The sequence below is a fragment of the Actinomadura sp. DC4 genome, from assembly GCF_030406325.1.
In the GTDB taxonomy this organism is placed as follows: Bacteria; Actinomycetota; Actinomycetes; order Streptosporangiales; family Streptosporangiaceae; genus Actinoallomurus.
Genome location: NZ_JAUEQY010000014.1, coordinates 170,541 through 263,241, shown reverse-complemented (window position 1 = coordinate 263,241; position 92,701 = coordinate 170,541). Strand labels below are relative to the sequence as shown.

Here is a 92,701-nt window from a genome sequence, read left to right as displayed (position 1 = left end):
CCCCCCCCCCCCCCCCCCCCCCCCCCCCCCCCCCCCCCCCCCCCCCCCCCCCCCCCCCCCCCCCCCCCCCCCCCCCCCCCCCCCCCCCCCCCCCCCCCCCCCCCCCCCCCCCCCCCCCCCCCCCCCGGCCCCCCCCCGCCCCCCCCCCCCCCCCCCCCCCCCCCCCCCGACCGGGTCAGCCGTCGATTCGGTGCTGGGTCCAGAACGTCGTCAGATTGGTCGAGGTCAGCGCCTGGGCCGCCGCCTTGAACTCGGCCGTCGTCGAGACGCCGTACCAGTGGGACTGCGCGTAGCTGCGCGTCAGGTTGGTCATCGCCGTGGTGCCGAGGACCGTGCTGAGGTCGTGCAGCGCGCACTTTCCGTAGGTGTACACGACCGTGCCATAGCGACTGGAGTGAGCGTCCCAGTACGCCATCGAGTTGGTGATCTTCTCGGCCGACGAGGCCCAGGACACGTTGTTCCAGCAGCCGGCGCCGGTGATGCCCTGGTACAGGTCCGTGGCGTAGTCGGCGAACGACTCGTCCAGCCAGGGGCTGGTGTACTCATCGTCGCCCACGATGCCGTACCACCACTGGTGCGCCAGCTCGTGTGCCAGTGCCGTGGAGCTGACCAGGTCCAGGACGAACCCGGGGTACTCCATGCCGCCGAACCAGAAGTTGTTGTCCAGGACGACGTCGACCTCACCGTACGGGAAGGCGCCGAACCGCCCGCTGTGCGCGGTGAGCGCCGCCGTGGAGGTGTTCAGCATCGACGTCGCCGAGCTCGCGGAGATGCCGCTCACGCGATAGACGTTCACCTTCACGCCGCCCGACGAGGTGCCGGAGGTCAGCGTGAACGGCCCGGCCGCCCAGGCGAAGTCGCGCACCTTCGAGGCCGTCGCCGTTGTGATCGTGCGGCCCGAGCTGCCCGCCTGGTCCACCGACGTGCCCGTCGCGGGCACCTTCAGCGAGGTCGGATGGTCGAGCGTGACCTTGAAGTCGCTGGCGAGGGAGTAGAACGACTCGCCGTTGTTGGAGTACGGGTCCAGGTGCCAGCCGGCGCCGTCGTGGACGGCGAGAACGGGCAGCGCGTTGCCGATGAAATTGTAGGACCCGTCGTGGCCGAAGCGGTCGGCGCCGCTCGGCACCACGATGCTCAGGTCGAAACCGACCGTGCCCTGCGCGCCCTGGGCCAGCGGCGCGGGGAGAGTGATCTTCATTGCGGTGCAGCCGACCGTGAGCGCGCCGGCCGTACCACCGGTCACGTTCGTGACCGTGATCGGCGTGGACGGGCAGCTGCCGTGGTAGTTGTCCCACAGCCGCAGGTAGACCTCGTTCAGCGGGTCGGCCGCGGCGTTGGTGAACGTCACCGACTCGTGGCCGGTCCAGGTGGTGCCGCTCGTGTTGCCGGTCAGGCTGACCGTGTACGACGGCGAGGCCGGCGTACGGGTGGCGTCCAGACCGGCCGAGGCCGGAGCGGCCGATGGCAAAGGCGCAGCCGGGGCCGCCGCACGCGCGGCGGTCGTCAAGGGTGCCATCGCGGCCACCAGGGCGGCGACTATCGCGATCTTCCTTCTCATCATGAACTCCCGAGGATGCGAGGGGCCCCGGGCGCGTCGTCGCGTCCCCGGGGCCCCTGCTGGATCACGGTCAGGACGCGTTTACCGCCACGTCGTCGAGGACGAAGCTGGTCTGCAGAGACGAGTCCTCGGTGCCGCTGAACGATAGCGTCACCGTCTGGCCGGCGAACGAGGACACGTCGAACGTCCTGTTCACGTAGCCGGACGCCGCATTGGCGTTGCTGTAGGTGGCGAGGGTCGTGGTGCCGATCTTCACGGTGAACTTGTCGTACGCCGTGGTTCCGGTCTCACTGGTGTCGATGTGCAGCCACAGGTTGAGCGAGGCGTGGCAGCCCGACGGGATGGTGACCGACTGGGTCGCCGTGTCGGTGTGGGTGGTGCCGTAACCGTTGAACCAGGCGAAGTAGCTGCCCGAGTGCGCGGCCTCGCCACCGCCGGTGGAAACGACGCCCGAGGTGGTCGTCCACGGTGTCGTACCGGACTCGAAGCCACCGTTGGTGACCTTGTTGCCCGGCGAGGAGCAGCCGCCGCCGATCGGGTTGACCGTCCAGGTGAACGTCGTCGTACCGGTCAGGTTGGAGGTGTTCTTCGCGGTCACGGTCACCGAGGAGGAGCCCGCGGTGGTGGGCGTGCCCGAGATCAGGCCGGTGGAGGCGTTGATCGACAGCCCGGCGGGCAGGCCCGTCGCGCTGTAGGTGAGCGTCTGGCCGTTCGGGTCGGTCGCCTGAATTTGCAGGCTCGCGGCCGTACCGACCGTGCTGGTCTGGCTACCGGGGTTGGTCACCGACGGTGCGCCGGGCTGACCGGGGCAGGTGCCGGGAACCGGGTCGGTGCCGGTGACGCTGACGGCCGCCCAGGCGGCGTCGACGGTGTTGTACTCGGTGCAGTGGGTGCCGTACAGGTCCGCGGCGGCCTTCAGCGAGTCGGTACGCGCACGGCTGTAGTTCTCACTGCTGCTCGCGTACGAGGCGAGCGCGCGGTACCAGATCTTGGCGGCCTTGTCGTTGCCGAGACCGGTGACCGTGGAGCTGTTGCAGGTCGGGCTGTTGCCGTACCCGTGGTTTCCGCTGCCGACGGCCAGCAGGAAGAACCAGTGGGCCAGCGGGCCGAGCGAGTAGTGCGGGTCGAGCGAGCCGTTGCTGCTCGTGTAGCAGTTCGGTGAGGCGCCGTCGAGCGAGGGCTGGTACATGTAGCGCAACGGCGTGTTGTTGCCGTTGATGTTGATCAGCTCGCCCATGGTGTAGTCGGGCGTGTCCTTGGCGTTGTTCGCGTAGAACTCCACCATCGTGCCGAAGATGTCGCTGGTGCCCTCGTTCATGCCGCCGGTCTCGCCGGTCTCGTCCCAGCCGGTGAGCGCGCCGCTGACGCCGTGGCTCATCTCGTGCCCGGCGACGTCGATCTCGACGAGCGGACGGGCGTTGCCCGAGCCGTCACCGTACGTCATCTGGGTGCCGTCCCAGAAGGCGTTGACGTACGCGTTGCCGTAGTGCGTCCGCGAGGGCACGCCGGCACCGGTGCCGAAGATGCCGTTGCGGCCATGGGTGTTCTTGTAGTAGTCGAACGTCTTCGCGGCGCCGTAGTGGGCGTCGACGCCGGCCGAGGCCGGGTCGCTGTTGGTGCCGTTGCCGAACGATCCGGTGGTGTTGCTGAAGATCGTCCCGGTGCCGCTCGTGGCGTGGTTCAGGTTCGTCGTGGTCCCGTTGCCGTGCGACGGGTCCTTCATGGTGTACGTGCTGCCGGACTGGGTCAGATCGATCGACACGTTGCCGCTGTAGATCGCGTTGCCCGTACCCGCGACGAGAGGCGTGACGGAGTTACGCGCCTCGGCGGCCTTCTGCTGGGCCGGCGAGAGCAGTGTCTCGATCTCGTCGCGCTTGGTGACGACCTTGCCCTTGGTGGCGTCCACGAGGACGTGCAGGACGCTCGGCGTCTGGTCGGCGCGTACACCCTTCACGACGGTCTCCCACACGAGCTGGGAGGACCGGCCGGTGGCCCACACCGCGAGCTGCGGCTTGCCCACCGAGGAGACCGTACCCCGCAGTTGCGTACGGGACGTGCCCGCGGCGGCCGAGGCGGCGACCTTGGGCGTGACCGAGACCGCGGCGGCGGGGGTGGCGAGGTTCAGCGCGCGGTAGGAACCGCCCGGCTTGAGGTGGACGATCAGGTCGCCGCCGTAGACGGGCAGGCCCTTGTACGTCCGGTCGAAGCGTACGTCGGTGGCGCCGTTCTTGGCGACGACGACCGTACGCGGGGTGAACGCGTCACCCGACTTCACGCGCCCGGCGCTCTTGTGCGCGGACAGGGCCTTGCGCGCGTCCGCGATGGCCTGCTTGCGCGTGGCGGCCGGCGGGTCGGTGGTGAAGTCGTCCTTAGAGAACGCCGAGGACGCCGACGAGCCCGCTGCCTGGGCCTTGGCGGGGGCGGCGGCGGGGGCTTTGCCGGGTGAGGCACTGGCGGTCGGAGCCGCCAGCAGCGCGGCCGCGACGGCCAGTGTGGCGGTAGCCGACACCGTCGCGATGCGAGGTCTGGACATGGGCGGAGGGTTCCTTTCACCATGGAACGAATACGGCCCGAGATGACGGGCAGGCGGGGAAGGGACAGGGGAAGCCGGGCCGTCCGGGAGGACGGTCTGGATGACGGGGCCTGGCGGTGGTGCTTTCTTTTTCCAGCGGGCCCTGGCGGGGGAGGCCCACTGGAGCGGGTACCGCGGCGGCGAGCCGGAGCGCCGGTGCTGCGCCCGGGATGTGTCCGGGACACATATGCGCTCTGGCGGCGAGACCTCCTTCCGGTTCGCGGTGAAGTGACGCGTTCGCCGCCTCCTGGTTCAGGAGTCTCCGCAACGAAGGCGGGCAGGTGAAGGCCCCTTACCGAGCCCTAGGGATATCCCTAGGAAGTGCCGGAGACCGCCCGGCACCTGCGGCTGCTGTCCGGAAACGCCGTACGGACCTGGCGTCCGTACGGGTCCCGCTCCCCCGTTCCGCAGCGTGCGTACGGCCTCGCGGCCACCCACAGCCCGGAAGGTCACCGCGGTTCGGATCGGCGCGATGGGACGTCCGAAAAGGGGTGACGCCGGTCGGTGCCGTACGTGACCGCGAACCGTCCGCCGCGCTACGCTGCCGTCTCGTGCAGGAGACGCGTCTCGACACCGCCCGGATCCGGGCGGGTCGCCGGGTGATCGACCCGATCTTCCTCGACACTCCGCTCTACCGCTGCGAGGCGCTGGAGCCCGGCCTCGGGTGCGAGGTGAGCATCAAGCTCGAAACGGCGAACCCGATCCGCAGCTTCAAGGCCCGCGGCACCGAGCTCGTCGCGAGCCTGCTCGCCGACCAAGGCTCGCGGGCGGTGGTGTGCGCCAGCGCGGGCAACCTCGGACAGGCCCTCGCCTGGTCCGGTCGCGGCCGGGGGCTCGACGTCACCGTCGTGGCGTCCCGCTTCGCGCCCGCGGCCAAGCTCGACCGCATCCGCGCGCTGGACGCCCGGCTGGAGCTGGTGGACGGCGACTTCGACACCGCGCGTGAGCGGGCGGCGGCCATCGCGCGCCGCGACGGCATCCGGCTGGTCGAGGACAGCCTGGACATCGAGACCTGCGAGGGCGCGGCGACCATCGGCCTGGAGCTGGTGGCCACCCCACCCTCGTTCGACGCCGTCTTGATCGCTCTCGGCGGCGGGGCAATGGCCACCGGTGTGGGTCACGTGGTGAAGGCCCTGGCACCCGAGGTCGAGGTGATCTGCGTCCAGCCGCTGGGCGCACCGGCGATGACACGCTCGTGGCGCCGGCGGCGCGTCGTCACCACCGACTCGACCGACACCATCGCCGACGGCGTCGCCGGCCGGCGTCCCATCCCGGCCGTCCTGGACGACCTCCTCCTGGTCGCCGACGACGCCGTCCTGGTCCAGGAGACGTCGATCGTCGCCGGCATGCGGATGCTCCTCGACCACGCCGGCCTCGTCGTCGAACCGTCGGCCGCGCTCGGCGTCGCGGCGATCCTCGAAGATCCTGACCGCTTCGCCGGCCGGCATGTGGTCACCATCGTGTGCGGCGGCAACGTCGACGTGGACGCCTATCGGCGCTGGGTCGGCGCGACGCCGCCGGACCTGACGACCGCCTGAAAAAAGCGACCCTCCCCCGATCGGGGGAGGGTCGCCTTCAGCCGGGTCCTAGGCGGACTCGTGGTCGGACGGCTCCTTCTCGGACCGCTCGGTCTCAAGCGTCCGGGTGTCATCCGCGTCGCCCGCGTCGCCCGTGTCGCTGTTCGACGGGCCGCCGTTCGACGAGCTGCCGCCCGCGTGGGCCGGGCGGCGACGACCGGCGAAGGCGAGCAGCAGGCCGACGATCAGCAGGACCACGCCGAGAGCGCCGCCGCCGTACGGCACGATGCTCTGGACCAGAGCGATCTTCGTGGCGTAACCGTCGGAGGTGTCGATGAGGTGCTTCTGGCTGTCGGGCGTCATCTTCAGGTCGAGGTCGGCCACGACGAGACGGTCGACGCCGTCGCTCGTCCGCAGCGTCTGGTTGACCTTCTGCTCCTGGTTGATGGGCGCCCCGGTGCGCGGGTCGACCCACACCGTGGTCGTGGACTGGTAGACGCGGTCCACCGCCACGGCGTTGTTCGCCTTGTCATAGCCCGGCACCTTGGCCAGCTGCGCCGGGGTCATGCCGAACAGCGACGCCGGCACGCCCGGCTTGATCGAGTCCGTCACGGTCGGCGGGATCTGCTGAACGAAGCGATAGGCCTTGACGCCTTGGACCTTTTCCTCGCCCTCGTAGTTCATGGGCCAGGCGCGCTTGGTCGTCGTGTCGAAATACGGATAACTCTTACGCTTCACGTCGACCGGCCAGAAGAGGCCGACCCCCGTCTGGCGTACCTTCGTGTCGGTGCCCACCGCGGCGCCGTGACCGCTCTGAAGCATGGCGGTACGGCGGTCGAAGACCGCGCGCTGCGCCTGCGTCTCGATCTTCGCGTTGGCGGTCGTGTCCTCGATCGAGGTGAACGAATCCCAGACCGCGATCTTACCGTCACCAGCGTGGACGTCCCCTCGCGTCGTGTTGGTGGCGGTGACCGTGGCGCCCTTCTGGATCGTCCACTTGGCCGTGTCAAGATATGTCGCGTTGTCCGCGCGCAGCGTCGACTTCTCGTAGACGTTGAGTGGCGCAGCGACCAGTTGCTGCGCCACATAGAAACGGATCAGCGGAGCGAGTGCGATGAAAAACGCCCCGACGCCGATCAATACCAGCCCCACCTTGCGCCGCACCACTAACCTCCCAGGGGAAATTGCCTGAATCATAGGTGAATGAGGCATTTGTGAACCGGTGGGAGAGTCTTTGTTGCGATCATGTTACCTGCGCGTAGGCTTCAGGTCCCGGACCGGAGGTAGCCCGTGACGACACCCTCACCGCCTGCGACGATCGCGCGCCCGGACACCGCGCGAGCGCGGCCCGACGAGCACTATGACGCGCTCGACGGCGTACGCGCGATCGCCGCGTTCGGGGTGCTCGTCTTCCACGTGGCGGCCGACACCGGGAACACCCTGAAGCAGGACGCGACGGCGTGGCTGTTCTCCGGCGGCGCGATCGCGGTCCCGATCTTCTTCACGCTTTCCGGCCTCCTGCTGTACCGGCCCTGGGTCGTGCACCTGCTCCACGTCGACGGCCGCCGTGTCCGCGTCGGCGCCTACCTCTGGCGCCGGGCGGTGCGCATCCTCCCCGCGTACTGGCTCGTCGTCGCGTACGTCATGGTCGTCATCCTGACCTCCCACCTCGGCGACGGCTGGACCTGGCTGAAGCTGCTGACCCTCACCTACACCTACGAGGCGCATCCGTGGTGGGGCAGCATCCTCGGGCCACAGGGGCTCGGGCAGATCTGGAGCCTCACCGTCGAGGTCTTCTGGTACGCCGTGCTGCCGCTGACCGCGGCCCTTTTCGGCGGATACGCGCGGTTCCGCGAGCCGGGCCTGCCCGACCCCGACCGGCGTGCCCGGCGCCTGCTGACCGCCATCGGGGCCTACGCCGTGGCGACGTTCGTCTTCACGGTCTTCCTCTTCCACCCGCGCTACGCGCCGCAGCTCGGCGTGTGGCTGCCGCGCTACTTCGCGTGGTTCGCGATCGGGATGGCGCTGGCGGTCGTGTCCGTGCGGGCACGCGCGGGGTCGCCCGGCGCGGCGCGCTTCGCCCGTACGGTCGCCCACTCGTGGGGCACCTGCTGGGCGATCGCGGCCGTGCTGTTCTGCATCGCCGCCTCACCGCTCACCGGGCCGTCCGACCTCGTCACGGTCGACACCATCTGGACCTCCGAGCTCCGGATCCTGCTGTACGGCTCCGTCGCCGCCTTCGCCGTCGCCCCGGTCGCCCTCGCCCCCGCCGGCGCCCCGGTCATGCGCGCCATTCTCGGTAACCGCGTCATGCGGTTCCTCGGCCGCATCTCCTACGGCGTCTTCCTCTGGCAGGTGGCCGTCTCGGTCGGCTGGTACGACCTCACCGGCCACGAGCCCTTCACCGGGCACTTCCTCGTGGAGTTCCCGGTCATCGCCGCGCTGACCGTCGTGATCGCCACCGCCTCGTTCTACCTCGTGGAGCGGCCGGTCCTCCGGCTCGCCTCGCGGCGGTGGCGTTCCGGATAGCAGCCGCCGCTCCGGCGACCCGCTCAGCGCCACCGCCAGCCGGGCGACGACGATCAGGCACAGCACCCGGGGCAGCGTGTCGGTGAGCAGCGTGAATCGCTCGCCGCTCGCGTTGCGGCCCGTCACGGCCACGATCGACGCCGCGAGCATCACCACGGCGATCACCCAGGGGGACAGCACCCCGGCGCGGAACCTTCGCGGCACCCAGGCGAACAGCACGGCCGCGACCGCCGCGACGGCCGTGCCCACGACCCCGCTCACCCAGTAGCCCACACCCGCCGCGAGCAGGACGACCACCACGTCGCCGACGGCCGCGCCCAGGCGGCCGGCGCTCCGCCCGCGGACCGGCCCCGGCCACGCGCGAGATCGCAGCGGCGTGAGCCGGGCCGGCCACAGCGCCACGAGCAGCAGCAGCGGCAGCGTGCCGAGCCCGGCGAGCAGCGCGCCCCGGTAGATGTGGTCGGGCCCGTACGTCAGGTGGGCGGTGCCGACCGTGCCGGCCGGCACGAGCCACGCCTGCCGCCAGCCGTCGACCCGTATCGGCTGCAGCTTCCGGCCGCCGACCGTCGCCGTCCAGCCGGCGTTGAAGTTCTCGTCCACGGTGAGGTAGGAGTCCTGGTCGGCGTTGACCTCGACCTTGCGGTCCTGCGAGGTCCACTTGGTGACCTGCACGTACGACGGCGCGGCCGGGGGGGCCTTGTACAGGCCGCCGGCCGGGTCCACCACGGCCGTCTCGATCCGGAACCCGTCGAAGGGCACCGAGGCCAGCCGGTTGCCACCGCTGCGGACGCCGACCGTGTGGCAGGCCTTGAAACGGAGCGGGCGCCCGGCGAGCAGGTCACCGAAGGTGCCGCTGGCGCGGGTCGCGATGTCCCGGCCGTTCAGCCGCAGCTTCGGGCCGTACCCGCACGGCAGCGGCACCCGTGCCCCGGGGAGGGAGCGGAACGTCGGCACGCCCGGGATCGACACGTCGATGATCTGCGGGGACTCCGCCGGGAACCGCAGCGTGAGCCGCGACGTCCGCATCGCCCGGAACGACAGCACGCCGTCCGCGCCGATCACGCCCTCGCGCCACTGGCCGTTGTCGCCCTCGACCCGGACGTTCAGCGGGCCGCTCGCGCCGCCCGGACGCTTGATCGCCAGATACCGCAGGGCGACCGGGCGTCCCCACGAGAACGCGAGCGACGGGTCGGGATCGCCCACCGCCGGCACCCACGTGGTGGTCGGGTCGGAGTCGAAGGCCGAGCGGGCCATGCCCGCGGGTTCGTTGGTCGCCACCGAGCTCGCGGTCACGTGGAGGTTCGGGTCGGTGCTCATGTAACGCTGGATCAGCGCGGTGTCGGTGAGCGTCGCGGTGCCGGTCAGCAGCGCGCGCTTGACCGTGGGTGCGGTGAAGACACGGTCGAAGGCGTACCCCTCCTCGTCCTGGCGCTGCAGGAGAGGCGAGCACACCCACCGCACCGAGCCCTGCATGCACCCGGGCAGCCGGCCCGGCGGCCGGGACATCACGATCGTTCCGCCGCCCGGCGTGGACGGCAGCCGGTAGTGCCGGACCGCCTTGACGCCGTCGATGTGGAGCTCGGGGATGGCGACGCGCGCCGCGGTCGGGACGGCGGGCTTGCCGGTGAGGGCGAGGACGGTGATGCGCAGCCAGGTCGACGGCCCGGCGGGCACGCGGAGCGGCTGGGCGGCGGACAGGCTGCCGACCGTCTGCACGATCCGGCCCGCCTGCGTGGACACGGCGATCCGGGCGGGCGGCGGCCCGAGCCAGGGGTCCTGGGAGAACGTCGCGGTGACGTCGCGCGGCGTCAGGCGCCGGCCGAAGTCGACCTGGAGCCACTGGCCGATGGGGCCGTTCCAGCCGCCGGTCATCCACTCGGTGAACGGGTTGCCGTCGATCGCGGCGAACGGCAGCGTGCCGGGGTTGTCGAGCTGGACGATCGAGGTGATGTCCGAGGCCGACGAGGACGCCGTCACGGTCTTGATGCCGCTGTAGGAGGCGACGGTCGAGTAGTGGTCCCAGGCGTTGTCCATGATGTCGCGCTGGTCGCCGGGTCTTCGGTCGTCCTCGTCCGCGGTCATCGTGGGCGAGGTCTGCCCGCGCAGCTCCCCGAAGTTGCGCTGCACGCGGCGCAGCGAGTCGGAGACGGCGGCCCGGCCGGGCGCCTGTGGATCGTCGTCGTCCAGGAGGACGGGACGACCGGCCAGCAGCCCGGCGTCGCCCAGGGTCATCATGGCCTCGGGCGCGCCGTACAGGCGTATCGCCTGGTCGGCCCCTGTCATGGTGACGGCGCTGTCGGCGTTCGTGACCTCGTAGATCTCCACCGGAGGGTACGGCTGGTCAACACTGTTCACCGCGTCGTCGGGCAGGGTGCTCCCGGCCGGCACGTTGCCGAACCACACCGCCCGGCGGATGCCGGGCGAGGAGTCCATCGCCTCGTGGACGCGCGCGGGCCACGCGCCGCGCAGGTCGTCACGGCGCAGGTCGTTGCGGACCAGGATGTAGCGCACGCCGATCCGGGCGAGCACCTGGCTCAGGCCGGGCGATCCGAGGCCGCTGGTGATGCGCTGGTCGATCGCGTCCAGCAATCGCGTCAGGCCCGGCGACCCCGCGGGGACGAGCTGCCGTTCGGCCCAGCGGGCCCGCATGGACGACTCGGTGATCTCGTCCATCGGCCGGCCCCAGAGGTACTCGGCGAACCGCGAGCCGGGCACGATGATCACGCCCTGCTGCCCGGCATGGGCGTTCAGCCAGGCCGTGGTCTCGTTCCAGTACGGCGGCACGGCCCGGAAGTCGCCGCTGGCCGACAGGCCGGTGCTGAGCGTGGATCCGGCCACCCCGGCGATGGCCAGGAGCGCGGCCAGGACCGGCAGGACGCGCGTCCGGCGGAGCGGAACCCGCCGGGTGAGCAGGTGCGCGATGCCGAGGGCGATCGGCAGCCGGATCAGGCCGTCGAACTTGTACAGGTTGCGGAACGGCGCGAGCGGCCCGTCGATCAGCTGCCGGACGTCGCCGCCGAGCGGGCCGGCGTGCCCGGAGACGATGATGACGACGCCGATGATCAGTGTGACCAGCAGGAACGTACGCTCCGGCAGGCCGCGGCGCGCCAGGCCCGCCAGGCCCAGCGCGGCCACCGCGCCGGTGGCCAGGATGGCGAACGCGTCGGAGACGAACATGTGGCCCACCGGCCACCAGACCTGCCCGTTCACCACCAGGCTGTTCACCCAGCGCTCGCTGCCGCGGAAGACGCTGAGCAGGCCGGTGGTCGCGGTCGTCGTGGAGGCCTTCTCGGTGTAGGTCAGCCAGGAGAAGGCGTACTTGCCGAGCAGGAGGAGCGGCACCGTCCACCACGCGGTGGCGATCGTGACGGCGGCACTCCACCAGGCGATGAGCCGGATCCGCGCGCAGCCGCGCGGGCGGGTGAGCAGGAACAGCCCGGGCACCACGAGCACGGCCAGCACGGCGGTGGCGTTGATGCCGCCGCAGCAGGCGACCGCGAACCCGGACAGGGCCGCCGCCTTGATCCGCCCGCTGCCGCGCCCCTCCGGCCGCCCGCCCCGGCGGGTGACGGTGGCGAGCGGCACGATGATCCAGGGCAGCATCGCCAGCGGGACGTACTCAGAGGAGTTGGTGCCGAGCGAGGTCAGCCCGTGCGGGCCCAGGGCGTACGCCATCGCGCCGAGCAGCCGCCCGGCCGGGGTGCCGATGTCGAGCCGCCCGGCCAGCGTCCGTACGCCGAGGAACGCCGTGCACAGCAGGAGGGCGAGCCACATCCGCTGGGTGATCCAGCCCGGGATTCCCGCGACATGCCCGAGCGCGAAGAACGGGCCCATCGGCCACAGGTAGCCGGACGCCTGGTTCTGCAACTGGCCGAACTGCTCGATGTCCCACAGGTGCAGCGCCCGGCTGAGGAGCCCGGTCGGGTCGATCGGCATGTCGATCTTGGTGTCGGCGAGCATCTTGCCGGGCCGGGTGGCGGTCGCCAGCAGGGTCAGGCAGAGGCAGCACAGCAGCACCCGCAGGCGTTCGCGGAACCGGAGGTCCAGCTGCTCTTCGGCCGCGTCGTCACCGCGCGACGGCCGCTCGGCGACCGCCGGATGGGTCACCGTGGCCATCCACCGGCCCACCCGAGCAACCGCTCGACCGCCGTCGCCTCCCGCACCGGCTCCGCACCGCCCTCATCCAGGTACTCGTCGCGGACCGGGCCCTCCAGGACGTGCTCGTGGCCGTCGCGGCGGACGACGACCGCCTCGGGCGGCTCACTGTACGCCGTGCCTCGCCGGACCGCCGCGTCGACCAGTGCGGACATGCGTGCGGCGCTGCGGGCCCAGTCGAACCGGGCCGCCCAGTCGCGGCAGGCCGCGGCCGTCTCCGGGCGCCGGTCCGGTTCGGCCAGCTCCTTCAGCGCCCGCTCGACGGTGTCGGCGAAGTCCTCGTCGCCGGGCACGAGCCAGCCGGTCACGCCGTCGCGGACCGCGTCGCGCAGGCCGTCCACGTCGTAGGCGACGGTCGGCACGCCGAGCGCCGCCGCCTCGGTGACGCTCAGCCCCCACCCCTCGCCCCGCGACGTGCTGAGGTGCAGCCGGGCGCCGGCCACCAGGGCCGTCTTCTCGGCCTCGGGCAGGTAGCCGCGCAGGAGAACGAGGTCGCCGAGACCGCGCCGTTCGACCTCGGCGCGCAACGCGGCCTCCTCCGTGCCCCGGCCGATGACGTGCACCGGCACGCGGAGTCGTACGGCCAGGTCGAGCAGGCGCTCGATCCGCTTGTGCGGGACGAGCCGGCTGACGCAGACCAGGTGGTCCCCCGCGGGTACTGACACCTCCGGCTGCGGGGTCACGCCGTTCGGGACGACGTAGACCGGGCCGGTCCACCGCAGCCGCTCACGCATGGCCCTCACGGTGGAGGGCGAGACCGCGACACAGGCGTGCCGCCGGTAGGCCCGGCGGGCGACCGGCCCCTCCAGGAGACGACCCACCCAGGCGAGCCAGCCGGGGAAGTGCATGCCGAACTGCTCGTCGTGCACGTGGTGGACGACGCACAGCACGGGCACGCCGCGCGGCAGCGCCCACGGGGTGAAGAACGGGATGCCGTTCTGGCAGTCGAGCACCGCGTCGAAGGACCGGCGGCGCAGCAGCATCCAGGCGAGGACCAGCGGGTACACGGTGAACCGGCCGCCGAGCCGTACGACGTCGACGTCCTCGGCCGTCTCCCGGCGCCTCTGGCCGGGGGCCCGGCTCGTCACGTAGGTCACGCGCCTGCCGTCGGCGGCGAAGCGGCGGGCCAGCTCCCAGGCGTAGCGCTCCGCGCCGCCCGCGGCCGGGTGCCACGGGTCGCGCCAGTTGACGACCGCGATCCTGGTGGGACCGCGCCGTGCCGCCCTACCCTTCCGGTCCGGTGTAGGCGTCATCCCGTCCGCAGTTCGTCCGCGACCGGGACCAGCGGCGGCGCGGCCACCGCCCGTCGCGCCGCGGCACGGATACGGAGCAGGTCGGCCAGGCAACTGCCGGCGTGCCGGCTGATGGAGAACGTCGAGCCCGGCATGTCGCGCCAGGTCACCGGCATCTCCGCGATACCGGCCCCGAGCCTGCGGCAGTGCAGCAGGAGCTCGACGTCGAAGGCGAAGCCGTCCGTGCGCAGGTCGGCGGCCGCGGCACGGGCCAGCGGCCCGGAGAAGAACTTGAAGCCGCACTGGGTGTCGGTGATGCCGCCGGTGATGTCCCGGCACAGCCGGTTGAAGGCGAGCGCGCCGAGCCGCCGGAGCGGCCGGCTGTAGATCTCCACGTCCGACTCAGGGTGCCGGCGGGAGCCCACGATCGCCTGCGCGCCGGAGGCGAGCATGGCGAGCACGTCTTCCAGGATGTCCAGGTCGGTGGCCATGTCCGCGTCACAGAAGCCGACGTACGGCGCGGTCGTGGCGAGCAGCCCGGTCCGTACCGCGGCGCCCTTGCCCGGGCGCGAGCACTGGAGGAGGCGTACGGGCACGGGTCCGCGCCACTGCCGGACGATGTCGGCGGTCGAGTCGGTGCTGCCGTTGTCAACGACGATGATGTTGCCGTCCACGGGGAGGCGTGCCAGCCGTCCGGACAGCGTCGCGAGACCGATCGCCAGGCGTCCGGCCTCATTCCGCGCTGGTACGACGACGTCCAGCGACGCCTCAGTGGGCGAGCCCCGCGGGCCCACCGGTCACCGTGAGCCGTAGTTGTAGAGCGGCTTGGTGACGGTGTCGTTCTGTGAGGTCGTGACGACGCGGACGACGCCGAACGAGGTCAACAGGGCCAACACGACTCCAGCGAGTGCCGCGGCGGCGATCCGCATTATGTCTCCTTCGGCAGTGATCGTTGCTTGAGGTTACTTGTCGGTACTCGCATACACCAGATAAATGTCGCAAATGTAATAAACCACGCAAAGTACATAGGCAACTGCGGTGGGTGCGACTCGTGCGCCGGGCTCGGCGCGGGCAGCCGATACAGCGTGAGATCCGGCCCGGCGACGACACGATCGGCGCCGGAGAGCCGATCGGCCGGGAATGCGGCGTCGATCGCGACATACCGTACGCCGCGGGCGGCCAGCGCGTTCGTCAGCGGCGCGCCGGAGCGTACGAGACCGTCGATCGCGCGGGCGCGCGGGTCCTCGGGGGCCAGCGCGATGGCCGGCCGGTGCGGCACCGCGACGCGCACTCCGTCATCGAGGATCACCCGGCCGGGCAGGAAGCGGGGCAGCGGATCGAGGACCCGCCGCCCGTCGTTCCACGGATAGCCGCGGTACGCCTCCCAGGGCAGCACGAGCACGTCTCCCGGATCGGCGGCGACGACGGCGCGCGCTCGCGTCCAGTCCGCCGGATAGTGCGCGGCCCGCAGCCGGCCGCCCGCCCCCCAGGCCAGCCCCGGCAGCAGGACCAGCGGCAGCAGCAGGCCGGGGGCGACCCAGTCCGGAAGACGCGCGACGGCCAGGCCGGCGCCGGCCGCGACCACGACGGCCAGCGGCGCGACGAGCTGCTGTCCGTCGCGCAGCAGCGCGAAGCCCGGCCACAGCCCGATCGCGGCGCGCAGGAGGCCGGGCGCGACCGCCCCGAGCGCGGCGAGCACGAACCCCGTCGCCGCGGTCGCCCCGAGACCCCGGATCCGCCCGCCCAGCACGTACGCGACGAGCGCGCCGGCCACCAGGACCAGCCAGCATCCCGCGGTGATCAGACCGCCGTAGCCGCTCGGCACCGTCTCGCGGTTCCAGCCGCCGCCGAGCAGGAGCAGGCTGCCCAGCGTGCCGAACGGGGTGTCCGCGCGGGCGGCGAAGGCGGCCACGCCCGACGCGTCGGCGGGCGCGCTCGACGCGCGCAGCACGCTCGGCACCAGCCACGGCAGCGCCACGAGCAGCAGGACCCCCGCCGTGGCGAGCAACGCCCGCGGGCGCCGCCCGGCGATGATCAGCGCGACGAGCCCGGAGACCGCCAATGCCGCGAAACCGCCGACGGCGGCGGGCAGCAGCGCGAGGACCAGCCGCCGGTGGTCGCCCCGCGCGGCGGCCCCGGCCACGAGCGGCAGCGCGGCGTACCCGAGGAGCAGCGCCCACTGGCCGAGGAGCAGCCGCTCGGCCACGAAGGGGTTCCAGGCGTAGACGACCCCGGCCGCGAGCCGGGGCAGCAGCCGGTCCGAGGGCACCAGCGTGGAGGCCGCGGCGCAGGCCAGCACGAAGATCGCCAGCAGGATCGCCTTCTGCACCACGTCGGCCGGCGCGAGGTGGGACAGCGCGGTGACGACGGCGTCGCTGGGCACGTGCCGGGGCAGCATCCCGGTCAGCCCGAACGTCGCCTTGGTGAAGACCGGGTGCGGCACGAACACCATGTCGTAGGACAGGACGAACCCCGGGGCCAGGCCGGGTCCGATCGCCAGCGCGCCGAGCACGAACCCGGTGCCGGCGGCGACCGCCGTGTGCCGTCCTCGCATAGGAGGACGAACGCTATCTCATGGGTCGCGCGGAAGCCCGAGCAGGCGTTCGCCGATGACGTTGAGGTTGACCTCGGTGGTTCCGCCGCCGATGGTCATCGCGCGCGAGGCCAGCAGCAGGCGCGTCCAGTTGCGGCGCGGGCCGTCCGCGCCCCGCCCGGTCAGCGCGCCCTCGGCGCCGAGCAGCCCGAAGCCGTACTCCGTCACCCGCTGGCCGTGCTCCATGCCGACGAGCTTGCCGACGTTCGCGGTCGCGCCGTCGTCCACGCCGGACAGCTGCTTGAGCGTGGCCCGTACGCCGAGCAGCGCGAACACGTGCGCGTCCGCGGCCATCCGGCCGAGGCCGTCGAGCACCTGCGGATCGTCGGCCACGCCCAGCTCATCGGCCAGCGCGAGCAGTCCGGGCACGTCCGAGCCGAGCTGCCAGCCGGTGGAGAGGTTGACGCGTTCGGCGGTGAGCGTGCCGCGTGCCACCCGCCAGCCGCCGTTGACCTCGCCGACCACCATGTCGTCGGGCACGAACACCTCGTCGAGGAAGACCTCGTTGAAGTTCGCGTCCCCGGTGATCTCGCGCAGCGGGCGGACGTCGATGCCGGGTGCGGCCATGTCGACGAGGAAGTAGGTGATCCCCTCGTGCTTGGGCGCGGCCGGGTCGGTCCGCGCGACGCAGATGCCCCACGTGGCCTCCCGCGCGAGGGAGGTCCAGATCTTCTGACCGGAGATCTTCCAGCCGCCCTCGGTGCGCTCGGCCCGGGTGCGCAGCCCGGCCAGGTCCGAGCCGGCCTCCGGCTCGCTGAACAGCTGGCACCACACCATCTCGCCCCGCAGCGTCGGCGGGAGGAAGCGTTCCTGCTGCTCGGGGGTGCCGTGCGCGGCGAGCGAGGGCACCACCCAGGCACCGATCAGCATCGGGGGCGGCCGTACGCCCGCGGCGCGCAGCTCCTCGTGGATGACCACCTGCTCCAGCGGGGACGCGCCCCGGCCCCAGGGCCGGGCGAGGTGGGGCTGGACCCAGCCGTCGGCGGCGAGCCGGGCGACGCGCTCGGTCTCGCCGAGCGTGGCCAGCCCCGCGACCTGTGCCCTGATCTCCCGTCGCAGGGGTTCCGCCTCGGCGGGCAGGTCGAGCTCGTGGGTGCGCGTCACCCCGGACCGGGCGAGCGCGCCGACCGAGGAGTACCAGCCGGCGGCGCGGCCGAGCAGCGCGCGCAGGGTGAGCGCCCGGCGGTAGTACAGGTGGGCGTCGTGCTCGAAGGTGTAGCCGATGCCGCCGTGCACCTGGATGCAGTCCTGGGTGGCCGCGACCGCGGTGTCGGGCACGACGGCCGCCGCGACTCCGGCGGCGTACGCGACCTGGTCCCCCTCCTTCGAGGCCACCGCGTGGGCCGCGTCCCAGACGGCGGCGCGGGCGCGCTCCAGCTCGACCAGCATCCGGGCGCACTTGTGCTTCATCCCCTGGAACTGCCCGATCGGCCGGCCGAACTGCTCGCGCGTCCTCGCGTACGCCGCGGCCGTGTCCACCGCCCAGCCGGCCACCCCGCAGGCCTCGGCGCCGAGGACGACCGCCGCGATCGCGAGCACGTCCGGCCTGGTCAGACCGGTCAGCACCTGGCGCGCGGGCACGTCGTTCACCGAGATCCGCGCGACGCCGCGTACGGCGTCCAGGCTCTCCAGCGGCTCGGCCGTCACGTCGTCCCGGCGGAGGACGACCCACTCCTCGCCGACCGGCAGGACGAGGACGTCCGCCGGCACGCCGCCCAGCACCGGCTCCGTGGCCCCGCTCACCACCAGCGTGTCACCCTCGCGCCGCCCGCTCAGGCCGCCCGCCAGGGACACCGCTCCGCGGAGCGTGCCGTCGGCGAGGTCGCGCAGCAGGTCGTCGCCGGCGTGCGCGGCGAGCAGGACCGCGCTCGCCAGCACACTGGGCACGTACGGCCCGGGCGCCGCCGCGCGGCCCATCTCCTCCACCGCGATCGCCAGCTCGACCAGGGAGAACCCCTGCCCGCCGTGGCTCTCGGGGAGGTGCAGGCCGAGCAGTCCCTGCTCGGCGAGCGCGGGCCAATGATCGGGCCGTGCCCCCCGGTCCGTGTCGTCCACGGCCGCGCGCACCGCCTCACGCGGAACGTACCTCCTGGTGAAGGCGCGTACCGACGCGGCGAGTTCCTGGTGTTCCCCGGTCAGGCCGATCCCCATGTGATCCTCCCCCGATCGTTCCCCGTGCGGCCAACCCTAGATCAACTCGAATTTGATTCGGTACGGCTCGCGGGTGCCCCCGCGCAGGTCAGTTCCAGGTACGCGACCGCAGCGCCTCGCGTACGGCCGGGTCGTGGCGCGCCGTCGTCTCCAGCGCGGCGTCGAACATGCCGACCAGGATGCGTTCGAGCTGGTCGCGCTCCGGCTGGCCGGTCTCCATCCACTGGCGGCCGATCACCTCGACCAGGCCGATCCAGCCCTTGATGACCGACCGCAGGAGGGGCGGCTCGGCCGCGGGCCGCAGCCCTTCGAGGACCAGGCCGAGGATCGCGTCGCGCGTCTGCCCGATGACGGTCTCGCTCTCACCGCCGGACGGGCTGGAACCGTGGCCGATCAGCGCGGAGAAGCCGGTCGGGTCGGTGTGCACGTGGTCGAGATAGGCAGCGACGCCGGCCGAGAGCCAGGTGTCCGGCGAGCGCTCGGCGGCGGCCCGCATCGACCTCAGCAGGTCGTCCGCGGTCTGGCGGAGGGCGGCGACGAAGACCCCGAGCTTGCCGCCGTAGTAGTGGTAGAGCAGGGGCCGGGACATGTCGGCGGCGGCCGCGATGTCGTCGACGGAGACCTGGTCGTAGGACCGTTCGCGGAACAACCGCAGAGCGGCCAGCATCAGGGCGCGCTTACGGTCGTCCGGATGCAGCCGCCGCCGGGGTCCGCGGACCGGCGCCGGGACGTCGTAGAAGGGGACCGGCTCTCGGGTGCCCGCCGAATCGGCCATCAGGTCACCCGTGGCGACCGGCCATAACGAGCCGGCGCATTACCGAAATGCCCCTTCAGAAAAGGGCACGACGCACTCTTCCCATTCCCCACATTGGCACTTTAAGTCGCTATTTAACGATTTGTCAATTTCGGACAGACACTGAACCAGCCCGGGCCACGAGTCGCACCACGTACGGGAGGAGCCGTATAACCAGGCCGAAAGGCGTCGACCGGAACATCGACGAATCGCGGCCGATAGACCGACACCTGACGGAGGTTCTGCGGCACACAATTGCCGTCGACAAGCGTGGAGTTGACGTTGTAGGACAGCACGATCCGGCTGTGGCCGCCGAGCTGCGGATGCGCGCGCACCTGGTAGACGTACTGGCCCGCGCTGGTCTCCGGCGCACGGTAGACGATGGCGCTGTCCTCGGCGCGGAACGGCCCGGCGGGTGAGGCGGACAGGTAGGCCATGACGGCGCCGTCGCCGAGGTCGGCCGAGGGCCGCCGGGTGACCAGCGCGTAACCGGACCCGGTGCGTACGAGGGCGAAGCCGCTGTCCACGCGGGTGGGCAGCTCCGCGGCCTGCGCCGGATCCGCCGACCAGCCCGCGCCGGTGTCGTAGGACCAGGAGGCCAGGTCGCCGACGTGCCCGCGGGGCGTACGCGCGAGGTAGAGCCACTTGGGGCGGTCCGGCTGGTCCAGGTGCCCGCGGTAGCCGTAGACATAGGTCCACGGCCCGTCGTCGTACAGGGCCGAACCCCACATGACCGGGGTACGGGCGGCCGGGGGCCAGGGGGCCGGCAGCTCACGTACGCTCTCCAGCCGCAGGCCGGGCAGGGAGAACGTCGCCAGCGCCACGCCCTGCTCGGTGAAGTCCCACTCGGCTCCGGAGCCGTTCAGGCGGTGGTAGAACTCCACGAGCTTGCCGCCCTCGACGTGCCCGGCGCCGACCCAGTACCAGCCCGGCAGGCCGGGCGACGGGTGCACCGGGGTGTCGCCGGCCACCGTCGTCAGCCGGGAGCCGTCCTGCACGACGAGCGAGTTGTGGACGAAGCCGACGCCGCTCTCGCGGGAACCGTCGGGGTTGACCGGGCCGAGATAGGTGTCGGAGAAGAACCACGCGGTGCGCCCGCCGGGCAGCGGGACCGAACTCGTGCCGTCGGCGCCGCTCCACTGCCCCGGCCCGGCCGCGTCTCCGGCCCGGGTCCAGCGCTGGTTCAGCGCCGTGTCGGGGACCGCCGTGGTCGGCCGCGCAGGCGTGGAACACGCGGCCCCCGCGGCGAACACGGACGCGCACGCGAGTATCCGCACGGCGTTACGAAGATTGCCCATCGACCCTCGGGCCCATGCTATTCGGCCTCGGTGACGTCGCCCTTCACGAGCTCGACCGGGTCACGCCCGAGCGAGGCCAGCGCCTCGCCGCGCCCGGCCCGCGCGACCAGCGTCTCATGCAGTTCGTCGGACGTGCTCTCGGCCTGGTCGGCGAGGAGCACCGGAATGCCGGTCTCGACCCGGTAGCGACGGCGCAGGCGCGGGTTGTAGAGCATTCCGTCATCGGGAAAGTGCAGCAGCGCCTCCTTGTCGATGGGGCACGCCAGGAGACGGAGCAACCGGTCGTCGAGGGGCACGGAAAGATCTTCTCTCTCAGTTATGCGTCGCGTCGGAAGACGAGCATGAGGTTCCAGGTCAGCAGCTCGCGCAGGCCGGGCAGCCGGACGAGGAAGCCACACCAGCGCGGGTAGTAGCGTGGCCGCGCCTCCAGCACCGTGACGTCGCCGCGGGCGCGGACCAGGCGCAGGACCCGGCCCGCACGGAGCGCGAACAGGCTCTCGCCGTAGTGGTTCTTCGGCGGGTGCCCGTGCTTACGAGCGTAGCGGCGGGCCGCGTACGAGCCGCCGAGAAAGTGCCACGGAGAGGTCTCGTGTCCGCCCCACGGCGACAGCCAGAGCGTGTACGCGACGTAGACGACGCCGCCGGGCCGCGTTACCCGCACCATCTCGTCGAGGAACCCGGCCGGGTCCGACACGTGTTCGAGGACGTTGGAGGAGAAGCTGACGTCCACGCTCGCGTCTTTCAGCGGAAGCCCGAAACCGTCGCCGACCACGGAGTTCGGCCGGATCTCACCGCGTTTACGCAGCTCGGCCGGGTCCGGCTCGATCAGGAGGCAGTGCGCACCGCGGTCCTCGAAGGCCGCCGAGAAGTAGCCGCTGCCGCCGCCGACGTCGACGACCGTACGTCCCGCGAGGTCGACGTGGCGCTCGACCTGCCGCACGGTGTCGGCGGCGAGGAGCGTGTAGAACCTCTCGGGGTCGGTCTGTTCGGTCCGGAAGGCGCGAAACAGGCTCAGCGTGCGGAACCGCCCGGGCGGCGTGACGACGGCCGGAGGCGCCACTGTCGAGGAGGCACGGGGGACCATTTCGGTGTCTCCTGATGATCGTGAGGTGCTCTTGACTGATCGACAATAGCCGCAAAGCGCCGTTGACAGTCCATCAATAACAGTCACAGAATGTCGCGACAGATCTTCCACCGCGAGCATGTATCCCCTGGTGACGGTGGCACTACGGAAGGAAACCGTCCGTTGACCACGACCGGAGTGCCTCCTGCGGGCGACAGCGCCCTGCGCGACTTCTACGAGGACCCGAGCGTCCCGGTCAGCTCCGGCTCCGGCCGCGCGCAGCGGCAGTTGAAGATGCTGAAGGCCCTGCTCGCCGACGCGGACGGACCGCAGGTGATCGTGGACGTCGGCTGCGGCGACGGCGCCGCGACCGGGCTGGTGCACCGGCTCGGCCACACGGTCATCGGCATCGATTGGTCGGTGATGGCGCTGCGTCACGCCCAGGAGCAGGGCCTGCTGCTGATCCGTGGCGCGATCGACGCGCCCGGCCTCCCGCTCGCGGACGGCAGCGTGGACGTGGTCATCCTGAGCGAGGTGATCGAGCACATCGTGGACACCGACTCCGCGATCGACGAGATCCACCGGATACTGCGGCCGGGCGGCCGGCTGCTGCTGTCCACGCCGAACCTCGCCGCCTGGTACAACCGCGGCCTGCTGGCGCTGGGCATCCAGCCGTTCTTCTCCGAGGTCAGCCTGCGGGGCGTCTACGGGCGTCCGGGCAGCCAGGTGGCGGGGCACCTGCACATGTTCACGAAGCGCGCGCTGACCGGCTTTCTGACGGCGCGCGGTTTCGTCTGCGAACGGGTCAACGGCGCTCCATGGCACGACATCCCGGCCGCCGTGCAGCCGCTGGACCGCCTGTTCTGCCAGTGGCCCTCGGCCGCCAGCATCCTGCTGGTCCAGGCGCGGCGCGCGTGAGCCCGGCGGTCGTTCGCCCGTGATCATCGGTGTCGTGTTAGCGCTGGTGACCACGCTCGCCTTCAACACGGGCTTCGTCCTGGAGAAGGGCGCGCTGGCGGCGCTGCCGCCGCTGAACGCCCGGCTCCCGCTGAACCTGGCCCGCATGCTGGTCACCAACCCGCGCTGGATGGCCGGGTTCGCCTTGATCCTGACGGGCCTGGCGTGTCAGCTGGTGGCGCTGACGCGCATCCCGCTGACGGTCGCCCAGCCGGTGTTCTCCTCCGGCATCGTGTTCCTGCTGCTGCTGACCATGACGATCCTCGGCGAACGCCTCACCTCACACGAGTGGACCGGCCTGGCCGGCATCACGGCCGGGGTGATCTGCGTGGTGACGTCGCTGGACTCCCGTACGGACACCGTGGGAACCGGCGGCGACGCGCTGCGGGTCCTGCTGGTCGCCGTCCCCTCGACCGCGGCGGGCCTGGCGGTCTTCGCGGCGGCGAGCCGCAGCACGGGACGCCACCGCCAGCACCGTCCTGCGGGCGACGCGACGTACGGGGCCGCGGCGGGCATCGTGTACGGCGTGGCGGGCATGATCACCAAGGGTCTGTCGGTGTCGATCGACTTCCACGGCCCGGTAAGGATCGTGTCGTCGGCGCTGGCCTCGCCGTACCTGTACCTGCTGGTCCCGGTGACACTGTGCGGCTTCCTGGTGTTCCAGACGGCCTTGCAACGCGGCCGCGCGTCGATCGTGGCCCCGGTGTCGAGCGTGATCTCAACCCTCTACACGGTGGTCGCGGGCACCCTGATGTTCGGCGAACGCCTCCCGTCCGACCCCACCCGCCTGACCCTGCGCCTGACCGGCCTCGGCGTGATCACCCTCGCCCTGCTGTGGCTCCCCCGCCAGTCCCGCCACCCCGAACCCCTCCCGTACGCCGAAGCCGTGGAGTAGCCGGGGCGTCCGTCCACCACTGAGGTCAGCGTACTCAGCGGCAGGAACACGGACGAGGCCGGCGCCCGGCGGGGCGGGCACCGCCGGGCGCTACTTGCCGGGCTCCGGGTCGCGCGGGAGGCCGAGCATGCGTTCGGCGATGACGTTGAGCTGGACCTCCGTCGTGCCACCGTAGATGGTCATCGAACGGCTGAACAGCATGTAGCGGGCCCACATGCCCGTCGGGTTCGCCAGGTCCTCCACGGCGCCCGAGGCGCCCTGGGACTCCCAGATGAAGTCGGCGACCTGCTGGTTGAACTGCACGCCCAGCAGCTTGCGTACGCTCGCCTCCGCGCCCGGCTCGTGGCCCGAGATCTGCTTCAGCGTCAGGCGCAGGCCCAGCAGGTCGATGGCCTGGCCCTCGCACAGATACTCTCCCAGCTCGGCGCGCTTGACCGGGTCCAGGTCGCCGCCCTTGAAGAAGCTCAGCAGTTCCTTCGTGCCCGCACCGAGCGAGCCCGAGCCGCTGGAGAGCTGGACGCGCTCGTTGCTCAGCGTGTTGCGGGCGACCTTCCAGCCCTGGCCGACCTCGCCGACGACGCGGTCGTCCGGCACGAAGACGCCGTCCAGGAAGACCTCGTTGAACAGCGCCTCGCCGGTGAGCTCGCGCAGCGGGCGTACGTCGACACCCTCGGACTTCATGTCGACGATGAAGTAGGTGATGCCGTCGTGCTTCTTCGGCTCGGCCGAGCTGCGCGCGATGCAGATCGCCCACTGGGCCTGCTTGGCGATCGAGGTCCAGATCTTCTGGCCCGTCAGCTTCCAGCCGCCCTCGACCCGCTCGGCCTTCATCTGCAGGGACGCCAGGTCCGAGCCCGCGCCGGGCTCGCTGAACAGCTGGCACCAGATCACCTCGCCGCGCAGCGTCGGGGCGAGGAAACGCTCCTGCTGCTCCGGCGTGCCGTACGTGACCAGGGACGGGACCACCCACGCGCCGATCGCCAGCTGCGGGCCCTTGACCTCGGCCGCGCGCAGCTCCTGCAGGATCAGCACCTGCTCCATCGGCGAGGCGGCCTTGCCCCACGGCTTTGGCAGGTGCGGGAACACCCAGCCCTCGTCGCCCATCTTGGCGTGGCGCGCCTTGTTGTCGGAGATCGCGGCGACCTCGGCGACCTCGGCGCGGATGCGGTTCCGCAGCGGCTCGGTGTCCTCGTCCAGCTCGACCTCGACCGCGCGGCGTACGCCGTCGAGGGCGAGGGTCGCGACGGAGGCCGCCCAGTCCTTGGCCGGGCCGAGCAGCACCCGCAGCGTCGAGGCGCGGCGCAGGTAGAGGCCGGCCTCGTGCTCCCAGGTGAAGCCGATGCCGCCGAGCACCTGGATGCAGTCGCGCGCGCACTGGACGGCCGCGTCCGGAGCGATCACCGCGGCCACGCCGGCAGCGAAGCCCGACTCCTCGGCGGGGTCGTCGGAGGCGCGGGCGGCGTCCCAGACGACGGCGCGCGCCTTCTCCAGCGCGATGAGCATCCGGGCGCACTTGTGCTTGACGCCCTGGAACTGCCCGATCGGGCGGCCGAACTGCTCGCGCACCTTCGCGTACGAGGACGCCGTGTCGACGCACCACGCGGCGATGCCGGCCGCCTCGGCGCCGAGCAGCAGCGCGGCGAGGTCGAGGACCTCCTCGCCCTCCAGCCCGGTCAGGATCCGGTCCGTCGGCACGGCCACGTCCGCCGCCTCAACCCGGGCCACCCGTCGCGTACGGTCCAGGCTCTTCAGCGGGGTCACGGTGAGCGCGCTCGCGTCGAGGGCCACCCACTCCTCGCCGTCGTCGGTGCTGACCGGCAGGACGATCACGTCGGCGACCGCGGCGCCGAGCACCGGCTCGACCGTGCCGGTGACGGTCAGGCCGTCGTCGGTACGGCGGCCGGTGAGGCCGGGGGCCAGGGAGAGCGCGCCGACCAGGCCGCCGTCGGCGAGGCCGGGCAGGAGTTCGGTACGGGCCTTGACCGACTCGTCGGCCTTGAGCAGCGCGGCGCTGGCCAGCACGGTCGGCAGGAACGGCCCGGGCACCACGGCCTGCCCGAGGGTCTCCACGGCGACCGCGAGCTCCAGCAGGCCCGCGCCCTGCCCGCCGAACTCCTCCGGCACGTGCAGGCCGAGCAGCCCCTGGTCGGCGAGGCCCGTCCAGAACGCCGGGCGGCTCTCGTCGTCCGCGTCGAGCGTCGCACGTACGACACTGACGGGTGCGTTGCGCTCCGCCCAGCCGCGTACCGCGTCGGCGAGCGCGTCGTGCTCCTCGGTCAGCCCGATGCCCATCTCAAACACCCCATTCGCGACGTCCTCTTGCGGCCTACCCTAGAGGCCACCGGAGGCTTATTGGAATGGGATTCGGTGTGATGATCACCCCTCGGTAGGGACACACCGGCACTACGCGCCCCGGCGGTCACAGGGACCACCGGGGCGGTGGGATCTCAGCCCACGCGCAGCGAGCGCACCACGAAGTTGATGTCCGGCCACAGCTTCCTGCTGGTGTTCGGCACCGACATGAACAGCACGCCGGGGGTGTTCTTCCCGGTGTCCACCAGCGCCACCGCCACCACGTCGCCGGTCGCCTTGAGGCCCGGACGGCGGTAGGTGACGTAGTCGCTGACCAGCCATCCCTTGTGACCGGCGATGGCCAGGGGCTGGGAGGCGAGGGCCCGCTTCTTGGTGCGGAAGTTGAACATCCGCTCCTCGTACATCCTCGCGACCTCGGACGCGGCGGCACGCTCGGTGCCCGGCCCCTCGTACGCCTCCTGCGCCGCACCGGACAGCTGGGTGCTCATCAGGCGCGCCCAGTGCTTGGGCTCCGCGCCGGTCTTCTCCGTCACCGCGAACTGGCTCGCGCTGAAGCCGAGCTCGAGCATCGGGCTCTTCTTCGGCGGCAGCGCCCACGGCTGGTTCAGCCGGGCGTACGACAGCCCGGACCGCACGTCGTTGATCCGCCCGGCCGCCTTGGTGTGCACGCCCTTGAACTTCGGGAGCGCCTTGACCGGCGTCTGCGGCTGGGCCGGGTGCGTCGTGGACGACGACGGCGAATGCTTGGAGCTCGCCGGAGAGGAGGTCTTGGCGGCCGGGTCGTCGCCGTTGCCCTTGAGGAAGTAGACGCCGGCCACGGCGACCAGGCCGACGAGCAGGATGCCGACGCCGAGGAACAGCGGGCGCTTGGACCGGCCCTCCTCCTCGTACAGGGTGCCGCCCGAGCCGCCGGGCGGCCCTCCGGGGCCCGCGGCGGCGGCCGCGTTCTCGTCCCGCATCCACTCGGGGAGCCGCAGGTTGCCGCTGCTCGGCTTGCCCGGTTTGGGCGGCGGGCCCGCGGGCGCGACGACCTTGTCCCACATCGGCGGGTGGTCGTCGGAGGCGAAGAACTCGTTCTCCTCGGCCTGCGCCTCGGCGGTCACGCCCTTCTCCGGGGCGGGGAAGCCGCCGGTGGCGGACGAGACGGGCTCGGCCGGGGACTCCGGGGAGTAGCCGCCGGAACCGTAGGAGGCGCCGGGCGCCTCATAGGGCTTGGCCTCGTAGGGCTTGTCCTCCCACGAGTGGTCCTCGTACGGCTTGTCGTCGAAGTCGCTCGCGGGGAACGAGGAGTCGCGGAACGACCCGAAGGAGGACTCGGCCGACTCTTCCGGCCGGTACGAGGACTCCCCGAACGAACTCGACGACTCTCCGAACGAACTCGGCGAGGACCCGAAGGAACCCGACCACGAGGACTCGGCCGGCTGCGGGTCCTCGTCCGGCACGTCCGTGCCGAAACGCGGCGTCGTCCCGTTCGGCCCGGGGTCCCCGTCGTCCTCCGACGACGGCGACTCCGGTGATCCGAACGGAGCGGCGGCCGAACGGTCCACCGGATCGAAGACGGAGCGCTCGCCCGGGGAGTCGTCGTACGAGCCGGATTCCGAGCCCGGCGAGACGGCCGGGAAACCACCGGTCGGCGCGTCGTCGTCATCGTCTGTGGCCCAGGACTTCCGCGGCTCGCTCACGGACGGGAAGCCCGGCGCGTCGGCCTCGTCTCCAGAGATCGCCGGCAGCGGACCGGTCGTCTCATCTGGTGTGGAGTACTGGTCGTTCTGGCTGGTGGCCGGGCGCCACTGCCCGGCGTCCCCCTGATCCGACATGCCGCACAGGGTACGTGAAGATCAACATTTCCCGCTTACGTCACTAATTACACTCAGGCCACAGCTTCCTGGCCACGGTGTGGCGATGAGGTTACGCCCGGCTCATCGCGCATCCACGGACGACACGCCCTGACCTGCGGAAACACCCTGGTCGGCGAAGCGCTCGCGGGCCAGCAGGGTGCCGCCCGCCACCGCCCCGGGCATGGCCAGCACCGCACCCAGGGGAATGAGGAAGACCACAAAAACCGAGGCGCCGAACCCCACAGCAAGCCCCCGATTGCGCCTGAGCAGGGCGAACCGGTCGCGACGCCGCAAACCGCGCCTTTCGAGTGCGATCGACGTCAACTCCAGTGTCAGGAAGTAGCCCGAGACACACGCCGCGATGACCGGCACCACGGTCTGGCCGACGACGGGCAGGAACCCCAGGGCGAAGAAGACCACCGCGAAGATCGCGGTGATCAGCCCGACGAAGACGGCGTCGCCCAGGCCGCGCACGAGCTGCTTCCAGAGAGGGACGTCGGCCTCGGGCGGCAGCCCGCCGGCGGACTTCTCCACCCGGCTCGAGATGCCCTCGTAGAAGGGTTCGCCGACGACCAGGGTGACACCGGTGAACGTGACGATCGAGATCATCAGCGCGGCGGCGAAGAAGAGGACGCCCATCAACACGCGCATCGCGTCGCGCAGCCCGCTCGACCAGTGGTCGGCGAACGGGCTCGCCGCACGGGTCAGGTCGCCGAGGTAGGCGCCGAGCACCATGAGCCCGGCGACGTAGGCGGCGAGCACGATCAGCGCCGGGAGCAGGCCGAACAGCCACTGCTTCGGCCTGCGGGCCGTCCACCCGAGCCCGCGGATGAAGTAGCGCACGCCGGCGATGAAATTCTTCACCCGCCAAGAGTAGGAGTCCGCGGCCCGCGCGCACAGTCCGTACGGGCCTCCGCGGCTCGACGGATGTTGTGCTGCATGCGCCCGAAGACGATCCCGTGGAACGGGCGCACCCCCCACCAGTAGAGCTGACCGGGCAGTCCGCGCGGGTGGAACAGCGCCCGCTGCCGGAACCACGTCCGGCCGTCCCGCTGGTCCACGGACAGGTCGAGCCAGGCGAGGCCGGGCAGCCGCATCTCCGCGCGCAGCCGCAGCAGCCGGCCCGGCTCGAGCTCCTCGACCCGCCAGAAGTCCAGTGAGTCTCCGGTGCGCAGGTGGCACGGGTCGCGCCGGCCGCGCCGCAGCCCGACCCCGCCGACCAGCCGGTCGAACAATCCCCGCGCGGCCCAGGCGAGCGGCCAGGAGTACCAGCCGTTCTGGCCGCCGATGCTCTCGATCACCCGCCACACCGCCTCGGGCGTCGCGTCGACCGGCGACTCGCGCAGATCCGTGTAGAGGGTGCCGCCGGCCCAGTCCGGGTCGGTCGGCAGCGGGTCGCTCGGCGCGCCCGGCACCGAGGCGGACGACCAGCGGGTGGCCACGTCGCCGGAGCCGACGCGTTTGAGCGCCAGGCGTACCGCGTCGTCGAAGCCGACCAGACCCTCCGGCGGATCCGGCACGTACGCGGCGATGTCGTGCTCGTGGCAGACGACCTCGTGGCGCAGGGAGTCCACGAGCGGGCGCGCGATGCCGTTCGGGACGGGCGTGACGAGACCGACCCACAGGCTCGACAGGCGCGGCGTGAGCACGCCGATGGGCCTGATCCGGCGGTTGCGCAGGCCCGCGACGGCGGCGTACCTCCGCATCATCTCCTCGTACGTCAGCACGTCCGGGCCGCCGATGTCGAAGGAGCGGTTCACCTCGGGGGGCAGGGTGGCGCAGCCGACGAGGTAGCGCAACGCGTCGCGTACGGCGATGGGCTGGATGCGGGAGCGCACCCACCGCGGCGTCACCATCACCGGCAGCCGCTCGGTGAGATAGCGCATCATCTCGAACGACACCGAGCCCGAGCCGATCACCACCGCGGCCCGCAGCGCCACGGCCGGCACGCCCGAGGACAGCATGATCTGGCCGACCTCGCCGCGCGAGCGCAGGTGCTCAGAGACGGTCCCGGTCCCGGACGGCGCGAGCCCGCCGAGGTAGACGACGCGCCCGGCCCCGGACTCCTCCGCCGCGGCCGCGAACGTCTCGGCCGTACGGCGGTCGGTCTCGCCGAAGTCGCGCCCGCTGCCGAGCGCGTGGATCAGGTAGTACGCGACGTCGACGCCGTCGAGCGCGCGCCGCGCGTCCTCGGCGTCGGACAGGTCCGCGCGTACGACCTCGATCTGCCCGCTCCACGGGTGGTCGCGCAGCCGCTCGGGCGACCGGACGGCGCAGCGCACGCGGTGGCCCTGGGCCAGCAGTTCGGGGACGAGCCGGCCGCCGATGTAGCCGGTCGCGCCGGTGACCAGGCAGAGCCTGCTCTCATTCGCCACGTGCCCTCCGGAATCGCGCGAGCCCCTCGGTGAGGTCCACGATGGGTTCGGGGTAGTCGAGCCGCCGCCGTACGTCGTCGGGCAGGAGCCATGGACGGTGCACCTCGGCGCCGTCGACCTCCGCCAGCTCCGGCACCCAGCGGCGTACGTACTCGCCGTGCGCGTCGAACCGTTTCGCCTGGATCAGCGGGTTGAGCACCTGGCCGGGGCGGGTGCTGGCCCCGGTGCCGGCCACCCACTGCCAGTTGAGCTGGTTGTTGGCCACGTCGCCGTCGACGAGCAGGTCCAGGAAGTGCCGCGCCCCCACGCGCCAGTCGACGTACAGGGTCTTGCTGAGGAAACTGGCGGTGATCAGGCGGCCCCGGTTGTGCATCCAGCCCTGTGTATGGAGCTGACGCATCGCGGCGTCGACCAGCGGATAGCCGGTACGGCCCTCCTTCCAGGCGGCCGTGTCGTCCTCGTCGGCCCGCCAGCGGTCGCCCCGGGGCCGGTAGTCCTCGCGGGAGGCGTCCGGGCGGTCGGCGAGCATCTGGCGGTGGAAGTCGCGCCAGGCGACCTGCCGGACGAAGGCGTCCGCGCCCGCCCCGCCCCGCTCCCTGGCGCGGTGCACGAGCTCGGCCGGGGACACGCAGCCGAAGTGGAGGTACGGCGACAGGCGTGAGGTGGCGTCTCCGGCCAGGTCGTCGTGCAGGTCGGCGTAGCGGTCGATCGGGCCGCCGAGCCAGGCATTCATGCGACGCCGCGCCATGCTCTCGCCGCCCTCGGGCAGGTCGGGCGAGGTCTTCCCGTCGCCGTTCCGCAGTGGCGCCGACTCGACCTCGGGCACCGAGATCTTCCGCGGGGCGGCCAGCGGCCCGCGCGCCCCCGCGTCGCTCCATCGGTTGAAGTACGGGGTGAAGACCCCGAAGTGTTCCTTTCCCAAGGGCGCCACGGTGCCCGGCGGGACCACGACCAGCGCGTCCGCGTGCACGTGGAGCTCGCGGCGCGCCCCCTCCAGCTCGGCGCGCAGGCGCTCCTCCCGGCGCTGGGCGAAGCCGCTGACGTCGCCGGCGATGTGCACCTCTCCCGCGCCGGTCTCCTCGGCGACCCGGCAGACCTCGGCCACGACGTCGCCGGAGCGCAGGACCAGGCGGCCGCCGAGCCCTCGCAGGGCCTCGTCGAGGTCGGCGAGGCAGCCGGAGAGGAACGCGGAGCGGTTCGGCGTGGCGAAACCGGTCGCGTGCACTCCGTCGTCGAGCACGAACAGGGGTATGACCTGGTCCGCGGCGTCGAGGGCGCCGCGGAGTACGGGGTTGTCATGCGTCCGCAGGTCGGCGGTGAACAGGGCGATGGCAACGGTCACCCTGGGTGCCTTCCCCGTACGGGAGGATCAACGCGGCCCGGGGTAGGCCGCGTCGCCTCCGCACAGGTAGGCGCGTACCCGGTCGGCCAGTCCGGCGCCCGAGTGGAGGAGCACCTGCAACAGCGGCCGGCCCTCGTGCCCGGCCCGGCTCGGGGCGCACGACTTGGAGCACCGGGCGTTCTTCCCCAGCTCGACGAGTTCCTCTTCGGTGACGTGCCTGGCCAGCATCGGGAAGATCTCCCGCTCCTCCTCGTCGATGTGCCGGCGCGTGCCGGTGATCAGCGAGGACAGCAGCTGCGCGAACCGGTCGTCGGGAAGATCGTCGGCCTCCAGCCGCCGCAGGATCTCCTCCAGCCGATGATGCTCGTCGAGCGCGGCCTCGGCGAGGTGGCCGCCGTCCGGCAGGCGCGCGAGGGAGACCGGATAGAGGTAACACTCCTCGGCCACCGAGTGCCGGACCATCTCGACGATCAGCTGGTCGGTCAGCGTCCGCCGCAGGCTCTCACCCCCCGAGAGGTGCTCCAGCTCGGTGAAGAGCTGCCGAATCTCTCGGTGATCTTCCGTCAGGACACTGATCAAATCCTCGGATCGGTACATGACGTCCCCCATTGACCGAATGTATCCCCCCTTCTACCTGGGCGTACGCGGGGTTCCACCTGATCTCTCTACGCTGACCGCATGGGACGGATCGTCAGTGCCGTGGTGACCGTGGACGGCGCGCTTCTCGGCACCGTCGGGCCGTTCGCCGTGGAGGCTCCGTGGTGGTCGGAGGCCGCGTCGGTCGTCGGGCGGCTGGAGGACGCACTCGGTGTCGCGGTGTTCGTCCTGCGCCTCCTCCGGGTCGAGGGCGGTGACGGCGGCCGGGACGGCCACGTGACCTATCACGCCGAGGCGCTGGAACGGCCCGCGGGCACCTGGGCTCCCGGCGCCGTCGACCACGCGGCGCTGGTCGCGCCGCACGCGCTCCGTTCGCCGTGGGCGCGGATCGACGGGCTGCGGGAGCTGCTGGGCTGGGCGTCCGGCGCCCTCGCCGCGGCCGGGCGCCCCGTGACCGGGGCGCCCGAGCAGCGTCGAACGTGGAACCTCGCCGGCCTGTTCCGGCTGCCGACCGCGTACGGGCCGGTCTGGCTGAAGGCCACGCCGGGCTTCGCGACCGACGAGGCCGCCGTGATCACGGCGTTCGCCCAGGCGGATCCCGGCCTGGTCCCGGCGGTCGTCGCGGCCGGGGAGCGGCGGGTCCTCCTCGATCACCTGCCCGGCGAGGACTGCTGGGACGCCGCGCCCGGGGCCATCACGAGCGTGATCGGCCGTTTCGTCGCCGCGCAGGCCGAGCTCGCCTCGCGCCGGCCTCCCTGGCTGCCGGATCGGCGCACACCCGTCATCACCGGAAAGGTCCTGCGGCTGCTCGACCATGTGGAAGGACTGACCGCCGGAGAGCGCGCCGCAGCCCGTGACCTGGTGGGGCGCTGGCCGGAACTCGACCGCTGCGGGCTGCCCGACACGGTCGTGCACGGCGACTTCCACCCCGGGAACTGGCGCTGCGACGGCGGCCCGCCGGCCGTCGTCGACTTCGCCGACGCGCACTATGGCAACCCGGTCCTCGACGGCCTGCGGGCGTACGACTACCTCCCCGAGGCCAAGCGGCCCGTCGCGGCACGCGCGTGGGTGGACGCCTGGGAGGCCCGGTGGCCCGGCGCCGACCCCGCGCGCGCCCTGGACGTCGCCGCGCCCCTCGCGCACCTGGCCTACGCCGTCCGCTACCAGGAGTTCCTCGACGGCATCGAGCCGGCCGAGCGCGTCTACCACCACGACGACCCGATCGGCGTCATCCGCGCGGCGCTGACGCTCTAAAGCCGTCGCGAAATGGTTTGAAAATGGAGAAGAAATGGCGCTGAGTTAGCTTCCCTCTCAGCCACCGGAATCTGTGCCGGCGACTCCGATCGTTGACGACCAGGGGACCCGAAATGGACAACTTCAGCTACGTGCTCGAGGCGACCGCGAACGACTACCAGCGCTACATCCTCGACCACCCGCTCTTCGCCGCCCTCACCAATGGCAAGATCACACGCGACCACTACGTGGCCTACCTGCGAGAGACGTACCACCTGGTCGGGCACACCTCCAAGGCCACCGCGCTCGTCCCCCCGCGGCTCGGCGACGAGCGGCCCGAGCTTCGGGAGTGGTTCGAGGACGTCGCGCGGACCGAGCAGAACCACGACCTGTTCTGCGTCAAGGACCTGAAGGAACTCGGCCTGGACCCGCAGCCCATTCTGGACGCGGGAATGGGGCCCGGCTCCTGGGCGATGGTGTCCCAGCTCTACTACATCTGCACCATCGAGAACCCCATCGGCGTGCTCGGGGTCGCCATGGCGACCGAAGGGCTCGGCGCCGACCTCGCCACCCCGTACGCCGACATCCTCGAGAAGGAGTACGACATCCCGCACGGCGCGACGACCTTCCTGCGCAGCCACGGCGTGCTCGACGTGCGCCACGTCGAGGAGGTCCGCCAGGGCGTCAACGAGCTGCCGTTGAGCGACGAAGAGGTGGAAAAGATCGTCCACGCCCGCCGGATGACCGTCTTCTACTACGGCCAGCTCTTCAGCGACGTGCTCGGCGCCGTCTGACCACCGCGGCGGGCCGGCCCCCGGCCCGCCGGCCTCGCCCGCTGAACGACCGGAGTCGATGAGATGTCAACGATTATGGATTTTCGGGCGGCGCTCGACGGCATCGTCGCCCAGCCCGACGGCACCCTGACGCCCTTCGACGCGTGCTCGGGCGACTCCGCCGCCGACGTGCGCAACTACCGGTTCCGCCCGCTGGCCGCCGACGAGCACGACGCGTACGACGCGCTGGTGAGGGCGTCGTTCAGCGAGGCGCGGATCTTCTCCGAGAGCTTCCTGCCGGACGCGCGGACGCGGCGCTACGGAGTGATGCACATCGAGGACGGGCTGGTGGGCACCTGTTCGTTCCGCGACGCGTCGAAGAACGAGCAGCTGGCCGACCACCTCGCCGAGCACCTGTCGGTCCCTCCGCGGCGCATCTGGGAGGTCAACAACTTCGCGGTCGCGCCGGACCACCGGAACGGCACCGCCTCGGCCCTGCTGCTCTTCGGGTGCGCGCTCTCCGGCCACCGCAGCGGCGTGGACGCGCTGGCGGGCGTCATCCGCAGCACGGCCATCCCCGCGCTGACCAACTTCGGGCTGGTCCCGACCTACCACGAGCCGCTGCACGTGCTGGGCCGTCCCGACGTCTGCGACTTCATCTCCTTCTACGACACGAAGGAGGAGGAGTCGGTCATGTACCTGCGCGAACGTGCGGCGCGTTTCTTCTACTCCGCCCATGTCATGTACCAGATACGCGCGCACGCGCGAACGGTGAAGAGCGCGGGATGACGGCCGGCGCCCGGCTGGCGGGTGTCGCCGGCTACCGGCCGCGCAGGGTCGTCAGCAACCAGGAGATCGCCAAGCGGTTCGGCGTCACCGGAGCCTGGATCGAGCGGCGGCTCGGCGTACGACGGCGGCGGTTCGCCGGACCCGGTGAGTCCGTCGTGGAGATGGCCGCCGCGGCGGCGGCCAAGGCACTCGCGGCGGCGGGCGAACCGGCCGCCCGCGTCGACCTGGTCATCCTCGCGACCTGCTCGGCGCCCTCGCCGATGCCCAGCATCGCCTCCCAGGTCGCCGCGCGCCTCGGCGTGCCCGGCGCGGGGGCCTTCGACGTGAACGCCGCCTGCGCCGGCTTCAGCTACGCGCTCGGGGCGGCCGACGGGCTGATCAGGTCCGGGCTCAGCCGCTGCGCGCTCGTCATCGGGGCCGAGCGGATGACCGACTGGGTGGACCCCGATGACGTCGACACCGCGACGGTCTTCGCCGACGGCGCCGGCGCGGCCGTGGTCACCCCTGCCACGCAGGCCGCCATCCACCCCGTCGTGTGGGGCGGCGACGGAAGCCGGAGCGGGCTGCTCGGCATCGCCGACCGGTACGCCACCATCCGGATGGACGGACCGGCGGTCTACCGCTGGGCGACCACCGAGATGCCGCCGGTCGCCGAGGCCGCGTGCCGGGCGGCCGGCCTCACGACGTCCGACCTCAAGGGGTTCGTGTCGCACCAGGCCAACCTCAGGATGATCAACCGGCTGGCCGCCGCTCTCGGTGTGACCGGCATCGCCGTCGCCGACGACATCATCGCGTCGGGCAACACCTCCGCCGCCTCGATCCCGCTCGGCCTGGCCCGGCTGATCGACCTGGGCCGCGTACGGTCCGGCGACCCGGTGCTGCTCCTGGGCTTCGGCGCCGGGCTGAGCTACGCCGCTCAGGTGATCGACTGCCCGTAACGCCACGAGAGTGGTCAGAAAATGGCGGGCTTTGCACGGCGCTTTCCGGAATTTGGAAGCGACCGAAACCGGCCAGCCGATGAATCTTCAACGATTCCCCCGGCCCGGAGAGCGTTTTCCCACTTCATCGCGGCTCGGCGCGCGGCGGCGCCGATACGGGCGGGGCGGCCACGGTCGGATGCGACGATTGGTCGACTTCCTCGTCCTTGCGGCCAATTAGGAAAATAGGCGATCCTCCCGGTGTCGCGACACCGCACCCCCGAGAACGGCGGTGTCGCGCGTTTACTCTGAGCGAGGAGTCAGATGACAATCTGGACGGATCGTCTCGACAAAATCAAAGCCGGCCAGGCCAACAAGCCAACGGTCGTTGAAATACTCCGTCTTCCCGACATCGTTTCCTGGCAGACCGGCCAGGTGGTCACCAAGTGGGAGATCGATCCGGACTTCTTCACCATCGGCGGCCAGCTCTTCGGGGGGTACCTCGGCGCGCTCGCCGACCAGGTGATGGGCCACACGACGATGACGGTGCTCGAGGACGAGAACGTCTTCCGCACCATCCAGATGAACGTCACGTTCTATCGCCCCATGAGAAAAGGCGTACTCTGGATCACCGGAAAGGTGACGCAGAAGACACGGCAGGCGATTCACGTCAACGTCGAATTCTGTGACGTCGATGGAACCCTCATGTGCTCGGTCGCGGGCATTCAGATCGTCTTCCCCATGAAGCCCGAATCCAACCCGATGAAATGACGCAGACGGCGACGGAAAGGCGGCCGTCCGCCGGATACCGCGTATTCCTGAGCGGGCAGGTGCTGTCCGGAGTCGGCAACTGGGTCTACCGCACGGCGCTGCCGTACATCCTGCTGCGGGACGGGCGCAGCGGTCTCGCCCTCGGCGTCGTGACCGGTGCCGGGATGCTCGCGCTCGTCCTGCTCACCCCGTACGCCTCGACGGTCGCCGACCGGATCGACGCGTTACGCCTCTGCATCCGCGTCAACCTGGCCTTAGGCATCATCTTCGCCGGTTTCTTCGGCGGCTATCTGCTCTGGGGCGGCAACCTCGGGCTGATCCTCCTCGCGGTGCTCCTGGCCGGTACGGTGACCGCGTTCGAGGCGCCGGCACGGCAGCGGTTCCTGCCCGAGCTCGTCGGGCTGCAGCGGTGGCCGAGCGCCATCGTCGCCACCGGCATGATCTACAACGTGTCGCGGTTCGCCGGGCCGCTCCTCGCCGTCGCCATGATCTCCACGGTCGGGCCCGCCACGTGCATCGCGATCAACAGCGTCTCTTTCTTCGTCGCCGCCGGCACGCTGGTCGCCCTCCGCCACTCGCTCGTCCCCGTACCGGCCAAGAAGCCCGACCGGAGCGGCTGGCTCGCGGCGATGCGGGTCTGCATGCGCGACCGCGACTTCGCCGTAGCGGTGATCGCCTTCCTCGTCGTCTCCCTCGTGGCCATCAACGAGCAGGTGACGATCCCGCTCCTGTCGGCCTCGCTGTACGGGGACGACGCGACGCGTCTGTCCGCCCTGCTCAGCGCCGTCGCGGCGGGCGCGCTCGGCTCCGGACTGCTCCTGCTGAAGTACCGCAGGCTGTCGAGCCGCGCGTTCACCGCGGCGATCCTGGCCCTGGCCGTGTGCAACGCCGGGCTGCTCGTGCCGAGGTCGTTCGCCGCGCTGCTCGTACTGGCCGCGCTGGCCGGAGCGGTGATCGGGGCGCTCACCTCGATCGCCAACGTGCTCATCCAGACCGGCGCTCCGCTGGAGTACCGCGCCCGCGCCTTCGCGACCTTCTATCTGCTGATGTTCGGCACGACCGCCGCCGGCGCGCCACTGTCCGGCGAGCTGGCCGACCTGGCCGGCGCGCGCAGCCCGTTCGCCGTCTCCGCCGTCGTCTGCGCGGTCGTGGGCGGCTGGCTGCTCGCCCGCTCGTCGCGGGCCACGAGAACCCAGGGAGAAGTGAGGAAATGAACATGAGCGAGGCGACCGGACCGACCTCGGTGAACCGGCGGCAGGCCGCGCACTTCGACGCCCTGGCCGAGGAGTGGTGGACGCCCACCAAGGGCTTCCGCCAGCTCAACCGCGAGAGCACCCTGCGCCAGGACTACATCCGCGAGGTCGTGCTCGCCCACCTCGACGTGCCCGATGGTACGGAGGAGCGCCCCCTGACCGGGCTGAGCGTCGCCGACGTCGGCTGCGGCGGCGGCTACGTCGCCGAGCCGCTGGCCCGCTGGGGCGCGCGCGTGGTCGGCGTGGACGTGGCGCCCTCCAACATCGCCGCCGCGAGCCGGCACGCCACCGAGACCGGCCTGGACATCGACTACCGCGTCGCCGCCGCCGAGGAGCTCGCCGCGGCCGGCGAGCGCTTCGACGTCGTCGTCTCCCTGGAGGTGGCCGAGCACGTGGCGGACGTCCCGGTCTTCCTGCGCTCGTGCGGCGAGCTCGTACGCCCCGGCGGCCTGCTCGTGGTCAGCACGATCAACCGGACCGTACGCAGCGCGCTGACGGTGATCTTCGCCGCGGAGTACGTCCTGCGCTGGATCCCGCGCGGCACCCACCACTACCGGATGTTCGTGACGCCGGCCGAGGTCGACGCGGTGGCCGGCGAGTCGGGCCTGACGCCCGTGGACCGTACGGGCGTCAAGTTCGACGTCCGCACCAAGTCCTGGAGACGCGTGACATCCGAGGCCGGCAGCTACATAGGGGCCTACCGGCGTGCCTGACGGGCCGCCGCCGATCGTCACGGCCCGGATCCTCGGACCGCTGGACGTACGGGTCGGAGAGCGGCCGGTCCGCATCCCCGCCGGGCGGCAGCAGACCACGCTCGCGCTGCTCCTCCTCAACCGCGGGAACGTCGTGGGCATCGACCGGCTCGTCGACACCGTGTGGGCGGACCCGCCGCCCACCGCGGTGAACCAGATCGCGATCTGCGTCTCACGGCTGCGGGCCGTGCTCGCCGGGGCACCGGTGATCATGACCGTGCCGCCGGGATACCGGCTGGTCCCCGAACTGGTGAACCTCGACCTCGACACCGTCGACGCGTACGCCGCGGCGGCCGAGGAGATGGCCCTGGCCGGTGACGGGCGCGGCGCCGCGGCCCGGCTGCGCAAGGCGGTCGGCCTGTGGCGCGGCTCGGTCCTGGAGGGCATGGCGAGCGCCGTCCTCCGCCCGGTCGTCGCGCGCTGGGACGAACGGCGGCTGACCCTCATCGAGCGGTACCTGGAACTGGAGCTGGAGTACGAGGGCGCCGAGGCCGCGATCGGCGAGCTGACCGCGCTCGTGGCCGCCCATCCCCTGCGCGAGCGCCTGCGCTGCCTGCTGATGTCCGCCTTGTACCGCGGCGGCCGGCAGAGCGACGCGCTGGCGGTCTTCCGCGCCGCCCGCGACCTGCTGGTCGAGCAGGTCGGCGTCGAGCCCGGCCCCGAACTCCGGGCCACCCACGAGGCGATCCTGCGTGGCACGCTCCCCGACCCCGAGGCCGAGCCACGCCCCGTCGCCGTACCGGCCCGTCCCCGCATGCTGCCGCACGACCTTCCCGACTTCACCGGCCGTACGGAACAGGTGCGCGAACTCGCCGCGAGCCTGCGCCCGGCCGGCCGTACGGACCTGGCCATCGTCGCGGTGAGCGGGCCGGGCGGGGTCGGCAAGACCGCTCTCGCCGTACGGGTCGCGCACACGTCGGCCGGGGAGTTCCACGACGGCCAGCTCTACGCGGACCTGGGCGGGCTGGGCCGGGCGCCCCGCGAACCTCGCGAGGTCCTGGGGCATTTCCTCCGCCACCTGGGCGCGGACCTCACGATCATCCCCGCGGGCGGGGAGGAACGCGCCGAGATGTACCGCCACCTGCTGGCGGGCCGGCGTGTCCTGGTCGTCCTCGACAACGCCCACGACGAGACGCAGGTCCAGCCGTTGCTCCCGGGCGACGGGCCGGCGGCCGCGCTGATCACGAGCCGGTTCCGCCTCACCGGGCTGTCGGGGGCCGCCCACGTCGAGCTGGGCGTCTTCTCCGACGAGCAGGCGGTCGCCCTGCTGTACCGCACGCTCGCGCCGAAGCGGGTCGCCGCCGAGGCGGCGGAGGCCGTACGGCTGGCGGCGCTGTGCGGCCGGCTGCCGCTGGCGCTGCGGATCGCCGCCTCACGGCTGGCCGCCAAACCGCACTGGACCCTCGCCGACCTGTCCGAACGCCTCTCCGACGAACGCCGGCGGCTGGACGAGCTGACCCACGGGTCGCTGGCGGTCCGCTCCAGCATCGCGCTGTCGTACCGGGCGCTCGGCCCGCGGGCCGCCCGGCTGTTCCGCTGCCTGGGCCTGCTGAACGCCCCCGACTTCGCGGCGTCGCGGGCCGCGCCGATGCTCGGCGTGCCTCCGGAGGAGGCGGCCGACCTGATGGAACAGCTCGTGGACGCCCGCTTACTCGAGGCGACCGGCCGAGACGCCGCGTACCGGCTCCGCTACCGCTTCCACGATCTCGTACGCGTCTACGCGCGCGAACGCGCCTGGGAGATCGACGGCCCGGAACGCTGCCGCGAGACCATCGGCGCGCTGCTCGTGCCGGAGACGCTTTCGCGCCGCCCCCTGCTCGGCCCGTCCTGCGAGCCGGAGCAGGCTCTGAGCGCGGGACCGTGACCTGTACGGCTGTTCGTGGTTCCGTACACTCGCCCTGCACGCCGCGTCAGCGGCAGATCAGAGGAGAGTTCCATGGCCGGTCAGTTCGAAGCGACGACCGAGATCGACCGTCCCATCGAGGAGGTCTTCGCGTTCCTCGCCGACGGTGAGAACGATCCCAAGTTCAGCCCGCGCGTCCAGGAGATCGCCAAGCTCACGGACGGCCCCACCGCCGTGGGCACCGTGTACGCCAGCACGGTCAAGGACGCCGGGATGACGTCCAAGCGGGAGTTCCGCATCACCGAGTTCGAGCCGTCCACCAAGATCCGCTGGACCGAGCTCTCCAAGAACCTGGTGACGGCGACCGAGGGCGGCTACGACCTGACCCCGGCCGCCGAGGGCACGACCCGCCTGCGCATCTTCAACGTCCTCGAAGGCCACGGCGCCGGAAAGCTCATCGCCGGCCTGGCCCTCAGGGCGGCCCGCAAGGACGCCGACGCCTTCGCGGCGCGTATCAAGAAGGCCGTCGAAGCAGGCTGATGACCGAGTTGCTCGTCCACGCCGTCTCGGCCCAGGACCCGTGGACGGCGCTGGAACGGCTGGCGCGCGAGCCCCCCGACGACCTTCCGGAGCTCGTACGCGCCCGCTACGCGGTGGCGGCGCGTGAGGAGCGGCGGCGGCTGTCCTGGCTGCTCGGCCGGATCGGCGCCTGGACCGTACTCCTCGGCCTGCTCCCGGGCACGACCGGCCCGGACGCCATGGACCTGGTGCGGACGCTGACCGGGCCTGACGTCCGGATTCCCGAAGACCACCTCGCTCGTCTCCTGACGGAGGCCGAAGAGGTCCGCGTCGCCGTCGACGCCGCGGGCTTCTCGGCGGAGGAGTCGCTCGCGCCGCTCGTCGCGCGACACCTGGACACACCGGGCGTGCGGGGCCCGGCCGCGATCGCGCTCGGCCGCCTGCGCGCCACCGCGTACACCGGCGAGATCGTGGCGCGCCTGCCCGGCCTGGCCGGTCTCGAACACGGTGCGTTCACCGTCGCCCTGGAGCTGATGGGCGACCCGTCCGCGATCCCGTCCCTGCGCGCGCTGCTGGCCCGTACTCCTGAGCCGGGTCCCGTCTGGAACCTCCACCACGCGCTGGTCCGGTTGACCGGCCGCGAGCCGGTACTCCCGTTGACGGGGGACCCCGTGGAGGCCATCCGCCGGGCCTGGGCGCGGCCGGAGCCGCCCTCCCCGCCCCGCGTCACCGACGTCGAACGGCTCGACGCCGTACGCGCGCGGCTGATCCTGCGGGACGGCGCGGGCCGGATCGGCATCGAGCACGACCCGCCGTCGCCGGGCTCGTCGTGGCCAGTCTGGGACAAGTCCCTGGTCATGGCCGGTACGCCGGTCTACCACGTCGGCTCCGACTGCGGGACGTGCGAGACGAATCTGCGCCTGATCGGCTGGCCCGATGAGCAGGCGGCGGCGCTGTCAGGGCGGCTGCGGGAGACGCTGCGCGACGTGCCCGCGCTGACCGCGGAGCTGATCGACGCCGCCGCCCCGCTCCTGGGCGGGCTGCGCTCCGGCCACTATCTGCTCGCCCTGGCCGACCTCGACCTGGAACACGTGGACGACCCGGAGGCCGCGTGGTGGTACCGGCGGATCGCGCTGCGCGACTCCGAGGAGGGCTTCGCCGACGACGACCCCGTCACGCAGTGGCCCGGCACCGACCACTTCCAGCTCCGCGCCCCGATCCCCGGCCCCGCGTACGGCGCGGTCCTCCCCACCCGCCCCCTGGACGCCCTGGCCGAGGAGACGGTCGCCGGTTTCGAAGGCGACATCGAGGCCGGCCGGCGCCCGGCGGCCGTGCTGCTGACCTGGGGTGAGGTCATCGACGTCGAGGCCGAGTGCGAGGAGCGGTTCCTGGTGAACGTCATCCTCGACGGCCACCACAAGCTGACCGCGTACGCGCGCCGGAACATCCCCGCACGCGCCCTCCTCGTCTGCCGCGTCGAGGACTCCTGGGGCCCACCGGAGGACCGCGGCCGCTGGCTGCGGGAGATGACCGGCCCCCTGCTCGCCACCTAGAAGCTTGTCAGGTGTTTCCTGACGGCGTAAGGTCATGCCTGACGCCGTCAGGAAACACCTGACACAAGGGAGTGGCGATGTCAGCGGTGACGGAGGAGTCAGTGATCGCGGAGTGCTCGTTCTGCCTGCGGCCGGACAACGAGGTGGGCACTCTTGTGGCCGGGCCGGGCGTGTTCATCTGCGATGAGTGCGTGGGGCTCTGCACCTTCGTGATCGAGGGAAAGCCGCCCGAGGGCGGCTCGCGGCTGGCCCCCTGGGACCAGGTGACCAGCCCCGAGGAGGTGCTGGCCAACCTGCCCCGGGTCGCGGCGGCGGGCGCGCAGGTCGAACGCAACCTCGCCGGATGGGTGCTCAAGGCACGCGCGATGGGCGTGACCTGGGCGCGCATCGGCGAGACGCTCGGCATGAGCCGGCAGTCCGCGTGGGAGCGCTTCTCCGGCGAGGAATGACCGCGTCAGAAGACCGGGACGCCGTCGCGGACCAGTTTCCAGTTCTCCACGTGAAAGGTCGCGGGGTCGATGGTCTTGGCCTCGGAGGCGTACGCGACGATCGCCTCGCGGATCGCGACCTGGGCGTTGTAGACGACCGGCGCGGTGGTGATGCCCGGGAAGCCGCCGCCGCCGGACTGGCGGTAGTTGTTCACCGCGACCACGAATCGCTGGTCGTCGGCGACCGGCGCCCCCTCGTAGGCCAGGTCGAGGATGCGGGACCCCTCCGCCTTGGCGATGTCGATGTCGTACGTCACGCCGGAGAACTGGTCGTAGTTGTAGTCGGGCAGGTTGTTCGCGTTGGTCCACGACGCCGGGTCGACCGGGGCGTCCGCCGCGACCTGCTTGAAGTAACGCGCGGAGTACTCCAGGTACGCCTTGATCTGGGCGCCGGTCAGGATGCTGCCCAGGAGCGTGTTGTCGTAGATGTAGAGCCCGGCGATGTCCTTGATCGTGACCTGCCCGGCCGGGAAGGTCGCGGCGCGGTTGAACGGCGCGGCGATCGACACGACCGGCAGTGAGGCGTTGTCGGTGCCCGCGATGGCCTTCTTCACCGTCTCGGTCTGCACCAGGTTGACGTAGTCGAGGATCGCGGTGTCCTTCCAGCACGACTCCGCCGCCGACATCGTCTCGGTGGAGGTGGCCACGTCCGTGTTGACGTAGGCGACCACCTTGTCGTGCTGCTTCTTGACCAGCGCGACGAGCTTCGGGTCCTCCTGGACCGTGTTGGTGTTGACCGTCGTGGCGGACTTGCCGGTGACCTTCCAGCGGCCGCGGTCCCGGGTCAGCGTGAGGTCGAAGACGGACAGTCGCTCGCCCCAGCACATCGGCTCGCTCATCACCACGGTCTGGCCGGTGACCTTGTTGGTCACGAACCGCTGGGGGACGTCGATGTGCGCGTGCCCGAAGAGGATCGCGTCGATTCCGGGGACCTGCTCGGCCACCATCGCCGAGGCGTTCTCCACCGGGATGTCGCCGGTGTAGGACGACAGGCCGCTGTCCCCGGCGTGCGCGCTGACGACCATGACGTCGACGCCCCGTGCGCGGATCTTCGGGACCCACCGCTTGGCCGTCTCGATCAGGTCAAGGAAGTCCAGCTTGCCGGAGACGTTGGCCTTGTCCCAGATGGCGACGCCGGGGTTGGTCAACCCGAGCAGGCCGACCCGGATCGGCGGATGCCCGGGGACGTGCATCTTCTTGATGATGTACGGCACGAACGCCGGTGTCCGTGTGCCCGCGTGCACGGCGTTGGCGCCCAGGACGGGCGCGTCCATCTGGCTGATCCACTTTTTCAGGAACGGGATGCCGTAGTTGAACTCGTGGTTGCCGAGCGCCACCGCGTCGTAGTCGAGCGCGTTCATCTGCCTCGCCATCGGGTGGATCTGCCCGGTGGTCGTGATCGGCTCGACGGTGGCGTAGTAGAACCCGAGCGGGGTGCCCTGGATGGTGTCGCCGGCGTCGAACAGCAGCGTACGATCCTGCCCCCGGTCCTTGCGGATCTGCTTGACCAGGCTCGACACCCGCGCCAGGCCGACGACGTTCCCGGCCTTGTCGCTGTACGCGGCGTCCAGGTAGTAGTCCCAGTTCACCGCGTGGCTGTGGATGTCGGACGTGCCCATGATCGTGATGGTCACCGAGTCGCGTCCGGCGGTCGTCGCCGCCTCCGCCGCGCCGGGCCAGCCCGCGAGGGCGAGCGCGCCCGCCGCGGTGAGCCCGCCGAGCACCTGCCGGCGGCCGACGCCGTGCCGCTCCCCGTCCTCATCGGGAACACGGCAGGAACACCATCGAGGCGCCGGACCGGGCCGGCTCCCTGGATTCTCCATGACGGACGCGTTCCTTCCGAGGGGGGGCGAGGCTGCCAAGATAGAGGTCCGCAGGTGGGATGCGTACCGGTGAGATCTTCTGATCCCGGCCCCCCATCGTTGGCACTCCCCGGTCTTGCGTCCGTGCGCCCGGGTCCCCGCGGCAAGATTTGGTCGCCGGGAGCAGATACCAACTAGTCCGTACATAAAGCCATTTATTAAGGCCAAGCGCTGTTAAAGTCCTTCATTTTATGAACGCCCTGCGCAATGTCACCGCTCTCAGTCTCGCCGCGGCCGCGGGCGCCGTTCTCGGCCTCGCCCAGGTCGCCGCGGCGGAACTCACGGACATCACCACTCTCGGCGCCGATTTCGGCGGGGGCGATGACCGTGTTCAGGGTGTCCAGATCACGCTGGTCGCCTGGTACTGCGCGATGGCGGTACCGCTGGCCGTCATCCTCGCCGGCGCTCGGCGCGGGCTCGGCCGGACGGCCCGCTGGGCGACCGTGCTCGCGGCGGCCGCCGGAACGCTCGCGACGTGGCCCCTGGTGGCCTCCGTCAGCGGCGACGGCCTGCACGACGAGGCCGTGCGCGCCGTGATCACCGGAACCCTGTTCGGGGCGGTCGGGGCGGCGATCGTCGTGCTGGTACCGGTCGTCGGCCGGGGGCTGGCCGCGTACGCCGGGCTCCTCTGGGCCGCCGCGCTGGCCTTCACCGGGTTCGTGTCCAACACCGTGGTGTACGCGGGCATGGTCGAGCCGCTCGACCTGGACTTCCTCGACTCCTGGCGCGGCTCGGTCCCGGACCTGCCGGACGAGCTCGGCTACCACGTGACGACGATGCTGCCGGTCGCGGTGGTGATCCTCCTGTTCGCCGGTGTCGTCGGCGGTTTCGCCGCCCGGCGCACCGGGTCCTGGCCCCGGTCCGTGGCCGCCGCCGTGGCGGGCCCGGTCCTCACCGCGATCCTCTACCGGCTGCCGCCGCGCGAGCTGTTCCTGTGGAACGAGTCGGCGGCCCTGGCCACACTCCTGCTCGCCGGGGGCTGCCTGCTGATCGCCGCGGTCACGGCCCTCGTATTCCGCCGCCGTACCCCTGACAGTGCCCCCGGGGAAGAACAGTCCGAGTAATGGCTCGCCTAGGGGTTTTCCCCGAGGTGCAGACCGAAATCCCCTAGCCACCATCGCGGTCAATACCGATCTTTTCGGAATTTCACCTCGAATTCGCAGCGGAGACCCGTACATCGCGCGGCTGAACCTCGGATTCGGCGACCCGGGGCCGGGACCGGGACTTCGCGGGCCGGGTGGAGGCGGTCGACGGAGTCAGTGTCAAGATCGTCATCACCGCGGTGCGAGGACGTCCGGGCGCGGGTCGCCACTCAGCCGGGCGTGCAGGTGCATGTCATGCCAGCCGTCGGCGTGCAGCATCTCGCTCCGTTTCGTCCCCTCGTAGGCGAAACCGGCCTTGTCCGCCACCCCGCACGAGGCCGCGTTCAGCGTCGAGTGGGCGAGCTCGAACCGGTGCAGGCCGAGCTCGTCGAACACCCACTCGCTCAGCGTGCACAGGGCCCGCGTCGCGATGCGGCGGCCGCGCGCGGCGGGCAGCACCCAGTAGGACACCTCTCCGAGACCGTCCATGAGGTTCAGCCGGCGCACGCTGATCTGTCCGAGCACCCCGGACTCGTCGGCCATCGCCCAGCCGGCGCCGCTCTCCTCCGCCCATCGGCCCGGCCATGAGCCGATCCACGTCCGGGCCTCGTCCTCATCCATCGACCGCGCGTGCCAGTGCTGGATGGCGGGTTCGGAGTAGGCGGCGGCGACGGCGGGCGCGTCCTGGGCCCGCCAGGGGCGCAGGACGAAGTCGTCCACCTTCAGAACCGGCTGGTCGCGTCCCGCGAGGCCGCCGGACGGCATGGCGGGGTGAGTGAGTATCGGCACCCGGCCATTATCCGATCACTCGCCGACGTGGCCGAGGCGAAGGTCGACCAGGGCCTGGTCCGGACCGTCGATGGTCATCGTGGCCGTGGCGGGCTCGTACGCGCTGGCGGTCAGCGTGTAGTCCCCGGCGTCCAGGTCCGTGAAGGTGTATCCGCCGTCGGAGCTCGTCGTGGTGACCGCGACCGTGTCGCCCGCGGCGTTGACCAGCGCGACCCGGGCGTCACTCAGCGGCCGGTCCTCCACGCCGCCGCGTACGGTTCCCCGCACCCGGCCGCCGGCGCGCAGCTCCACGTCGCACCGCGTCGTGGCCTGCCCGTTCACCTCGACCGGAAGCGCGCTGGGCCGGTGGCCGTCCGCGCTGGCGACCACGGTGACCGTACCGGCCACCAGGTCCTCGATGGCGAACCGGCCGTTCTGGTCCGTCTCGGCGGAGGCGACGACCTCGCCGCGCAGGTCGGTCACGACGACCCTCGCGCCGGCGAGCGCGGCGCCGGTCACGGCACTGTGCACCACACCGGTCAGGCCGGACGTACCGGACAGCGTGAGCTCGTAGAAGAGCGGCTCGCCGCCGACCGTGACCGTGGCCGCCTGCGGCTGGTGGCCGTCGGCCGCCGCGATGAGCACGTACGACCCGGGAGCGGGAACGCCCAGGTCGTAGGATCCGTCGTCCTTCGTCGTGACCCGGCCGAGCTGGCGTCCGCCGAGCTCGACCAGCGTGATGACGGCATCGGAGAGCGGGGTGCCGCCGGCGCCGCGGATGCGGCCGCCGATCGCGCTGCCACTCGCGAGCGGCAGCGGCTCCGGCGCCGGCTCCGCCGCGATCCCGCGCGGCGACTCCTTCGGCTCGGCCGCCGGGCGCTGCTTCTCCTTGCCGTTGATGAGCACGGCGACGAGGACCGCGGCCAGCAGGATGATTCCCACACCCCAGGCGATCGCGACCGTGAAGCCGTGCACCTGGCCGACCGCGAGAAGCTCCCGCGTGGGCCGCCCGTGGGCGTGCGCGACCACGTACGTCGTGGTGGCCGTCGCGGCGATGGTGTTGAGCAGCGCGGTGCCGATCGAGCCGCCGACCTGCTGCGCGGTGTTGACCATCGCGGACGCCACGCCCGCGTCCTGCGGGGAGACGCCGGTCGTGGCCAGGTTCATGGCGGGCATCATCGTGGAGCCGAGCCCCAGGCTGATGAGCAGTTCGGCGGGCAGGATGAGGGCGAAGAAGGAGCTGTGCACCGAGAGCTGGGTGAGCAGCGCCATCCCGATGGCGGCCAGGACCAGCCCGGGCACCATCAGGACCCGCGCGGGCACGCGGTGCATCAGGCGCGCCGAGATCTGCGTGGACCCGGTGATCATGCCCGCCGTGAACGGCAGGAAGGCCAGGCCGCTGCGGACCGGCGAGTAACCCTTGACGATCTGCATGTAGTACGTGAGGAAGAGGAAGAGCCCGAACATCGCGATCACGGCCAGGCCGACCGCGAGGTAGGCGCCGCCGCGGTTCCGGTTCAGGACGACGCGCAGGGGCAGCAGCGGCGCCCGCGTCAGGGCCTCCACGACGACGAACGCGATGAGCAGCAGAGCGGCGGCGACGAACAGGCCGATCACCCCGCGCTCGCCCCATCCCTCCGACTCGGCGCGCGTGAAGCCGTACACGAGCGAGACCAGCCCGGCGGTGACGAGGACGACGCCGGGAATGTCCAGGCGGGCACGCTGGTGGCCGCGCGTCGGCAAGGTGACGTGCACGAACGCGGCGGCACCGATGAAGGCGCCGATGGCGATCGGGACGTTCACGTACAGCGCCCAGCGCCAGTTGAGGTACTCCGTCAGCACGCCGCCGAGGATCAGGCCGACGGCACTGCCGCCGCCCGCGATCGCGCCGTAGATGCCGAACGCCTTGGCCCGCTCACGCGGCTGGGTGAACATCACGGCCAGGAGCGAGAGCGCCGAGGGCGCGAGCAGCGCGCCGAACGCGCCCTGCAGCGCACGGGCGGCGAGCAGCATGCCCTCGTTCACGGCCGCGCCGCCGAGGGCGGAGGCGCCGGCGAAGCCGACCAGGCCGATCAGGAACGTGCGCTTGCGGCCCACTAGGTCGGCGATCCGTCCGCCGAACAGGAGCAGCCCGCCGAAGACCAGCGTGTAGGCGGTGATCACCCACTGCCGGTTACCGTCGGAGATGTCCAGCGCCCGCTGCGCGGACGGCAGGGCGATGTTCACGATGGTCGCGTCGAGCACGACCATGAGCTGGGCGAGGGCGATGAAGAACAGTGCCGTCCATCGGCGGGAGACGGCCGGCGGTGCGGCCTTGGCTCCGTGCCGGTGAGCGGTCGGTGCGGTTATCGACATTACGGAAAATCTCTCCAGCGTTGGTGGTACTTCGTCGCTTCGTTCAGCGCCGGCGTTCAGGATTCAGGGGCGAATTCAGGGGGCCGGTACGGGGGCGCGCAGGCCGTCCAGGAGGATTTCGAGATAGTGGGCGGCGCGGGTGTCGGAGCCGGTGCCGCCCGGCAGGGGCCGGGTGAGCCGGGCGAGCATTCCCCAGACGTCGTCGAAGGTCACGTCGGCACGCAGCCGCCCGCTCTCACGCGCGCGGCGCATGATCTCTTCGAACGCGGCGACGGCCCGCTCCCGTACGGCGAAGAACGTCTCGTCCTTGACGAACCGGCCGCGTACGACCGGATGCACCGCGCCGATGCCGTGGGAGGCGGCGGACCGCAGGCAGCGCCGGAGCGCCTCGAACGGGTCGTGCTCCTCGGCGAGCGCGCTCTCGGCCTCATCGGCGGCCTGCTCGATCACGTGCGTGGCGACCTGGCGGATGAGGTCCTCGCGGTCGCCGAAATGGCGATAGAGCGTGGCGTTGCCGACCCCGGCGCGACGGGCGACCTCGTCGAGCGGCGCCTCGGCCCCGTGCTCGACGAAGACGGCGCGGGCCGCGGACAGGATGCGCTCGTGGTTACGCGAGGCGTCGGCCCTGCGGCACGGAGCGGCGCAGTCGCGCGCCAGGTCCACTGTGCTCACATCGATACCCCCGTCCCCGTGATCGCCGTGGAACCGGGGAGTCGGTCCCCGTTTCTCCCGACACAGGGCTTGAACAGCGCTTTGACCGGCATGAATCCCCGTACGAGTGTGATGCCCGTCTCACTTAAAACCCGCTCCGACCAGCGACGACGCGGATCGCCCGGCCACGTCGGGCACAATGAGGGGCATGCCGAGCTGCGTCTGCGGGCTGCCCGCGCCGTACGAGGAGTGTTGCGGGCGGTTCCACAGCGGGGACGCGAAGGCGCCGACCGCCGAGCGGCTCATGCGCTCGCGGTTCAGTGCCTTCGGCGTGGGCGACGAGGCCTACCTCCTGCGCACCTGGCACCCGTCGACGCGGCCGCCGCGGATCGGCCTCGACGAGACCCTGCGGTGGGAGCGCCTGGAGATCCTCCAGACCTCCGGCGGAGGCTTCCTCGACACCGAGGGGACCGTACGCTTCCGCGCCCACTACGTGGAGCGGAACCGCCCCGGGCACATGGACGAGAACAGCCGCTTCGTCGTCCACGACGGCGACTGGGTGTACGTCGGGCCTATCGCCTAGCCAGCCGTACGGGGAGGGCGCGGACGCTGTTGCCCACGAAGCTGGAGCGGCTGAGGAGTTCGGTCTCGGGCACCGCGAGGTCGAGGTCGGGGAAGCGGGCGAACAGCCGTTCCAGCGCGATCGTCGCCTCCAGGCGGGCCAGCGGCGCGCCGAGGCAGTAGTGCGCGCCGTGGCCGAGGGACACGTGCCGGGCGGCGCCGGCGCGGCGGGGCCGCGTCACCTCGAACCGGCCGGCGTCCGAGCCGTGCGCCAGCGGGTCGCGTCCGGCGGCCGAGTAGCCCGCCAGCACGGGCGTGCCCTCGGGGATCACAGTGTCGCCGATCGTCAGGTCGCGGGTCGGATAGCGGAAGGGGAAGTAGCTGACGGGCGCGTCCCAGCGCAACGTCTCCTCCACCACGTCGGACCAGGTCGCCGCGCCCGTCCTGACCAGGTCGAGCTGCTCCCGGTGGCCGCACAGCGCGCGGACCGCGTTGATGATCAGCGCCAGCGTGGTCTCGTGCCCGGCGATGATCATCAGCATCAGGGTGCCGATGAGCTCCTCGGGGCCGAGCCGGTCGCCGTCCTCGTCGCGGGCGGCGATCAGCACGCTCGTCAGGTCGTCCCCGGGCCGCTCGGCGCGGGCGGCGGCGATCGTGGCCAGGAGGGCGACCAGCTCCTCGTTGGCCGCCACGACCTCCTCCGCGGCGAGGTCCGTGGCCACGACCTGGTTGGACAGGTGGTGCAGCGCCTCGCGGTACTCCGGGTCGACGCCGAGCAACTCGCTGATGACCCCGATCGGCAGCGGCATCGCGAAGTGCCGGCACAGGTCGACGACGTCGCCCTCCCCCTCTAGGCGGTCGAGCAGGCCGGCCGTCAACGCCTCGATCCGCGCGCGCAACCCCTCGACCCGCCGGGCCGTGAACGCCTTGCTGACCAGCGACCGCAGCCGCCGGTGGTCGTCGCCGTCGGCCGTGGTCATCCCCCGTACGGTGGCGAACATCAGCAGGGGCCAGCCGGTCGCGATCCGCCCCTCACGCAGAGCGGTGAAGTGCCGGGCGTTCTTGGCGACGTCGGGGTGGGAGAGGAACTCCTTGAGCGCGTCGTGCCCGAGAACGGCCATGCCCGCGACCTCGCCGGGCAGCACCACGGGGGCGACGGCCCCTTGCGCGAGCAGACGCACGTTGTCGGCATGCGGGCTGCCGCCGGTCGGGTCCATCCTGTGCACCATGGGTTCTCCCCGGAAAGACGCCCTGCTCTTCGCCGAGATTAATCGCACGTCCCACGCCGGCGACGTTTCGGTTATGGGGTTGTACCCATCCTGTGCGGCGATTCCCTGCGGGGAATCACCGTACGGAGACCCGGCCCGGCACAGTCGTTCCCCTGGCCACGACCGAGGGGAGGTCCGGCGGGCCGCCGAGCGGCCGCATCGTCGGCTACTACCAGTTCATCGAGGGATGGCCCCGGGGCGCGACCTCCCGTCCCGCGGCCGGTGTCGCTCCGGACGGCTCAGGCGTCGTGGTCGTGTGCGATGAGTCCCCGGTAGCCGGAGTAGTCGGCGCCGGAGGACAGCCGCTTGGCGGCGACGGCGAAGTAAGAGTCGTCGGCCGCCTTGACTCCCAAGCCCTCGACCAGGCGGTTCATGAAGTTGAACAGGGCGCACACCGAGACCGCGTCGTAGAGGGTCTGTTCCTCCCATCCCGCCGCGAAGACCGCGGCGGCGTCCTCGGGGGCCATCGCACTGGGGGTCAGGGTGAGCTTGCGGACGTAGGCGAACAGCGGCTTGAACTCGGCCCGTACGGGCGAGGTCTCGACGTCGTCCAGCAGCGCGGCCAGCACGCCCTCCTCGACGCCGAACTCCTTGGCGACCGCCTCGTGAACGCCGCGGCAGTAGCGGCAGGCGTTCAGCCCGGAAACGAACGCCGCGATCAGCTCCCGCTCGCCGACGGACAGCGCGGACGGGCCGCGAAGGACCACCTCGTGATAGTCGATCAGAGGCTTGGAGGACTCGGGAAAGGCCTTCATCACGTCCAGGACGACGGCGTTCTCGGGAAGCGAGGGAAGAAAGGGCACCGTGGTTCCACCTCCAGTGGGATTTCGAGCGCTCAGACCAAGATCTCAAAGAAACCTCGGTCGTACGAGAGCGGCTGCCGGCGGCGTTCCGGGGCACGTCCGCTTTCGGCCAGGCCTCGACATTTGTAATACGTTGATCACCATTCGTGACTCAGCGCTGATGAACAATGATGGGCCCATGACGGGGCATGCGTTATCCGAAACCGTCCGGCCGCGTTCGCGCCGCCGCTGGGTGATCGTGGCAGTGGTCCTGGCCGTGCTGGTCGCCGCCGGGGCGACCGTCTTCCTCGTCGCCCGTTCCGAACCTGACTACCGCACCACGTTCCTGGTGGACGCCTCGGTCACCGACCCGGCCGACTTCAGCGCCCTAAGGACCTCGCTCGCCGGCGTGGCGGCCAACGTGGGAGACGGCGAGGCGCTCGCGCTGCGCCGTTTCGGCGGCACGTGCGGCGACAAGGCCGACACGCGACAGGTCGTGGGCAGCGGTACGGGGAACCGGCGGCGGATCGGCCGTGCCGTCCGCGAACTCGCCCCCCACGGCCAGGCCACCCTGAACGACGGAATCCTCGCGGCGATCCACGACTTCTCCGGCCACTACCCGTTCCGCGGCCGCAAGGAGAACCGCATCGTCGTCGTGACCAGCCACGGCGCCGACGCCTGCGCCACCGACCCGGCCCGCCTGCGCGCGGCCATCAAGGCACGCGCCCGCGCCGCCGGGGTGAGTCTGCGGTTCCGCTTCGTCGGTTACAAGATCCCCGACCGTGACCAGGCCGCTCTCCGCCAGACCGCCGCGGCCGGCGGCGACAGCGCTCCGGCGTTCGCCCAGAGTCCGCAGGACCTCACGGTGACGCTCAAGAAGTTCACCGCCCCCACCCCCGGCTCGGCCGGAAAGGTCGACCTCCCACCCCAGATCGTCACCGCGAAGGCGTGCACGACGAAGGCACCGATCGCCGAAAGGCCGAGCCCCGCGCCCTCCGCCGTGCGCCTGCCGCGTCAGGTGACGCTTCCCACGGGCGCCCAGGTCTACGGGGTGGGGATCTACGGAACCCCGCAATATCTCATCGGGCCGGCCGGTCTCTCCTGCGACAACGTCATTCTCGGACTCTCCGCGAGGATGAACGCCGTGGTGGGCCGCGAGGGCGGCCCGGGAGTCATGGCGTCCTACTACGTCAGCAGCTTCGGGGTCAGGATGGGGATCGCGTGCAGCGCCTTCGCCAAGGACGCGCCTGAGCTCAAGAAGATCGGCGGCTTTCCGGAATGCGCGCGCGTCTACGACGACGCCCATAAGACCATCCCGACCACTACGCCGAACTTCCATGTGGCGACGGGCGGCGCTCCGCCGTCGGCGAACCGCATCAGCGCGACGCTCACGACGCTGCGTGTCGCCGACGGGGACGCCGATCCCCGAGGAATCACCTGCACACTCCCGCGCGCGCAGGCCGACATCTGCACCGCGGCCCTCACCTATTTCTTCATCCTCCAGTCGACCGGCACGTCCATCCCCTCCGCCGATATCGACCGTGTGAGCGCCGCCATCGGCACCTACGTCCACAGCCTGCGCTGACCTGGCAAGGTCTACGCCGGGGGCGGATCCTGATCCGTCGGGCGCTCCGGCGATGATTTTTCGCTCCGGCATCGGTCTGACCCGATGAGCACCTCACCACGAAGGAGAATCCGATGCGGAGAATCACCGCCGGCCTGTTCGTCTCGCTCGACGGCGTCATCGAGAACCCCCAGGACTGGCATTTCCCCTACTTCAACGACGAGATGGGCGCGGCCGTCAACGCCCAGCTGGGCGACGCGGACACGATCCTGCTGGGCCGCAACACGTACGACAGTTTCGCGGGCGCGTGGCCGGACCGTGAGGCCGGGGGCGGCGACGACGCCGCCATGGGCAAGGCGCTCGGCGACGCGCGCAAGATCGTGGTCTCGAACCAGGACCTCCGGTTCACCTGGCGCAACTCCGAACTGCTCCGCGGCGATCTGATCGAGGCCGTGACCGCGCTGAAGGACGAACCGGGCGGGAGGGACATCGCGATGAGCGGTTCGGTCTCGATCGTCCGCCAGTTGCTGGCCGCCGGCCTGCTCGACGAACTCCACCTGCTCGTCCACCCGATCGTCCTGCGGGAGGGCATGCGCCTGTTCGAGGAGGGCGGAACTGCGATCCCGCTGCGGCTGCTCTCCTCCAGGCCCTTCAAAACGGGTGTCATGCACCTCGTCTACGGCCCGGACGGTTCGGCTCCCACCGGCACGTACGACGACGCCAAGACGCACCTCTCTCAGCACGGTTCGTAGTACGAGGCGACCGCGGGCTGGCCGGTGTAGTTCGGGCCGGCCCGGTCGTCGGCGCCCAGGTAGCGGTAGGGGAAGCGGACCTCCCCGCCCCCGTACCGCGATCCGGCGGCGGGCGGGATCGTCGGCGCAGCCGACGATCTCGACGCGTCCCGGCCGGCCGGGCGCCGGGCGGCGTCCATCAGGGCGCGGCCGCTACCGCGGCACAGGTCCAGCCACCGCACCGGGTCGCGGTGCGCCAGTTCGGCCATGATGTCCGGGCCCAGCTCGCGTCCGTAGCCGTTCGATCCCTCCGGCGACCGCTCGCGGTTCATCGCGCGGTTGGCCACCACCGACGAGGTCTCCAGGGCCTCATCGCCCAGCAGTCTGCCCACGACGATCATTCTGTACCTGGAAGACCGGCCAGCCGATCTCGATCCGCCACTGGGACATGTCCGCGAGAAGTCGCCGTGACGTTCACCGTCCAGCTGACCCCTTCGGCCGGTGGTGAGGCCGCTTGGGCCGCTCGCGTCTTCCTCTTCCTCGACGCTGACGGCCTGATCCGGCAGGACTACCAGCTGACCGTGAAACCGCTCTGACCCGGGGAAAGCTCGTCACCACGGCCGAAGGGTTCGAGTTCGACGACTGATCCCGGGTCATGGCTGCCGGGCGTAGCGAGGATTGTCGGCGTGCCATTGGAAGCCGCCACCCATCCAGGCTCGCAGCCCGCGCATGAAGCGCTGGAGTTCGGGGGACGGAACGGCCGCGAGTTCGCGGTGGCCGGCCTCGAAGTCGCGTACGAGGTCGTTGTGGAGGCGCACGGTGATCTCGACCGCCTCGTCCACGGAGCACTCCCGGTCGGCGGCGATCAGCAGGACCAGGTTGCAGACGGGATTCTCGTCGGCGGCGTCCTTGGCCACCGAATGCAGGTCGTTGACCACGACGCTCGCGGTGCCGGCCTGCATGGCGGCGCGGCGTACGCGCGGCTCGTAATAGAGGTCGGCCGGGAGCTCGTAACCGCCGACGACGTCGATGAGCGTCATCGAGGTGTAGAAGCTGTCGTGCTGGCGCGCGGCCAGGTATTCCCAGGCGGGCGGGTGCTCGCCGGTCTCCCGCCAGGCCGCGTAGGCGGTCCAGCTCACGAACATGGCGAACGTCGAGTAGCAGATGCGCTGGACCTGCGCCGGAGTCCCGTGATGGCTCAGGTGCTCGACGGCCGACTCGAGCATCCGCAGGACCAGGTCGTCGCCGTGCGCCTTCCGCAGCGGAGGGGTGAACTCCCCCACCGGCGGGACCTGGTCCATCGCCGACATCGCCAGGGTGAGGCGCTGCGGAAGCCACGCGGGTACGGCGCCCAGGGCGGTGTCGTCCGCGTAGTAGTCATCGGCCGCCCACCAGGAGGCGTTGAGCTGCGCGGCGACGAGGAGCGCGTCGGGATCGTCGGTGTCGGGGTGGGCGAGGGTGACCAGCTGCCCGAACGCGGCCTTGCCCAGCGCGTCGGTCTCCTCGTCGCTGAACCCGCGGTCGCGCGCCCAGGCCCGGAGCCGGGCGTCCACCTCGTCGGCGAGGTTCTGGTCGACGCGTTCGGGGAGTGGGCAGTAGAGGGGTGAGTGCGAACCGTCGCCCCACGATCGTTCGGCGTAGGCGGGGCCGCCGCGGGCCGGGAGCGGCGGGCTTCCGGCGTCGTACGGCGCGCGGCTGGGGCCCGCGGCGGCGAGGAGCGAGGGCAGGAGTGCCGCGGTCGTACCCAGGCCGGTCGGCTTGCCCGGCCACGCATCGGTCGGCCTGCCCGGCCGGCCGTCGTCCGGCGTGGGTCGGCCACCGGTGCCGCACGTCGGGTTCACGTCCGCCCACCCGTCCTTGGCCTCCACGGCTCAGATCCGGTCGGCGGCGATGAGGAGGTATTGGAAACCGCCGGTGCGGTAGGCCTCCAGGAACGTGCTCTCGATGCCGGTCGTGACCGATGACTTCTGGCGCAGCTCCCAGTAAGGGATCGTGTCCGCGGTCAGGTCGATGACGTTGACGGGGACGAGCCGGTTGGCGGCCATCGCCCGGAAGTAGGCGCTGCGGGAGTGGATGTCGCAGACGTAGTGGGCGTTGATGGTCGACACCGCTCGCGAGGGCAGCCCGTACACGTCGTTGTAGCAACCCGTGATGGTGACGTATCGGCCGCCGCGCGCCAGCAGCCGGGAGTGCGCCGCGAAGAGGTCGTCGAGGACGACGTACATGGTCGACTCGTTGTTCCAGATCGCCTGGAAGCCGCCCGCCTCGAAGCCGGTGTCGAGCATGTTCTTCAGATGGAACCGGACCCGGTCGGCGACATTGTGCCTGGCCGCCTGGTCGTTGGCGAAGTCCACCTGGGTCTGGGAGATGGAGACGCCCTCCACGCGGCAGCCGAACGCGCTGTTGGCCATGATGCTGGAGCCGCCGCGACCGGAGCCGGCGTCCAGCAGCCGGTGCTCGGGGCGGATGTCACCGAGGTGGCTGAGCAGCAGCCGGGCCTGGGCGTTCTCCAGGCGATGGAGCTCGGTGATGATCGCCTCGTCGCGGGCGGCGTCGTCGGCCGCGTCGAGAACGGACCAGTCGACCGCGCCGATGCCGTAGTGGTGGTGGTAGATCCCCGAGACGTCGCCCAGCCGGAGGTTGACGGGGTTGCGCTCAGCGTTCCAATAGTTGGCGACATCGTTCTGGTAGACGCTGGCGATGGCCATGGTCTGTCCTTTCTGAGTGGGGGTGCTCAGGGGCGGGGGCGCGACGATGTCGACGTTCTCCGGGAGAAGCGGCCCGCCGACCGGCGATTCGACGGGCTGACCACGGATGTATCGCGGCGTGTCACTTGCGGAACACTATGGGTGACGTTGCTGGACGTGAATGCGTCGGACCTTCATAGAAGTCTGAACTCGGAGTAATCACTGTGTAACAGTACGGATATGGAGCGCTCGGGGGCGGGCTGCTATCGCCACCCGCGACTTTGAGGGGCGGCGTTCCGGTGGCACGATGTCTTCGTGACCGTGACCCGAAAGGACGATGCCGCGTAGGCGGCCGAAGGCCCTCCGCGCCGAGCGCTGGCGGCCTCCTCCTCATGTTCCCGTACGGCGCCTGCACGGCTTGTCCGCCCAGACGCGCGTCGCCATCCGGCGGTTAGAGCACGAGCATCTCTTCCCGAACGCCGTCGCGATCTTCCTGCACTTCTTCGACGAGGCGTTCCGGCTTCCGTACCGCTATCTGAACGCCCCCGGCGTCAGCGGCCCGACCCTGCACTGCGCGGAGGTCCGCGAGAAACTCGACCTGGTCCTGTTACATCTGCCCGAAGGCGCCCGGACCGACCTCGGCCGCCTGGTGGCACAGATCGACGCGGAGACCGACCGGCGTACGTTCTGGCATCCGGCCTGGGTACGCGACTGGCGGCAGGACCGCGGCTGACGGTTCGCCCGGCCCGCTTTGGTGGCTTCCCGCCGCAGGCTCAGGGAAATCGCTGCGACGGGAAGCCGTTGGGGGATGGCTTCCCACGCGACCGCTGTGGGTCGGCAACGGGAAGCCTCCGGGGGGCGCACCGGCCTGCTGCCACCTCTCCCACGTCCCTCACAATGCATGATTGACCTGCGGCGATGCCAGGACCTGATTCCTCCCTGCTGATAGGTACGGCCTCCCAGCGACGTAGCATGGGTCAGGTGGAGCTTCGCCAGCTGCGCTACTTCGTCGCGGTGGCCGAAGAGCTCAACTTCGGTCGCGCCGCCGAGCGGCTACTGATCGCCGGGCCCTCCCTGTCGCAGCAGATCAAGGCGCTTGAACGGGACCTCGGCGTACGACTGTTCGACCGCGACCGTCGTTCGGTCAGCCTCACGCCGGCCGGGGCGGCGCTGCTTCCGCACACGCGAGCCCTGATCGAACGGGCCGATGACCTGCGTAATCACGTGGCGCGGGTGTCCGGCTCCGAACCGGTCTGGCTCGGTTACGTGACCTGGCTGCCGGCGGACGTGGGCTCACGCGTCTTCGCGGTCGCTCAGCTGCACGTCGACCCGTGGGCCGGCCCTTCCCACACGCAGGCCGAGCGGGTCTCGACCGGCAGTCTGGACCTCGCGATCTGCCGGCTGGGCGTGGACGACCTGGAGCGGTACCGGCTGAACGCCCGACTCCTCGGCGCCGACCGGCTCTTCGCGGTCGCGATCGGAGACGACACCACCGACGTCCGCGTGGAAGACGCCATCGTGCTCGTCGCCGACGGGAAGACTCCGTGGTCGTCGTGGAACGCCTACGCCGAACAGCTCTCCCGCGACACCGGCGCCCGTCTCGTGCACGTCTCCGACTGCGGCATCCTCGGCGCCGCCTTCTTCGACCACGTACGCGCGCACGCGCGACCGATCGTCAACTCCCCGAGGGGCCAGACCGCCACCTTGCCGTCCGACCTGGTCAAACGGCCGCTGGTCGCACCGCGTGTCCACTGGCCGTGGTCCGTCGTCTGGCGGCGCGACGAGGCCCGCCCGGCCGTCCTGGCCACCGTCGAGGCTCTCACCGACGGCGTCGGCGACCTCGGAGTCAACGCCCCGGACGCCTGGCTTCCCAAAGACGACCCCAACCGGCGCTAAGTCTTCGAGACAGGCGCCGGGAGTCAGAGGCAGCACCAGCAGTAGAGCCGGTCACCGGCCTGCCGGGCACGGCGGGCGAGCGCCACGAAATCATCGATGAGTTCCCGCGCGTGGACGACGTCCATATGGCCGCTGAACTCCTCGATCCGCGTCCATCGCTCGGCGATCGCCGGCAGCGCGCTCTCGTCGACGTCCGCGAGCGCGTCGCGTACCGAAGCCTTGAGCTCCGACAGCCAAGGGCCGGTCTGCCAGGGAGAATCCTCCGGCAGACGCTCGAACTCCTCCACCGAGGCCGGTGCGGTCTCCTGAGGCGGCCACACATTCACGCCGTCGACCAGGTCGACGCTCCAGGGCACGTCCAGAATGAACCCCAGCAGTTGCCCGAGAATGACATCAGGGTCGATTCCCTTGGCGTCTATCGCGTCCACGTCTTCGCGAACGGTGGTCGGTCCCTGTGGTACGCCTTCGCCGTCGTCGAGCATTCGAAGCGCCGACTCTCCGTCCGGTGCCCGGAAGTAGTCGAAGAGAACACCCATACGCCGCACCTCTGCCGATGTCTCAAGATCCAGAGCAGAGCCGATCATAGATCGCCGGCGCCGCCGGCCGTCACCCCGGCGCCATGAGTTCAGGGCTGTTTCACCAGGATGGCGCGGGTGTAGAGCAGGTCGAAGCCCTGACGCTGCGCGTTCTGCTGAGACTTGGACCCCGGCTGCGTGGTGATGACGGCGACGTCACAGCCGTTGGCCGCCGCGTCGGCCAGCCGGGCCGACAGCAGCGCGGTCTGGACACCGTGTCGCCGGTGCGCAGGCGCGGTCGCCGCACCCGTGAGCTGCGCGACGCCGTCGGCCATGCGAACACTGGCGCCTCCGGCGACGACCCCGTCGCGTACCGCCACATAACGCGTGACACCGGCCGTCGCGAGGTCGCGTACGGCCCTCGCGAGGACGTCACGCGGAAACTCCTCGTGCGACGGAACCCCTTGCGCGTCGGGGTGAGCGAAGCCCTCGACCACGACGTCGAGCCAGCGCCCGAACTCCTCCTCGCCGCTCGGCCGTACCTCGATCCCGGGCGGCGTGACCCGCTCGGACGCGCCGGTGAGGGCACGGCCGAGCACGTTCTCGAACGAGATGAGCCGGTAACCGCGCTCGGTCACCAGGGCACCGATCGCGGGGTCGGCGAGGTGGCACAGCTCGACCTGCACGGGCGACCCGCAGGCGGCGAAGGCCTGCTCGATCTCGTCGAAGTCGCTCGCACTCGGAACGCCGCCGAAACCGAGCCCCGCCACCTTGTTGAGCGGCGAGTCCTCTTCGGCGAAGCTCGCCACCCCGCCGGCGATGGGGAGCACGAATCCGGGCGCGTCCACCCTGCGGCGGCGAGCGGCCTCGCCGCCGTTGGCGATGAGCTGCACCTCGGCCCGCTCGATGCGCCCGGCCAGGTCGATGCCGCAGAACAACGTCATGCCCAGACCCTAACCAGGCGCCGGGTCATCGGCGGACGCGATAGCGAAGGTGGGTGGCCTCTCGTCCCCGTACGACCTGGGTGGTATCGAGTTCGATGTGCTCGGCGCCGAGGTGTTCGAAGAGCCGGCGCCCCTCACCGAGCAGGACCGGGATCAGGTGGATCTGGATCTCGTCGAGGAGATCCGCCCGGAGACAGTGCTGGGCGGTGCCCACGCCGTGGACCAGCACGTTCTTGTCTCCCGCGGCCTCCTTGGCCCGGCGTACGGCGTCCCCGATGTCACTCACGAACGTGACGGCGGGCCACTGCGCGTACTCGGGCGTGGGCTGATGGCGGCTGAAGATGAAGATGGGAACGCCGTCGTGATGGTCGCCGCCCCAGCCTCCGGCCGGTTCGAAGGTCCCCCGGCCGGCGAGCACCGCGCCGGTGGAGAGAAAGTCCTCGAGGACCTTTCGATCGCCCTCGTCGGCCTGTGCTAAATCTTCCAGGCCTTCGGTCCATTCGTGGAGGCGCTCTCCGCCGTCCCCCAGACCATTGTCCGGCCGCTCATTGGGGCCGGCGATGAAACCGTCGAGGGACATGGACATGTACAGCACGGTCGAGGACATGACAGGTGTTCTCCCAGATGGCGCTTACTCGAGCGGGTCGATCACGGAGTCGGCCTCGGTGGCATAGAGCAGGCCAGGGTCGAAGTTCATGCCGGTGAAGTGACCCGCGACCTCAAGACTGACGACGCCGTGCAGCCGTGTCCAGAAGGTCAGCGCGCGACGGATGGCGGACGCCGGGGCGGGGTGGTCGGCCGCCCACTGCCGGTGGTCGGCCAGGTGGTCGTCGAGAGCCGTCTCACGTGCGGAGACCGACGCGGCGCCGGCTTCGGCGAAGGCGTCGAGCAGGACCGTCATGAGGCGGCCGGCGAGTGCGGTCGCCTCGGGTGGGGCGGCATAGCCGGGCACCGGTGTGCCGTAAATGAGCAGGTAGCGGTGGGGGGCGGCCAAGGCCCACTCGCGCAGGGCGGTCGCCACCGCGGCCAGCCGTGCCGCGGGCTCGGCGTCGGGTGCCGCGGCGGCCTCGCATGTGTCGGCCATGTCGCGGTACGCGTCGAGGACGAGTTCGGTGATCAGGTCGTCGCGGTTGCGGAAGTAGCGGTAGAGAGCAGGACCGCTGATGCCCATCTGTTTGGCGATGGCGTTGAGGGACAGCGCCGACGCGCCGGTGGTGGCGACCTGCGCCCAGGCGTGCGCCTTGATCTCGTCGCGCACCTGCTCGCGGTAACGCACCCGCGGGCTCTTGACCGCATCGCCCATGCCCCGTACTCCTCGCTTGACACCGTCACGGTGAGCCCATAATACTCTTGTTAGAGCTTCTAACTTACGCAACAGGGCGTAACGATCTGAGGAGTGACATGGAACAGCGCACCGAGATCCTGCTTCCGGGTGTGGTGGACCCCGACGGCCTGCAACTGCGTACGTCATCGATCCCGGTGCCCGGCGCCGGGCAGGTGGTGATCCGCATGGAGGCGACCGGCGTGTCCTTCGCCGAGCAGCAGATGCGCCGCGGCCGGTACTACGATCAGCCGCCATTCCCGTTCGTGCCCGGGTACGACCTGGTCGGGACCGTCGAGGCCGCCGGAGCCGGTACGGACTCCGCCCTGCTCGGACAGCGCGTCGCGGCGCTGACCAAGATCGGCGGCTGGGCCAGCCACGTGACCGTCGAGGCCGCCGACGTAGTGCCGGTACCCGCGGGTGTGGACCCGGCCGAGGCGGAGACCGTCGTGGTCAACGGCATCACGGCCTGGCAGATGCTGCACCGCAAGGCCCGGGTCAAGGCCGGCCAGACGATCCTGGTCCACGGCGCCAACGGCGGCGTCGGCTCCACCCTCGCGCAGCTGGCCCGCCTCGCCGGAGTACGGGTGATCGGCACCGCCTCCTCCCGCAACCACGACAGGCTGCGTGACCTGGGCGTCATCCCGATCGACTACCGGACGGACGTGCCCGCCGCCGTACGCGAGCTGGCTCCCGAGGGTGTCGACGCGGTCTTCGACCATCTGGGCGTCAGCAGCGTGCGTCAGTCGTGGCGGCTGCTCGCGCCGGGCGGCACGCTGGTCTCGTACGGGAGCGCCGCCACTCTCGACGACAGCGGGTCGAAGCAGCTGCCGGTGTTGAAGATCCTGCTGCGAGTGTGGGCGTGGAACGCCCTGCCCAACGGGCGGCACGCGTACTTCTACAACATCTGGGCCGGTCGGAGTCTCGCCAAGCGGCGGTTCCGCACCCGGCTGCGGCAGGACCTCACCCAGGTCCTGCAGGCGATGGCCGAGGGACACATCGACGCGCAGATCGCGGCCCGTTTCCCCCTCGCCGAGGCCACCGACGCCCTGCGCCTGGCCGAGTCCAAGACCGTCACCGGCAAGGTCATCCTCACCCCCTGAGTCGCCGGAGGCACCATGAACCGTTCTGTGGGAGAGATGGCCCAGACGACGATGGCCGCGATACCGGCGCGATGCGCGACTCGTGGGTGCATGTCGGCCGGCTGTGGACCAACGGCGAACCGTTCCTCGCCGTCGACGCCGCGCTTCGCGGTTCGTGGCACGGCAGCGACGACGACTTCGACCGGATCGTCGACGTCTGGCCGCGGGAGACCGGCATTCCGGTCGGCGACGGACGAGCGGTTCTCGTCGGCGGCGACGGCGTCGTCCGCGACGACAGCTGGATCGAGGTCTTCGCGGCGGCGAACGGCCGTGTGGCGGTCGTCCAGGCCTGCGGTCATCGCCCGGTGGCTGCTCGTTCCAGAGCAGGTCGCGTGGGCTATCGGGGCTTGACGAGCATGGCGACGACCCACCGGTGCTTGCCGATCTTCCGGCTGCGGGTGAATCCCAGCCGTTCGTACGTCGACAGCGCCCCGTGGTACAGGAATCCGGCGGACACCGAATCGGCGCTTTCCGGATATCCCTCCACGGACCCTCCGCCGAGAGCGGCGATCATGTCCAACGCCCCGGCCAGCGCGACGGCGGCCACACCCTGACGCCGGTGCCCCTTGCCGACATAGCAGCAGGCGATCCGCCAGTCCGGGATGGCCGTACGGCCCTTCTCGTACGCCGCGCGGTTCTTGATGCGGGGCAGTTCTCCCGGCGGACCGAACTGGCACCAGCCCAGGCAGTCGTCGCCGAGGAAGACGAGTGCCGCGTGTGCGTCGTCCGTACGGACGCGAGCCAGCTTGCGTTCGCGGTTCTGCTCCGCCGTGGTGCCCTTGCCGACGCCCTCGGGGTGGAATCCCATACACCAGCAGCCGCCGAAGACACCGTTGTTGCGCTCCACCAGCGCGGCGAACGCCGGCCACGTCGACTCGTCGAGAGGCCGGACGCTGTAGCTCGCTGCTGCCATGCGGCAAACATAGCGGCGCCTTCTCGCGAAATACCACCTCAGAGCCATGGCCCCTCGCCGAGGAAGAAAAACTGCGTCGTACTCTGTCGTGCACTGAACCGTTTCGGTATCTGCCCCGTATGCGGAAGTGTCCAGTTCAAAACGGGCGACCGTTTTCCGACCTCAAAGGAGACGCCTCTTACATGGGTGCTCGCATCAAGACCCTGCTGGGTCTGACCGCGGCGGGGATTTTCGCATCCGCTCTCGTTCCCGCAGCGGCACATGCGGACGTGTCTTTCAGATTCTGCAATGTCAGCGGGAACATCAACCCCTCCGACGAGTATGTGGCGTTCCCGTACCGCGGGTGGTTCTCCTCCTACGTCACGCCTCCGGGCGCCTGCTGGAGCGCCACGCTCGGCGGTGTGGCCAGCGACGAGGCGGTGGGATACCGGCAGGTCAACGGGCAGTGGCTGGCCGTCGCCACCAAGTATTTCAGTGACTCCTCGGGCGGGGTCGAGTTCGACTTCTGACCACCCGCGGCCAGGCGACCAGGTCGCCGGGCGGAAGACATGAACGGTGTCGCCACGCGGATGGCGTAACGTCCCGGCCGTTGCCGTAACGCCTTCTCTTGCCGGTAATTTCCCTGGCCACCTTGCGGTGGCTGATATTGCCGTGCTCGCAATTCGTACCGAGAAAGTCTTCCGGTCACCGCGCCCAGCCGAATACATCATGCGGCGGCGTCACCCGCAAGGGCGACGCCGCCGCATGACGAATATGAGCGACGGCGCTACTCGCAATGCGGATGGTTGCATTTCGTCGACTTCTCGCGCCATGCCTTGCGGGAGCGGAAGCTCGCCGCCGGCAGGGGCCTTCCTTCTTCGACGTGACGGTCAGGTGGACGACCATCACCGTGCGGCGTCACCCGCATGAGCGACCCCACCGCCGGGACGCCAACGGCACTGCCCATCACCGATCTCACGGGCCGATCTTCGGACGTCGCGCCTGCCTGCGGGCTAAACTTCTCCCGCTGAGGATTATAGCATTTTACGATGGGATGACACATATCATGCAATGGATGTCCGATAATTTGCACAAGGCTTCCCGGACGCTCGACGATGTGATCTCCACAGTGGAAGGCGTCGGCCGACATGATTGGACAAGCTCGAAAGGGTTCGGCGACGATCCTCTCGGGCTGGTGGTCCACGCACTCTTCGCCCGCAACGGCGATCAACTGCGAAACGACCTGTCCACCCGGACCACCGCGCTGAGCGACCACAGCAATAACCTGATCACCATGGCCCGCAACCAGATCGACGCCGAACAGGCCAACGTCAATCAAGTCGATCACTGAATGCGTTGACGAGAACAAAGGTGTCAGGGGATTTAAGGTGCCACTTACAGCAGGCTCGCTCGCGTCGTTTTTGATTCCTTACTGGCCGGACGCGGATGTCTCTTATTTGAAAGAGCAGACGGCCCAGGTCCGTGCGCACGCAGAATCCTTGCGGAGCGCCTCAGGTGATATCCACATTGCGGCACGAACGGCAGGCTCCGGCAATGACGGACCTGCCACCGAAGCGGTCTCGGACGTGCTCACCGGCCCCCAGGGGCATGCCCAGGAACTCCACAACGCCGCTGCTCAGGCCGACAGGCTCGCCGACGGTCTTCAGCACTACGCGGTCTCGGTCGAGGTGATCCGAGCGCTGGTGCTGATCGGCATCGCAGCCGTGACGGCGGCCACCATCTTCGGACCGGAGGCCGGCCTGGCGCGGCTGCTCGCTTACCAAACTCAGGCGAAGACGATGCGGAACGCCGTCGCGAAGAAACTCGCCGAGGTGTTCGAGAAGGCCGAGGAGCGGGGCGGCGGCACCATCATGAAGATGGGGCGCAAGGACGGCTGGAGCGGAGATGCGAGCAAGAGCGCGAAGAGTGTCGCAAATGAAATGGCTCTTGGCGACAAAGACGCCGCCGAAAGAGCAGCGCGAAAGCTCGACAAGGATGCCGCCCGCGCCCCAGAGAACTCGGACTACGCAAAACAGCAAAGAGCGGCGGCGCACCTGAAAAGGACCGGACAGGACAACTGAGGAGGATGCCCGCCTCGCAAAAGTAGGCAAGATCTCGCGACGCTTGAAGTTCACACCCCTTCTTTTGATCGCCTCGGCGAGCGCGGAGGTCGGACACGGCGACCTCCGCGGTTCCCGCCGGGGTTGACCCGCGTTTGCGGCGAGCCTGCGACGGCCTGCCCACGCCATCGTTCGCACCGGCCATCGCCGTACGCCGAGTCCCCCACAGGGCACCAGGGGACCGGGCCGGCCCATGCGAACCTGGATGACCCGCTCATGACGCCGCGATCGCCTCTCGCCGCGGTGAGCCGGTGGCAGCCGGGCCGTTCCCCATGCCGGACGCCATGGCGGGGACGAAGAGCTCAGGGTTCGGGCAACAACACGTGACAACAGTCCACGCCGATGGATAGGCCTTTTATGAAGGAGCCACGTGTGACCGTTACCGCCGACGGCTCGGCCCCCGCTGGGGAGACCGGCGACGCATCGGTCATCAAACGGTCCTGGCATGAGCCCGAACGATTTGGCGCGATCTTCGACGCGTATTTCACGGAGATCCACCGGTACGTGGCCCGCCGTCTCGACGTGCATGTCGCCGACGACATCGCCGCCGAGACGTTCCACGCTGCCTTCCGGCAGCGCCGGTCCTACGACCTGTCCCGCGACAACGCCCGCCCGTGGCTGTACGGCATCGCGACCAACATGATCGGGCGGCACCGACGCGACGAGGTGCGCAAGCTACGCGCCCTCGAACGCCTGCCCGCTGATCGTGGCGCCGACGAGGAGGAGGAGGAACGGATCGCCAATCGAGTGAGCGCATACGGCGCCCGGGAAAGGCTGGCCAAGGCGATAGCCGCTCTACCGGCGGGCCAGCGTGACGTGCTGATGCTGATCGTCTTGGCGGAGCTGACCCAGGAGCAGGTCGCGAAGGCCCTGGACGTCCCGCCTGGCACCGTGTCCTCGCGGCTCAATCGGGCCCGAAGGAGACTACGGAAGGCGCTCGGCGGGACCAATCCGCTTCAGGATGAGGAGAAGACCCGATGAACGAGACGAACGAGCTGGCGGAGGCACGGGCGCTGTTCGACGATCCGCCCGCACCGACGCCGGAGGTCATCGCGGCGGCCCGGGCCAGGCTGACCGAGGGCGACCCGGTCAGGTCGCACCGTACGAGGCGCCTCAGGGTCGAGCGCCGGACGGCATGGCTCACCACCTTCGCCCTCGGCTTGGCCGGGACGGTCACCGCGGCGGCGGTCACGATCGCCATGGTCGATCATCGCGGCGTGCGCGAGCCGCATGGACACCCGTCGGCGCGCGCTCTGCTGCTGGCGGCCGCCCAGAGGGCCGAGGCCGCGTCGCCGGCCACCGGCAGATACTGGCATCTGACGATCCGTGGCGATGAGCTCATCCAGGTGGGAAAGCCCGGCCACGCCACTTACCAGGTGTACGCTCCGACGCGGTCTGAGATTTGGATGTCCGCAGACGGGCACGGCCCCACTTGGGAAAAGTCACAGGATCTCGGCGCCAAGCCCGCGACCAAGGCGGACTGGGACACATGGCGCGACGAGGGCGCGCCCACGACCTTCAGGGGAACGGACACCGGCGACGAGATCTCCTCCAAGCCGGGCAGGTCCCACATCGACCGGATCAAGCCGGGCTATGAAGACCTGTTCGGCCAGCGGCTCACCCCCCAGGACGTACAGGCGCTGCCCGCCGATCCCGGACGGCTCAAGATGACACTGACCCGCCTCATCAGGCGCCAATCCTCCCGCGTGACCGATGAGCAGCTCTTCACCTGGAGCTCGACCGTGCTCTCGTACTCCCCGGCGTCGCCAAAGGTCCGTGCCGCCACATACCGGATGCTGGCCGGCCTGCCCGGCGTCAAGAAGCTCGGCACGGTCACCGACCAGGCCGGTCGTACGGGCACGGCGGTGACGATCAACGCCGGCATCGACGACCAAGCGTCCACGTACGGGACCCGCCTCATCATCGATCCGAGTACCGGCCGCGCCCTGGCGACCGAGACGGTCATGACGGGCGAGGGCGGGAGCGCACCGGGTACCGCCGGTCTGGAGCAGGTGGCGATGTCGAACGTCATCCTGCGCACTGGCTGGACGAACAAGGCACCGTCCGGCCGGTGAGAGCCTGCCCAGGCGGACACAGTGGACTTGGCCATCGCTTACTCGAACACGAACGACCGGCTAGAGGTCCGACGTCGCGATCCAGCCGGCGATCTGGGCTCGTGAGTTGAAGCCGAGCTTGTTCATGATGCTGCGGACGTGGCTCTCGACAGTGCGCTCGGATATGAACAGGCGTACGCCGATCTCTTTGTTGCTCAGACCGTCGGCCACCAGGCGCGCGACGTCGGCCTCCCGCTGCCGGAGAATTCCGGCACTGCCACGGGCCGAAGCCGCGAGGTCCGGACGGGCGGCGTCACCGAGCGCCAGCCTTGCGGCGGTGTCCCGGCTGAGCCGCTTCCCCGCTTCGAACTCGGCTTCGAATTTCGATCGGCCGAGCGCCGCCTCCGCCGACTTCGTGGCCTGCGCCAGAACCGGGGCCATTCCCGCGTTGATGCCGGCCGCCACTTCGGCGCGGAGGTTCTCCATCGCCCCGAAGAGCCGCGCGGCGAGCCCCGGGTCCCGTGACCCGATCGCGCAGCAACCCAGCGCGCCGAGCAAATGGCACTGGGCGACCCGGTCGTCGAGCTGGTGGGCGATCCGCAGACCTTCGGTGAACCGCTCTTCGGCCGCACGAAAATCTCCGGAGATCAGCGCGGCGAAACCCTGGTTCAGCAGCATCATGTCGAGGCTGTAAAGATCTCCGGCCGCGCGGCTGAGCCGTACGCCCTGCGACGTCGCGGACCGTACGGCGTCCAGATCCCCGTCCAGAAGGCCGTTGAGCGCCTGGGCCTGGTACATCATGAGCGTCGTGCCCAGGTCGTCAAGACCGTCGGCGACGGCCTGGGCCTCGTCGAACAGCCGCTTCGAAGACGCGCGATCGCCGGCCATGTCCGCCGCGATCGATGCCATGGCGAGCGACTGCGACAGCACCTCCCGCTGCTGCGCCGTCCGGGCCGCGGTCACGCCCCGTTCCAGGGCCGGCATCGCGCCCGCCGGATCGTTCTGCAGTACGGAGAGGAAGCCTCGGACGAAGTACGCCCAGGGGTGCGCGGAAGGCCCGGCCTCCCGGACGAGCAACTCTCCGAGCCACCGTACGCCCTCGGCCGTCGCGCGAGTGATCCAGAACCAGATCAGGAAGGTGGCGAGATCGATGCCGCGCCCGACGTCATCGTGATCCAGACAGCGCCGCAGGACGGCTCGGATGTTGTCGATCTCCAGCTCCGCCCACGCGAGCCACTCCGGCAGCCGGTACCGTCCTTCCGTCGCGAAACGCGCACACCGCGACAGGTAGTGCTCGGCGCAGCGCAGTTCGAGAGCGTCCTCGTCGCCCTGCTCGCGCAGCTTGAGGCGCGCGTACTCCCGCATCGTCTCGTGTAGCCGGTAACAGGCGGCCCCGGCGGCGTCCTCCTTGATCACGAGCGACTTGTCGATCAGCGACGACAGCAGGTCCAGCGCGTGTGCCGCCGGGACCTCGCCGGCGCAGCACACCGACTCGACGTCCTCCAGCGTGAATCTGCCCGCGAACACGCACAACCGCGCGAGCAGCGTCCGCTCGGCCGGCGTCAGCAGGTCATGGCTCCACTCAATGGTGGTGCGCAGGGTCTGGTGCCGTACGAGGGCGGTCCGGCTGCCGCCCGTGAGCAGCCCGAACCGGTCGCTGAGGCGGTCGTGGATCTGCTCGGGTCCCAGCGCCCGCGTCCTGACGGCGGCCAGCTCGATCGCCAGGGGCAGCCCGTCGAGGCGGCGGCACACGCCGACGACGGCCGCCTGGTTGGATGCGGTCAGCTCGAAGCGGCCCGACGCCGCCGCCGCTCGTTCGACGAAAAGCGTGACCGCCTCGTTCTGGCGCAGCTGGGCGAGGTGCCCGGCGGCGGGCAGGTCGAGGGGAGGTACGGGAAGGACGTGCTCGCCGGCCACTGAGAGCGGCTCCCGGCTGGTCGCGATCACCCGGACCCCCGGCGCCGCCCTGATCACCTCGCCGATGAGCTGAGCGGCCGCTTCGAGCAGGTGCTCGCAGTTGTCGACGATCAGCAGCAGCTCTTTGTCCTTGAGGTAGGTACGGAGCAGAGCCGGCGGCTCGGTGGCTGCCTGGTCGCGCAGGTCGAGGGCGGTCATGACGGCGTTGCCGACGAGCGCCGGATCCCGGAGCTCGGCGAGCTCGGCCATCCAGACGCCGCCGGGGAAGCCGCGTCCGAGACTGATCGCGGTACGGATCGCAAGACGGGTCTTACCCACGCCACCGGGCCCGACCAGGCTGACCAGACGCGCGGCTGCCAGCTTCTTCCTGATCTCGGCCAACTCGTGGCGGCGACCGACGAAGCTCGTCGTCTCGGCGGGCACGTTGCCCGGCCGGTGGGTGGTCCTGGGCACGAGCCGAACGTACTACTCCCCCGAAGCCGCTCGCTCAGTACCGGTTCAGGGATTCCACTGATGGCGGCGCCCAGCGTGATCCCTAGGCTCCGATCCAGCGAGCCGAAACGAACTGCGGGAGTCGTTGATGGACGTCATATCAGGCACTTCGCCGCAGCGGCTGGCGAGAATCGCCGGCGCCCTCTACCTGGTCAACATCGTCGCGGGAGCCTTTGCCATCGGCCTGGTCCCCGCCATGCTGATCAAGCCGGGTATAGCGACGACGGTGCAGAACATCCAGACCCACGAGCTGCTGTACCGGCTCGGCCTTGTGGCGCACATCCTGGTCACCATCACCAATATCCCGATGGCGGTCATCTTCTATGACCTGTTCAAGGTGGTGAACCGGAGACTCGCGCTACTGGATGTGTTCTTCACGCTGGTCGCGACCTCCGCCGAGGTCGCCGGACTCCTCAACCAGTTCACCCCGGTCGTCCTTCTGGGCAACGGGCACTATGCGAATACGCTGTCCACGGCCCAATTGCAGGCTTTGGCGTACCTGCCCAGCGATCTGTCGACGATCGACTACAGCATCTACGGGGTGTTCTTCGGCCTCGACATCATGTGCGTCGCGTACCTGCTCCTCAGGTCGACGTTCATGCCGAGCACCATCGGGGTGCTGCTGGCCGTCGACGCCCTCGCCTATCTGGTGTACGGCGTCGCGGACCTTCTCTCACCAGGGTTCACGGCCCACCTGGTCCCCTGGGCCCAGCTGCCCACGATCCTCGGTGAGGGATCGCTCTGCCTGTGGCTTCTCATCGCCGGCGTGGACGTGGACCGGTGGAAGAGCACGCCATGCCGGACTTCGGGCTGGATCGGCCGCCTGACGAATGGCCATTGAGCGCGGAGGGCCGGGCGGCCGCGTCTCGCTTGACCGCCCGCCTGTCTCGGGATGCCCGCCTTGTCGCAAGCGGGGAACGCAAGGCGTGGCAGACGTTGGGCGATGGCTCGTGACCGCCGGTTCAACGAGGTCAGCCGCGTCGAGCCCGGGGAGGCCGGCTTTCGCCGACTGCGCCGGCACGGCTCAGGCTCACCGACCCCGGCAGCTTCTGAGAACACCTTCGGTTTCCGCACGCACATCTCGTGGACACGCATGATGGGACGCTCCGGCGAATCGCCGATCTGCCCTGAAGAAGGCCGTACGCCGGACCGGACAACGCGAAAGCGGCGGCATCGCCCACCTGGGCGACACCGCCGCTGACGACGGAAACACCAACGGCGCTACTCACCACCGCCTACCCGAACATGAGCGATCAGCTCAGCGGAATACGGTGAACATCTGTGCGCTGTGGCCTGCAAGTACCGCTGACCGACATCTCGTTGGCTCTGCATGACCCCACACGCTGCATCGGTCGTTGAAGCACTGGAAGGCCGCGATCGAACGTCCAGCGGGTCGTGGAGGCAGCCCCCGGCGATGCGCATCGGGACCGGTTCCTCTATTGATGTGTTCTGCTCCACGCGCGATCGGTAGAGGGGATACGCCCCGATTCGATCCACAGATTCTGTACTGCCTTCTCTACTAGTATCCGTCTGCTACTTTGATCACCATTTCGATGGTCTTTCAAGTGGATATCGAGGCATGTCATGTCATCTCCTATGCACCGTTCAGGGCTCTCGCGCAGGCGCCTTATCCAAGCTGTCGGCATCGCGGCGGCGAGCACGGTTCCGCTTGTTGCCGGGCGGACGGACGCGGCAGAGGCGACAGACAGATCGTCTCGGCACGCGGCAATGCTCGTCGGAGCGGCTTCTCAGGAGTTGTCGGGGTCGGACCTTCCCGCATTGGACGCCGTGGCCGGACCTTGGACGGTGCGTCGCTCCTACGGCAGTCAAGCGGACGGTATCCCTGGTTCGTTCGCCACCTCGGTGGCCGGAATAGACGTCGGCAAACGCGCCTCGGTGCTGTCGTTGAAACCCGATTTGACCGCGATGGCGGACGGTTCGCTGGACGCAGCCGTGATCGCGTTCGTGAAGTCCATCCCCTCCGGACACCGCACGTTCTTGACGATCTGGCACGAACCTGACGGCAAGATTCGTAGCGGCAAGTTCACCCTCGAAGCATGGATGGCCGCCTTCAAACGGTTCTGCGACCTCGTGCACCGTACTGGAGGCCCGGCCGTCTACACGGCGCTCATTCTGGAGGCCTGGTCCGGGCAGCATCCGGAGCCTGGGAGCACATACCAGGAACTTTGGCCAGGACGAGACGCCACTGCATGTCCCTATGCGGACGTGTTGGCCGTGGACGGCTCAAGCGACAGCGGTAGCGAAGAATCCTTGTGGGGGCCCGCCCGTGAGTTCGCGGCACACGTGGGCGTTCCATGGGCCATCTCCGAGATCGGTTGCAAAACCGAACTGTCCGTCGACTGGATGGCCCGCAACGCCGTTTACGCCGCTGACCATGCCGCAGCCTTCCTGTGTTGGTTCTCGAATGACAACAACGCCGTCCCGACTCCGGGTACCGACCCGGCCGCCGATTCCTGCAGCCATCAGATCAGTCTCGCCTACCACACCGATCCCGACACCTATGTGCTGCCGGGAAGGCATCGGTGACGATGCCAGTCCGCTGACCTCCGCCAATGCCGGATCCATCTGGCCGCCGCATCCGCCGGCGCCGGGCGCAGCAGTCGGACGGCCGTCGCCCGTACCTGAACACGACACCGCCTCGCGGCGGCATGGAGATGCTCCCACCGCCCATACGAGCCGTGGACGAACAACACCGTCCGATGAATGGCCCTCCTCCGACAGCCACCCGTGGCGGGCGGTTTCAGGAGTCGTCGCACTACCGAAGCGAGGCGTTCGGCTGGGGTTCCTCAGCCGAGCGTTTTGCGTGGTCGGCCGTTGGGGCAGGCGGCGACTTCGGCCGGGTGCTCGGCGGTGTGGGTGGATGTGCCTGCCCACCCCAGCCCGCAAGGGCGCTGTGGGAGGCGGAGCCCCTCACATCGGGGAGTTCCGGGGGTCGCCCCCCGGACGCTCCGGCGAATCGCCGATCTGCCCTGAAGAAGGCCGTACGCCGGACCGGACAACGCGAAAGCGGCGGCATCGCCCACCTGGGCGACACCGCCGCTGACGGCGGAAACACCAACGGCGCTACTCGCCACCGCTCCGTCGAGCCGATGTCCGAGCAACGCCATTGAACGAACCAAGTGCTCCCCCTCCGACCCCAGCCCCGCAGGGGGCGTGGGGGCGGAGCCCCCACATCGGGGGGATCGGGGGGTCGTCCCCCAAGGAACACCAGTGGAGGTGGCGGGAATCGAACCCGCGTCCTTCGGTACCAAGACAGGGCTTCTCCGGGCGCAGCCTGCTTAGCGTTTTCTCAGCCCCGGCGCTCACGCAGGCGTGTCGCCGACAGGCTCAGCCGCTGTTTGGTTTCCCTGTGATTCCCGCGGCCGGGACTACAGGTTTAGTCTCCTAACGATGCCAGACCCCGAGTCGGAGACGCTCCCGGGCTGACAAGTTCGCTACCTAACCTCAGGCGGCAAGGGCGAACTGAGTGCGCTTAGAGTTGGCACTTGTTGTTTTGCGGTTACAGGATTTACGAGGTCACAACCGCAACCCTCGGCCCGCTTCCCCATGCCTCGACATACCAAAGTCGAAACCGATCACCCCCATGTTCAGTTGTCAACCGGACACCGAAGCGTCCGTCACGACGACCGTACACGCACAACACCGGCCACGCCAACGAGATTCCCGCCTCTGGTGGGTGACACACGGGCATCGAGGCGGATCCGCTGCTGTGCGGGTGACGGGGCGGCGTAGTGACGGAGGTGGTGTGGCGCCAGAAGTGGCGCATGCGGGGCGGATGGTGGCGCGGATGACACGGGTGAACGCGGTGCTGGGCGGCGAAGGTGGTGCTGGTGGGCCGAGCCCGGCGGTGACCGTAGAAGGTGTCGGTGAGCCGGCGCTGAGGAACGAGTGAGCCGGCGCCGACGTGCACGCGGCGGGGGTGGGGTCCGGGCTGCCGTGAGGATCGCGGCTGTGGTTCCGTGGTCGTGGCCCCTGTCCTCGTGGCCGAGACCGTCGGGCTTGGGTGATGAGAACCCCCGTGGGCGTGGACTAGGCACACCCACGGGGGTGACCGGCAGGGTCGGGCCGGTCCGGACGGCAGAGCCTCCCCCGAGACGAGGCTCTGGTCTCATCACGGCGACTGAGTCCGCAACCCCCCAAGCGGAATCTCAGTCACCTGTAAAGACGCCGGCCACCCCGGAGACGGTTGATCGCCCTCGGTCAAGAATTGACAAAGTGTCAAGCAGACTGGTCAGCCCGATGCTCCCCGAAGGAACTTCGCCGCCACCGCCGACGCGTTGACCTTGCCCTCGACCGCCAGCGCGAACGCGATGTTCCCCCGGAAGCCCACGAACCACGACACCGTCTTCCCCGACCCGTACGGCACCACGGCCGTCACGCCGCTCACCGGGGAGTTCGGCAGGTTGGCCGACCGGGCCGGACCACTCTTGACCGACGACCGCAGCAGCGGCAACAGCGCCGAGATCGCGTCCGAGTCGGGCGACCGTGGCTGGATCGGCTGCGGGGCGGACGGGTCCTTCAGCAGCTTCGGCGGCTTCCAGGTGCCGTTCTCCATCGCGGCCGCGGCCAGGGCCATCGCCAGCGGGCTGACCTCGATGCCGCCCTGGCCCACCATCGCGGCGGCGCGGTCGGCGTCGTTGGCCGGCGGCGGCACCGAGCCGGAGAACGACGGCAGCGGCAGAGTCCACGGGACTCCGATGCCGAAGCGCGACGCGCTCGTCTGCAGGTCCTGGTACGCCAGCGACCGGTAGAGCGACGCGAACGCCGTCGGGCAGCTCCGTACGAAGTTGGCCTGGAACGTCGAACCCCGCGAGCCCGTGGCGTGGAAGACCTCGTCGCCGACCTTGTACGTCGGCGGGCAGGGCACCTCGGCGCTGAGCTTCTGGTGGTACCCCAGCAGCGCCTGGGTGGTCACCATGCTGAACGTCATGCCCGGCGGATAGTGGCCCTCGAACGCCTGGTTCTTTCCATCGGTCTGATGGTCGGCGCCGGCGAGGACCTCGCCGGTCGCCTGGTGCACGGCGGCCAGGGACGCGGGCACGTGCAGCCCGCTGAGGGCGCTCTCCGCCGCCGCCTGCACCTTCCGGTCGATCGTCGTCTGGACCGGCTGGCTCAGCGCGCCCGGCAGCTCGTACAGCACCTGACTGCCCTTGCCCGACGGGTCCTGGGCGACGACCTTCACGGTGGGGGTGCCGGCCAGCCGGCGCTGGTCGAGCACCTGGAGGCCGGAGACGCCGATCGTGTCGCCCGGCTGGTACGGCGCGCCGACCTGCTGGAGCAGGACCGCGGTGGCCGGGCCGAGCTGGCCGACGACGTCGCCGGCGGCGGACGGCGCGATCTGCAGATAGCGGGTACGGGCCTGCAGGCCCGGCACCTGCAGCAGCTGCGCGGCGACGCCGGCCTGCTCGGGGAGCTGGAGCGTCACCAGCGGCAGGAACTCCTGCGGCGGCGCCGATCGTACGCGGCCCAGAACACGGTCCTTGTCCAGATGCGTGATCTTGGAGAGGCGGTCGAGCGTGGTGTCGGGCTTGGGGAGCTGGCCCGGGAGCACGCCGACGATCTCGACCTTGGTCTTCTTGGTCAGCGACCGGCCCTTGGAGTCCTTGATGTAGGCCCGCTGTGGCGTCTCCGTCACGACCGCCAGCCGCTGCCCCTTACCGAGCTTCGGATGGATGATCGACGGGCTCCACACGACCTTCCAGTTGCCCCCTGAGCGGTGCAGGCGCATCTGGCTGCCGTAGTCCCACGGCGGCCCGTTGTCGCCCAGGTCGATGCGCACCTCGAACTGCGCCGTCGCGTCGTCGCCGTCCTTGCGGACGTGGCCGAGCGCCAGGTGCAGTGCGGCGAGGTCGAGCTGGCCCGGGAGGGACTCGAGCGCCTCCGCGACCATCTTGCGGTCGCCGTTGGTCTGTTTGGCCGCGCCGGAGTAATTGCCGTTCTGCCAGGCCACGAGGAAGTCGCGGACCGTCGGCAACGGCGAAGGCTCCGCGAAACACCCCGAGACAGCCGTCGTGACCATCAGCACCCCGGACAGGGCGGCCACCCCACGGACCCGTCGCATGACCACCCTCAGCGCCTCTTGAACCGTGCCACCCGGGCGCGCTCCATCTCGCGCGCCGCATCCCGTTTGGCGATGGCCTGCCGCTTGTCGTAGGTGCGCTTGCCGCGCGCCACCGCGATCTCGACCTTGGCCCTTCCGTCCTTGAAGTACAAGGACAGCGGGATCAGTGTCCACCCGGACTCGTTCATCGTGCCGGTCAGCTTGCCGATCTCCCGCCGGTGAAGCAAGAGCTTGCGGGGGCGCCTGGTGGCGTGGTTGGTCCACGTCCCCTGTGTGTACTCGGGAATATGGACCCCCTCGAGCCAGACCTCGCCGTCGCGGATGTGAGCGTACCCGTCCGTGAGGTTGGCCCGGCCGGCCCGCAGCGACTTCACCTCGGTGCCGGTGAGCACGAGGCCGGCCTCGTAGGTGTCCTCTATCTGGTAGTCGTGGCGCGCGCGCTTGTTCTGCGCGATCACCTTGCGCCCCTGTTCGCGTGGCACTGAACTCAGCCTCGGTCCTTCGTGGGCAGGGTGGCCGGTAGCCGCCCGGCCTTCCCCGTAGCGATCACGTCCCGGTTCCGTACGCCCGGGCATGCGTGGATTCTACGAGCCGGGAAGACGGTGCTCAGATCTTGAGGTAGCGGCGGAGGGTGAGGAAGGACGCCAGCGAGCAGAGCACCACACCGAAGCACACCGAGAAGACGATGACCTGGGTGACGTCGAGCCAGCCGAGTTCGGTGGCGAACTGCAGGTTCTTCGTCAGCCGTCCGAGCAGGAAGACCTTGGAGAAACCGAGCAGGACCGCGGCGAACAGGCCGCCGATCAACCCCGCGATGGCACCTTCCAGCACGAATGGAAGCTGGATGTAGAGGTTCGACGCCCCGACCAGCCGCATGATCCCGGTTTCCCGGCGCCGGTTGAACGCCGACAGCCGGATGGTGTTGGCCACCAGGAGTACGGCGGCGATGACCTGGATCGCGGCGATGATCAGAGCGGCCCACTGGAGGCCACCGAGGATCTTGAAGAACTTCTCCAGGATCGCCCGTTCGTTGATCACTTGGTCGACGCCCGCCCGGCCGTTCATCTGCGCGACGACGGCGGCGTACTGCTTCGGATCCTTGAGCTTGACCCGGAAGGAGTCGGGGATGTCGCCGAGCTGGATGGTGTCGGAGAAGCCCGGAGTGTCCTTGAACCGCTCCTTGGCCCGCTCGTACGCCTGCTTCTGCGTCTCCGGAGTGACCGAGGCCACCTGCGGCATCGACTGCAGCTGGCTCCTGATCTGGTTCTTCTCGTCCTGCGACGGCTCGGTCTTGCGACAGGCCGGGTTGGCGCTCAGCTTGTTGCAGAGATAGACGGAGACCTCGACCTTGTCGGACCAGTAGTTGTTCGACTTGTCGACCTGCATCTTGAGCAGGACGCCGGTGCCGAACAGCGCCATCGCGATCGCGACGGTGACGACGAGCGCGATGGTCATGGTGAGGTTCCTGCGGAGACCGATCCAGATCTCCTGAAGAACGAACTGTGCGCGCATGCCTCGCTGTCCTTGGTCGTCCGTTATGGGCCGAAGAGGGGGAGTCTCTCGTATCGGAGGGAGGTTACACGCCTCCGTACGCCTGGCCGTAGACACCGCGAGACTGGTCGCGAACGACGCGGCCGTCCTCGAGCTCGACGACGCGCTTACGGAACGCGTCGACGATCGCGGCGTCGTGCGTGGCCATGACCACGGTGGTGCCGGTCCGGTTGATCCGGTCGAGCACCTTCATGATGCCGATGCTGGTCGCCGGGTCGATGTTTCCCGTGGGCTCGTCGGCGAGCAGAATCATCGGCCGGTTGACGAACGCCCGCGCGATCGCCACCCGCTGCTGCTCACCGCCGGACAGCTCGTCCGGCATGCGGTGGGCCTTGCCCTCGAGGCCGACGAGGTCGATGACCTCGGGGACGACCTTGCGGATGAAGCGCCGGGGCTTGCCGATGACCTCAAGGGCGAACGCGACGTTCTCATAGACGTTCTTGTTGGGGAGCAGCCGGAAGTCCTGGAAGACACAGCCGATGCGGCGCCGCAGGTGCGGGATCTTCCAGTTCGTGAGCTTGTTGAGCTCCTTGCCGGCAACGTGAATGCCGCCCTGTGTCGGCCGCTCCTCCTTGAGGATCAGGCGCAGGAACGTCGACTTACCGGACCCTGAAGGACCGACGAGGAAGACGAACTCGCCCTTCTCGACGGCCACATTGACGCCTTGCAGGGCCGGGCGGCTCTGGTGCGAGTAGACCTTGGTGACGTTATCGAAGTGGATCACGGCTGCATCACGACGTGTCAGTCTAGGGGCTGGGGAACGAGGACGACTGTCTTTTGTAGGGACAGGCACCCACAGTGGCTTCGGCTGGGGGGCCGATTGGCCAAGCAGCAGTCTAAGGGGGAGACTGGCATGGATCGTCCAACTTGGGTACACCCATAGGTGCAACCGAGCATCACACGCACCGGCGGACCTCATCCGCCGCCGGAGCGGGCCCAGGGATGGGCCCGGCCCTCCGGCCGCGCCGATCCCCCGATATGACCTCGGAGAGGAGCCAGATGAGCTGCGAACATCTGATCTGTGCTCGGTGTGCGGGACCCGTCGTCGAAGGACACTGCACCACCTGCAGGGCGGCACGCGCGGAGGTCCATCACCCCGGCACGTTCGGTGTGTCACCGGTGCTGATCGGCGCGCTGCTGATCGCGCTGACCCTGCTGATCGCGCTGAAGCTGGGGCTGCAGTAGACCGGCCTACTGGCCGTCGCCCGACTCCAGGCGGCGCATCCAGCGGATCTCGGCCTCGATGAACTCGTCGATGTCACCGTCGAGCACCGCGCTCGGGTTGCCCGCCTCCATGCCCGTACGCAGGTCCTTGACGATCTGGTACGGGTGCAGCACGTAGTTGCGGATCTGGGTGCCCCACGAGCTGGTCGACTCTCCGCGTAGCGCGTTCATGCGCTCCGCGTCCTCCTGACGCTTGCGCTCCAGCAGCTTGGCCTGGAGCACCGTCATGGCCGTCGCGCGGTTCTGCAGCTGGCTGCGCTCGTTCTGGCAGGACACCACGATGCCGGTGGGCAGGTGGGTGATCCGCACCGCCGAGTCGGTCGTGTTGACGCCCTGGCCGCCCGGCCCGCTGGAGCGGTAGACGTCGACCCGCAGCTCGTCTTCGGGAATGTCGACGTGGTCGGTCTGCTCGACCACCGGCACGACGTCCACGCCCGCGAACGAGGTCTGCCGCCGGCCCTGGTTGTCGTAGGGCGAGATGCGGACGAGGCGATGGGTGCCGTGCTCGCCGCGGAGCGTGCCGTAGGCGTAGGGCGCCTTGACGGTGAACGTCGTCGACTTCAGCCCGGCCTCTTCGGCGTAGGACGTGTCGTAGATCTCAGTCGGGTAGCCGTGGCGCTCGGCCCAGCGGAGGTACATCCGCTGCACCATCTGCGCGAAGTCGGCCGCGTCGACGCCGCCGGCCTGGGAGTTGATCGTCACGAGGGCCTCGCGCGAGTCGTACTCTCCTGACATCAGCGTGCGGACCTCGAGCTGCTCGATCTCCTTGCGGAGCAAGGCCAGCTCGCGTTCGACCTCGCCGCGTGTCTCCTCGTCGCTCTCCTCGGAGGCCAGCTCGAGCATCAGGCCGGCGTCGTCGAGGCGCCCGCGAAGGCCCTCGACCTTGCCGAGCTCGCCCTCGAGATAGGACAACCGCCGGGTGACCTGCTGGGCCCGGTCCTGGTCGTTCCACAGCTCTGGGTCGGCAGCCTGGTCACGAAGCTCTCCGAGGTCACGGCGCATGCCGTCGAGGTCGAGTACGGCTTCGATGCCGCCGAGCATCGAGCCGAGCTCCTTCATCTCTTCAGACGGATCGATGGCTGCCACGACCGAAAGCCTACCTGCGGCAAGGTCCGCGGGGTACGCGAGCCACCGCCTGATCAACGCACTTGTCCCGGCCTGGCATACTCTGCCGGACAGCGGTGTCGATGATCGGCCGGGGAGCATGAAGACAGCGGTTGCGTCTGGGCTGGCGATGGCACTGGCCCTCGCCGGGGTGGCCGGGTGTTCTAGCGGTTCACGCGACAAGGCGCGAACCACACCGGTCGCCGACTCCAGCCCCGTCTCGAGCCCTCCGCCCGAGCCGGTCACTCCGCAGGTCGCGGACAAGGCGTTCCGCTCCTTCGTCACCAACGACGACGTCGCGCGGGCCAGCGGGGACGAGCGGCTGGCCCTGTGGTGGACGAGCGAGGGGCAGTCACAGCTCACCGCGGCGTCCTTCCGCCAGGCGGTGGCCGCCGGCGACCCGATCCCGCGCTACCGGTACGGCACTCCCTCCCTGTACGTCCCGCACCTGAAGCCCGAGGGCATTCAGTGGTTCGTGACGGTCGTACGGCGCAGCGCGCCGGACGGCAAGGACCCCAAGACCATGATCATGGGGTTCGTCCGCAGCAAGCCGACCATGCGCTGGCGGCTGAGCCTGGCCACGACGCTGGACAAGAAGGAAAAGCCGCCGAAGATCGCGGTGGACGCCGACGGCTACGCGAAGCCGCTCGCGACCTTCGACACCGGCCTGCTGATCCCGCCGCGCGTGGTGCCCTCCATCCAGGCGACCCTCGCCGAGGAGGGGCCTGGCAACGTCGCGGCCAAGGTCATGGAGGCCGGCAAGCACACCACCGGCTACTACACCTCGGACCAGAAGGCCACCAAGCCGAAGAAGGGCTCGGGCCTGCACATCAACACGGTGTACGGCGCGACGGCCTTCCCGATCTTCCCCCTGGCCACCACCGACGGCGGTGGCATCGTCCTGTACGCGCTGAGCCGCGACGCAATCTCGATCAAGAACAAGAAGAAGCCCGGCCGCGTGCCGATCCCCAAGGCCGCCGCGCCCTTCATCGAGGCCCGCCGCGTGCACAGCGAGCTCGACGTGACCCAGACCCTGCAGTTCGCCACTCTGGTGCCCGCCAAACCCGCGAAGGGCGACGGCGAGGACAAGGCCACGATCATCGCCGCGGACGGCGGCACGATCAAGGCGGCCGTACCCACGACCTGAGCCCTTGCCGGGACGTCCCTCACCCCCGGAGCCGGATGAGGGCCGCCCGTCACGACGTCGTGGCCTGGACCGCCTTGCGATAGGTGCCGATCACCTGGGTGCTGCCGTGGTCGGGCACCACCGCGAGGTACTGGATCAGCGCCACCGAGCTCAGGTGATGGCCCACCCGGCCGCGCACCAGGCCGGCGAGGTCGCCGTCGGCGCTGACCGTGCCGGGGTCGACCATGTCGTAGCGCTCGCTCTGCCGGACGACGTACCAGACCAGCGCGCCGCCGCCGGTCGTGCGCAGGGCGAAGGACCGCTGCTGGTCGGGGGCGAAGTCGGAGGTCAGAGTCACGCCGCGCTTGCGCAGCGCGGCCTCGACCTTGGTCAGCGCGTCGCGGGACTCACTGGTGTACGGGCCCGGCGCCATGCCTCCCGTGCCGCTCGACAGCGTGGCCGCGTGGACGCCGGCCACCTTGCTCGGCTGGACGGCGGTGCCGCCGTCCGTCGGGCTCACCGCGGTGGCGTAGCCGTCCTTGTCGAGGTCGACCCCGCTGAGCCCCGAGGAGGGGAACGGGTCGGCGGCGAGCAGCCAGGGCCCGCCGGCACGGTCCTGGACGAACAGCAGGGCGTGCCGGGTGTCGCCCGAGGCCGCGTCGACCGCGAACCACTTGGGGAAGCCGTCCTGGCGCGGGATGTAGAACGCGGGCCGCGCGTAGGCGAAGGCCGTGTACTTGTCCTTCTTCGCCCGGCGCAGGCGGTAGCCGGCGCGGTCCATCTCGAGCTGGGCGCCGGTCTCCACCGTGGCCAGCAGCCCGCCGTCGAGGTCGGCGTTGGCCCGGTTGTTGACCGACTGGTAGTTGGCCAGGATCTGCGCGGCCTGGGTCTTGGTGAGGGCGGGATGCGCGGTCCCGAGGGGACCGCACGCGGACGCTGGGAGGATCAAGGCCGTGAGGACGGCCAGCTGTCGGAGCATGCCGACAGATTCGCACAGTGACCGATCGACTACCGCATGATTTCACAATCCGGAAGGGACGCCGCGGTGACACTCCCCCGAGCCGTTCGCAGCGGGCTTCTCGTCTCCGCTCTGGTCCGCCGGGGCACCGACGTGCTCATGGTGAGGGAGACGCCCGGCTGGGTGCTCCCGGGCGGCCAGGTCGAGCCTGGAGAGCTCGTGGACCAGGCACTCCTGCGCGAGCTGCGGGAGGAGACCGGCCTGCGCGCGTCGCGGCCGGGCCGGCTGGCGTTCCTGTGCCAGTACGCCGTCACCCACGATCCGGACTGGGCCGGCACCTGGACGGTCTTCACCTTCGAGGTCGACGTCACCGCCCAGGACCTGGCGCCCGCCGACCCGGACGGCCTCGTCCTGGAGGCCGCCTGGGTGCCGCTGGAGGAGGCGAAGCGGCGCCTCGCCCTGCTGCCCTTCCGCCCCCGCCACGAGGCGCTGCTGCACCACCTGGGCGACGGCACGGGGCACGTGCCGCTGTGGCTGTGGCCCGACGGCACCGACCGCGACCCGGTCGTGCTGCCGGCGCTGAGCGGGGACGGGCCGGTCCCGTCCCCGCTGTGAGACCTCAGTCGGGCAGCGTCGAGGAGGTCACGAGCGTACGGATCGCCCGCAGCGCCACCGACAGGGTCGCGACGGTGAAGTCGTCGCTCTCCCAGATCTCGCCCAGGGTCTGGGCGGCGCGGCCCACGGCGGCACTGTTCTTCTCCGCCCAGGTCGCCAGGCGCTGCTCCGGCCCGACGCCGGGCTCACTGGTGACGAGCACGTCGTGCGCCAGGGCGGCGTGCGCGGTGTACAGGTCGTCGCGGAGGGCCGAGCGGGCCATGGAGTTCCACCGGTCGTCACGCGGCAGCTGGATGACGCGCTCGCGCAGCCGCGAGAGCTGGAGGCGCTCGGCGAGGTCGAAGTAGACCTCGGCCGCCTCCTCCGGCGACCGGCCGGTGCTGGAGGCGATCTCCACCAGGTCGAACGTCGAGAACGCCGGCACCATCATCGCCACGTGCTCGGCGAGCTGGTCCGGGACGCCGCGCTCGGTGAACTTGTCGCGCCGCTCCTCGAAGCCCTCCAGGTCGCGCCCGACGAGGAGCTTGGGCATGTGCGCCGCGAGAGCCGGCGCGCCGGAGGCGAAGAAGTCGACGGTGTCGCGGATGTCGAACGGCATCCGGCGGTTGTGCAACAGCCACCGGGCGCCGCGCTCGGTCAGCTTGCGCGCCTCGAGCCGCATCCTGATCTGCGTGGCGGTGTCGATCTGGTAGTCCAGCTCGTCCACCGACCGCCAGAACGCCTCCATGTGGAACACCTCGCGCGCCACGAGGTAGGCGCGGGTGATGTCCGAGGCCGAGGCCCCGGTCTCCTCGCCCATGCGGAACGCGAAGGTGATGCCGCTGTCGTTGACCATGCTGTTCACGACAGAGGTGGCGATGATCTCCCGGCGCAGCGGGTGGCGGTCCATGTAGTCGCGGAACCGCTCCCGCAGCGGGGTCGGGAAGTAGTCGACGAGCCGGCTGGCCAGGTCGGGGTCGTCCGGCAGGTCCGATCCGCGGATCTCGTCCTCAAGGGTGAGCTTGGTGTACGCGAGCAGGGTGGCGAACTCCGGCCCGGTGAGGCCGATCCCGGCCTGCCGCCGCTCGGCGAGCGCCTTGTCGTCCGGCAGGAACTCCAGGCGCCGTTTCAGCTTGCCGTCCCGCTCCAGCTTGCGGAGGTAGCGGCCGTGGACGTGCAGCATCGAGGACGCCTGCTTGCGCGAGGCGGCGAGCGCGATGTTCTGCGCGATGTTGTCGCTCAGGACCAGGTCGGCGACCTCGTCGGTCATCTCGAGGAACAGCGTGTCGCGCTGCTTGTCGGTCAGCTCGCCGTCGCGTACGACCTGGTCGAGCAGGATCTTGATGTTCACCTCGTGGTCGGAGGTGTCCACGCCGGCTGAGTTGTCGATGAAGTCGGTGTTGACCAGCCCGCCGCCGAGGGCGTACTCGATGCGCGCCCGCTGGGTGAGGCCGAGGTTGCCGCCCTCGCCGACGACCTTGCACCGCAGCTCCGTCGCGTCCGCGCGCAGCACGTCGTTGGCCTTGTCGCCGACATCGGCGTGGGTCTCGGCGGAGGCCTTGACGTAGGTGCCGATGCCGCCGTTCCACATGAGGTCGACGGGCGCGCACAGGATCGCGTGGATCAGCTCGTGCGGGGTCATCGCGGTCACGCCCGCGGGGATGCCCAGCACCCCGCGTACCTGCGGCGTCAGCGGGATCTTCTTGGCCGTACGCGGGTGGACCCCGCCGCCCTTGGAGATCAGCGCGGTGTCGTAGTCGGCCCAGGAGCTGCGCGGCAGCTTGAACAGCCGCTCGCGCTCGTCGAACGACGCCTCGGGGTCGGGGTCCGGGTCGAGGAAGATGTGCCGGTGGTCGAAGGCGGCGATGAGCCGGATGTGCCGCGAGAGCAGCATGCCGTTGCCGAAGACGTCGCCGGACATGTCGCCGACGCCGATGACGGTGAAGTCCTCGTTCTGCACGTCGGTGCCGAGCGTGCGGAAGAGGTACTTCACCGACTCCCAGGCGCCCCGGGCCGTGATGCCCATGCCCTTGTGGTCATAGCCCACCGAGCCGCCCGAGGCGAAAGCGTCGCCGAGCCAGAAGCCGTACGACGCGGCGACCTCGTTGGCGATGTCGGAGAAGGTCGCGGTGCCCTTGTCGGCCGCGACGACGAGGTAGGTGTCGTCGCCGTCGTGGCGTACGACGTCCTTGGCGGGCACGACCTGGCCGTCGACGAGGTTGTCGGTGATGTCGAGCAGGCCGCTGATGAACTGCTTGTACGAGGCGACGCCCTCGGCGAGGAACGCCTCGCGGTCGCCCGGGTCGGGCAGTCGCTTGCAGACGAAACCGCCCTTCGCGCCGGCCGGCACGATCACGGTGTTCTTCACCGCCTGCGCCTTGACCAGGCCGAGGACCTCGGTGCGGAAGTCCTCGCGCCGGTCGGACCAGCGCAGGCCGCCGCGGGCCACGGACCCGAACCTCAGGTGCACGCCCTCCAGCCGCGGGGAGTAGACGAAGATCTCGAACTCCGGCTTCGGCTGCGGCAGGTCCGGGATCGCCTCGGGGTCGAACTTCAGCGAGAGGTACGGCTTGGGCGAGCCGCCGGTGGTCCGCTGGTAGTAGTTGGTGCGCAGCGTGGCGCGGATCAGCGACAGGAAGCTGCGGAGGATGCGGTCCTCGTCGAGGCTGGTCACCCCGTCGAGCGCGCCCTCGATCTCCTCGGCGATGGCCGAGCCGAGCTCTTCGTGCACGTCGGGGGCGGCGTCCGGCCGGGAGTTGAGGTGCGGGTCGAACCGCGACTCGAACAGCCGGACCAGCAGCCGCGCGATGCGCGGGTTGCGGATCAGCACCTGCTCGATGTAGCGCTCGCTGAACATCGTGCCGGTCTGCCGCAGGTAGCGGGCGTACGCGCGCAGCACCATGACCGGCCGCCAGGCGAGCCCGGCGCCGAGCACGAGCGTGTTGAACGGGTCGCTCTCGACGTCGTCGCGCCACAGCGCGGTGAATGCCTCCTGGAACAGGCCCTTGGTGTCGGTCTCGTCCGCGTTCGACGATGGTTCGTACCGCAGGCCGAGGTCGTAGATCCACGACCGCCGGCCGACCTCCGGCGCGATCTCGTACGGCCGCTCGTCCACGACCTCGACGCCCATGTTGTGCAGCAGCGGCAGCACGTGCGACAGCGAGATCGGCGGGCCGAGGCGGTAGACCTTGAGGCGGCGCTCGCCGACCTCGGCGCCGTACGGCTCGTACAGGTTGATCGCGATCTGGCCCGGCTCGGTCAGCGCCTCCAGGCGCTTGAGGTCGGCGCAGGCCGTACGGGCGGGGAAGTCGGCCTTGTACCCCTCGGGGAAGGCGTTGGCGTAGCGGCGGGTCAGCGCGCCCGCCCGCTCCTCGCCGCACTGGTCGAGGACGGCGTCGGCCAGGTCGTCGGTCCACGACCGTGTGGCGTTGACGAGCCGGGCCTCCAGCTCGGTCAGGTCGACGTCGTCGGGGAGCGGGCGCCCGCGCTCGCCGCGTACGACGACGTGCAGGCGGGCGAGGGCGGAGTCGCCGACCATCGCGCTGTAGTCGACGCTCGTGCCGTCGAACGCGCTGCGCAGAATCTCCTGGATGCGCAGCCGGATCTGGGTGGTGTAGCGGTCACGGGGCAGGAAGACCAGGCACGACATGTAGCGGCCGTAGGCGTCCTTGCGGACGAACAGCCGCAGCTGCTTGCGCTCGCGCAGCCGCAGCACGCTCATCGCGATCGGGAACAGGTCGTCGGCCGAGATCTGGAACAGGTCGTCGCGCGGGTAGGTCTCGAGGATCTCGACGAGGTCCTTGCCGTCGTAGCTGTCCGGCGCGAGCCCGGCGCGGTCCAGGACCGCCGCCAGCTTGTGGTCGAGCACCGGAATGTGCTCGATGCTCTCGGCGTAGGCGGTGTGGGTGAACAGGCCGAGGAAGCGGCGCTCGCCGACCACCTCGCCGTCGTCGCCGAACCGCTTCACGCCGACGTAGTCGAGGTAGGCCGGGCGGTGCACGGTCGCGCGGGAGTTGGCCTTGGTCAGGACGAGCAGCCGCGGCTCGTGGGCCTTGGCGCGCACCTCCTGCGGCAGCGAGGCGAAGCTGGTCGACTCGGGCTGGTCGGAGCGCAGGATGCCCAGGCCGGTGCCGGGCACGGCGCGCAGGTGCTCGCCGTCCTCGCCGGTCTCCAGGGCGTACTCCCGGTAGCCGAGGAAGGTGAAGTGGTCATCGGCCAGCCAGTCGAGCAGCTCGACGCCGTCGGAGGTCTCCGACTCCGGCAGCGGCGGGCGCCGGTCCCCGAGGTCGGCGGCGATGGTGCGGGCCAGCGACCGCATCTTCTCCTCGTCCTCGACGGCGGCGCGCACGTCGTTGAGGACGCGCTGGAGGTCCTTCTCGAGCTCGGCCAGCACCGTGCGGTCGGCCTGCCGGTCGATCTCGATGTGGATCCAGGACTCTTCGAGCACCAGGCCGTCGCCGTCGCCGAGCCCCTCCAGGCGCCCTGCCACGTCGCGGCGGACCTTCAGCTGCGGGTGGACGATCAGGTGGGTGGACAGCTCGTGCCGGTTGAGCTCCATCGTCACCGAATCGACCAGGAACGGCATGTCGTCGGTGACCACCTGGACCACGCTGTGCCCGGAGTCCCAGCCCAGGTCGTCCACCGACGGGGTGAAGGCGCGCACCTTCGCGCGGCCCTGCGGGCGGTCCTCGCCGAGCTGGCGGTGGAACATCGCCGGTCCCCAGATGTCGGCCGGGTCCCGGGAGATCAGGTCCTCCTGGGCGACGTGCCGATAGTAGAGCCGGAGGTAGGCGAGAACGTCGGCGGTCTCGGGCCGTACGCCGTGTGCGTGGTGAACGCAGGTCTCCGCCGCACGGCGCAGCAGATTCTCCTTGGCTTCGTCCGGACGTCCGGACGGTTCGCCGCTCATCTCAAAATCTCCCTCGGTGCCTTCTCAGAGCAGGGTTCGCAATTCCCACAGCAACGGGTAATAGCGCAGGTCAAGCCTGCTTCGGAGGTAGGGCGCGCCGGTGGAGCCGCCCGTGCCCGACTTCGTGCCGATCTGTCGCTCGACCATCTGGACGTGCCGCCGTCGCCAGAGCGAGGCCATCTCGTCGTGGGTCACGAGGTCCTCCGACAGCTGCCAGAGGTCGTCGTAGTGGTCGCGGTCGTGGGCCACCGTGACCATCGAGGTGCGGATCTCGTCGTCGTCGGCCGCGGCCAGCCCGCGGGCGCGCAGCAGCGTCAGGAACGCGTCCCAGAGGGTGGGCTCGGCGAGCCTGCGTTCGAGGCGTGCCTTCTCCTCGTCGGTGATCCCGCGGAACCGCTTGAGGAAGCCGGGGTCCTTGTGGCCGGACAGGAACTCCATCTCGCGGAACTGCACGGACTGGAATCCGCTGGCCGGCGCGAGCTTCTCCCGGAAGGCGAGGAAGTCCTGCGGCGTCATGGTCTCGAGGACCTGGATCTGGTCGATGAGCACGCGTTCGACCGCGTGCACCCGGCGGAACAGGTGGCGGGCCAGCCAGACCTCGTCCGACGCCATCGCCCGGCGGATCTCGTCCAGCTCGTGCAGCAGCAGTTTGAACCAGAGCTCGTAGACCTGGTGGATCGAGATGAACAGGAGCTCGTCGCGTGCGGGTGGCTCGGATTCGAGGACCTGCTGGTCCAGAAGGGTCGGCAGCCTCAGGTAGGCGCCGTAGGTGAGGCGCCCCCCTTCTTCCCCGAAGTTACGTCCGGGTGCGCCGGATCCGGCTCCGGGCACACCGGAGTCAGAAGCGGCGTCACCACGCCGTTGTGGTGTTGCGCTCACGGCGGCAGGTTAACCCGAAATCCGGTTTTCGCCGACTCCGGGACGAGAAGGTGGCCGAGCCACTACTGTCCGGACCCGGGCGTGAAGTGTGCCAGGACCTCGGGATTCGCCATGGCGTCGGGGTTCGCGGCCTTCTCCACCGGCGTGCCCAGCAAGATCTTTCGGACCGGCACCTCCAGCTTTTTACCCGACAGGGTGTGTGGGATGCCGGGCACCGCGAGGATCTCGTCCGGCACGTGCCGGGGTGACAGCGTCGAGCGCAGCGCCGTACGGAGCCGGCCGATCACGTCCTCCGACAACTCCTGGCCCTCGGCGAGCTGGACGTACAGCAACAGCCGCCCGTCCTGCCCCAGTTGTCCCGTGTCCACCACGAGCGAGTCGGCGATCTCCGGCAGCGCCTCGACGACGCGGTAGAAGTCGGCGGTCCCCATGCGCACGCCGCCGCGGTTGAGCGTGGAGTCCGAACGCCCGTAGATCACGCTGCTGCCGTCGGGCAGGATCTTGATCCAGTCGCCGTGCCGCCAGACGCCCGGGTACATCGCGAAGTAGGACTCCCGGTACCTGTCGCCGTCGTCGTCGTTCCAGAAGGAGATCGGCATCGAGGGCATCGGCTCGGTCAGGACCAGCTCGCCGACCTCGCCGATCACCGGCTCGCCCGTGTCGCCGTACGCCTCGACCTTCGCGCCCAGGCCGCGGCACTGGATGGCGCCGGCGCGCAGCGGCAGCAGCGGGCAGGGGCCCACGAACCCGGTGGCCACGTCGGTGCCGCCGGCGAACGAGCCCACCAGCGGGTCCTTTCCGACGTGCTCGTACACCCAGGCGAAGCCCTCAGGGGGCAGCGGCGAGCCGGTGGAGCCGACCCCGCGCAGGCGCGACAGGTCGTACTCCCTGCCGGGGTCCAGGCCGGCCTTCATCGAGGCCAGGATGTACGGCGCGCCGACGCCGAAGTAGGTCACGCCGGTCTCGGCGGCCAGCCGCCAGAGCGTGTCGCCGTTCGGCGCGCCGTCGTACAGGACGAGCGTGGCGCCGACGAGCAGGCCGCCGGCCAGGTAGTTCCACATCATCCAGCCGGTCGTGGTGAACCAGAAGAAGACGTCGCCCGGCCCGAGGTCCTGCTGGAAGCTCAGGGACTTCAGGTGCTCCAGGACGATGCCGCCGTGGCCGTGCACGATCGGCTTGGGCAGCCCGGTGGTGCCGGAGGAGTAGAGGATCCACAGCGGGTGGTCGAACGGCACCTCTTCGAACTCGAGCTCGGCGCCGGGCCGGCGGACGGCGTCGTAGGTGAGGCCCTCGGTTTCCTCGCCGAGGTAGGGGATCATGACCGTCGCCCGCAGCGTCGGGAGGGCGGCCTGGATGTCCCGTACGACGTCGCGCCGGTCGTAGCGCTTGCCGTTGTAGGGGTAGCCGTCCACCGCGACGAGGACCTTCGGCTCGATCTGGGTGAACCGGTCGATCACGCTGGGCGCCCCGAAGTCGGGCGAGCAGGAGGACCAGATCGCGCCGAGCGAGGCGGCCGCCAGGAAGAGGACCAGGGCCTCGGGGATGTTGGGCACGTACGCCGCGACCCGGTCGCCCTTGGTGACGCCGAGCTCCCTGAGGCCCTCGCGGACCTCGGCGACCTGCGTGGCCAGCTCGCCGTACGTCAGCACGCGCTCGTCCCCGCTCTCGGAGCGGAAGATGACGGCCATGGCGCTCTCGTCACGGCCGGGCCGCAGGGCGTTGCGCGCGTAGTTGAGCGTGGCGCCGGGGAACCAGCGGACGCCGGGCATCGCGGCCTCGCTGCCGGCCGGCACGCCCCAGTCGGCGGGATCACCGTCGCGTACTGGCCCGTCACCGCGCTCGCCGAGGACCTCGAAGTGCGCCCAGACCGCGTCCCAGAAGCCGTCGACGTCGGCGACCGACCATCGCCACAGCTCGTCGTAGGACCCGAGGCCGCGCTCGGTCATGAACCGCCCCACACGGGCACCCCGCCGCACCTCTTCGGACGGCTCCCAGAGCAGGTCACCCTCGGCAACGGTCACGTCATGGCCTCCCAACGATCGTCATGGCACCTCTCAGGATCAGGATGAGGGCCACGCTGTGCAAGATAGAAGACCGCCACGAAACCCGTGTGACTCATGTGCGCCACTGAGCCCACCGATGCCGACGAGCCGCATCGGGTGGCCCAGGGGCACGAGGTCAGCTGCGCGACCGCCGCGTCCGCTGGGCCGTCAGGCCCATGACCAGTACGAGGGCTGTTTCGACACCCCAGAAGACGACGGTGGCGGCCGTCGTGGTCATCCGGTACATCGGATACACCTGGGTGAGGACCACGTCCGGGCCGATGGTCGCCGGCACGGCGATCGCGGCGGCCAGCAGCCAGCGCGGGTCGCCGCCGTCGCCCAGAGAGGTTCAGCGCGAGATTGGCCAGCGCGATCAGCAGGACGCCCAGGTGCAGGCCATCGGCCCACCACGCCACCGGATGCGCGGTGGCGGCCCGCATCCGCGCGGTGACGCCTCCGCCGATGAGCCCGGCCGCCTCGACCGGCGACGGCAGTCGCCGGTCCCCGGACGCCTGCAGCAGCGTGCCGATGATCTCTTCACCGTGCGCCTGCCGGTAGGCAGGCGGGTAGGCGCGCAGCAGACGCCGGTAGTGCGACTCCAGAGCGCTCATGACGTCACCGTCCCGGGCCGTCGCCGGACCACGATCCGAGCCGCCTGTGCCATGCGTTTCGCCTCCTGGGTGACGGCGTCGGCGCCGTCGTCGGTGATGGTGAAGTAGCGGCGAGGCCGTCCATCGACGATCTCTTCCCGATCCACGACGATCAGGCCGTTGTCGGCCAGCCGGTCGAGGGCGCCGTAGAGGGTCCCGACCGCCAGGCGGATCCGTGCGCCGGACAGCTCCTCGGCGCGCTTGATGATCGCGTAGCCGTGCAGAGGACCGTCGAGAAGCGACGCCAGGATGAAGTACGTAGGTTCGCTCATCGGCCGCATGGCACGACCGCATATATCGAGAGACGAAGTATGCGCCAGGCGTTCCGGCTGCTACGGCTCACCGCTCGGCGGCCCCGCCGAGCGAAGGCGCGGCGAAGACGGAAGGCCTGCGGTCACGCCAGGGCGCGGCCTCCTCCAGCCGGGCCGCGATCCGCAGCAGCAGGTCCTCACGGCCGTACGGGGCGACGAACTGCACGCCGACGGGCAGGCCGCCGGAGGCCTGGCCCAGCGGCAGGCTGAGCGCCGGCTGGCCGGAGATGTTGAACAGCACGGTGAACGGGCCATAGTCGAACAGCTCGGTCAGCCAGCTCTCCACCGTGTGGTCCGGGTCGTCGTAACGCAGGGTGCCGTGCGGCGCGGGCGGGCGGCCCAGCGTCGGGGTGACCAGCAGGTCGTACTCGGTGAAGAACGCGCCCACCGCACGGGTCACGCGGTTCTGGGCCTCCAGGCCGGCGATGAGCTCGAGCGCGCCGAGCTCCTCGGTCATCCGCATGGCCTGCCGGGAGACGGCCTCCATCCGCGCCGGGTCCGGCCGTCTCGGCGCCATGAGCACCGGGGCGACGATCGCGGCCAGCTCGGCGGTCGCGGCATGCATGACGGCGTCCCAGTCGACCCGCGGGCTCGCCTCGGCGACGTCGTGCCCCATCTCCTCCAGCAGGCGCCCGGCGCGTACGGTCGCCTCGGCCACCTCCGGGTCCACGTCCGCGCCGGACCAGGCACGTGTGGTCACCGCCACCCGCAGCCGTCCGGGGTCGGCGCCCGGCTCCTCGGCGTACGGGCGGCCCGGCGGCGGCGCGGTGTACTTGTCGCCCACGCCGGGGCCCTGGATCGCGTCGAGGTAGTGCGCGGTGTCGCGGACCGTTCGAGTGAGGCCGGACTCGTACGCCATACCGAACGCCGGTTCGCCCGTACCCGGCCCGCACGGGGTACGGCCGCGGCTCGGCTTGAGCCCGACCAGCCCGCAGCAGGAGGCGGGGACGCGGACCGACCCGGCTCCGTCGTTGCCGTGCGCGAGTGGCACCGCCCCG

Annotated in this window: 78 protein-coding genes, 1 other RNA gene and 1 pseudogene (1 of these 80 running past the window's edge); 33 read left to right on the top strand and 47 right to left on the bottom strand. The window is 70.5% G+C overall.

Translation table 11 applies throughout. From position 1 onward, the window contains the following. Positions 1-175: 175 nt before the first annotated feature. Together QWU11_RS24060 and QWU11_RS24055 are read right to left on the bottom strand one after the other, a co-directional pair. On the bottom strand, positions 176-1,558 hold the full coding sequence (locus QWU11_RS24060; protein WP_290116635.1) for a M1 family metallopeptidase: 1,383 nt from the start codon (positions 1,556-1,558) through the stop codon (positions 176-178). A 70-nt stretch (positions 1,559-1,628) separates the two neighbouring features. Then, complete coding sequence (locus tag QWU11_RS24055) at positions 1,629-4,091, bottom strand: M4 family metallopeptidase (RefSeq protein WP_290116634.1); 2,463 nt, start codon at positions 4,089-4,091, stop codon at positions 1,629-1,631. A gap of 590 nt (positions 4,092-4,681) precedes the next feature. Here QWU11_RS24055 and QWU11_RS24050 point away from each other — a divergent pair. Beyond that, the gene (locus QWU11_RS24050; protein ID WP_290116633.1) at positions 4,682-5,668 is read left to right on the top strand and encodes a pyridoxal-phosphate dependent enzyme; all 987 of its coding nucleotides are present in this window, start codon (positions 4,682-4,684) and stop codon (positions 5,666-5,668) included. A gap of 48 nt (positions 5,669-5,716) precedes the next feature. Here QWU11_RS24050 and QWU11_RS24045 read toward each other — a convergent pair whose 3' ends face one another. Beyond that, positions 5,717-6,844: a DUF3068 domain-containing protein gene (locus QWU11_RS24045; RefSeq protein ID WP_290116632.1), complete on the bottom strand. Its 1,128-nt coding sequence runs from the start codon at positions 6,842-6,844 to the stop codon at positions 5,717-5,719. 93 nt (positions 6,845-6,937) lie between these two features. On the opposite strand from QWU11_RS24045, the gene QWU11_RS24040 reads away from it, so the two are divergent. After that, positions 6,938-8,176, top strand: a complete 1,239-nt coding sequence (locus QWU11_RS24040; RefSeq protein WP_290116631.1) for an acyltransferase — start codon at positions 6,938-6,940, stop codon at positions 8,174-8,176. Between the two features lie 2,067 nt (positions 8,177-10,243). On the opposite strand, the pseudogene QWU11_RS24035 reads toward QWU11_RS24040, so the two are convergent. The 10 genes and pseudogenes from QWU11_RS24035 to QWU11_RS23990 form a co-directional block, all read right to left on the bottom strand. Next, a pseudogene (locus tag QWU11_RS24035) lies at positions 10,244-12,292 on the bottom strand (alpha-(1->3)-arabinofuranosyltransferase family protein); the annotation flags it as partial. Continuing rightward, the gene (locus tag QWU11_RS24030) at positions 12,280-13,584 is read right to left on the bottom strand and encodes a glycosyltransferase family 4 protein (protein WP_290116630.1); all 1,305 of its coding nucleotides are present in this window, start codon (positions 13,582-13,584) and stop codon (positions 12,280-12,282) included. The gene QWU11_RS24030 and the pseudogene QWU11_RS24035, both read right to left, overlap by 13 nt. Then, positions 13,581-14,357, bottom strand: coding sequence for a glycosyltransferase (locus QWU11_RS24025; RefSeq protein WP_290116629.1), 777 nt, complete (start codon positions 14,355-14,357; stop codon positions 13,581-13,583). The genes QWU11_RS24030 and QWU11_RS24025 overlap by 4 nt, the downstream gene beginning before the upstream one ends. A gap of 3 nt (positions 14,358-14,360) precedes the next feature. Continuing rightward, positions 14,361-14,492, bottom strand: a complete 132-nt coding sequence (locus QWU11_RS24020) for a hypothetical protein (protein WP_290116628.1) — start codon at positions 14,490-14,492, stop codon at positions 14,361-14,363. Next, positions 14,492-16,117 carry a hypothetical protein gene (locus tag QWU11_RS24015; protein ID WP_290116627.1) on the bottom strand — a complete coding sequence of 542 codons (1,626 nt, stop codon included), beginning with the start codon at positions 16,115-16,117 and terminating at the stop codon, positions 14,492-14,494. Before QWU11_RS24015 ends, QWU11_RS24020 begins: the two co-directional genes overlap by 1 nt. 18 nt (positions 16,118-16,135) lie before the next feature. Continuing rightward, positions 16,136-18,307, bottom strand: a complete 2,172-nt coding sequence (locus QWU11_RS24010; RefSeq protein WP_290116626.1) for an acyl-CoA dehydrogenase — start codon at positions 18,305-18,307, stop codon at positions 16,136-16,138. A gap of 88 nt (positions 18,308-18,395) precedes the next feature. Beyond that, positions 18,396-19,082 carry a TetR/AcrR family transcriptional regulator gene (locus QWU11_RS24005; protein ID WP_290116625.1) on the bottom strand — a complete coding sequence of 229 codons (687 nt, stop codon included), beginning with the start codon at positions 19,080-19,082 and terminating at the stop codon, positions 18,396-18,398. 113 nt (positions 19,083-19,195) lie between these two features. After that, the gene (locus tag QWU11_RS24000) at positions 19,196-20,398 is read right to left on the bottom strand and encodes a hypothetical protein (protein WP_290116624.1); all 1,203 of its coding nucleotides are present in this window, start codon (positions 20,396-20,398) and stop codon (positions 19,196-19,198) included. A 17-nt stretch (positions 20,399-20,415) separates the two neighbouring features. Next, positions 20,416-20,694, bottom strand: coding sequence for a Trm112 family protein (locus tag QWU11_RS23995; protein ID WP_290116623.1), 279 nt, complete (start codon positions 20,692-20,694; stop codon positions 20,416-20,418). A 20-nt stretch (positions 20,695-20,714) separates the two neighbouring features. Beyond that, positions 20,715-21,482: a class I SAM-dependent methyltransferase gene (locus tag QWU11_RS23990; RefSeq protein WP_290116622.1), complete on the bottom strand. Its 768-nt coding sequence runs from the start codon at positions 21,480-21,482 to the stop codon at positions 20,715-20,717. Between the two features lie 162 nt (positions 21,483-21,644). Between QWU11_RS23990 and QWU11_RS23985 the strand changes: the two genes are divergently transcribed. Continuing rightward, positions 21,645-22,379, top strand: coding sequence for a class I SAM-dependent methyltransferase (locus tag QWU11_RS23985; protein ID WP_290116621.1), 735 nt, complete (start codon positions 21,645-21,647; stop codon positions 22,377-22,379). Between the two features lie 34 nt (positions 22,380-22,413). Further along, the gene (locus QWU11_RS23980) at positions 22,414-23,313 is read left to right on the top strand and encodes a hypothetical protein (RefSeq protein ID WP_290116620.1); all 900 of its coding nucleotides are present in this window, start codon (positions 22,414-22,416) and stop codon (positions 23,311-23,313) included. 90 nt (positions 23,314-23,403) lie between these two features. On the opposite strand, the gene QWU11_RS23975 is transcribed toward QWU11_RS23980, so the two are convergent. The 6 genes from QWU11_RS23975 to QWU11_RS23950 form a co-directional block, all read right to left on the bottom strand. Next, entirely contained in the window at positions 23,404-25,605 is a 2,202-nt protein-coding gene (locus QWU11_RS23975; protein ID WP_290116619.1) for an acyl-CoA dehydrogenase, read from the bottom strand. 155 nt (positions 25,606-25,760) lie between these two features. Beyond that, the gene (locus tag QWU11_RS23970) at positions 25,761-27,443 is read right to left on the bottom strand and encodes a hypothetical protein (protein ID WP_290116618.1); all 1,683 of its coding nucleotides are present in this window, start codon (positions 27,441-27,443) and stop codon (positions 25,761-25,763) included. Positions 27,444-27,545: 102 nt separating this feature from the next. Then, positions 27,546-28,328, bottom strand: a complete 783-nt coding sequence (locus QWU11_RS23965) for an EI24 domain-containing protein (RefSeq protein WP_290116617.1) — start codon at positions 28,326-28,328, stop codon at positions 27,546-27,548. Then, on the bottom strand, positions 28,325-29,839 hold the full coding sequence (locus QWU11_RS23960; protein ID WP_290116616.1) for an SDR family oxidoreductase: 1,515 nt from the start codon (positions 29,837-29,839) through the stop codon (positions 28,325-28,327). Before QWU11_RS23960 ends, QWU11_RS23965 begins: the two co-directional genes overlap by 4 nt. Continuing rightward, positions 29,829-31,181, bottom strand: coding sequence for a deoxyribodipyrimidine photo-lyase (locus QWU11_RS23955; protein ID WP_290116615.1), 1,353 nt, complete (start codon positions 31,179-31,181; stop codon positions 29,829-29,831). The genes QWU11_RS23960 and QWU11_RS23955 overlap by 11 nt, the downstream gene beginning before the upstream one ends. Positions 31,182-31,208: 27 nt before the next feature. Next, positions 31,209-31,790 carry a hemerythrin domain-containing protein gene (locus QWU11_RS23950; protein ID WP_290116614.1) on the bottom strand — a complete coding sequence of 194 codons (582 nt, stop codon included), beginning with the start codon at positions 31,788-31,790 and terminating at the stop codon, positions 31,209-31,211. Positions 31,791-31,859: 69 nt separating this feature from the next. Here QWU11_RS23950 and QWU11_RS23945 point away from each other — a divergent pair, with 69 nt between their 5' ends. From QWU11_RS23945 to QWU11_RS23895, 11 genes are all read left to right on the top strand, one after another. Continuing rightward, positions 31,860-33,032 (top strand): aminoglycoside phosphotransferase family protein, encoded by a 1,173-nt coding sequence (locus tag QWU11_RS23945; RefSeq protein ID WP_290116613.1) that lies wholly within the window; start codon positions 31,860-31,862, stop codon positions 33,030-33,032. A 113-nt stretch (positions 33,033-33,145) separates the two neighbouring features. Beyond that, positions 33,146-33,805 (top strand): iron-containing redox enzyme family protein, encoded by a 660-nt coding sequence (locus QWU11_RS23940; protein WP_290116612.1) that lies wholly within the window; start codon positions 33,146-33,148, stop codon positions 33,803-33,805. A 75-nt stretch (positions 33,806-33,880) separates the two neighbouring features. Further along, positions 33,881-34,573, top strand: a complete 693-nt coding sequence (locus QWU11_RS23935) for a hypothetical protein (protein ID WP_290116611.1) — start codon at positions 33,881-33,883, stop codon at positions 34,571-34,573. Next, positions 34,570-35,511 carry a beta-ketoacyl-ACP synthase 3 gene (locus QWU11_RS23930; protein WP_290116610.1) on the top strand — a complete coding sequence of 314 codons (942 nt, stop codon included), beginning with the start codon at positions 34,570-34,572 and terminating at the stop codon, positions 35,509-35,511. Before QWU11_RS23935 ends, QWU11_RS23930 begins: the two co-directional genes overlap by 4 nt. A gap of 303 nt (positions 35,512-35,814) precedes the next feature. Continuing rightward, complete coding sequence (locus tag QWU11_RS23925; protein ID WP_290116609.1) at positions 35,815-36,261, top strand: PaaI family thioesterase; 447 nt, start codon at positions 35,815-35,817, stop codon at positions 36,259-36,261. Next, positions 36,258-37,475: an MFS transporter gene (locus QWU11_RS23920; RefSeq protein WP_290116608.1), complete on the top strand. Its 1,218-nt coding sequence runs from the start codon at positions 36,258-36,260 to the stop codon at positions 37,473-37,475. Before QWU11_RS23925 ends, QWU11_RS23920 begins: the two co-directional genes overlap by 4 nt. A 2-nt stretch (positions 37,476-37,477) precedes the next feature. Then, positions 37,478-38,227 (top strand): bifunctional 2-polyprenyl-6-hydroxyphenol methylase/3-demethylubiquinol 3-O-methyltransferase UbiG, encoded by a 750-nt coding sequence (gene ubiG, locus QWU11_RS23915; RefSeq protein WP_290116607.1) that lies wholly within the window; start codon positions 37,478-37,480, stop codon positions 38,225-38,227. Further along, positions 38,220-40,130 carry a BTAD domain-containing putative transcriptional regulator gene (locus QWU11_RS23910; RefSeq protein ID WP_290116606.1) on the top strand — a complete coding sequence of 637 codons (1,911 nt, stop codon included), beginning with the start codon at positions 38,220-38,222 and terminating at the stop codon, positions 40,128-40,130. Before ubiG ends, QWU11_RS23910 begins: the two co-directional genes overlap by 8 nt. Positions 40,131-40,202: 72 nt before the next feature. Then, entirely contained in the window at positions 40,203-40,649 is a 447-nt protein-coding gene (locus QWU11_RS23905; RefSeq protein ID WP_290116605.1) for an SRPBCC family protein, read from the top strand. After that, entirely contained in the window at positions 40,649-42,181 is a 1,533-nt protein-coding gene (locus QWU11_RS23900) for a hypothetical protein (RefSeq protein ID WP_290116604.1), read from the top strand. The genes QWU11_RS23905 and QWU11_RS23900 overlap by 1 nt, the downstream gene beginning before the upstream one ends. A 77-nt stretch (positions 42,182-42,258) precedes the next feature. After that, positions 42,259-42,630: a ClpX C4-type zinc finger protein gene (locus QWU11_RS23895; protein WP_290116603.1), complete on the top strand. Its 372-nt coding sequence runs from the start codon at positions 42,259-42,261 to the stop codon at positions 42,628-42,630. Between the two features lie 5 nt (positions 42,631-42,635). On the opposite strand, the gene QWU11_RS23890 is transcribed toward QWU11_RS23895, so the two are convergent. Continuing rightward, entirely contained in the window at positions 42,636-44,492 is a 1,857-nt protein-coding gene (locus tag QWU11_RS23890) for a 5'-nucleotidase C-terminal domain-containing protein (protein WP_290116602.1), read from the bottom strand. A 230-nt stretch (positions 44,493-44,722) separates the two neighbouring features. Between QWU11_RS23890 and QWU11_RS23885 the strand changes: the two genes are divergently transcribed. Further along, complete coding sequence (locus QWU11_RS23885) at positions 44,723-45,595, top strand: hypothetical protein (protein WP_290116601.1); 873 nt, start codon at positions 44,723-44,725, stop codon at positions 45,593-45,595. Positions 45,596-45,805: 210 nt separating this feature from the next. Here the strand turns inward: QWU11_RS23885 and QWU11_RS23880 are convergent, their stop codons facing one another. From QWU11_RS23880 to QWU11_RS23870, 3 genes are all read right to left on the bottom strand, one after another. Then, a complete protein-coding gene (locus tag QWU11_RS23880) occupies positions 45,806-46,402 on the bottom strand; it encodes a GNAT family N-acetyltransferase (RefSeq protein WP_290116600.1) in 597 nt (198 codons plus the stop codon). Positions 46,403-46,417: 15 nt separating this feature from the next. Continuing rightward, the gene (locus tag QWU11_RS23875; protein ID WP_290116599.1) at positions 46,418-48,736 is read right to left on the bottom strand and encodes an MFS transporter; all 2,319 of its coding nucleotides are present in this window, start codon (positions 48,734-48,736) and stop codon (positions 46,418-46,420) included. Between the two features lie 75 nt (positions 48,737-48,811). Next, positions 48,812-49,408, bottom strand: a complete 597-nt coding sequence (locus QWU11_RS23870) for a TetR/AcrR family transcriptional regulator (RefSeq protein ID WP_290116598.1) — start codon at positions 49,406-49,408, stop codon at positions 48,812-48,814. A 187-nt stretch (positions 49,409-49,595) separates the two neighbouring features. Here QWU11_RS23870 and QWU11_RS23865 point away from each other — a divergent pair, with 187 nt between their 5' ends. After that, positions 49,596-49,970: a YchJ family metal-binding protein gene (locus QWU11_RS23865; RefSeq protein WP_290116597.1), complete on the top strand. Its 375-nt coding sequence runs from the start codon at positions 49,596-49,598 to the stop codon at positions 49,968-49,970. Here the strand turns inward: QWU11_RS23865 and QWU11_RS23860 are convergent. Together QWU11_RS23860 and QWU11_RS23855 are read right to left on the bottom strand one after the other, a co-directional pair. Continuing rightward, positions 49,960-51,177: a cytochrome P450 gene (locus tag QWU11_RS23860; protein WP_290116596.1), complete on the bottom strand. Its 1,218-nt coding sequence runs from the start codon at positions 51,175-51,177 to the stop codon at positions 49,960-49,962. The two genes, QWU11_RS23865 and QWU11_RS23860, sit on opposite strands and share 11 nt — an antisense overlap. 278 nt (positions 51,178-51,455) lie before the next feature. Continuing rightward, complete coding sequence (locus QWU11_RS23855) at positions 51,456-52,019, bottom strand: peroxidase-related enzyme (protein WP_290116595.1); 564 nt, start codon at positions 52,017-52,019, stop codon at positions 51,456-51,458. Between the two features lie 238 nt (positions 52,020-52,257). Here QWU11_RS23855 and QWU11_RS23850 point away from each other — a divergent pair, with 238 nt between their 5' ends. Both QWU11_RS23850 and QWU11_RS23845 read left to right on the top strand, forming a co-directional pair. Next, positions 52,258-53,583, top strand: coding sequence for a hypothetical protein (locus tag QWU11_RS23850; protein ID WP_290116594.1), 1,326 nt, complete (start codon positions 52,258-52,260; stop codon positions 53,581-53,583). Positions 53,584-53,696: 113 nt separating this feature from the next. Continuing rightward, complete coding sequence (locus QWU11_RS23845; RefSeq protein ID WP_290116593.1) at positions 53,697-54,314, top strand: dihydrofolate reductase family protein; 618 nt, start codon at positions 53,697-53,699, stop codon at positions 54,312-54,314. Here QWU11_RS23845 and QWU11_RS23840 read toward each other — a convergent pair. Next, on the bottom strand, positions 54,299-54,685 hold the full coding sequence (locus QWU11_RS23840) for a hypothetical protein (RefSeq protein ID WP_290116592.1): 387 nt from the start codon (positions 54,683-54,685) through the stop codon (positions 54,299-54,301). The genes QWU11_RS23845 and QWU11_RS23840 overlap by 16 nt on opposite strands. 75 nt (positions 54,686-54,760) lie before the next feature. Between QWU11_RS23840 and QWU11_RS23835 the strand changes: the two genes are divergently transcribed. Then, a complete protein-coding gene (locus QWU11_RS23835; protein ID WP_290116591.1) occupies positions 54,761-54,889 on the top strand; it encodes a hypothetical protein in 129 nt (42 codons plus the stop codon). Between the two features lie 57 nt (positions 54,890-54,946). On the opposite strand, the gene QWU11_RS23830 is transcribed toward QWU11_RS23835, so the two are convergent. Next, positions 54,947-56,161: a family 2 encapsulin nanocompartment cargo protein terpene cyclase gene (locus QWU11_RS23830; protein WP_290116590.1), complete on the bottom strand. Its 1,215-nt coding sequence runs from the start codon at positions 56,159-56,161 to the stop codon at positions 54,947-54,949. A 3-nt stretch (positions 56,162-56,164) separates the two neighbouring features. After that, positions 56,165-57,001, bottom strand: a complete 837-nt coding sequence (locus tag QWU11_RS23825) for a geranyl diphosphate 2-C-methyltransferase (protein WP_290116589.1) — start codon at positions 56,999-57,001, stop codon at positions 56,165-56,167. A gap of 316 nt (positions 57,002-57,317) precedes the next feature. On the opposite strand from QWU11_RS23825, the gene QWU11_RS23820 reads away from it, so the two are divergent. Next, on the top strand, positions 57,318-57,713 hold the full coding sequence (locus QWU11_RS23820) for a hypothetical protein (RefSeq protein ID WP_290116588.1): 396 nt from the start codon (positions 57,318-57,320) through the stop codon (positions 57,711-57,713). Between the two features lie 248 nt (positions 57,714-57,961). After that, positions 57,962-58,876, top strand: coding sequence for a LysR family transcriptional regulator (locus QWU11_RS23815; protein WP_354670889.1), 915 nt, complete (start codon positions 57,962-57,964; stop codon positions 58,874-58,876). A 23-nt stretch (positions 58,877-58,899) separates the two neighbouring features. On the opposite strand, the gene QWU11_RS23810 is transcribed toward QWU11_RS23815, so the two are convergent. The 4 genes from QWU11_RS23810 to QWU11_RS23795 all read right to left on the bottom strand — a co-directional run bounded on the left by QWU11_RS23810 (position 58,900) and on the right by QWU11_RS23795 (position 61,638). Next, the gene (locus QWU11_RS23810) at positions 58,900-59,358 is read right to left on the bottom strand and encodes a hypothetical protein (RefSeq protein WP_290116586.1); all 459 of its coding nucleotides are present in this window, start codon (positions 59,356-59,358) and stop codon (positions 58,900-58,902) included. Between the two features lie 143 nt (positions 59,359-59,501). Then, complete coding sequence (locus tag QWU11_RS23805; protein WP_290116585.1) at positions 59,502-60,335, bottom strand: GNAT family N-acetyltransferase; 834 nt, start codon at positions 60,333-60,335, stop codon at positions 59,502-59,504. 25 nt (positions 60,336-60,360) lie between these two features. After that, the gene (locus QWU11_RS23800) at positions 60,361-60,942 is read right to left on the bottom strand and encodes a dihydrofolate reductase family protein (RefSeq protein ID WP_290116584.1); all 582 of its coding nucleotides are present in this window, start codon (positions 60,940-60,942) and stop codon (positions 60,361-60,363) included. A gap of 24 nt (positions 60,943-60,966) precedes the next feature. Beyond that, positions 60,967-61,638: a TetR/AcrR family transcriptional regulator gene (locus tag QWU11_RS23795; RefSeq protein WP_290116583.1), complete on the bottom strand. Its 672-nt coding sequence runs from the start codon at positions 61,636-61,638 to the stop codon at positions 60,967-60,969. A gap of 98 nt (positions 61,639-61,736) precedes the next feature. Here QWU11_RS23795 and QWU11_RS23790 point away from each other — a divergent pair, with 98 nt between their 5' ends. Beyond that, positions 61,737-62,759, top strand: a complete 1,023-nt coding sequence (locus tag QWU11_RS23790) for a medium chain dehydrogenase/reductase family protein (RefSeq protein ID WP_290116582.1) — start codon at positions 61,737-61,739, stop codon at positions 62,757-62,759. A 376-nt stretch (positions 62,760-63,135) separates the two neighbouring features. On the opposite strand, the gene QWU11_RS23785 is transcribed toward QWU11_RS23790, so the two are convergent. Beyond that, the gene (locus tag QWU11_RS23785; RefSeq protein WP_290116581.1) at positions 63,136-63,711 is read right to left on the bottom strand and encodes a hypothetical protein; all 576 of its coding nucleotides are present in this window, start codon (positions 63,709-63,711) and stop codon (positions 63,136-63,138) included. Positions 63,712-63,980: 269 nt separating this feature from the next. On the opposite strand from QWU11_RS23785, the gene QWU11_RS23780 reads away from it, so the two are divergent. The 5 genes from QWU11_RS23780 (at position 63,981) to QWU11_RS23760 (ending at position 67,885) form a co-directional block, all read left to right on the top strand. Then, positions 63,981-64,220, top strand: coding sequence for a hypothetical protein (locus QWU11_RS23780; protein WP_290116580.1), 240 nt, complete (start codon positions 63,981-63,983; stop codon positions 64,218-64,220). 545 nt (positions 64,221-64,765) lie between these two features. Continuing rightward, positions 64,766-65,041, top strand: a complete 276-nt coding sequence (locus QWU11_RS23775) for a hypothetical protein (protein ID WP_290116579.1) — start codon at positions 64,766-64,768, stop codon at positions 65,039-65,041. Positions 65,042-65,078: 37 nt separating this feature from the next. Then, positions 65,079-65,771, top strand: coding sequence for a hypothetical protein (locus tag QWU11_RS23770; RefSeq protein WP_290116578.1), 693 nt, complete (start codon positions 65,079-65,081; stop codon positions 65,769-65,771). 411 nt (positions 65,772-66,182) lie between these two features. Next, positions 66,183-66,791 (top strand): RNA polymerase sigma factor, encoded by a 609-nt coding sequence (locus tag QWU11_RS23765; RefSeq protein ID WP_290116577.1) that lies wholly within the window; start codon positions 66,183-66,185, stop codon positions 66,789-66,791. Then, on the top strand, positions 66,788-67,885 hold the full coding sequence (locus tag QWU11_RS23760; RefSeq protein ID WP_290116576.1) for a CU044_5270 family protein: 1,098 nt from the start codon (positions 66,788-66,790) through the stop codon (positions 67,883-67,885). The genes QWU11_RS23765 and QWU11_RS23760 overlap by 4 nt, the downstream gene beginning before the upstream one ends. 60 nt (positions 67,886-67,945) lie before the next feature. On the opposite strand, the gene QWU11_RS23755 is transcribed toward QWU11_RS23760, so the two are convergent. Beyond that, on the bottom strand, positions 67,946-70,234 hold the full coding sequence (locus tag QWU11_RS23755; protein WP_290116575.1) for a LuxR C-terminal-related transcriptional regulator: 2,289 nt from the start codon (positions 70,232-70,234) through the stop codon (positions 67,946-67,948). Between the two features lie 127 nt (positions 70,235-70,361). Between QWU11_RS23755 and QWU11_RS23750 the strand changes: the two genes are divergently transcribed. After that, positions 70,362-71,114, top strand: coding sequence for a DUF4386 domain-containing protein (locus QWU11_RS23750; RefSeq protein WP_290116650.1), 753 nt, complete (start codon positions 70,362-70,364; stop codon positions 71,112-71,114). Positions 71,115-72,052: 938 nt separating this feature from the next. Then, positions 72,053-72,820: a hypothetical protein gene (locus tag QWU11_RS23745; RefSeq protein ID WP_290116574.1), complete on the top strand. Its 768-nt coding sequence runs from the start codon at positions 72,053-72,055 to the stop codon at positions 72,818-72,820. A 682-nt stretch (positions 72,821-73,502) separates the two neighbouring features. Here QWU11_RS23745 and ssrA read toward each other — a convergent pair. The 5 genes from ssrA to ftsE form a co-directional block, all read right to left on the bottom strand. Next, positions 73,503-73,877: a transfer-messenger RNA gene (ssrA, locus tag QWU11_RS23740) on the bottom strand. A 648-nt stretch (positions 73,878-74,525) separates the two neighbouring features. Further along, positions 74,526-76,355 carry a penicillin-binding transpeptidase domain-containing protein gene (locus QWU11_RS23735; RefSeq protein WP_290116573.1) on the bottom strand — a complete coding sequence of 610 codons (1,830 nt, stop codon included), beginning with the start codon at positions 76,353-76,355 and terminating at the stop codon, positions 74,526-74,528. A gap of 8 nt (positions 76,356-76,363) precedes the next feature. Continuing rightward, on the bottom strand, positions 76,364-76,837 hold the full coding sequence (gene smpB / locus QWU11_RS23730; RefSeq protein ID WP_290116572.1) for an SsrA-binding protein SmpB: 474 nt from the start codon (positions 76,835-76,837) through the stop codon (positions 76,364-76,366). A 124-nt stretch (positions 76,838-76,961) separates the two neighbouring features. Next, the gene (gene ftsX, locus QWU11_RS23725) at positions 76,962-77,867 is read right to left on the bottom strand and encodes a permease-like cell division protein FtsX (RefSeq protein ID WP_290116571.1); all 906 of its coding nucleotides are present in this window, start codon (positions 77,865-77,867) and stop codon (positions 76,962-76,964) included. Positions 77,868-77,931: 64 nt separating this feature from the next. Further along, complete coding sequence (ftsE, locus tag QWU11_RS23720; RefSeq protein WP_290116570.1) at positions 77,932-78,630, bottom strand: cell division ATP-binding protein FtsE; 699 nt, start codon at positions 78,628-78,630, stop codon at positions 77,932-77,934. 275 nt (positions 78,631-78,905) lie between these two features. Here ftsE and QWU11_RS23715 point away from each other — a divergent pair, with 275 nt between their 5' ends. Then, complete coding sequence (locus QWU11_RS23715; protein WP_290116569.1) at positions 78,906-79,091, top strand: hypothetical protein; 186 nt, start codon at positions 78,906-78,908, stop codon at positions 79,089-79,091. Between the two features lie 6 nt (positions 79,092-79,097). Here QWU11_RS23715 and prfB read toward each other — a convergent pair whose 3' ends face one another. Further along, positions 79,098-80,216 (bottom strand): peptide chain release factor 2, encoded by a 1,119-nt coding sequence (gene prfB, locus QWU11_RS23710; protein ID WP_290116568.1) that lies wholly within the window; start codon positions 80,214-80,216, stop codon positions 79,098-79,100. 118 nt (positions 80,217-80,334) lie between these two features. Here prfB and QWU11_RS23705 point away from each other — a divergent pair, with 118 nt between their 5' ends. Beyond that, positions 80,335-81,381 (top strand): hypothetical protein, encoded by a 1,047-nt coding sequence (locus QWU11_RS23705; protein ID WP_290116567.1) that lies wholly within the window; start codon positions 80,335-80,337, stop codon positions 81,379-81,381. 49 nt (positions 81,382-81,430) lie between these two features. On the opposite strand, the gene QWU11_RS23700 is transcribed toward QWU11_RS23705, so the two are convergent. Continuing rightward, on the bottom strand, positions 81,431-82,339 hold the full coding sequence (locus tag QWU11_RS23700; RefSeq protein WP_290116566.1) for a hypothetical protein: 909 nt from the start codon (positions 82,337-82,339) through the stop codon (positions 81,431-81,433). A 66-nt stretch (positions 82,340-82,405) separates the two neighbouring features. Between QWU11_RS23700 and QWU11_RS23695 the strand changes: the two genes are divergently transcribed. Continuing rightward, positions 82,406-82,933 (top strand): NUDIX hydrolase, encoded by a 528-nt coding sequence (locus QWU11_RS23695; protein WP_290116565.1) that lies wholly within the window; start codon positions 82,406-82,408, stop codon positions 82,931-82,933. A gap of 4 nt (positions 82,934-82,937) precedes the next feature. Here QWU11_RS23695 and QWU11_RS23690 read toward each other — a convergent pair whose 3' ends face one another. The 6 genes from QWU11_RS23690 to QWU11_RS23665 form a co-directional block, all read right to left on the bottom strand. Continuing rightward, on the bottom strand, positions 82,938-87,821 hold the full coding sequence (locus QWU11_RS23690) for an NAD-glutamate dehydrogenase (RefSeq protein WP_290116564.1): 4,884 nt from the start codon (positions 87,819-87,821) through the stop codon (positions 82,938-82,940). A gap of 24 nt (positions 87,822-87,845) precedes the next feature. Continuing rightward, the gene (locus tag QWU11_RS23685) at positions 87,846-88,700 is read right to left on the bottom strand and encodes a tryptophan 2,3-dioxygenase family protein (protein ID WP_290116563.1); all 855 of its coding nucleotides are present in this window, start codon (positions 88,698-88,700) and stop codon (positions 87,846-87,848) included. A gap of 62 nt (positions 88,701-88,762) precedes the next feature. Beyond that, positions 88,763-90,721: an acetoacetate--CoA ligase gene (locus QWU11_RS23680; protein WP_290116562.1), complete on the bottom strand. Its 1,959-nt coding sequence runs from the start codon at positions 90,719-90,721 to the stop codon at positions 88,763-88,765. Further along, positions 90,718-91,353, bottom strand: coding sequence for a hypothetical protein (locus tag QWU11_RS23675; RefSeq protein WP_290116561.1), 636 nt, complete (start codon positions 91,351-91,353; stop codon positions 90,718-90,720). The genes QWU11_RS23680 and QWU11_RS23675 overlap by 4 nt, the downstream gene beginning before the upstream one ends. Beyond that, the gene (locus QWU11_RS23670) at positions 91,350-91,664 is read right to left on the bottom strand and encodes a PadR family transcriptional regulator (protein WP_290116560.1); all 315 of its coding nucleotides are present in this window, start codon (positions 91,662-91,664) and stop codon (positions 91,350-91,352) included. Before QWU11_RS23670 ends, QWU11_RS23675 begins: the two co-directional genes overlap by 4 nt. 67 nt (positions 91,665-91,731) lie before the next feature. Beyond that, a protein-coding gene (locus QWU11_RS23665) for an amidase family protein (protein ID WP_290116559.1) crosses the window boundary here: on the bottom strand, positions 91,732-92,701 show its 3' portion. Its footprint extends 470 nt past the window's final position; only the last 970 of its 1,440 coding nucleotides appear in the window; its start codon lies beyond the right edge, outside the window — the gene reads right to left on this strand; it ends in the stop codon at positions 91,732-91,734.

What these genes read in the sequence shown, in the direction of transcription:
- QWU11_RS23920 (WP_290116608.1), top strand. Translation starts at nt 36,258, where the DNA reads ATGACGCAGACGGCGACGGAAAGGCGGCCGTCCGCCGGATACCGCGTA.
- QWU11_RS23900 (WP_290116604.1), top strand. Translation starts at nt 40,649, where the DNA reads ATGACCGAGTTGCTCGTCCACGCCGTCTCGGCCCAGGACCCGTGGACG.
- QWU11_RS23845 (WP_290116593.1), top strand. Translation starts at nt 53,697, where the DNA reads ATGCGGAGAATCACCGCCGGCCTGTTCGTCTCGCTCGACGGCGTCATC.
- QWU11_RS23705 (WP_290116567.1), top strand. Translation starts at nt 80,335, where the DNA reads ATGAAGACAGCGGTTGCGTCTGGGCTGGCGATGGCACTGGCCCTCGCC.
- QWU11_RS23895 (WP_290116603.1), top strand. Translation starts at nt 42,259, where the DNA reads ATGTCAGCGGTGACGGAGGAGTCAGTGATCGCGGAGTGCTCGTTCTGC.
- ftsX (WP_290116571.1), bottom strand. Translation starts at nt 77,867, where the DNA reads ATGCGCGCACAGTTCGTTCTTCAGGAGATCTGGATCGGTCTCCGCAGG.
- QWU11_RS24010 (WP_290116626.1), bottom strand. Translation starts at nt 18,307, where the DNA reads ATGGGGATCGGCCTGACCGGGGAACACCAGGAACTCGCCGCGTCGGTA.
- QWU11_RS23820 (WP_290116588.1), top strand. Translation starts at nt 57,318, where the DNA reads ATGCCGCGTAGGCGGCCGAAGGCCCTCCGCGCCGAGCGCTGGCGGCCT.
- QWU11_RS23930 (WP_290116610.1), top strand. Translation starts at nt 34,570, where the DNA reads ATGACGGCCGGCGCCCGGCTGGCGGGTGTCGCCGGCTACCGGCCGCGC.
- QWU11_RS23805 (WP_290116585.1), bottom strand. Translation starts at nt 60,335, where the DNA reads ATGACGTTGTTCTGCGGCATCGACCTGGCCGGGCGCATCGAGCGGGCC.
- QWU11_RS24030 (WP_290116630.1), bottom strand. Translation starts at nt 13,584, where the DNA reads ATGACGCCTACACCGGACCGGAAGGGTAGGGCGGCACGGCGCGGTCCC.
- QWU11_RS23690 (WP_290116564.1), bottom strand. Translation starts at nt 87,821, where the DNA reads ATGAGCGGCGAACCGTCCGGACGTCCGGACGAAGCCAAGGAGAATCTG.
- QWU11_RS23990 (WP_290116622.1), bottom strand. Translation starts at nt 21,482, where the DNA reads ATGGTCCCCCGTGCCTCCTCGACAGTGGCGCCTCCGGCCGTCGTCACG.
- QWU11_RS23945 (WP_290116613.1), top strand. Translation starts at nt 31,860, where the DNA reads ATGGGACGGATCGTCAGTGCCGTGGTGACCGTGGACGGCGCGCTTCTC.
- QWU11_RS23885 (WP_290116601.1), top strand. Translation starts at nt 44,723, where the DNA reads ATGAACGCCCTGCGCAATGTCACCGCTCTCAGTCTCGCCGCGGCCGCG.
- QWU11_RS23890 (WP_290116602.1), bottom strand. Translation starts at nt 44,492, where the DNA reads ATGGAGAATCCAGGGAGCCGGCCCGGTCCGGCGCCTCGATGGTGTTCC.
- QWU11_RS23970 (WP_290116618.1), bottom strand. Translation starts at nt 27,443, where the DNA reads ATGTCGGATCAGGGGGACGCCGGGCAGTGGCGCCCGGCCACCAGCCAG.
- QWU11_RS23670 (WP_290116560.1), bottom strand. Translation starts at nt 91,664, where the DNA reads ATGAGCGAACCTACGTACTTCATCCTGGCGTCGCTTCTCGACGGTCCT.
- QWU11_RS23975 (WP_290116619.1), bottom strand. Translation starts at nt 25,605, where the DNA reads ATGGGCATCGGGCTGACCGAGGAGCACGACGCGCTCGCCGACGCGGTA.
- QWU11_RS23800 (WP_290116584.1), bottom strand. Translation starts at nt 60,942, where the DNA reads ATGTCCTCGACCGTGCTGTACATGTCCATGTCCCTCGACGGTTTCATC.
- QWU11_RS23760 (WP_290116576.1), top strand. Translation starts at nt 66,788, where the DNA reads ATGAACGAGACGAACGAGCTGGCGGAGGCACGGGCGCTGTTCGACGAT.
- QWU11_RS23715 (WP_290116569.1), top strand. Translation starts at nt 78,906, where the DNA reads ATGAGCTGCGAACATCTGATCTGTGCTCGGTGTGCGGGACCCGTCGTC.
- QWU11_RS23795 (WP_290116583.1), bottom strand. Translation starts at nt 61,638, where the DNA reads ATGGGCGATGCGGTCAAGAGCCCGCGGGTGCGTTACCGCGAGCAGGTG.
- ubiG (WP_290116607.1), top strand. Translation starts at nt 37,478, where the DNA reads ATGAGCGAGGCGACCGGACCGACCTCGGTGAACCGGCGGCAGGCCGCG.
- QWU11_RS23675 (WP_290116561.1), bottom strand. Translation starts at nt 91,353, where the DNA reads ATGAGCGCTCTGGAGTCGCACTACCGGCGTCTGCTGCGCGCCTACCCG.
- QWU11_RS24020 (WP_290116628.1), bottom strand. Translation starts at nt 14,492, where the DNA reads ATGCGGATCGCCGCCGCGGCACTCGCTGGAGTCGTGTTGGCCCTGTTG.
- QWU11_RS24045 (WP_290116632.1), bottom strand. Translation starts at nt 6,844, where the DNA reads ATGATTCAGGCAATTTCCCCTGGGAGGTTAGTGGTGCGGCGCAAGGTG.
- QWU11_RS23905 (WP_290116605.1), top strand. Translation starts at nt 40,203, where the DNA reads ATGGCCGGTCAGTTCGAAGCGACGACCGAGATCGACCGTCCCATCGAG.
- QWU11_RS23950 (WP_290116614.1), bottom strand. Translation starts at nt 31,790, where the DNA reads ATGGGGGACGTCATGTACCGATCCGAGGATTTGATCAGTGTCCTGACG.
- QWU11_RS24055 (WP_290116634.1), bottom strand. Translation starts at nt 4,091, where the DNA reads ATGTCCAGACCTCGCATCGCGACGGTGTCGGCTACCGCCACACTGGCC.
- QWU11_RS23785 (WP_290116581.1), bottom strand. Translation starts at nt 63,711, where the DNA reads ATGGCAGCAGCGAGCTACAGCGTCCGGCCTCTCGACGAGTCGACGTGG.
- QWU11_RS23750 (WP_290116650.1), top strand. Translation starts at nt 70,362, where the DNA reads ATGGACGTCATATCAGGCACTTCGCCGCAGCGGCTGGCGAGAATCGCC.
- QWU11_RS23935 (WP_290116611.1), top strand. Translation starts at nt 33,881, where the DNA reads ATGGATTTTCGGGCGGCGCTCGACGGCATCGTCGCCCAGCCCGACGGC.
- QWU11_RS24005 (WP_290116625.1), bottom strand. Translation starts at nt 19,082, where the DNA reads ATGGCCGATTCGGCGGGCACCCGAGAGCCGGTCCCCTTCTACGACGTC.
- QWU11_RS23700 (WP_290116566.1), bottom strand. Translation starts at nt 82,339, where the DNA reads ATGCTCCGACAGCTGGCCGTCCTCACGGCCTTGATCCTCCCAGCGTCC.
- QWU11_RS23875 (WP_290116599.1), bottom strand. Translation starts at nt 48,736, where the DNA reads ATGTCGATAACCGCACCGACCGCTCACCGGCACGGAGCCAAGGCCGCA.
- QWU11_RS24060 (WP_290116635.1), bottom strand. Translation starts at nt 1,558, where the DNA reads ATGAGAAGGAAGATCGCGATAGTCGCCGCCCTGGTGGCCGCGATGGCA.
- QWU11_RS23825 (WP_290116589.1), bottom strand. Translation starts at nt 57,001, where the DNA reads ATGGCCATCGCCAGCGTCTACCAGAACGATGTCGCCAACTATTGGAAC.
- QWU11_RS23810 (WP_290116586.1), bottom strand. Translation starts at nt 59,358, where the DNA reads ATGCTCGACGACGGCGAAGGCGTACCACAGGGACCGACCACCGTTCGC.
- QWU11_RS23860 (WP_290116596.1), bottom strand. Translation starts at nt 51,177, where the DNA reads ATGGTGCACAGGATGGACCCGACCGGCGGCAGCCCGCATGCCGACAAC.
- QWU11_RS23940 (WP_290116612.1), top strand. Translation starts at nt 33,146, where the DNA reads ATGGACAACTTCAGCTACGTGCTCGAGGCGACCGCGAACGACTACCAG.
- QWU11_RS24015 (WP_290116627.1), bottom strand. Translation starts at nt 16,117, where the DNA reads ATGCGAGGACGGCACACGGCGGTCGCCGCCGGCACCGGGTTCGTGCTC.
- QWU11_RS24000 (WP_290116624.1), bottom strand. Translation starts at nt 20,398, where the DNA reads ATGGGCAATCTTCGTAACGCCGTGCGGATACTCGCGTGCGCGTCCGTG.
- QWU11_RS23790 (WP_290116582.1), top strand. Translation starts at nt 61,737, where the DNA reads ATGGAACAGCGCACCGAGATCCTGCTTCCGGGTGTGGTGGACCCCGAC.
- QWU11_RS23865 (WP_290116597.1), top strand. Translation starts at nt 49,596, where the DNA reads ATGCCGAGCTGCGTCTGCGGGCTGCCCGCGCCGTACGAGGAGTGTTGC.
- QWU11_RS23735 (WP_290116573.1), bottom strand. Translation starts at nt 76,355, where the DNA reads ATGCGACGGGTCCGTGGGGTGGCCGCCCTGTCCGGGGTGCTGATGGTC.
- QWU11_RS23775 (WP_290116579.1), top strand. Translation starts at nt 64,766, where the DNA reads ATGTCCGATAATTTGCACAAGGCTTCCCGGACGCTCGACGATGTGATC.
- QWU11_RS23925 (WP_290116609.1), top strand. Translation starts at nt 35,815, where the DNA reads ATGACAATCTGGACGGATCGTCTCGACAAAATCAAAGCCGGCCAGGCC.